This window comes from Paraburkholderia sabiae, from assembly GCF_030412785.1.
Lineage (GTDB): Bacteria > Pseudomonadota > Gammaproteobacteria > Burkholderiales > Burkholderiaceae > Paraburkholderia > Paraburkholderia sabiae.
This window is the reverse complement of sequence record NZ_CP125295.1, coordinates 1,321,084-1,436,426: the sequence shown is the minus strand read 5'-3', so window position 1 is coordinate 1,436,426 and position 115,343 is coordinate 1,321,084. Positions and strand designations below refer to the sequence as shown.

At 63.3% G+C, this 115,343-nt stretch carries 95 protein-coding genes and 6 tRNA genes (2 of these 101 only partly in view); 33 read left to right on the top strand and 68 right to left on the bottom strand.

Annotation, left to right across the window (positions count from 1 at the left end):
* The 9 genes from bamA to rpsB form a co-directional block, all read right to left on the bottom strand.
* Window positions 1-1,361, bottom strand: partial view of an outer membrane protein assembly factor BamA gene (bamA, locus tag QEN71_RS06460; RefSeq protein ID WP_201650219.1) — the 5' portion only. 952 nt of this gene lie to the left of the window's left edge; 1,361 of the gene's 2,313 nt are visible here — the first part of the coding sequence; the start codon lies at window positions 1,359-1,361; its stop codon lies off the left edge, out of view.
* A gap of 65 nt (window positions 1,362-1,426) precedes the next feature.
* A complete protein-coding gene (gene rseP / locus QEN71_RS06455) occupies window positions 1,427-2,815 on the bottom strand; it encodes an RIP metalloprotease RseP (protein WP_201650218.1) in 1,389 nt (462 codons plus the stop codon).
* Between the two features lie 7 nt (window positions 2,816-2,822).
* Complete coding sequence (locus QEN71_RS06450) at window positions 2,823-4,028, bottom strand: 1-deoxy-D-xylulose-5-phosphate reductoisomerase (RefSeq protein WP_201650217.1); 1,206 nt, start codon at window positions 4,026-4,028, stop codon at window positions 2,823-2,825.
* Between the two features lie 21 nt (window positions 4,029-4,049).
* Window positions 4,050-4,871 carry a phosphatidate cytidylyltransferase gene (locus QEN71_RS06445; RefSeq protein ID WP_201650216.1) on the bottom strand — a complete coding sequence of 274 codons (822 nt, stop codon included), beginning with the start codon at window positions 4,869-4,871 and terminating at the stop codon, window positions 4,050-4,052.
* The gene (uppS, locus tag QEN71_RS06440) at window positions 4,865-5,647 is read right to left on the bottom strand and encodes a polyprenyl diphosphate synthase (protein ID WP_201650215.1); all 783 of its coding nucleotides are present in this window, start codon (window positions 5,645-5,647) and stop codon (window positions 4,865-4,867) included. Before uppS ends, QEN71_RS06445 begins: the two co-directional genes overlap by 7 nt.
* A 71-nt stretch (window positions 5,648-5,718) precedes the next feature.
* Entirely contained in the window at window positions 5,719-6,279 is a 561-nt protein-coding gene (gene frr, locus QEN71_RS06435) for a ribosome recycling factor (RefSeq protein ID WP_028368446.1), read from the bottom strand.
* A 93-nt stretch (window positions 6,280-6,372) separates the two neighbouring features.
* Window positions 6,373-7,086, bottom strand: coding sequence for a UMP kinase (gene pyrH / locus QEN71_RS06430; protein WP_054926390.1), 714 nt, complete (start codon window positions 7,084-7,086; stop codon window positions 6,373-6,375).
* Window positions 7,087-7,331: 245 nt separating this feature from the next.
* Window positions 7,332-8,213, bottom strand: coding sequence for a translation elongation factor Ts (gene tsf / locus QEN71_RS06425; protein ID WP_201650214.1), 882 nt, complete (start codon window positions 8,211-8,213; stop codon window positions 7,332-7,334).
* A gap of 189 nt (window positions 8,214-8,402) precedes the next feature.
* On the bottom strand, window positions 8,403-9,155 hold the full coding sequence (gene rpsB / locus QEN71_RS06420) for a 30S ribosomal protein S2 (protein ID WP_028368448.1): 753 nt from the start codon (window positions 9,153-9,155) through the stop codon (window positions 8,403-8,405).
* Window positions 9,156-9,553: 398 nt separating this feature from the next.
* Here rpsB and map point away from each other — a divergent pair, with 398 nt between their 5' ends.
* Genes map through QEN71_RS06405 form a run of 3 tightly spaced genes read left to right on the top strand, consistent with a single transcriptional unit; the run spans window position 9,554 to window position 15,176 of the window.
* Complete coding sequence (gene map / locus QEN71_RS06415; protein WP_201650213.1) at window positions 9,554-10,366, top strand: type I methionyl aminopeptidase; 813 nt, start codon at window positions 9,554-9,556, stop codon at window positions 10,364-10,366.
* Between the two features lie 25 nt (window positions 10,367-10,391).
* A complete protein-coding gene (locus tag QEN71_RS06410) occupies window positions 10,392-12,971 on the top strand; it encodes a [protein-PII] uridylyltransferase (RefSeq protein ID WP_201650212.1) in 2,580 nt (859 codons plus the stop codon).
* 6 nt (window positions 12,972-12,977) lie between these two features.
* Window positions 12,978-15,176, top strand: a complete 2,199-nt coding sequence (locus QEN71_RS06405) for a pseudouridine synthase (RefSeq protein ID WP_201650211.1) — start codon at window positions 12,978-12,980, stop codon at window positions 15,174-15,176.
* A 64-nt stretch (window positions 15,177-15,240) separates the two neighbouring features.
* On the opposite strand, the gene def is transcribed toward QEN71_RS06405, so the two are convergent.
* Window positions 15,241-15,774: a peptide deformylase gene (gene def, locus QEN71_RS06400; RefSeq protein ID WP_201650210.1), complete on the bottom strand. Its 534-nt coding sequence runs from the start codon at window positions 15,772-15,774 to the stop codon at window positions 15,241-15,243.
* The gene (ligA, locus tag QEN71_RS06395) at window positions 15,771-17,822 is read right to left on the bottom strand and encodes an NAD-dependent DNA ligase LigA (RefSeq protein WP_201650209.1); all 2,052 of its coding nucleotides are present in this window, start codon (window positions 17,820-17,822) and stop codon (window positions 15,771-15,773) included. The genes def and ligA overlap by 4 nt, the downstream gene beginning before the upstream one ends.
* 183 nt (window positions 17,823-18,005) lie before the next feature.
* Between ligA and QEN71_RS06390 the strand changes: the two genes are divergently transcribed.
* Window positions 18,006-18,905 carry an alpha/beta fold hydrolase gene (locus tag QEN71_RS06390; protein ID WP_233471784.1) on the top strand — a complete coding sequence of 300 codons (900 nt, stop codon included), beginning with the start codon at window positions 18,006-18,008 and terminating at the stop codon, window positions 18,903-18,905.
* A gap of 136 nt (window positions 18,906-19,041) precedes the next feature.
* Here the strand turns inward: QEN71_RS06390 and QEN71_RS06385 are convergent, their stop codons facing one another.
* The 3 genes from QEN71_RS06385 to QEN71_RS06375 form a co-directional block, all read right to left on the bottom strand.
* Window positions 19,042-20,280 (bottom strand): cell division protein ZipA C-terminal FtsZ-binding domain-containing protein, encoded by a 1,239-nt coding sequence (locus tag QEN71_RS06385; protein ID WP_201650208.1) that lies wholly within the window; start codon window positions 20,278-20,280, stop codon window positions 19,042-19,044.
* A gap of 181 nt (window positions 20,281-20,461) precedes the next feature.
* Window positions 20,462-23,980 (bottom strand): chromosome segregation protein SMC, encoded by a 3,519-nt coding sequence (gene smc / locus QEN71_RS06380; RefSeq protein WP_201650207.1) that lies wholly within the window; start codon window positions 23,978-23,980, stop codon window positions 20,462-20,464.
* A gap of 166 nt (window positions 23,981-24,146) precedes the next feature.
* Window positions 24,147-25,115 carry a DMT family transporter gene (locus tag QEN71_RS06375; protein ID WP_201650206.1) on the bottom strand — a complete coding sequence of 323 codons (969 nt, stop codon included), beginning with the start codon at window positions 25,113-25,115 and terminating at the stop codon, window positions 24,147-24,149.
* 374 nt (window positions 25,116-25,489) lie between these two features.
* Here QEN71_RS06375 and dapC point away from each other — a divergent pair, with 374 nt between their 5' ends.
* The 6 genes from dapC (at window position 25,490) to cls (ending at window position 31,781) form a co-directional block, all read left to right on the top strand.
* Complete coding sequence (gene dapC, locus QEN71_RS06370) at window positions 25,490-26,707, top strand: succinyldiaminopimelate transaminase (protein ID WP_201650205.1); 1,218 nt, start codon at window positions 25,490-25,492, stop codon at window positions 26,705-26,707.
* A 97-nt stretch (window positions 26,708-26,804) separates the two neighbouring features.
* Window positions 26,805-27,632, top strand: coding sequence for a 2,3,4,5-tetrahydropyridine-2,6-dicarboxylate N-succinyltransferase (gene dapD, locus QEN71_RS06365; protein ID WP_201650204.1), 828 nt, complete (start codon window positions 26,805-26,807; stop codon window positions 27,630-27,632).
* Window positions 27,632-27,997: an ArsC family reductase gene (locus QEN71_RS06360; protein WP_201650203.1), complete on the top strand. Its 366-nt coding sequence runs from the start codon at window positions 27,632-27,634 to the stop codon at window positions 27,995-27,997. The genes dapD and QEN71_RS06360 overlap by 1 nt, the downstream gene beginning before the upstream one ends.
* Before the next feature lie 99 nt (window positions 27,998-28,096).
* A complete protein-coding gene (gene dapE / locus QEN71_RS06355; protein ID WP_201650202.1) occupies window positions 28,097-29,236 on the top strand; it encodes a succinyl-diaminopimelate desuccinylase in 1,140 nt (379 codons plus the stop codon).
* A 15-nt stretch (window positions 29,237-29,251) separates the two neighbouring features.
* Window positions 29,252-30,139, top strand: a complete 888-nt coding sequence (gene prmB, locus QEN71_RS06350) for a 50S ribosomal protein L3 N(5)-glutamine methyltransferase (RefSeq protein WP_201650201.1) — start codon at window positions 29,252-29,254, stop codon at window positions 30,137-30,139.
* Window positions 30,140-30,344: 205 nt separating this feature from the next.
* Window positions 30,345-31,781 carry a cardiolipin synthase gene (gene cls / locus QEN71_RS06345; protein WP_201650200.1) on the top strand — a complete coding sequence of 479 codons (1,437 nt, stop codon included), beginning with the start codon at window positions 30,345-30,347 and terminating at the stop codon, window positions 31,779-31,781.
* Between the two features lie 6 nt (window positions 31,782-31,787).
* On the opposite strand, the gene QEN71_RS06340 is transcribed toward cls, so the two are convergent.
* Window positions 31,788-32,276: a glutathione peroxidase gene (locus QEN71_RS06340; RefSeq protein WP_201650199.1), complete on the bottom strand. Its 489-nt coding sequence runs from the start codon at window positions 32,274-32,276 to the stop codon at window positions 31,788-31,790.
* Window positions 32,277-32,402: 126 nt separating this feature from the next.
* Here QEN71_RS06340 and QEN71_RS06335 point away from each other — a divergent pair, with 126 nt between their 5' ends.
* Window positions 32,403-34,343: an ATP-binding cassette domain-containing protein gene (locus QEN71_RS06335; RefSeq protein WP_201650198.1), complete on the top strand. Its 1,941-nt coding sequence runs from the start codon at window positions 32,403-32,405 to the stop codon at window positions 34,341-34,343.
* A 57-nt stretch (window positions 34,344-34,400) separates the two neighbouring features.
* The gene (locus tag QEN71_RS06330; RefSeq protein ID WP_201650197.1) at window positions 34,401-35,483 is read left to right on the top strand and encodes a CaiB/BaiF CoA transferase family protein; all 1,083 of its coding nucleotides are present in this window, start codon (window positions 34,401-34,403) and stop codon (window positions 35,481-35,483) included.
* 22 nt (window positions 35,484-35,505) lie between these two features.
* On the opposite strand, the gene QEN71_RS06325 is transcribed toward QEN71_RS06330, so the two are convergent.
* The 3 genes from QEN71_RS06325 to alr all read right to left on the bottom strand — a co-directional run bounded on the left by QEN71_RS06325 (window position 35,506) and on the right by alr (window position 38,418).
* The gene (locus QEN71_RS06325) at window positions 35,506-35,769 is read right to left on the bottom strand and encodes a DUF2866 domain-containing protein (protein WP_201650196.1); all 264 of its coding nucleotides are present in this window, start codon (window positions 35,767-35,769) and stop codon (window positions 35,506-35,508) included.
* A 140-nt stretch (window positions 35,770-35,909) separates the two neighbouring features.
* A complete protein-coding gene (gene radA / locus QEN71_RS06320; protein ID WP_201650195.1) occupies window positions 35,910-37,286 on the bottom strand; it encodes a DNA repair protein RadA in 1,377 nt (458 codons plus the stop codon).
* Between the two features lie 61 nt (window positions 37,287-37,347).
* A complete protein-coding gene (alr, locus tag QEN71_RS06315) occupies window positions 37,348-38,418 on the bottom strand; it encodes an alanine racemase (RefSeq protein ID WP_201650194.1) in 1,071 nt (356 codons plus the stop codon).
* Between the two features lie 219 nt (window positions 38,419-38,637).
* On the opposite strand from alr, the gene lplT (QEN71_RS06310) reads away from it, so the two are divergent.
* Window positions 38,638-39,945 (top strand): lysophospholipid transporter LplT, encoded by a 1,308-nt coding sequence (lplT, locus tag QEN71_RS06310; protein WP_201650193.1) that lies wholly within the window; start codon window positions 38,638-38,640, stop codon window positions 39,943-39,945.
* Between the two features lie 61 nt (window positions 39,946-40,006).
* Window positions 40,007-40,813: a bifunctional hydroxymethylpyrimidine kinase/phosphomethylpyrimidine kinase gene (gene thiD, locus QEN71_RS06305; protein ID WP_201650192.1), complete on the top strand. Its 807-nt coding sequence runs from the start codon at window positions 40,007-40,009 to the stop codon at window positions 40,811-40,813.
* A gap of 33 nt (window positions 40,814-40,846) precedes the next feature.
* Here the strand turns inward: thiD and QEN71_RS06300 are convergent, their stop codons facing one another.
* The 4 genes from QEN71_RS06300 to tsaB are packed head-to-tail and all read right to left on the bottom strand — an operon-like array spanning window position 40,847 to window position 44,139.
* Window positions 40,847-41,842 carry a DUF1853 family protein gene (locus QEN71_RS06300; protein ID WP_201650191.1) on the bottom strand — a complete coding sequence of 332 codons (996 nt, stop codon included), beginning with the start codon at window positions 41,840-41,842 and terminating at the stop codon, window positions 40,847-40,849.
* On the bottom strand, window positions 41,839-42,840 hold the full coding sequence (locus tag QEN71_RS06295) for a uracil-DNA glycosylase (RefSeq protein WP_201650190.1): 1,002 nt from the start codon (window positions 42,838-42,840) through the stop codon (window positions 41,839-41,841). Before QEN71_RS06295 ends, QEN71_RS06300 begins: the two co-directional genes overlap by 4 nt.
* The gene (gene rimI, locus QEN71_RS06290) at window positions 42,827-43,321 is read right to left on the bottom strand and encodes a ribosomal protein S18-alanine N-acetyltransferase (RefSeq protein WP_201650189.1); all 495 of its coding nucleotides are present in this window, start codon (window positions 43,319-43,321) and stop codon (window positions 42,827-42,829) included. Before rimI ends, QEN71_RS06295 begins: the two co-directional genes overlap by 14 nt.
* Complete coding sequence (gene tsaB / locus QEN71_RS06285; RefSeq protein ID WP_201650188.1) at window positions 43,318-44,139, bottom strand: tRNA (adenosine(37)-N6)-threonylcarbamoyltransferase complex dimerization subunit type 1 TsaB; 822 nt, start codon at window positions 44,137-44,139, stop codon at window positions 43,318-43,320. The genes rimI and tsaB overlap by 4 nt, the downstream gene beginning before the upstream one ends.
* Window positions 44,140-44,307: 168 nt before the next feature.
* Between tsaB and QEN71_RS06280 the strand changes: the two genes are divergently transcribed.
* From QEN71_RS06280 to aceA, 3 genes are all read left to right on the top strand, one after another.
* Window positions 44,308-44,577, top strand: a complete 270-nt coding sequence (locus QEN71_RS06280; RefSeq protein WP_201650187.1) for an acyl-CoA-binding protein — start codon at window positions 44,308-44,310, stop codon at window positions 44,575-44,577.
* 433 nt (window positions 44,578-45,010) lie between these two features.
* The gene (locus QEN71_RS06275; RefSeq protein WP_201650186.1) at window positions 45,011-46,708 is read left to right on the top strand and encodes a DEAD/DEAH box helicase; all 1,698 of its coding nucleotides are present in this window, start codon (window positions 45,011-45,013) and stop codon (window positions 46,706-46,708) included.
* A 361-nt stretch (window positions 46,709-47,069) separates the two neighbouring features.
* Entirely contained in the window at window positions 47,070-48,374 is a 1,305-nt protein-coding gene (gene aceA / locus QEN71_RS06270; RefSeq protein WP_201650185.1) for an isocitrate lyase, read from the top strand.
* A gap of 117 nt (window positions 48,375-48,491) precedes the next feature.
* Here the strand turns inward: aceA and QEN71_RS06265 are convergent, their stop codons facing one another.
* Together QEN71_RS06265 and QEN71_RS06260 are read right to left on the bottom strand one after the other, a co-directional pair.
* Window positions 48,492-48,926 carry a universal stress protein gene (locus QEN71_RS06265; RefSeq protein WP_201650184.1) on the bottom strand — a complete coding sequence of 145 codons (435 nt, stop codon included), beginning with the start codon at window positions 48,924-48,926 and terminating at the stop codon, window positions 48,492-48,494.
* A 258-nt stretch (window positions 48,927-49,184) separates the two neighbouring features.
* Window positions 49,185-50,087 carry a LysR family transcriptional regulator gene (locus QEN71_RS06260; protein WP_201650183.1) on the bottom strand — a complete coding sequence of 301 codons (903 nt, stop codon included), beginning with the start codon at window positions 50,085-50,087 and terminating at the stop codon, window positions 49,185-49,187.
* 154 nt (window positions 50,088-50,241) lie between these two features.
* Between QEN71_RS06260 and QEN71_RS06255 the strand changes: the two genes are divergently transcribed.
* Both QEN71_RS06255 and aceB read left to right on the top strand, forming a co-directional pair.
* Window positions 50,242-51,018 carry a haloacid dehalogenase type II gene (locus QEN71_RS06255; protein WP_201650182.1) on the top strand — a complete coding sequence of 259 codons (777 nt, stop codon included), beginning with the start codon at window positions 50,242-50,244 and terminating at the stop codon, window positions 51,016-51,018.
* Between the two features lie 77 nt (window positions 51,019-51,095).
* Entirely contained in the window at window positions 51,096-52,688 is a 1,593-nt protein-coding gene (gene aceB, locus QEN71_RS06250) for a malate synthase A (protein WP_201650181.1), read from the top strand.
* Between the two features lie 140 nt (window positions 52,689-52,828).
* On the opposite strand, the gene QEN71_RS06245 is transcribed toward aceB, so the two are convergent.
* Both QEN71_RS06245 and rraA read right to left on the bottom strand, forming a co-directional pair.
* Window positions 52,829-53,236, bottom strand: a complete 408-nt coding sequence (locus QEN71_RS06245) for a gamma-glutamylcyclotransferase family protein (RefSeq protein ID WP_201650180.1) — start codon at window positions 53,234-53,236, stop codon at window positions 52,829-52,831.
* A 49-nt stretch (window positions 53,237-53,285) separates the two neighbouring features.
* On the bottom strand, window positions 53,286-53,780 hold the full coding sequence (gene rraA, locus QEN71_RS06240; RefSeq protein ID WP_201650179.1) for a ribonuclease E activity regulator RraA: 495 nt from the start codon (window positions 53,778-53,780) through the stop codon (window positions 53,286-53,288).
* A 155-nt stretch (window positions 53,781-53,935) separates the two neighbouring features.
* Here rraA and QEN71_RS06235 point away from each other — a divergent pair, with 155 nt between their 5' ends.
* Window positions 53,936-54,820, top strand: coding sequence for an AraC family transcriptional regulator (locus QEN71_RS06235; protein ID WP_201650178.1), 885 nt, complete (start codon window positions 53,936-53,938; stop codon window positions 54,818-54,820).
* A 49-nt stretch (window positions 54,821-54,869) separates the two neighbouring features.
* Here QEN71_RS06235 and QEN71_RS06230 read toward each other — a convergent pair whose 3' ends face one another.
* The 7 genes from QEN71_RS06230 to gltX all read right to left on the bottom strand — a co-directional run bounded on the left by QEN71_RS06230 (window position 54,870) and on the right by gltX (window position 57,787).
* A complete protein-coding gene (locus QEN71_RS06230; protein ID WP_201650177.1) occupies window positions 54,870-55,334 on the bottom strand; it encodes a GNAT family N-acetyltransferase in 465 nt (154 codons plus the stop codon).
* 162 nt (window positions 55,335-55,496) lie between these two features.
* Window positions 55,497-55,573, bottom strand: a tRNA-Asp gene (locus QEN71_RS06225).
* A gap of 76 nt (window positions 55,574-55,649) precedes the next feature.
* Window positions 55,650-55,725 (bottom strand) — tRNA-Glu (locus QEN71_RS06220).
* Window positions 55,726-55,791: 66 nt separating this feature from the next.
* Window positions 55,792-55,868 (bottom strand) — tRNA-Asp (locus QEN71_RS06215).
* A gap of 76 nt (window positions 55,869-55,944) precedes the next feature.
* Window positions 55,945-56,020: transfer RNA gene (locus tag QEN71_RS06210), tRNA-Glu, on the bottom strand.
* A 143-nt stretch (window positions 56,021-56,163) separates the two neighbouring features.
* Window positions 56,164-56,239: transfer RNA gene (locus QEN71_RS06205), tRNA-Ala, on the bottom strand.
* 138 nt (window positions 56,240-56,377) lie between these two features.
* On the bottom strand, window positions 56,378-57,787 hold the full coding sequence (gene gltX / locus QEN71_RS06200; RefSeq protein WP_201650176.1) for a glutamate--tRNA ligase: 1,410 nt from the start codon (window positions 57,785-57,787) through the stop codon (window positions 56,378-56,380).
* 401 nt (window positions 57,788-58,188) lie between these two features.
* Here gltX and QEN71_RS06195 point away from each other — a divergent pair, with 401 nt between their 5' ends.
* Window positions 58,189-59,142: a patatin-like phospholipase family protein gene (locus QEN71_RS06195; RefSeq protein ID WP_201650175.1), complete on the top strand. Its 954-nt coding sequence runs from the start codon at window positions 58,189-58,191 to the stop codon at window positions 59,140-59,142.
* Between the two features lie 85 nt (window positions 59,143-59,227).
* Here QEN71_RS06195 and QEN71_RS06190 read toward each other — a convergent pair whose 3' ends face one another.
* The 5 genes from QEN71_RS06190 to QEN71_RS06170 form a co-directional block, all read right to left on the bottom strand.
* On the bottom strand, window positions 59,228-59,899 hold the full coding sequence (locus QEN71_RS06190) for a C40 family peptidase (RefSeq protein WP_201650174.1): 672 nt from the start codon (window positions 59,897-59,899) through the stop codon (window positions 59,228-59,230).
* Window positions 59,900-60,059: 160 nt separating this feature from the next.
* The gene (locus tag QEN71_RS06185; RefSeq protein ID WP_233471786.1) at window positions 60,060-61,619 is read right to left on the bottom strand and encodes an ABC transporter ATP-binding protein; all 1,560 of its coding nucleotides are present in this window, start codon (window positions 61,617-61,619) and stop codon (window positions 60,060-60,062) included.
* A 56-nt stretch (window positions 61,620-61,675) separates the two neighbouring features.
* Window positions 61,676-62,779: an ABC transporter permease gene (locus tag QEN71_RS06180; protein ID WP_201650172.1), complete on the bottom strand. Its 1,104-nt coding sequence runs from the start codon at window positions 62,777-62,779 to the stop codon at window positions 61,676-61,678.
* 1 nt (window position 62,780) lies between these two features.
* Entirely contained in the window at window positions 62,781-63,821 is a 1,041-nt protein-coding gene (locus QEN71_RS06175; protein ID WP_201650171.1) for a microcin C ABC transporter permease YejB, read from the bottom strand.
* Between the two features lie 57 nt (window positions 63,822-63,878).
* Window positions 63,879-65,777 (bottom strand): extracellular solute-binding protein, encoded by a 1,899-nt coding sequence (locus QEN71_RS06170; RefSeq protein WP_201650170.1) that lies wholly within the window; start codon window positions 65,775-65,777, stop codon window positions 63,879-63,881.
* Window positions 65,778-65,917: 140 nt separating this feature from the next.
* On the opposite strand from QEN71_RS06170, the gene fabI reads away from it, so the two are divergent.
* The gene (fabI, locus tag QEN71_RS06165) at window positions 65,918-66,709 is read left to right on the top strand and encodes an enoyl-ACP reductase FabI (protein WP_201650169.1); all 792 of its coding nucleotides are present in this window, start codon (window positions 65,918-65,920) and stop codon (window positions 66,707-66,709) included.
* Window positions 66,710-66,808: 99 nt separating this feature from the next.
* Here the strand turns inward: fabI and QEN71_RS06160 are convergent, their stop codons facing one another.
* The 7 genes from QEN71_RS06160 to cysS form a co-directional block, all read right to left on the bottom strand.
* A complete protein-coding gene (locus tag QEN71_RS06160) occupies window positions 66,809-67,171 on the bottom strand; it encodes a hypothetical protein (protein ID WP_201650168.1) in 363 nt (120 codons plus the stop codon).
* A gap of 445 nt (window positions 67,172-67,616) precedes the next feature.
* Window positions 67,617-67,710: transfer RNA gene (locus QEN71_RS06155), tRNA-Ser, on the bottom strand.
* Window positions 67,711-67,915: 205 nt separating this feature from the next.
* Window positions 67,916-69,166 carry an aspartate kinase gene (locus QEN71_RS06150; protein ID WP_054934434.1) on the bottom strand — a complete coding sequence of 417 codons (1,251 nt, stop codon included), beginning with the start codon at window positions 69,164-69,166 and terminating at the stop codon, window positions 67,916-67,918.
* Between the two features lie 461 nt (window positions 69,167-69,627).
* Window positions 69,628-71,046, bottom strand: coding sequence for a tRNA lysidine(34) synthetase TilS (gene tilS / locus QEN71_RS06145; RefSeq protein ID WP_201650167.1), 1,419 nt, complete (start codon window positions 71,044-71,046; stop codon window positions 69,628-69,630).
* Between the two features lie 46 nt (window positions 71,047-71,092).
* Window positions 71,093-72,064, bottom strand: coding sequence for an acetyl-CoA carboxylase carboxyltransferase subunit alpha (locus QEN71_RS06140; RefSeq protein ID WP_201650166.1), 972 nt, complete (start codon window positions 72,062-72,064; stop codon window positions 71,093-71,095).
* 170 nt (window positions 72,065-72,234) lie between these two features.
* Window positions 72,235-73,296 carry a DNA-3-methyladenine glycosylase family protein gene (locus QEN71_RS06135; RefSeq protein WP_201650165.1) on the bottom strand — a complete coding sequence of 354 codons (1,062 nt, stop codon included), beginning with the start codon at window positions 73,294-73,296 and terminating at the stop codon, window positions 72,235-72,237.
* Between the two features lie 47 nt (window positions 73,297-73,343).
* Entirely contained in the window at window positions 73,344-74,741 is a 1,398-nt protein-coding gene (gene cysS / locus QEN71_RS06130) for a cysteine--tRNA ligase (RefSeq protein ID WP_201650164.1), read from the bottom strand.
* A gap of 246 nt (window positions 74,742-74,987) precedes the next feature.
* Between cysS and QEN71_RS06125 the strand changes: the two genes are divergently transcribed.
* The 4 genes from QEN71_RS06125 (at window position 74,988) to QEN71_RS06110 (ending at window position 77,978) form a co-directional block, all read left to right on the top strand.
* Window positions 74,988-75,788: a tetratricopeptide repeat protein gene (locus tag QEN71_RS06125; protein WP_201650163.1), complete on the top strand. Its 801-nt coding sequence runs from the start codon at window positions 74,988-74,990 to the stop codon at window positions 75,786-75,788.
* Window positions 75,789-75,870: 82 nt separating this feature from the next.
* Complete coding sequence (locus QEN71_RS06120) at window positions 75,871-76,452, top strand: peptidylprolyl isomerase (protein ID WP_201650162.1); 582 nt, start codon at window positions 75,871-75,873, stop codon at window positions 76,450-76,452.
* Window positions 76,453-76,616: 164 nt separating this feature from the next.
* A complete protein-coding gene (locus tag QEN71_RS06115; protein WP_028369153.1) occupies window positions 76,617-77,111 on the top strand; it encodes a peptidylprolyl isomerase in 495 nt (164 codons plus the stop codon).
* Between the two features lie 66 nt (window positions 77,112-77,177).
* Window positions 77,178-77,978 carry a UDP-2,3-diacylglucosamine diphosphatase gene (locus QEN71_RS06110; protein ID WP_201650161.1) on the top strand — a complete coding sequence of 267 codons (801 nt, stop codon included), beginning with the start codon at window positions 77,178-77,180 and terminating at the stop codon, window positions 77,976-77,978.
* 67 nt (window positions 77,979-78,045) lie between these two features.
* Here the strand turns inward: QEN71_RS06110 and cysE are convergent, their stop codons facing one another.
* Both cysE and QEN71_RS06100 read right to left on the bottom strand, forming a co-directional pair.
* Window positions 78,046-78,861 carry a serine O-acetyltransferase gene (cysE, locus tag QEN71_RS06105; protein WP_201650160.1) on the bottom strand — a complete coding sequence of 272 codons (816 nt, stop codon included), beginning with the start codon at window positions 78,859-78,861 and terminating at the stop codon, window positions 78,046-78,048.
* A gap of 268 nt (window positions 78,862-79,129) precedes the next feature.
* Entirely contained in the window at window positions 79,130-79,960 is an 831-nt protein-coding gene (locus tag QEN71_RS06100; RefSeq protein WP_201650159.1) for an RNA methyltransferase, read from the bottom strand.
* 359 nt (window positions 79,961-80,319) lie between these two features.
* Here QEN71_RS06100 and QEN71_RS06095 point away from each other — a divergent pair, with 359 nt between their 5' ends.
* The 4 genes from QEN71_RS06095 (at window position 80,320) to QEN71_RS06080 (ending at window position 86,524) form a co-directional block, all read left to right on the top strand.
* Window positions 80,320-81,123, top strand: a complete 804-nt coding sequence (locus tag QEN71_RS06095) for an inositol monophosphatase family protein (RefSeq protein ID WP_201650158.1) — start codon at window positions 80,320-80,322, stop codon at window positions 81,121-81,123.
* 104 nt (window positions 81,124-81,227) lie between these two features.
* Complete coding sequence (gene lplT / locus QEN71_RS06090) at window positions 81,228-82,526, top strand: lysophospholipid transporter LplT (RefSeq protein ID WP_201650157.1); 1,299 nt, start codon at window positions 81,228-81,230, stop codon at window positions 82,524-82,526.
* A 121-nt stretch (window positions 82,527-82,647) separates the two neighbouring features.
* Entirely contained in the window at window positions 82,648-85,326 is a 2,679-nt protein-coding gene (mutS, locus tag QEN71_RS06085; protein WP_201650156.1) for a DNA mismatch repair protein MutS, read from the top strand.
* Window positions 85,313-86,524 (top strand): hypothetical protein, encoded by a 1,212-nt coding sequence (locus QEN71_RS06080; protein ID WP_201650155.1) that lies wholly within the window; start codon window positions 85,313-85,315, stop codon window positions 86,522-86,524. The genes mutS and QEN71_RS06080 overlap by 14 nt, the downstream gene beginning before the upstream one ends.
* Before the next feature lie 93 nt (window positions 86,525-86,617).
* Here QEN71_RS06080 and QEN71_RS06075 read toward each other — a convergent pair whose 3' ends face one another.
* Window positions 86,618-87,169 (bottom strand): FKBP-type peptidyl-prolyl cis-trans isomerase, encoded by a 552-nt coding sequence (locus QEN71_RS06075; RefSeq protein ID WP_201650154.1) that lies wholly within the window; start codon window positions 87,167-87,169, stop codon window positions 86,618-86,620.
* A 32-nt stretch (window positions 87,170-87,201) separates the two neighbouring features.
* On the opposite strand from QEN71_RS06075, the gene QEN71_RS06070 reads away from it, so the two are divergent.
* Together QEN71_RS06070 and QEN71_RS44760 are read left to right on the top strand one after the other, a co-directional pair.
* Entirely contained in the window at window positions 87,202-88,449 is a 1,248-nt protein-coding gene (locus QEN71_RS06070) for a cupin domain-containing protein (protein WP_201650153.1), read from the top strand.
* 231 nt (window positions 88,450-88,680) lie between these two features.
* Window positions 88,681-88,956: a hypothetical protein gene (locus tag QEN71_RS44760; protein ID WP_082427479.1), complete on the top strand. Its 276-nt coding sequence runs from the start codon at window positions 88,681-88,683 to the stop codon at window positions 88,954-88,956.
* 265 nt (window positions 88,957-89,221) lie between these two features.
* On the opposite strand, the gene QEN71_RS06060 is transcribed toward QEN71_RS44760, so the two are convergent.
* From QEN71_RS06060 to QEN71_RS06050, 3 genes are all read right to left on the bottom strand, one after another.
* Window positions 89,222-91,486, bottom strand: a complete 2,265-nt coding sequence (locus tag QEN71_RS06060; protein WP_201650151.1) for an ATP-dependent DNA helicase — start codon at window positions 91,484-91,486, stop codon at window positions 89,222-89,224.
* 69 nt (window positions 91,487-91,555) lie between these two features.
* Complete coding sequence (locus QEN71_RS06055; protein WP_201650150.1) at window positions 91,556-91,774, bottom strand: DUF465 domain-containing protein; 219 nt, start codon at window positions 91,772-91,774, stop codon at window positions 91,556-91,558.
* 118 nt (window positions 91,775-91,892) lie between these two features.
* Window positions 91,893-92,900, bottom strand: a complete 1,008-nt coding sequence (locus QEN71_RS06050; RefSeq protein WP_377790968.1) for a colicin transporter — start codon at window positions 92,898-92,900, stop codon at window positions 91,893-91,895.
* A 163-nt stretch (window positions 92,901-93,063) separates the two neighbouring features.
* Here QEN71_RS06050 and QEN71_RS06045 point away from each other — a divergent pair, with 163 nt between their 5' ends.
* The gene (locus QEN71_RS06045) at window positions 93,064-95,400 is read left to right on the top strand and encodes a Tex family protein (RefSeq protein ID WP_201650149.1); all 2,337 of its coding nucleotides are present in this window, start codon (window positions 93,064-93,066) and stop codon (window positions 95,398-95,400) included.
* 627 nt (window positions 95,401-96,027) lie between these two features.
* Here the strand turns inward: QEN71_RS06045 and QEN71_RS06040 are convergent.
* The 17 genes from QEN71_RS06040 to ndk form a co-directional block, all read right to left on the bottom strand.
* Complete coding sequence (locus tag QEN71_RS06040) at window positions 96,028-97,914, bottom strand: potassium transporter Kup (RefSeq protein WP_201650148.1); 1,887 nt, start codon at window positions 97,912-97,914, stop codon at window positions 96,028-96,030.
* Window positions 97,915-98,233: 319 nt separating this feature from the next.
* A complete protein-coding gene (locus QEN71_RS06035) occupies window positions 98,234-98,818 on the bottom strand; it encodes a phosphoribosyltransferase (protein ID WP_201650147.1) in 585 nt (194 codons plus the stop codon).
* Window positions 98,819-98,824: 6 nt separating this feature from the next.
* Window positions 98,825-100,171 (bottom strand): adenylosuccinate synthase, encoded by a 1,347-nt coding sequence (locus QEN71_RS06030; protein WP_201650146.1) that lies wholly within the window; start codon window positions 100,169-100,171, stop codon window positions 98,825-98,827.
* Window positions 100,172-100,392: 221 nt separating this feature from the next.
* Window positions 100,393-101,544, bottom strand: a complete 1,152-nt coding sequence (locus tag QEN71_RS06025; protein ID WP_201650145.1) for an ATP phosphoribosyltransferase regulatory subunit — start codon at window positions 101,542-101,544, stop codon at window positions 100,393-100,395.
* A gap of 262 nt (window positions 101,545-101,806) precedes the next feature.
* Window positions 101,807-101,998, bottom strand: coding sequence for a DUF2065 domain-containing protein (locus tag QEN71_RS06020; RefSeq protein ID WP_054924760.1), 192 nt, complete (start codon window positions 101,996-101,998; stop codon window positions 101,807-101,809).
* 43 nt (window positions 101,999-102,041) lie between these two features.
* On the bottom strand, window positions 102,042-102,962 hold the full coding sequence (gene hflC, locus QEN71_RS06015; protein WP_201650144.1) for a protease modulator HflC: 921 nt from the start codon (window positions 102,960-102,962) through the stop codon (window positions 102,042-102,044).
* An 11-nt stretch (window positions 102,963-102,973) separates the two neighbouring features.
* Window positions 102,974-104,380: an FtsH protease activity modulator HflK gene (gene hflK / locus QEN71_RS06010; RefSeq protein WP_201650143.1), complete on the bottom strand. Its 1,407-nt coding sequence runs from the start codon at window positions 104,378-104,380 to the stop codon at window positions 102,974-102,976.
* A 30-nt stretch (window positions 104,381-104,410) separates the two neighbouring features.
* The gene (gene hflX, locus QEN71_RS06005) at window positions 104,411-105,655 is read right to left on the bottom strand and encodes a GTPase HflX (protein ID WP_201650142.1); all 1,245 of its coding nucleotides are present in this window, start codon (window positions 105,653-105,655) and stop codon (window positions 104,411-104,413) included.
* A 58-nt stretch (window positions 105,656-105,713) separates the two neighbouring features.
* Window positions 105,714-105,950 carry an RNA chaperone Hfq gene (gene hfq, locus QEN71_RS06000; RefSeq protein ID WP_007580427.1) on the bottom strand — a complete coding sequence of 79 codons (237 nt, stop codon included), beginning with the start codon at window positions 105,948-105,950 and terminating at the stop codon, window positions 105,714-105,716.
* A gap of 189 nt (window positions 105,951-106,139) precedes the next feature.
* The gene (gene der, locus QEN71_RS05995; protein WP_201650141.1) at window positions 106,140-107,480 is read right to left on the bottom strand and encodes a ribosome biogenesis GTPase Der; all 1,341 of its coding nucleotides are present in this window, start codon (window positions 107,478-107,480) and stop codon (window positions 106,140-106,142) included.
* A gap of 396 nt (window positions 107,481-107,876) precedes the next feature.
* Window positions 107,877-109,022 (bottom strand): outer membrane protein assembly factor BamB, encoded by a 1,146-nt coding sequence (gene bamB / locus QEN71_RS05990; RefSeq protein ID WP_201650140.1) that lies wholly within the window; start codon window positions 109,020-109,022, stop codon window positions 107,877-107,879.
* Window positions 109,023-109,090: 68 nt separating this feature from the next.
* A complete protein-coding gene (locus QEN71_RS05985; protein WP_201650139.1) occupies window positions 109,091-109,717 on the bottom strand; it encodes a tetratricopeptide repeat protein in 627 nt (208 codons plus the stop codon).
* 86 nt (window positions 109,718-109,803) lie between these two features.
* On the bottom strand, window positions 109,804-111,144 hold the full coding sequence (hisS, locus tag QEN71_RS05980) for a histidine--tRNA ligase (RefSeq protein WP_201650138.1): 1,341 nt from the start codon (window positions 111,142-111,144) through the stop codon (window positions 109,804-109,806).
* A 33-nt stretch (window positions 111,145-111,177) separates the two neighbouring features.
* On the bottom strand, window positions 111,178-112,491 hold the full coding sequence (gene ispG, locus QEN71_RS05975; RefSeq protein ID WP_201650137.1) for a flavodoxin-dependent (E)-4-hydroxy-3-methylbut-2-enyl-diphosphate synthase: 1,314 nt from the start codon (window positions 112,489-112,491) through the stop codon (window positions 111,178-111,180).
* 123 nt (window positions 112,492-112,614) lie between these two features.
* A complete protein-coding gene (locus QEN71_RS05970) occupies window positions 112,615-113,718 on the bottom strand; it encodes a helix-turn-helix domain-containing protein (RefSeq protein ID WP_201650136.1) in 1,104 nt (367 codons plus the stop codon).
* A 210-nt stretch (window positions 113,719-113,928) separates the two neighbouring features.
* Entirely contained in the window at window positions 113,929-115,077 is a 1,149-nt protein-coding gene (rlmN, locus tag QEN71_RS05965; RefSeq protein ID WP_201650135.1) for a 23S rRNA (adenine(2503)-C(2))-methyltransferase RlmN, read from the bottom strand.
* Between the two features lie 108 nt (window positions 115,078-115,185).
* Window positions 115,186-115,343, bottom strand: the 3' portion of a protein-coding gene (gene ndk / locus QEN71_RS05960; RefSeq protein WP_201650134.1) for a nucleoside-diphosphate kinase. 268 nt of this gene lie beyond the right edge of the window; the window shows 158 of its 426 coding nt (coding positions 269-426); the start codon falls outside the window, past its right edge; its stop codon occupies window positions 115,186-115,188.

Genomic DNA, 115,343 nt, shown 5'->3' with positions numbered 1-115,343 from the left:
TTGTCCTGCGACACGCCCGCCGACAGCACCACCTTGTCCGTCGACGAGAAACCGGCGCCCAGCGTGATCGCGCCCGTCGGCTTTTCAGCGACCTTGACGTCGACGTCCACCTGGTCGGGCGTGCCTTCGACAGGCACCGTCGTCACGTCGACGTCCGTGAAGTAGCCAAGACGGTTGATACGGTCCTTCGACAGCGCGAGGCGGTTCGAATCGAACCACGAGCTTTCGAGCTGGCGCATTTCACGACGCACGACTTCGTCGCGCGTACGCGTGTTGCCGACCACGTTGATGCGGCGCACGTACACACGGCGGCTCGGATCGACCTGCAGCGTGAGGTCGACCTTGTGATGTTCCTGGTCGATCTGCGGCAGCGCGTTCACCGTCGCAAATGCATAGCCGTATTCGCCGAGCTTGTCGACGATGGCCTTGGTCGTGGCCTGCAGCTTTTCCGCCGAGAAACGGTCGCCCGGTTTGATCTTGATCAGCTTGTTCAGCTCGGCTTCGCGGTCGAGCAGATTGCCCGCGAGCTTGATGCTGTTGATCGTGTACGGCTCGCCTTCATGCAGCGTCACCGTCAGATACATGTCCTTCTTGTCCGGCGTGATCGACACCTGGGTCGACTCGATGTTGAACTCGAGATAGCCGCGGTTCAGGTAGTACGAGCGTACGTTCTCGAGGTCGCCGGTGAGCTTCTCTTTCGAATACAGGTCGTTCTTCGTGTACCACGAGAACCAGTTCGGCGTGGACAGCTGCATTTCGTCGCGCAGCGTGCCCGTGCTGAATGCCTTGTTGCCGATGAAGTTGATCTGACGGATCTTCGCGCTCGGACCTTCGATCACGGCGAACAGGACCGCAACACGGTTGCGATCGATCGGCGTGATCGTAGTCGTGACTTCAGCTGCGTAGAAACCGCGCGTCAGATACTGGCGCTTCAGTTCCTGCTCGGCCTTGTCGACGAGCGCCTTGTCGTAATAACGGCCTTGCGACAGACCGACGGCGCGCAGCGCCTTGATCAGGTTGTCCTTCTCGAATTCATGCAGGCCGGAGAAATCGATCGTGCCGATGGCGGGACGCTCGAGAACCTGCACCACCACGACGTCGCCTTCCGAGGCGATCTTCACGTCGTTGAAGAAGCCCGTTGCGTACAGTGCGCGGATGGCTTCGGAAGCCTTCTCGTCGGTAAACGTATCGCCTTGCTTGATCGGAAGGTAGGAGAACACCGTGCCGGGCTCGACCCGTTGCAGCCCTTCGATCCGAATGTCTTTCACCACAAAGGGTGTCGTCGCGTGAGCTACCAGCCCATGCGCGGCGATTGCCGCGGCTACAACCGTCTTTGGAACAAAGCGATGAGGTTTAAACAACGTGCTTCCCCAGTGTGTATAGCTGCATCAGGTCAGGCGGGCGCCATCGTACGCCGCCAGACACTTTAAAAATGGATTAAACGAGCAAGATCGTTGAACAGCGCGATCGCCGACAAGGCGACGATACATGCCAGTCCCGCTCTTTGAAGAACGAGCTGCCAGCGATCCGATACGGCTTTGCCGGTAACAGCTTCAACCAGATAATATAACAGATGCCCCCCGTCCAATACCGGTATTGGTAAAAGGTTGAGCACGCCGAGGCTTATGCTGACAAGCGCGAGGAACGAAAGGAATGCTGATGGACCGAGTCTCGCGCTCTTGCCTGCGTAGTCCGCGATGGTCACGGGGCCCGACAGGTTCTTCAGCGATGCCTCGCCCACAATCATCCGGCCGAACATCCGCACCGAGTACACAGCCAGATCCCACGTGCGATGCAGGCCGAGGCGAAGGCTATCGACGGGACCATAACGCACGTCGATGGAAGGCACCTGGGTCGCGAGTTCCGCACCGATCCGGCCGATCGGCTGACCCGTCGTTTCATCGCGCTGCGCGCCCGGCACGATGGTTAGATTCTGTAATGCACCCGCCTGCTGATTCTTCGCGCCGCGCTCGATCTGCAGCACGATCGGCTTGCCCGCGTGCGACTTGATGTAGTTGATGAAAGTGGTTGCGTTGTCAGCGGGATGACCGTCGACGGCGCGGATCCGGTCGCCTGCCTTGAGGCCCGCCTGCAATGCCGCGCTGCCCGCCTGCACGCCCGCCACCGACAACGTGCCGCCGCCCGGCTCAAAACCGAGACGCGACATGAATTCGTCATCGACTTCCTTTTCGGTCAGGCTCTGCAAATCGAGCGGGAAGTCGAAGGTGCCGTGCGCATCCTTCGCGGTCAGCACGACGCGCTTGTGATCGAACGCCGCGCCCAGCAGCTTCCAGCGCAGATCGGACCATGAGCGCACCGGTTCGGATTCGCCCGCATTCGCATCGCGCACGGCCACGACGGTTTCGCCACCGTCGAAGCCCGCGCGCGCCGCCGCCGTTTCGGCTGCGGGCGCAGCGACGATCGCCGCGGGTTCCGTGACGCCCGTCGCGAACACGGCGGCGAACAGCACGATGGCAAGGATGAAATTGGCGACCGGGCCTGCCGCCACGATCGCAATGCGCTTGGCGACGGATTGACGGTTGAACGCACGCGGCAAGTCGGCGGGCGCAATGGGTGCACCCTCTTCGCGCTCGTCGAGCATCTTGACGTAGCCGCCGAGCGGCAACGCCGCGATGGTCCACTCGGTGCCTGTCTTCTTGCTGACCCAGCGCGCGAGCGGCTTGCCGAAGCCGATCGAAAAACGCAGCACCTTGACGCCGCAAAGGCGCGCGATGCTGTAGTGGCCATACTCATGGACGACCACCAGTACGCCAATCGCGACTGCGAAGGCGACCAGTTCGATCAGCAGGTTCATAAACGCCTCACTGGACGGCGCGTTCCGTAAGGCGAGCGCCCGCCGGGAGACCGTCGATGAAAGCGTGGGCGGCACGGCGCGCAGCGGCGTCGGCGTCGACCACGTCGGCGAGGCTCGTCGCCTCGCGGTTGGGCAATGCGTTCAGCACGGCGTCGACGACCTGCGCGATCGCCATGAAGCCGATGCGGCGCGACAGGAAGGCTTCGACCGCGATCTCGTTGGCGGCATTCAGTGCCGCGCTCGCGACGCCGCCTTCGGACAGCGCCTTCATGGCGAGCGCGAGACACGGAAAGCGCGAGTAATCGGGCTTTTCGAACGACAGCTGCGCGATCTGCGCGAGATCGAGTTGCGCGACGCCGGAGTCCACGCGATCCGGGAACGCGAGCGCATGCGCGATGGGCGTGCGCATGTCCGGGTTACCCAGTTGCGCGAGCACCGAACCGTCCGCGTACGACACGAGCGAGTGGATCACGCTCTGCGGATGGATCAGCACGTCGATGCGGTCGCCCGGCAGATTGAAGAGCCAATGCGCCTCGATCACTTCGAGGCCCTTGTTCATCATCGTGGCCGAGTCGACGGAAATCTTGCGGCCCATCACCCAGTTCGGGTGCTTGCACGCTTCGTCCGGCGTGACGTCGACGAGCGTGGACGGTTCGCGTGTGCGGAATGGGCCGCCCGACGCCGTGAGAATGATCTTCGACACGCCGCCATGCAGCGCCGATTCGCGCGGCAGGCATTGGAAAATCGCGTTGTGCTCGCTGTCGACGGGCAGCAGGATCGCGCCGTTGTCGCGCACCGCGTCCATGAAGATCGAGCCCGACATCACGAGCGCTTCCTTGTTCGCGAGCAGGATGCGCTTGCCGGCGCGCGCGGCCGCGAGACTCGGTTCGAGACCGGCCGCGCCGACGATCGCCGCGACAACCGTATCGCAGCCGTCGCTCTTCGACACGTCGACCAATGCCTGCGGACCGTACGTGACTTCCGTCTTGCAGCCCGCGGCGCGCAGTTTCGCGGCCACGCCTGCAGCCGTTTCGGCGTCGCCGACCACGGCCACTTCGGGCTGGAAGCGCAGGCATTGCTTGACGAGCTTGTCGCCGTTGCGGTGTGCCGTCAGTGCGTACACCGAGAAGCGGTCCGGATGACGCGCGACGACGTCGAGCGTGCTGTCTCCGATCGAGCCCGTGGAACCGAGCAAAGTGAGTCTTTTTTGCATATCTTTTCTCTAGCCAATGGGCTACGACAATACGAGCATCGCGAGCGGCAGCACCGGCAACAAAGCGTCGATGCGGTCGAGCACGCCGCCGTGACCCGGCAGCAGATTGCTCGAATCCTTCACGCCAGCCTGGCGCTTGAGCATCGATTCGAACAGATCGCCCACCACGCTGAACACGACCAGCAAGGTCAGCGTGGCAAACGCGCGAGCGGTGCCCAGATGGTCGAGCAGCGCGGAAAACAGGGTCGGCGCGAACGCGTGGGTGGCAACGGCAACGGCCGCGACGATCATCACGGCCAGCCAGCCGCCGATTGCGCCTTCCCACGTCTTGCCGGGGCTGATCGACGGCGCAAGCTTGTGCTTGCCGAACGCCTTACCGGCAAAGTATGCGCCGATATCGGCCAACCAGACCACCAGCAGCAGGGAAAGCACGAACGGCACACCCGCCATCCGCGCCGCGACGAGCGCATGCCAGCAGGCCGCGAACACGACGACGCCCGCCAGTAGCAGGAACGGCCGCCATGCGCCCTGCGCAAGCGTCGGCTTGCGCAGCAGCACGAACGGGCCGGCGAATATCCAGAAGATTGACGATGCCTGGAAGAGCGGGCGCGGCGCCGTGACGCCCGTGCCGAGCTTCGTGCTGGCGACGAGCGCGAGCGCCGCGATGATCGCGTAGATCACGGGCCCGGCGCCCGGCAGCTTGAGAAGCCGTGCCCATTCCCACGCGGCGAACACGACGACGAATGCGATCAGCGCGCCGAACCCGCCGATCGGCGCCCATAGCGTGACGGGGATGAGAATGGCCAGCAGGACGATCGCCGTGATGACACGGGTTTTTAGCATGGAAGCGAATCGACGTTTTGCGATTGCGGTTCGAGTTGCGCGCTGGTGCGGCCGAAGCGGCGCTCGCGCCCGGTGTACGAGGCGATCGCGCGATCGAGCGCGGCGGCGTCGAAATCCGGCCAGTAGGCGTCGGTGAAATAGAACTCGGTGTATGCGAGCTGCCACAGCAGGAAGTTGCTGATCCGCTGCTCGCCGCCCGTGCGGATGAACAGGTCCGGCTCGGGTGCGTACGCCATTGCGAGGTGTTCGGCGAACGCTTCCTCGCTGATCTCGACGGACTGGCCCGCCGCCACCGACTGCTCGACCAGCTTGCGCGTGGCCTGCATGATGTCCCAGCGGCCGCCGTAGTTCGCGGCGATGGTAAGCGTGAGGCGCGTGTTCTTCGCCGTCTTGGTTTCGGCGCGCGTGATCAGATCGCGGATCTTCTTGTCGAACATCGCCAGATCGCCCACGACACGCAAACGGATGCCGTTTGCGTGCAGCTTGCCGATTTCGCGCTCGAGCGCGGTGACGAACAGGCGCATCAGGAACGACACTTCGTCGGTCGGACGGCGCCAGTTTTCGGAACTGAAGGCGAACAGCGTCAGATATTCGACGCCCTGGCGCGCGCAGGCTTCGACAGCGGCGCGCACGGCATCGACGCCGCGGGTATGGCCCGCGACGCGCGGGAGACGGCGTTGAGTCGCCCAACGGCCATTGCCGTCCATGATGATCGCGATGTGACGCGGTACAGCTGCCACGTCAGGTACGCGAACGGTTGAGCTTGTATAGGTCATGGCCGTCGGGTAAAGCTAAAGAAAGGAACGATGATCACTGAAAGTTTTCGTGTCTGGTTTGCGCCAGACCGTCAAACCGTCATGATCTCGCCTTCCTTGGTCTGCACGAGCTTGTCGATCTCGGCCACGAACTTGTCCGTCAGCTTCTGGACGTCGTCGCCAGCACGGCGCTCGTCGTCTTCCGAGATTTCCTTGTCCTTCACGAGCTTCTTGAGTTGCTCGTTTGCGTCGCGGCGCAGGTTGCGCACTGCAACCTTGGCCGTTTCGCCTTCGCTCTTGACGATCTTCGTGAGTTCCTTGCGGCGCTCTTCCGTCAGCGGAGGCATCGGTACGCGGATCACGTCGCCGTGCGAAGCCGGGTTCAGGCCCAGATCCGATTCGCGAATCGCCTTTTCGATGACGGGGACCATCTTCTTTTCCCACGCCTGCACGCCGATCGTGCGGGCATCGACGAGCGTCAGGTTCGCGACCTGCGAGATCGGCACGGGCGAACCGTAGTAATCGACCTGGATGTGATCGAGCAGACCCGTGTGCGCACGGCCCGTGCGGATTTTCGACAGATCGTTCTTGAACGCGTCGATCGAGCGCTGCATCTTTTGTTCAGCGCCTTTCTTGATGTCAGCCACAGACATGATTAAACCTCCGAACCTTCAAAACGATGCGGGCTCGCCAGCGCGCGAGGCGCAGCCTGAGCCCGCGTTCAAGCCCACGAAATGTAAGAGAGTTTACACGTGGACGAGCGTGCCTTCGTCTTCGCCCAGCACGATGCGCTTGAGCGCGCCCGGCTTCACGATCGAAAATACGCGGATCGGCAGCTTCTGGTCGCGGCACAGCGCGAACGCCGTCGCGTCCATCACCTGCAGATTGCGGCCAATTGCCTCGTCGAAACTGATGGTCGTGTAACGCGTCGCCGACGGATCCTTCTTCGGGTCGGCGGAATAAACGCCGTCGACCTTGGTCGCCTTCAGCACCACTTCGGCGCCCACTTCGGAACCGCGCAGCGCAGCCGCCGTGTCGGTCGTGAAGAACGGATTGCCCGTACCGGCCGCGAAAATCACGACCTTGCCTTCTTCCAGCTGGCGGATTGCACGGGGGCGGATGTAAGGCTCGACCACCTGATCCATACGCAGCGCCGACTGCACGCGCGCCTCGATACCGGCGTGACGCATTGCATCCTGCAGCGCCAGCGCGTTCATCATCGTGGCCAGCATGCCCATGTAGTCAGCCGTTGCACGGTCCATGCCCGCTGCGCCGCCTGCCACGCCGCGAAAGATATTGCCGCCGCCGATCACCACGGCCAGCTGCGTACCGAGCCGCACCACCTCGGCCACATCAGCCACCATTCTTTCGATCGTCGCGCGATTGATGCCGAATGCATCATCGCCCATCAGGGCTTCGCCAGAGAGTTTGAGGAGGACGCGTTTATAGGCTGTGGGCATAGAGATATCCGGATCGCGCTGAGCAGGGCCAAAAAGCCGCCAAACAACAAGGAACTAACTGTAGGGGTGAAATACGGGTTCGGGCAAGCGCCGCCAAATTGACGCGCCTCGACGATCGGTCGAAGCCAGCCAACCGGGCGGCTGCCGCGCGCATTTCACGCGCGACAGCCCGAGGGCGCTGCCGGCCGCGGCGGAGTCCAGCCCCGCCGCGGGTCAAACGTTACTGCGTGAAACTTAAACGACGCTTATTGTTGCTTTGCAGCAGCGACTTGCGCAGCGACTTCGGCCGCGAAGTCGTCCTGGCGCTTCTCGATGCCTTCGCCGACCACGAACAGCGAGAACTTCTGCACCGACGAGCTCGCTGCCTTCAGCATCTGCTCGATGGTCTGCTTGTCGTTCTTCACGAACGGCTGGTTCAGCAGCGACACTTCCTTCAGGTACTTCTGCACCGAACCGTCGACCATCTTCGCGACGATCTCAGCCGGCTTGCCCGATTCGGCAGCCTTCTGTTCGGCGATGCTGCGTTCCTTCGCGATCAGCTCAGCGGGAACGTCGTCCGACGACAGCGAAACCGGCTTCATGGCCGCGATGTGCATCGCGACGTCCTTGCCGACCTGCTCGTCCGCGCCCGTGTACTCGACCAGCACGCCGATGCGCGTGCCGTGCAGGTACGCAGCCAGCTTGTTCGACGTTTCGAAGCGTGCGAAGCGGCGGATCGACAGGTTTTCACCGATCTTGCCGACCAGCGCCGAGCGCACTGCGTCGACCGTCGAGCCGTCGAGTGCCAGCGCCGACAGCGCAGCGACGTCAGCCGGGTTCTGCTTGACGATCAGCTCAGCGACCTTCTTCGTGAAGCCGATGAAGTCGTCGTTCTTCGAGACGAAGTCGGTTTCGCAGTTCAGTTCGACGATCGCGCCAGCGCCGCCTTCGATGAACGAAGCGATCACGCCTTCAGCCGTGACGCGCGACGCTGCCTTGCTTGCCTTGTTGCCGAGCTTCACGCGCAGCAGTTCTTCCGCGCGCGCCATGTCGCCGTCGGCTTCCGTCAGCGCCTTCTTGCATTCCATCATCGGCGCATCGGTCTTCGCGCGCAGTTCTGCCACCATGCTTGCGGTAATTGCCGCCATCATTCGCTCCTTGAGTCTGTCTGTCACACGCCGCCCGCATTCGATGCCGGCGACAGCATTTCGTTTCCGCGCAACGCACATTTATTTCGGCGCTGCCGCGTGCCCATTGCAGCACGCTCATTCAGATCGTCGCGACTTAAAAAAAGGGGGCCTATAGAGAGCCCCCTTTTTTGCCGGACACAGGGTGCTTTACGCTTCCCCGTTGACCTCGACGAACTCGTCGCCGTCGCCGCCACGGACAGCCTGCACGACTTCGTTGACCGCGTTCGCACGGCCTTCGACGATCGCGTCGGCCACGCCTTGCGTGTACAGCGCGACTGCCTTGCTGGCGTCGTCGTTACCCGGGATCACGTAATCGATGCCTTCCGGCGAGTGGTTCGTGTCGACCACGGCGATGACGGGGATGCCCAGCTTGTTCGCTTCCGTCACGGCAATCTTGTGATAGCCGACGTCCACGACGAAGATTGCGTCAGGAATGCCGCCCATGTCCTTCACGCCGCCGATCGACTTTTGCAGCTTGGCGATTTCGCGTTCGAACAGCAGCGCTTCCTTCTTGCTCATCTTTTCGAGCTCGCCTGCCTCGACAGCCGCCTCCATGTCCTTCAGGCGCTTGATCGAAACCTTCAGCGTCTTGAAGTTGGTCAGCATGCCGCCCAGCCAGCGTGCGTTGACGAAAGGCATGCCTGCGCGCTGCGCCGATTCAGCGATTGTGTCGCGCGATTGACGCTTCGTGCCGACGAACAGGATCGTGCCGCGGTTCGCTGCCAGTTGACGCACGTACTTCAGCGCGTCGTTGTACATCGGCAGCGTCTTTTCGAGGTTGATGATGTGAATCTTGTTGCGATGACCGAAAATGAAGGGGGCCATCTTGGGGTTCCAGAAGCGCGTCTGGTGACCGAAGTGGACACCGGCTTCCAGCATCTGACGCATGGTAACTGCCATGAAAATCTCCGCTAGGGTTGGGTCTTAAGCCGGCCGCCGTATCCGCCGCGCCGCCTTCACCGCTTTTTCGGGAAGAGCTGACGCCGCGAACACCCTGGGTGCGCCGGCTTGCGAATCTCGTGATGAACATCCAGATGACGTCCGATCCCGAGGAAAGCCAAATCAAACTGACGATTGACTTAGCCAAAGAGTATAGCACGCGCGCATTGCAGGACTCAACCTGCCCGGTTGCCCAAGCTTGGGCGGCCGGTTGCGCCGCGCACCGGTCTGACGGGCACAGTCCGGCCGCTCAAGCCGCTCCGGAAGCGCGCCGGCACGTCCAATCGCCCCGCAAAACCCTGCGATCACGCGAATAAGGTGCGATAATTCCACGATAAACCGCATTTCAGGCCCGACTCATGGCTATTACGCTCAAAAACGAAGACGATATCGCGCAGATGCGCATCGCCGGACGGCTCGCGAGCGAGGTGCTCGACTACATCACGCCGTTCGTCAAACCCGGCGTCACGACGGGCGAGCTCGACCGTCTGTGCCACGAATACATGACGAACGTACAGGGCACGATTCCCGCGCCGCTGAATTATCAGCCGCCCGGCTATCCGCCGTTCCCAAAGGCCGTCTGCACGTCGGTGAACGATGTGATCTGCCACGGTATCCCCGGCGACAAGGCGCTGAAGAACGGCGACGCGCTCAATATCGACGTTACCGTGATCAAGAACGGCTATTACGGCGACACGAGCCGCATGTTCCTCGTTGGCGAGGGCTCGATCATGGCGAAACGCCTCGTCCAGACCACATACGAATGCATGTGGCTCGGTATCGAGCAGGTGCGCCCGGGCGCGCATCTCGGCGATATCGGCCACGCGATCCAGAAACATGCGGAAGGCCTCGGCTACAGTGTGGTGCGCGAATATTGCGGACACGGCATCGGCCAGGTGTTCCACGACGAGCCGCAAATCCTGCACTATGGACGCCCCGGCACGGGTATCGAGCTGCAGGCGGGCATGATCTTCACGATCGAGCCGATGATCAACGCCGGCCGTCGCGACATCCGCACGATGCCCGACCAGTGGACCGTCAAGACCAAGGACCGCAGCCTGTCCGCGCAATGGGAGCACACGATCCTCGTCACGCCGACGGGCTACGAAGTGCTGACCGTTTCGGAAGGCACACCTGCGCGTCCGCAAATCGTCGCCGCTGCCACGGCCTGATCCTATTCGCCGCCACCCGCCGCCTATGAGTAGCGTTCACGCTGTCGCCCATTCCGATGCCACGTCTCTCAAGGCGGATTACAAGGTGGCCAAGACCCCGCTGCTCGACCGCTTCAAGACCGCGTCCAACGTCGATACGCTGATGCACGCGCTTGCGCGCATCACCGACGATGCGCTGCGCGGCGCGTGGACGGCTTGCGATCTGCCTGCCTCGCTGGCGCTGCTGGCCGTCGGCGGCTATGGGCGCGGCGAACTGGCGCCCCACTCCGACATCGACATTCTCGTGCTGCTGCCCGACGAGCCGATGCCGCATCTCGACGCGCGCATCGAGCGCTTCATCGGCCTCGCGTGGGATCTCGGACTGGAACTGGGCAGCAGCGTACGCACGGTGTCGCAATGCATCGAGGAATCCGCCAACGACGTCACCGTGCAGACGTCGCTGCTCGAAGCGCGGCGTATCGTCGGCAGCACGACGCTGTTTGAGAGCTTTTCGCTGCGCTACCGCGATGCGCTCGATCCGCGCGCGTTTTTCCAGGCGAAAGTGCTGGAAATGCGTCAGCGCCATGCGAAATTCCAGGACACGCCCTATTCGCTCGAACCGAACATCAAGGAAAGCCCGGGCGGTTTGCGCGACCTTCAGCTGATTCTGTGGATCACGCAGGCGGCCGGTTTCGGCAGCAGCTGGCGCGAACTGGATGCGCGCGGCCTGATCACCGATCGCGAAGCGCGCGAACTGCGCCGCAACGAAGGTTTTCTGAAGACATTGCGGGCACGCCTGCATGTGCTGGCGGGACGTCGCCAGGACATTCTGGTGTTCGATCTGCAGACGCCGCTCGCCGAGAGCTTCGGTTTCAAGGCGACGGCCGCGCGCCGCGCCAGCGAGCAGCTGATGCGCCGCTATTACTGGGCCGCGAAAGCCGTCACGCAACTGTCGACCATTCTGATCCAGAACATCGAAGCGCAGCTGTTTCCTAGCACGAGCGGCATCACGCGCGTTCTGTCTGATCGTTTCGTCGAAAAACAGGGCATGCTGGAAATCGCCAGCGACGACGTGTTCGAGCGCGAGCCGAACGCGATCCTCGAAGCCTTCCTGCTGTACGAAAAGACGCCGGGCATCAAGGGATTGTCGGCGCGGACGTTGCGCGCGCTGTACAACGCGCGCGACAAGATGGACCAGCGCTGGCGCCGCGATCCGGAAAACCGGCATCTGTTCCTGGAAATTCTCAAGCAGCCGGCCGGCATTACGCATGCAATGCGTCTGATGAATCAGACGAGCGTGCTCGGACGTTATCTGCTGAACTTCCGGCGCATCGTCGGACAGATGCAGCACGATCTCTATCACGTCTATACGGTCGATCAGCACATTCTGATGGTGCTTCGGAATATGCGGCGCTTCGCGGTCGCCGAGCACGCGCACGAATATCCGTTCTGCAGCCAGCTGATCGCGAATTTCGAGCGGCCGTACGTGCTGTACGTGGCGGCCCTCTTCCATGACATCGCGAAGGGACGCGGCGGCGATCATTCGACGCTCGGCATGGCCGACGCACGCCGGTTCTGCCGCGATCACGACATATCCGCCGACGACACGGCGCTGGTCGTCTGGCTCGTCCAGCATCATCTGACGATGAGCCAGGTCGCGCAAAAGCAGGACACGAGCGATCCCGAAGTCATCAAGCGTTTCGCCGATCTGGTCGGCACCGAGCGTCGTCTGACCGCGCTCTATCTGCTGACGGTCGCCGACATTCGCGGAACCAGCCCGAAGGTCTGGAACACTTGGAAAGGCAAGCTGCTCGAAGACCTGTATCGCGCGACGCTCGCGGTGCTCGGCGGCGCACGTCCCGACGCGCATTCGGAACTGAAACAGCGCCAGGAAGAAGCACTCGCGCTGCTGCGCCTAGAAACCGTGCCAGAAAACGCGCACCGCGCGCTGTGGGACAAGCTCGACGTCGGCTATTTCCTGCGCCACGACGCCGCCGATATCGCGTGGCAAACGCGCGTGCTGTATCGCCATGTCGAGACCGAGACGCCGATCGTCCGCGCACGGCCGTCGCCCATCGGCGAGGCGTTGCAGGTGCTCGTCTACGTGAAGGACCGCCCCGACCTGTTCGCGGGCATCTGCGCGTATTTCGACCGCAATTCGCTGTCCGTGCTCGATGCACGCGTCAGCACCACCCGACACGGCTACGCGCTCGACAACTTCCTCGTCGCGCATACGGAGCGTGACGTTCACTATCGCGACATCGCCAACCTCGTCGAACAGGAACTGGCGGAGCGCCTGAGAGCGGAAGGCACGCTGTTGCCAGAACCGTCGAAGGGCCGTTTGTCGCGCCTGTCGCGCACGTTCCCCGTGACGCCGCGCGTCGACCTGCGGGCCGACGAGCGCGGCCAGTATTACATCCTGTCCGTGTCGGCCAACGACCGGCCGGGCCTTCTTTATTCGATCGCGCGCGTGCTGGCCGAGCACCGGGTCGGCGTCCATGCGGCGCGGATCAATACGCTCGGCGAACGCGTCGAGGACGTGTTCCTACTTGATGGACACGGGCTCTCGGACAACCGACGACAAATCCAGGTCGAAACGGAGCTGCTGCGCGCGATCGCAGTGTGAGATTTCATGCGAGTCAAACTGACAGCCAAGCACCCGCGGCCGGCTTCGTCCGAACGCGCCCCTGTGCGTTCGGGTAGCAGCACCGCCCGCAAACCCACCCGAGCGGCCGGTCCGGCAGATAAACCCGCTGCGCCGAGAAAGCCGCGTGATACGGCGACTTCCGGTGACGCGCCCAGGCGTCCTGCCGCGAGGAGCAATGCGGCCAGTGCGCCGGCTGAACGGCGCGGCCCGTCGGCGGGTGCGCGCAGCGGCGCGTCGTCGCCACGTTCCGGTGATCGTCCGGCGCGTGCTGCGGGTGCCGGTTCACGCGAACGCGGCGAATCCGGTTCGTACGAGCGTCGCCCGGCTGGTGATCGCCCGGCACGTGGCGAGGGCGCGGGCTTCCGCGAACGCGGTGACTCCGGCTCGTTCGAGCGTCGTCGCCCGGCTGGTGATCGTCCGGCGCATGGTGAGGGCGCGGGCTTCCGCGAACGCGGCGACTCAGGCTCGTTCGAGCGTCGTCGTCCGGCTGGCGACCGCCCGGCGCGTGGCGAGGGCGCGGGCTTCCGCGAACGCGGCGACTCAGGCTCGTTCGAGCGTCGTCGTCCGGCTGGCGACCGCCCGGCGCGTGGCGAGGGTGCGGGCTTCCGTGAACGCGGCGACCCCGGCTCATCCGAGCGTCGTCGTCCGGCTGGCGATCGCCCGGCGCGTGGCGAGGGCGCCGGCTCGCGCGAACGCAGCAACTCCGGTTCATTCGAGCGTCGTCCGTTTGGCGACCGTCCGGCACGCAGAGAAGGCGGTCCCGCTGGCACGGGATTCCGCCGCGACTCCGACGCACGATCCGATCGACGCGCCCCGTCCGATCGTCCTCCGCGTGGCGACCGTCCGGCGGGTTCCGGCGACCGCACGCCGCGCTTCTCCCGCGACGACGATGCACGCGGCGCACCGCGCGCACCGCGCGACAACGATGACAGCCGCCGCGCCCCGCGCACGGCACGCGGCGCTGAAAACGCGCCGACGCGTGAACGTACGGAACGACGTTATCGCGACGACGCGAGCGAGAGCCGCACGGCACGCGCACCGCGTGGCGAGCGATCATCGGAAGCACGCGGCGAGCGTACGTATGCACGTCCCGCCAGAGCGTCCTACGAAGATCGCGGCGCCGCACCGGAACGTCGCCCGCGCGGCGAAGGTGCGCCGCGCCGCAGCCGCAGCGACGACACCGAAGCTCGCAGCGAACGCACTTATGCCAAGCCCGTGAAGGCCGCTTATGCGGACCGCGCCAGCGACGCGCCGCCCAAAGCCGCGCCCGCCCCGCGCGCGACGAAAGCCAAACGCGACGCACGTTCGATCGAAGACAGCTTCGACCGCCCGGCGCGTTTCGAGCGTCCCGCCGAGAAGACATCGCGCAAGCCCCGACCGGCGGCCGCGCCGCGTCAGCGCGACGAGGGCGAATTCAACGACGCTCCCGGCAATTTGCGCCTGTCGAAGCTGATGTCGGAACTCGGCCTGTGCTCGCGCCGCGAAGCGGACGAATGGATCGAGAAAGGCTGGGTGACGGTCGACGGCGTGGTTGTCGATACGCTCGGCACGAAGGTCCGCCCCGACGCCGATATCCAGATCGATCCCGCCGCGCAGGCCGCGCAGCAGAAACAGGTGACGATTCTCGTGCATAAGCCGATCGGCTATGTGTCGGGACAAGCGGAGGACGGCTACGAGCCGGCCGTGACGCTCGTCAAACCCGAGAATCGCTGGGACGGTGATCACACCGACATCCGTTTTTCGGCGCTACATTTGCGACAACTCGCACCCGCCGGTCGCCTCGACATCGACTCGACGGGACTGCTCGTGCTGACGCAGGATGGTCGCATTGCGAAGCAGCTGATCGGCGGGCATTCCGAGATCGACAAGGAATATCTGGTGCGCGTGAGCTATGGCGACGTGGAAACGGACGTCGAACACGCGTTTCCGGCTGAAGAACTCGCGAAACTGCGCCACGGCCTGGAACTCGACGGCGTGCCGCTCAAACCCGCGATGGTCAGCTGGCAAAACGGCGAGCAGTTGCGCTTCGTGCTGCGCGAAGGCAAGAAACGCCAGATTCGCCGGATGTGCGAACTGGTCGGCCTGCACGTGGTCGGTCTCAAGCGCGTGCGGATGGGCCAGGTGATGCTCGGCGCGCTGCCGCCCGGACAGTGGCGCTATCTCGGCCCGGACGAGTCGTTCTAAGCGCTGTCTCCTCCACATGAAAAAGCCCGCATCAGCGGGCTTTTTCTTTATCGGTGTCGAATGCTCAATCGTCTGCGTTCGGATCGAGGTCTGGGAACAGCACCTCGGTAAAGCCAAACTTCGCGAAATCCGTGATACGCATCGGATACAGTTTGCCGATCAGGTGATCGCACTCGTGCTGAACGACGCGCGCATGGAACCCCTCGGCCACGCGATCGATCGGCTTTCCGAACTGATCGAAGCCGTGATAGCGGATCATCGACAGCCGGCTCACTGCACCACGCAAGCCCGGCACCGACAGACACCCTTCCCAGCCCTCTTCCGTATCCAGCGAAACGGGCGTGATGGTCGGATTGATCAGCACCGTTTCCGGCACGGATGGCGCGTCGGGATAACGTTCGTTATGGCCGAAGCCGAAGATCACCACCTGAAGGTCAACGCCGATCTGCGGTGCCGCCAGCCCGGCGCCGTTCGCGTCGTGCATCGTCTCGAACATGTCGCGAACGAGTTCGTGCAGTTCGGGCGTGTCGAAATGATCGACCGGCTTGGCGATGCGCAACAGGCGCGGATCGCCCATCTTGAGGATTTCGTGGATCATGTTGTGTGCCCCTCCAGGAGCTTACGCATACCATCTTCGTCGAGCACGGGGATGCCAAGTTCCTCGGCTTTCGCGAGCTTGCTGCCCGCTTCCGCACCGGCCACCACGTAATCGGTTTTCTTCGATACCGAACCGGCCACCTTCGCGCCGGCCGCTTCCAGCAACTCTTTCGCTTCGTCGCGGCCCATGTTGGGCAGCGTGCCCGTCAGCACGACCGTCTTGCCGGCGAGCACGCCCTGCGGCGCTTTCGGCGCGGGCGGACCTTCGGGCCAGGTGACTTTGCCAGGCGCGCGCAACTGCTCGATGACCGTGCGGTTGTGCTCCTCGGCGAAGAACTGATGAATCGCTTCCGCGACGATCGGGCCGACGTCGTTCACTTCGAGCAGTTCTTCGACCGTCGCATTCATGATGGGATCGAGCGAACCGAAATGCTTCGCGAGATCCTTTGCCGTCGACTCGCCGACATGCCGGATACCGAGCGCGTAGATGAAACGTGCCAATGTCGTGTGCTTGGCCTTCTCCAGCGAGTCGATCAGGTTCTGCGCGGACTTATCCGCGAAGCGGTCGAGTTCGGCGAGCGTCGCAAAACCCAGATTGAAGAGATCGGCGGGCGTGCGCACCAGATTCAGTTCGACGAGTTGATCGATGATCTTTTCGCCGAGACCGTCGATATCCAGCGCGCGTCGCTGCGCGAAGTGCCACAACGCCTGCTTGCGCTGAGCCGGGCAGAACAGTCCGCCCGAACAGCGAGCAATCGCTTCGTCCGGCAGACGCTCGATCGCCGAACCGCACACTGGGCATTGTGTCGGCATCACGAATTCGCCCGCGTCAGCCGGCCGCCGGTCGAGCAGCGCGCCGACCACTTCGGGAATCACATCGCCCGCGCGCCGCACGATCACGGTGTCGCCGATGCGAATGTCCTTGCGGCGCACTTCGTCTTCGTTGTGCAGCGTCGCGTTCGTCACTGTCGCGCCGCCGACGAACACAGGTTCGAGGCGCGCAACGGGCGTGATCGCGCCCGTGCGGCCGACCTGCACGTCGATGGCGATCAGCTTCGTCAGCGCTTCCTGCGCGGGAAATTTGTGTGCGAGCGCGAAGCGTGGCGCGCGCGACACGAAACCCAGCGTGTCCTGCTGATCGCGCCGGTTCACCTTGTAGACGACACCATCGATGTCATACGGCAGCGCGTCGCGCTTCTCGCCGACCTTGTGGAAGAAACCCAGCAGCCCGTCGGCGCCCTGCACGACCGCGCGCTCACTGTTCACGGGCAAGCCCATCTCGTGGTACCAGTCGAGTAGTTCGCTATGTGTAGCAGGCATCTCGATGCCGTCGAGCACGCCGATTCCATACGCGAAAAACGACAACGGACGCTGCGCCGTCATCTTCGGATCGAGCTGACGCAGGCTGCCCGCCGCCGCGTTGCGCGGATTCGCGAACTCGCGCTGGCCCGCGTCGCGCTGCCGCTGGTTCAGCTTGTCGAAGTCGCGCTTGAACATCAGCACTTCGCCGCGCACGTCGACCAGCTTCGGCACGCGCTTGCCCTTGAGCTTGAGCGGAATCGAGCGAATGGTGCGGACGTTTTCCGTCACGTCTTCGCCCGTCGCGCCGTCGCCCCGCGTGGCCGCCTGCGTGAACTGGCCGTCCACGTATCGCAGCGAGATGGCCAGTCCGTCGAATTTCAGTTCGCACGCGTAGGCGACGGGCGTGTGGTGCAGCGCGTCCGACACGCGCTTGTCGAAGGCCGCGATGTCTTCGTCCGAGAAGCCGTTGTTCAGCGACAGCATCGGACTGTCGTGCACGACAGGCTGGAAGCCGCTTGCCACCTCGCCGCCGACCCGCTGCGTGGGCGAATCCGGCGTGATCAGATCCGGATGCTCGCTTTCGATCAGCTGCAGTTCCTTGAACAGCTTGTCGTACTCCGCGTCGGGCAAGTCCGGCTGGTCGAGCACGTAGTACGCGTGGTTTGCGCGCTCGAGTTCGTCGCGCAGCCACAAAGCCCGCTCGGCGGGTGCGCTGGTTGCAGGATCAGGGACTTGGGTTCGGGCCATGCTGTCGGCGTTTCGGCAAGAGTAACGGGATGTCAGATTATCTCAGGAAGCGCTTCCCGTCGCATCGGCCGGATGGCCAGTTTCGTGCGCCTGCAAACCGAGCCGGAACGTACTCCTACAAATCCTGGCCGATCGGCCAATGAACACGCAAACCGTTGACAGCGCGTGACGCGGAATGCGACCGTGTCGGCTGCCGTCCATCGCGTGCTGACCATTCAAAGCGGCACGCATCGACCGGGAGAACCTATCGCCATGTCCGTGTTCGTCATCCGTTTTATGCGCTGCCTGTTCTGGCTGCTGGCTGTCCTCGCCTTCTTGCGGCCGGCGGGTGTCGTGGCCAGCGAACAGGTGATCGATGCGCCGCTTGCGCAAGGCGCGTCGATCGGCTATCTGCTCACGCAACAGGACGGCAGCCAGCCGCATTGGATACTTGTGATGATGCCGGGCAGCAAGGGCAATCTCGAACTGTCGCAGCAGCCCGACGGCGCGATCCGCCTGCGCGAGAAGAACAACTTTCTGATTCGCGCGCGGCGTCTGTTCGTCGATGACCAGTTCGCGACTGCCATCGTCGATGCGCCGTCCGATCAACCCGGCGGCTACTCGGATGCGTTCCGCGCGTCGCCACGCGCCGCACAGGATCTCGCGCAAGTCGCGGTTGATCTGCATCGCCGTTTCCCACAGGCCAAGCTCGTATTGGTCGGCACCAGTCGCGGCACCATCTCGACGGCCTATGCGGGCCGCGCGTTGCCCGATGTCTGGGACGCCGTCGTGCATACGTCGACGCTCAGCAGCCCTTCGCGCGGCCAGGCCACGCCGCTGATCGGCTTCGACTACGGCGCGATCCGCGCGCGTCAGTTGTTCGTGCATCACGCCGACGACGGCTGCTTTCTCTGCTCGTACGAAGCCCTCAGACGTATCGCCAAAAGCAGCCAGTACGCGCTGATCACCGTGCATGGCGGCGACGTGCGCGGCGAACCCTGCGAGGCGCTGTCGCATCACGGGTTCTACGGAAGGGATGAAGCGGTGGTCGCCGCAATCAAGGCGTGGATCAGTGGGCAACCGTGGCAGGACGATGTGGGATAGCGCCGACGCCGTCAGCGCTGCTTGCCGCAATCAACCGAATTGGCCAGCGCAAATGAAAACCGCCTGAAGCAGCGGCGTGCATCAGGCGGTTTGCAGGTCCGTACGACGGAAACTATGTCGCGCGAACTTGCTGCGCTTACTGGCTGAACAGTCGTCGCGTCGCGGGCGAACCGGCCGGAATGCCTGCCTGTTCGAGCTTCGCGTACAACGTCATCAGCTGCTTCTCGATGGCGAGCAGCGCGCTTTCCGGCAGCGGACGGCGGCCATCGTCGACCACCCGGCCACCGATGCGCTCAGCCAGCGACTTCGCGTAATCGCACATCAGGCGGAACGGCAGGATGTCTTCGTCGGCGACGGGCACGTCGAGCACCAGCGTGATCATCTGGCCGCCCTTGTATGTGAGATCGTCGCGCAGGAAGTTGGTGTCGCCGAACTGCAGCATGAAGACAGGGCTCTGCTTTCCGTCGAGCTTGACGAAGCGGGTGCCGTCACGCGACAGCAGCAAGCCGTCCTGCGATGCGACCGCCTGCACGTAGTTCGCCGACCACGGCGCGCCGTCGGACAGCACGTTGATCGACAGCTGTGCGTCGCATTGGGCGGCAAAACCGTCGAGTTCGCGCGCCATCGACACCGTTTCCATCATGTCCGGAAACTCGGGCGATGCGTCGAGCGCATCCGCGAATTGCTGGACGCCCGTCACGAATTCGGAGAACTCCAGTTCGTTGAGCGGGCCGCTGCGGTTCGCAAGCTGCGCGGCCGCGCGCAGTTCTTCGTAGCGCACGCCGTTTTGCAGCAATTCCCATCCGCTGCCGCCTTCCGGTTTGCCCTCGATATGCACCGGCTTGCTGCCCGCGCGACGCAGACGCTGCGCGAGCGGCAGCACCTTGTCGCCCGCGACGGGTGCAGTCAGCCGCAGCGGCACGATGCAGTCGATACGGCGATCGACGATGGCGGGCGGCGCCGACGAAATGGTCGTCGCGGCGGGCATGATCGGCTCGCTGCGCTCGTCCTCGGCGAGCTGGTCGCCCACGGGCTGCGCGGACTCTTCCTCTTCGGGGAAGCCGTTGGGCGACGTGTTCTCCGCCTGGATGTCGGCTGGCGTATCGAGCGGCGCGGCGCCGCCGAAGGTCGGCTCGACGCGCGCGACCTCCGCCTGCTCGCCAGTTGCGGATTCCCGACGTGTCGTCGGACGCGCCGGCTCGATGAAGGGACTCTGCTCGTCCTGGTCGTCCCGGGCGAGCGGTTCTGCCGCATCGGCAGGCATCGGCCGCGGCATCTTGCGACGGACCTTTGCGCCTTGCCACGCGTTGTAGACCACCACACCCCCGACCACCACGGCGCCCGCGCCGATCAAACCGAGTGTCAACTCGTCCATGCACGCTCCATCTGCAATTCTTTTCGTCGTTGCGCATCGTGCCTGATTCGCGCGGCTGGCAGGTGGCACCCGAAGGGACACGTACCGCCGCTGCGGGCGAAGACGCGCAGCGAAACCAATTCTGTTTCAGCAACACCCGCGCGTCACCCGGCAGGACGCCGGGCGATGCGTGGGTGGACGTTTAAACGATATTCTGGACAAATCCCGCAGCCGTTTCCATGTCGACAGCCACGATCCGCGACACGCCCTGCTCCTGCATCGTCACCCCGATCAGTTGCTGCGCCATTTCCATCGCGATCTTGTTGTGCGAAATGAACAGGAACTGTGTTTTGGCCGACATCGCGCGCACAAGGTTCGCGAAACGCTCGGTGTTCGCGTCGTCGAGCGGCGCGTCCACTTCGTCCAGCAGACAGAACGGCGCCGGATTCAGCTGGAACATCGCGAACACGAGGGCCGTCGCCGTGAGCGCCTTTTCGCCGCCCGACAACAGGTGAATCGTCGAGTTCTTCTTGCCCGGCGGCTGCGCCATGACCTGCACGCCGGCATCGAGAATCTCGTCGCCCGTCATGATCAACTTTGCCTGCCCGCCGCCGAACAGACGCGGGAACAGCTCGCCGAAATGACGGTTCACTTCGTCGAACGTGCCTTGCAGCAGCGTGCGCGTTTCCTGGTCGATCTTGCGGATCGCGTCTTCGAGCGTTTCGATCGCGTTCGTCAGGTCGGCCGATTGCGCGTCGAGGAAGAACTTGCGCTCGGTAGCCGCTTTCAGTTCGTCGAGCGCGGCCATGTTCACCGGGCCGAGCGCCGTGATCGCGTTGTTGATGCGCGTCACTTCGCCTTGCAGGTACGATGGCTTCATGTCCGGCGTGAGCTTCGCCTGCAAGTCGGCTTCGTCGACGCCCGCCGCCGTCAGCTGCTCGATGAACTGCTCGGCGTTCAGCCGCGCGGCCTGTTCCTTCAACTGCAGCTCGGTGATGCGGTCGCGCAGCGGCTGCAGCGCACGCTCCGTGGTCAGACGCAGTTCGTCCGCAGCGCGCAGCTTCGCAGTCAGATCGTCGAGTTCGAGACGCGCGGCATGCAGCGCCTCTTCCTTGACGCGACGAATATCCAGCGCGTCCTGCAGACCCGTGTGCGCCGTCTGCTCGTTGATCGTCTCGAGTTCGGCACGGGCATCTTCGAGCGAGCCGGCCACGCGCTCGCTCTGCTCGTGCGCGACCTGAATGCTGCGCTTCAGTTCGTCGATACGGTTCGCCATGTTGCGCGCGGCGAAGCGCGCGTCGGTGGCGGCGCGGTCGAGATCACGCGCGCCGTTGCGCGCATTGCTCAGTTCTTCGTCGAGCGATTCGAACGCGAGCTGGTTGTCTTCGAAACGCGCCTGCAATTCGGCGAGTTCGGCATCATGGCGCTCGAAATTCGCTTCCGATTCGGCACGCAACGCACGCTGCTCGTCGATCTGCGCGGTGATCTCTTCGAGTTCCTCACCGATCTGCGTATTGCGCTGCGTGTAGCGCTCGTGTGCCTGCGTGAGCTTGAGCACATCCATTTGCAGTGCATGCACGCGCTGGGTAGCGCGCTCCGCCTGCTGGCGTACTTCCGTCAGCGCATTCGATGCCTGCGTATGCGCGGCTTCCGCGCGAATCGCCGCCGCCTTCGCCTCTTCGGCGAGCAGCGCCTGCGCGCGCACCTGGCGCGTCAGGTTTTCGATTTCCTGCTGGCGCGCGAGCATGCCCGCCTGTTCCGAATCGGCCGCGTACAGCTGCACGCCGACGCGCGTCACCACATGGCCCGCCTTGACGACGAACGCGCCGCCTTCCGGCAATTGCGCGCGCATCGACAGCGCTTGCGGCAGATCGTCGGCGACGAAGGCGTTGCCGAGCCAGTCGTTGAGCACGGCGCGAATGCCGGCATCGTCGATCCGCACCAGCGACAGCAGCGGCCGCAGCGACGCGGGCGCCGCAGCGGGCTGACCGGCCGCGGGCGGCGCGTAGAACGCGAGCTTGGCGGGCGGCGCGTCGCTGACGAAGTGCTTCACCCAATCGAGGTTCGACACTTCCAGCGCAGCCAGCCGCTCGCGCAGCACCGATTCGAGCGCGGTTTCCCAACCGGCTTCGACATGCAGCTTCTTCCACAGACGCGGCAGCGCGCCGAGTTCGTGCTTGTCGAGCCACGGCTGGATCTTGCCTTCCGTCTGCACGTTCTCCTGCAACTGACGCAGCGCGGCAAGGCGCGCTTCGAGCTGATGGATCTGCGCGCTTTCGGCTTGCACGCGGTCCTGCGCAGCGCGGCGCTCGCCATCGAGACGCGGCAGCGTGTCCTGTGCATCGGCAAGACGCTCTTGTGCTTCGCGCAGAATCTCTTCGTGCTCGGCGAGCTGCATGCGCAGTTCTTCGAGCTGCGCCTCATCCGGCGCATCGAGACCGCTCGCTTCCGTCTTCAGACGCTCCTGGCGCTGCTGCAGCTGCTGCAATTGCTGGTCGGCGTTGCGCTGATGCGCGGCTTCGAGCTTGATCGCCTGCTCGGTCTGCGCGATGCCGGCACGTTCGTCGTTCAACTGCGACTGCGCATCGCGCCAGCGCGCTTCGAGCGCGGGCATCGCGTCGTGCTTCGCGGCCGCGGCCTCTTCGGCGATGACGGCCTTCTCTTCGCCTTCGCCGAGCGCCATTTCTGCGTCTTCGAGATCGTCTTGCGCCTTTTGCGCCTGCGCGAGCCACTGCTCGCGCTGCGCCGTCAGCGCCGCGATCTGCGCCTGCACGCGGTTGCGCGATTCGACGATGAACTTGATTTCGGCTTCGAGGCGGCTCACCTCGGCGTTCGCTTCGTACAGTGCGCCTTGAGCGCCCTGCATCGCGTCGCTGGCCGAATAGTTCGCGACGCGCAGCGTTTCGAGTTGTGCCTCGACTTCACGCAGTTTCGCCGTATGCGCTTCGACGTCGATCTGCGCCTGTTCGATTGCGCGCTTCTGCTTGTCCTGCTCGGTGCCCGCTTCGTTCTTGCGCAACAGCCACAGCAGACGCTGCTTTTCTTCGCCGTCGGCCTGCAAGTCCTTGAACTTCGTCGCAACGACGGCTTGCGCCTCGAGCTTTTCCAGATTCGTCGTGAGTTCGCGGACGATGTCTTCAACGCGCGTCAGATTCTCACGCGTGTCGTGCAGACGATTCTCGGTTTCGCGGCGGCGTTCCTTGTACTTCGAGACGCCCGCGGCTTCCTCAAGGAACACGCGCAGTTCTTCGGGCTTCGCCTCGATGATCCGCGCGATCATGCCCTGGCCGATGATCGCGTACGCGCGCGGACCGAGGCCCGTGCCGAGGAAGATGTCCTGGATGTCGCGGCGGCGCGCCGGCAGATTGTTGATGTAGTAGCTCGAGGTGCCGTCGCGCGTCAGCACGCGCTTGACGGCGATTTCGGCATACTGGCCCCACTGGCCGGCGGCACGGCCGTCGGCGTTGTCGAACACAAGTTCGACGCTGGCGCGGCTGCCCGGCTTGCGCGCCGTCGAGCCGTTGAAGATCACGTCCTGCATCGACTCGCCGCGCAGCTCCGAGGCGCGCGATTCGCCGAGCACCCAGCGCACGGCATCGATGATGTTGGACTTGCCGCAACCATTGGGACCGACCACGCCGACAAGCTGGCCCGGAACCTGGAAATGCGTGGGATCGACGAATGACTTGAAGCCAGCGAGTTTGATCGAGGTCAGACGCACGGCGATATCGCTGTTTAAAAATAATTTATGGAAACGGAACGCGCGGGTTCGATGTGCGAACCGCCCGCGGCTCCCTGCCCGTCAGGCGGCACAACGGAGCGCGAGCCCGCTGCGATTCCGGCGCCGCGGCGCGCCCTACGCTGCACCGCCGGCCAATGAGGGGGAATCATACCATCGCGCGTGGGCTATTCTTACCGTCGCCATCCGGGTTTCCGTCCTCGTCCGCGCCCGTCGCTTCCTGGCGCTTCGCGCGGTGCACCCAGCTCGACAGCGCCGAGGCCAGCACGATGCACGCGCCGCCCGCCCACTCGCGCGGACCGGGCACTTCGCTCGCGAACAGCCACGCGGTGAGCGCCGTCACGACTATTTCGAACAGCATGATGATCGACGCGCGGTTCGCCGGCACGCGCGCAAGGCCGTATTGCACGAGCATGTTGTTGGTCGCCAGAACGAAACCGATTCCGAGCACGAGCAGCACGGCCTCGCCGATGTGCGCGCCCGCGGGCGCAGCGGCAGGCACGGACTCGAAGAGCGACGCGCACGAGCCGAAGATCGCCGCGCCGCCGAAAATCACGGCCGTGCGCATCTCGGCGCGCATGTCGGGCAATTCGCGGCTCGTCTTGAGGATGAGCACGTTGCTCATCGCGAACGACATTCCCGCCGCGAGACCCGCCCATTCGGCCAGGCTGCCGGGCACGGGAAGCCCCAGTTGCGGCGACCACAGCATCATCATCGCGCCCGCCAGCGACAGCGCCGCGAGCGCAGCGCCCGCCCAGGTCAGCCGTTCATGCAGGATGAAGTGAGCGAAGAGCGCCGTCCACGCGGGCGTCAGATAGAACAGCAGCAGCACGCGCATCACCTGGCCGTGGATCGCGCCCCACACGAAGCCGAGATTGGTGATGCCCGCGAACAGCGCGAGCGCGGGCAGCAGCCAGTGCCAGCGGATCGTTTTGATCGCGCTGCGCCGCACGAGCAGCACGAACAGACACCCTGCGCCGCTCGTCAGCGCGCTCGCCGCCGTGCCCGTCACGCCGAGCGCGTGGAGCATGCGCAGCGGATACCAGACCATGCCCCATACGGACGCGCCCATCATGATCGCGAGCGTGGGCCACGCGTTGCGAAGCGAGAGATTCATCGCGCGGCGCTCCCGCCGATGTCCAGCCTGTATTGCATGTCTGTCTGCCTTGTGTTGCGGACGACGGCGGCGCGTGATCGCTGCCAGCCGTTGCCTCTGAATCCGTTACCGTCGCGATCGGGATACTGCCCGCATGGCGCCTCGTCTCACGCCCTTCGCGTCTGCTTCGCCGCTCGCATCTGCTGCGGCAGCGCAAAGCCTTGTCCGATCGGCTAATGCGCCGTGCCGCCGCTTGCCGACACGCTATAATCGGTCACTCCTCGCCCGAGCCGTCAGCCGCCCGATGCCAACGCATCCGGGCCTTCGCGCCGATGGCCGCCGCGCGCCGCCTTCACCTGTGTCAGTCCACGCCGAACATACGCCCGAACCGCCAAGTGAACCCGCTACTCGACTCTCTTCAGCCCTATCCCTTCGAAAAGCTGCGCCTGCTCTTCAAGGATGTCACGCCGCCCGCCCATCTCTCGCATATCAGCTTCGGGATCGGCGAGCCGAAACATCCGACGCCCGAACTGATCCGCAAAGCCGTGATCGATTCGCTCGGCGGTCTCGCGGCGTATCCGGCGACCATCGGTGCGCCGGCGCTGCGCGAAGCGATCGCGAAGTGGGTCACGACGCGCTACAACCTGCCGCCCGTCGATCCCGCCACTCAGGTACTGCCCGTGGCCGGTTCGCGCGAGGCGCTGTTCGCGCTTGCGCAGACCGTGATCGACCCGAAGAAAAACGCCGGGGGCGAGCCTGCGATCGTACTCTGTCCGAACCCGTTCTATCAAATCTATGAAGGCGCCGCGCTGCTGGCGGGCGCGCAGCCGTATTTCGCCAATAGCGACCCGAAGCGCAACTTCGCCTGCGACTATTCGGCCATCCCCGACGACATCTGGGCGCGCACGCAGCTGCTCTACGTCTGCTCGCCGGGCAATCCGACGGGCGCCGTGCTGACGCTCGACGACTGGCGCGAACTGTTCGAACTGTCGGACCGTCACGGCTTTGTGATCGCCTCTGACGAATGCTACTCCGAGATCTATTTCGACGAAGCGCGTCCGCCGCTCGGCGGCCTGGAAGCAGCGCACAAACTGGGGCGCGGCTTCGAGCGGCTCGTCATGCTGTCGAGCCTGTCGAAGCGCTCGAACGTGCCGGGCATGCGCTCCGGCTTCGTCGCGGGCGACGCGTCGATCCTCAAGCAGTTCCTGCTGTACCGCACGTACCACGGCGCGGCCTTGTCGACCGTTTATCAGACGGCGAGCATCGCTGCCTGGAGCGACGAAGCGCACGTGCGCGAAAACCGCGCAATGTACGTGCAGAAGTTTTCGACGGTAACGCCGATGCTCGCCGACGTGCTCGACGTCAAGCTGCCCGACGCCGCGTTCTACCTGTGGGCGAACGTCGCGCGCACGGGCCTGTCGGATGCCGAGTTCGCCCAGCGTCTGTACGCCGACTATAATGTGACGGTTCTGCCCGGCTCGTATCTCGCGCGCACCGCGCACGACACGAACCCCGGCCGCGATTTCGTTCGCCTCGCGCTGGTCGCGGGCGTCGACGAATGCACGGAGGGCGTGCAGCGCATCGTCGGTTTCTGCCGCTCGCTGAAACGCTAGTTTCTTCGGCAGATTCATGCACGTCATGGAGCGCCGCCGCTGCGCTCCGCCCTCACCCGCTTTCCGATTTCAACTCTCTCGAAAGAGCACCACGAACATGTCGCAACAACTTCAGCAGATCATCGATAACGCCTGGGACAACCGTGCCGACCTGTCGCCGAAGGCCGCGCCCGCCGAAGTGCGCGAAGCCGTCGCGCACGCCATCGAGCAACTGGACAAGGGCGCGCTGCGCGTCGCGGAAAAGAAGGATGGCGACTGGGTCGTCAACCAGTGGCTGAAGAAGGCCGTGCTGCTGTCGTTCCGTCTGGAAGACAACGCGCCGATGCCCGCCGGCGGTTACTCCCAGTTCTACGACAAGGTGCCGTCGAAGTTCGCGAACTACACGGCTGAAGACTTCGCGGCAGGCGGCTTCCGCGTCGTGCCGCCCGCCATCGCGCGCCGCGGCTCGTACATCGCGAAGAACGTCGTGCTGATGCCGTCGTACACCAACATCGGCGCTTACGTCGACGAAGGCACGATGGTCGACACGTGGGCCACCGTCGGCTCGTGCGCGCAGATCGGCAAGAACGTGCACCTGTCGGGTGGCGTGGGCATCGGCGGCGTGCTGGAGCCGCTGCAGGCGAACCCCGTCATCATCGAAGACAACTGCTTCATCGGCGCGCGCTCGGAAGTCGTGGAAGGCGTGATCGTCGAAGAGAACTCGGTGATCTCGATGGGCGTGTACCTCGGCCAGAGCACGAAGATCTATGACCGCGAAACGGGCGAAGTAACGTACGGCCGCATTCCGGCGGGCTCGGTGGTGGTTGCGGGCAACCTGCCGTCGAAGGACGGTTCGCACAGCCTGTACTGCGCCGTGATCGTCAAGAAGGTCGACGCGAAGACGCGTGCGAAGGTCGGCCTGAACGAACTGCTGCGAGGCGATTGATGGCGAAGTCCGCGAAGACTGTCGTCTACGGCATTCCGAACTGCGACACCGTGAAGAAGGCCCGCGTGTGGCTCGAAGAGCACGGCGTCGAGTTCGAGTTCCACGACTTCAAGAAGGCGGGCGTGTCGAATGCGCTGGTCCAGGACTGGCTGAAGGACGTGTCGCTGGAGCAGCTCATCAACAAGCGCGGCACGACCTGGCGCGGCCTGTCGGACGTGCACAAGGCCGAAGCCGATACGACGTCGGGCGCGATTGCGCTGATGATCCACAAGCCGTCGATCATCAAGCGGCCCGTGGTCGTCGTGAACGGCCGCGTGAAGACGCTGGGCTTTTCCGCCGAACAATACGAGACGCTGTTCGGCTGAACGAACGCAGCACGCTTGCATCAAGTCGCCTTGTTGTTGCCGGCCTTCGTGGGCCGGCATTTTTTCACCTGAGTTTCACCTGAGTTTGGAACTGCATCGATGTCCGGCACTCTTGCCCTTACCGAAGCCCTGATCGGCCGCGCGTCCGTGACGCCCGACGACCAGAACTGCCAGCGCCTTCTGATCGAGCGCCTGTCCGCGATCGGCTTCGAATGCGAAACGATCGAATCGAACGGCGTGACGAACCTGTGGGCCGTCAAGCGCGGCACCGCGGGCAAGGACGGCAAGCTGCTCGCGTTCGCGGGCCACACCGACGTCGTGCCCACGGGCCCGCTCGAACAATGGACGTCCGCGCCGTTCGAACCGACCCATCGCGACGGCAAGCTGTATGGCCGGGGCGCCGCCGACATGAAGGCGTCGATCGCCGGCTTCGTGGTGGCGAGCGAAGAGTTCGTGGCTGCGCATCCGCAGCATCGCGGCTCGCTCGCGCTGCTCATCACGAGCGACGAAGAAGGTCCGGCGACGGACGGCACCGTGATCGTCGTCAATGAGTTGCAGGCTCGCGGCGAGCGTCTCGACTTTTGCGTCGTGGGCGAGCCGACGTCGAGCGTGCAGTTCGGCGACATGGTGAAGAACGGCCGACGCGGCTCGATGTCGGGCAAGCTGACCGTCAAGGGCGTGCAAGGCCACATCGCGTATCCGCATCTGGCAAAGAACCCGGTGCATCTGCTCGCGCCCGCGCTCGCCGAACTGGTCGCCGAGCACTGGGACGAAGGCAACGAATACTTCCCGCCTACCACCTGGCAGGTGTCGAACCTGCACAGCGGCACGGGCGCGACCAACATCATCCCCGGCCATGCCGAGGTGATGTTCAACTTCCGTTTCTCGACGGCGAGCACGGTCGAAGGTCTGCAAAGCCGTGTTCATCAGATTCTCGACAAACATGGTCTCGACTACGATCTGAAGTGGACCGTGAGCGGCCTGCCCTTTCTCACGCCGCGCGGCGAGCTGTCGAACGCGCTGGAAAAGGCGATCCACGATGAAACGGGCATCGCGACGGAACTGTCGACGACGGGCGGCACGTCCGATGGCCGCTTCATCGCGCGCATCTGCAAGCAGGTCGTCGAATTCGGTCCGTTGAATGCGAGCATCCACAAGATCGACGAACATATCGAAGTCGCACATATCGAGCCGCTCAAAAACGTCTACCGACGCGTGCTCGAACAACTGATCGCCTGACGGAGGGCCTCGACCATGACTCATCCGTTTTCCACGGTTCGCGACGTGCTGCGCTACGCGGTGTCGCGCTTCAACCAGGCCGGACTGGCGTTCGGCCACGGCTCGTCGAACGCTTATGACGAAGCCGCGTATCTCGTGCTGCACACGCTGCATCTGCCCATCGACCTGCTCGAGCCGTTTCTCGACGCGCGCCTCACGCCCGAAGAAATCGAATCGGTGCTGAAGGTGGTCGAACGGCGCGCGAAAGATCGCGTGCCAGCTGCCTACATCACGCAGGAAGCGTGGATGCACGGCCACCGCTTTCACGTCGACGAGCGCGTGATCGTGCCGCGTTCGTTCATCGGCGAATTGCTGCAGGACGGCCTGCAGCCCTATGTCGAGGATCCCGAACAGGTTGGCGCGGTGCTCGAACTGTGCACGGGCTCCGGCTGTCTCGCAATTCTCTCGGCGTACGCGTTCCCGAATGCCGATATCGATGCCGTCGATCTGTCGGCCGCCGCGCTCGAAGTGGCGACGCGCAATGTCCACGAGTATCAGCTCGAAGAACGGATTGCCCTGTTCGAAGGCGACCTGTACGCGCCGTTGCCGGAGCGCCGCTACGACGTGATCATTACGAATCCGCCGTACGTCAATGCTGATTCGATGAAGGCGCTGCCACCGGAGTACAAGCACGAGCCGGAGATGGCGCTGGCGGGCGGCGCGGACGGCATGGACATCGTGCGCCGCATCATCGCCGAAGCGCGCAACTGGCTGACGGACGACGGCGTGCTGGTCGTTGAAATCGGCAACGAACGCGCGCACGTCGAAGCGGCGTTCGGCGGCCTCGATCTCGTGTGGATGTCGACGAGCGCCGGCGACGACAACGTGTTCCTGATCCAGGCCAGCGACCTCCCGGCCAACTGACGTCTGCACGCGGCCAACGCTGCATCGCGCGACGCACGCTGCTCCCCGGAGCGCCGTGCGTCGTTTGTTTTTGAGCTTGCGCATTCGACGTGACGCGTCGAAGGGCTGACCGCGACGCGGACGCTTTCGGTAATATGAGCGCGACCGCGCTGCCGGAACCACGAAGCCAACCACCCGCAGCGCGACGGTCATCCCTCGCACGCTTATGCAATTCGACCTGCTCCACATCGGCACGCTCGTGTTCCTCGCCCACGCGCTGGGCGTGATCGCGGCGTGTCATGCCATTCTGCATACCCGCACGTCGCAAGGCGCGATCGCGTGGGCGGTGTCGCTCGTCGCGATGCCGTATCTGACGCTCGTCCCGTATCTGTTTCTCGGGCGCAGCAAGTTCGCCGGTTACGCCGACGCGCGCCGCCTGGAAAACGAAACGCTGCGCACGCGCGCGCATCCGCCCGAATGGGACACGGAAGCCTCATCGCAAGGCCGTCCCACAGAAGCGCTCGGACATCATTTCGTACGCTCGCTCACGCGGCTTTCCGGCATGCCGTTTCTGCCCGGCAACAGCGTCCGTACGCTCGTGAACGGCGAAGCGACCTTCGCGGCGATTCTCGATGCGATCGAACACGCGCAGCACTACGTGATCGTGCAGTTTTTCATCGTGCGCGCCGACGCGCTCGGCGAGATGCTCAAGGACGCGCTGCTCGCGAAGGCCGCGCAAGGCGTGCGCGTGTATGTGCTGTACGACAGCATCGGCAGCTTCGATCTGCCGCATCGCTATGTCGCGTCGCTGCTCGCGGGCGGCGTGCAGATGCACCCTTTCGCGACGAACCGCAAGTTCGTCAACCGTTTCCAGCTCAACTTCCGCAATCACCGCAAAATCGTCGTGGTCGACGGCGAGCGTGCGTTCGTCGGCGGGCATAACGTCGGCGTCGAGTATCTGGGCGGCAAGCCGCCGCTTTCGCCGTGGCGCGATACGCATATCGAGGTGCGTGGTCCCGTCGTTGCGAGCATCCAGTTCATCTTCACGGAAGACTGGTACTGGGCCACGCAGGATCTGCCGCAATTCGATTCGCCGGCCGTCGAGCCCGGCGACGGCATGCACTGCCTCGTCGTGCCGACGGGCCCTGCCGACAAGCAGGAAACCTGCTCGCTATTCTTCGTCGAAGCGATCAACGCGGCGCGCGAGCGCATCTGGATCACGACGCCCTATCTCGTCCCTGACGAAGCCGTGTTCGCCGCGCTGCGGCTGGCGGCACTGCGCGGCGTCGACGTGCGCATCCTGATTCCGAGCCGGCGCGATCACCGTGTGGTGTTCGAGGCGTCGAAGCTTTACGCGTTTGACTCGATCCGCGCCGGCGTTCGGGTGTTCCGCTACCGGCCGGGCTTTTTGCATCAGAAAGTGGTGCTGATCGACGACGTGGCGGCCGCTGTGGGCAGCGCGAACCTCGACAACCGCTCGTTCCGCCTGAACTTCGAGATCATGGTGCTGACCGTCGATCACGCTTTCGCTCTCGAGGTCGAAGAGATGCTGCTGCGCGATTTCGACCAATCGTACGAGATAGACCGCAGCGAGTATCGCAACGCGCCCGCACTGCGGCGCGTGCTGATGCATGTTGCGCGGTTATTCGCGCCGATTCTCTGATGCCCGTTACAGCAGCGCTTCGATGTCCTCGGTGATCGTTTCGGGCTTCGTGGTCGGCGCGTAGCGCTTGACGACCTTGCCGTTGCGGTCGACCAGAAACTTCGTGAAATTCCACTTGATCGCTTCGAGTCCGAGCACGCCGGGCGCTTCGTCCTTCAGAAACCTGAACAGCGGATGCGCATCCGAGCCGTTCACTTCGATCTTGTCGAACATCTGGAACGTGACGCCATAGTTCTTCTCGCAGAACGCACCGATCTGCGTGGCGTCGCCGGGCTCCTGCTTGCCGAACTGGTTGCACGGAAAACCGAGCACCTGCAACCCGCGCGCCGCGTACTGTTCGTGCAGTTTCTGCAAGCCCGCATATTGCGGCGTGAAGCCGCATTCGCTCGCCGTGTTGACGATCAGCATCACCTTGCCGTCGTAACGTTCGAGGCTCACCGGCTCGCCGTCCAGCGTGCGTGCCGAGAAGGAATAAATCGAAGACTTGTCCGCCATGTGTCGCCCTCCAGGAATGTCGTTAGTCTAATGGCTCCGAGGCCGCGCGCCACCTGGCCGATCGGCCAATGCCTGGGTGCGCGCCGCGCAGTCTAAAATAGCGTTTTTCTTTCAGCCGGCCTCGTTGTGATCCGCTTCAACCAGTTCAGTCTCGCGCGCGGCACGAAACCGCTTTTCGAACAGACCACGTTCTCGCTCAATCCCGGCGAGAAAGCCGGTCTCGTGGGCGCAAACGGCGCGGGCAAATCGACTCTGTTCTCCGTTCTGCTCGGCGAACTGCACGCTGACGGCGGCGATGTCTCCCTGCCGCCGTCGTGGCAGATCGCGCACGTCGCACAGGAAACGCCCGCCGTCGACAAGACCGCGCTCGAATACACGCTCGACGGCGACGCCGCGCTGCGCGCCATCGAAGCCCGCATCGCGTCCGCCTCCGCGGCCCATGACGGCGCGGCCGAAGGCGAGGCACACGCCGCGTTCGCCGACGCCGACGGCTATACGGCGCCCGCTCGCGCCGAAGCCTTGCTGCTCGGCCTGGGCTTCACGCTCGACCAGACGCGCGCGAGCGTCGGCAGTTTTTCGGGCGGCTGGCGCATGCGTCTGAATCTCGCGCAGGCGCTGATGTGCCGCTCGGACCTGCTGCTGCTCGACGAACCAACCAACCACCTGGACCTCGACGCCATCGTCTGGCTCGAAGACTGGCTGCACCGCTATCCAGGCACGCTGATCGTGATCTCGCACGACCGCGAATTTCTCGATTCGGTCTGCAATGTTACGCTGCATCTCGAGAACCAGCAGATCAAGCGGTACGGCGGCAACTACTCGCAATTCGAAGTGCTGCGCGCGCAGCAACTCGCGTTGCAGCAAAGCGCGTACGAGAAGCAGCGCAAGACCATCGAGCATCTGCAGAGCTTCGTCGACCGCTTCAAGGCGAAGGCGACCAAGGCGCGCCAGGCGCAAAGCCGGATGAAGGCGCTCGAAAAGATGGAGCTGATCGCGCCCGCCCATATCGCGTCGCCGTTTACCTTCGAGTTCCGTACACCCGACTCCGCGCCGAATCCGATGATGGTGATGGAAGACGTGCGCTGCGGTTATCACGCGGCAGCCGGCGGCGAGATTCCTATTGTCGAACGCGTCGCGCTGTCCATCCAGAACGGGCAGCGCATCGGCCTGCTCGGCGCGAACGGTCAGGGCAAGTCGACGCTGATCAAGACGCTCGCAGGCACGCTGGAAGCACTCGGCGGCCATGTGCGTCAAGGCAAGGGTCTGCAGATCGGCTACTTCGCGCAGCATCAGCTCGAAACGCTTCGGCCCGACGACTCGCCGTTGCAGCATCTGGCGCGACTCGCGCCCGACACGCGCGAACAGGAATTGCGCGACTTCCTCGGCAGCTTCAACTTTTCCGGCGACATGGCGACGGCCGCCATCGCGCCTTTCTCCGGCGGCGAAAAGGCGCGTCTCGCGCTCGCGCTGATCATCTGGCAGAAGCCGAATCTGCTGCTGCTCGACGAACCGACCAACCACCTGGATCTCGAAACGCGCCACGCGCTGACCATGGCGCTCGCGCAGTTCGAAGGCACGCTGATCCTCGTGTCGCACGACCGGCATTTGCTGCGCGCGACCACGGACCAGTTTATGCTCGTCGCGAAGCACAGGCTGGAGCCGTTCGACGGCGACCTCGACGACTACCGCGACTGGCTGCTGCAGCATGCCGCCGAACAGCGCGCCGCGTTGAAGGCCGGCGACGGCGCAGCGGGGAACGGCAACGCGGGCAGCACGGATGTGAATCGCAAGGAGCAACGCCGTCTGGAAGCGGAAACGCGCCAGAAGCTCGCGCATCTGAAGAAGCCGCTGCAAACGCGCATTGCAAAGATCGAAAAGGAAATGGACGCGCTGAACGCGGAAAAGGCGACGCTCGACGCATTCGTCGCCGATCCCGCCAGCTACGCCGCCGAGCAGAAAACGAAGCTGACGGAATCGATACGCCGTCAGGCGGATGTCAACGCAAGACTCGAAACGCTCGAAGCCGAATGGCTCGAAGCGCACGAGGAACTCGAACAAATCGGCTAACGGCCCCTTCGCCCCGGCGAAGGAACACACAGGGAAGCGAGGCCGCGCCAGCAATCGATGGAGGGCTGGGCATTGTCGTCTACTGCCGCACTGAAGGGCTTGCGCGTGCTCGATCTGACGCGCCTGTTGCCCGGTCCCGTCGCGACGCTCCGGCTCGCGGAAATGGGCGCCGACGTGTTGAAGATCGAAGCGCCCGGCGCCGGCGACGCCACGCGCACGATGATGCAGAGCACGGCCGACCGCGTCGCGGGACGGCCCGGCGCGTTCTACCGGCTCGTGAATCGCGGCAAGCGCGAAACGCGGCTCGATCTGAAGTCGGAAGGCGGACGCACCGTGCTGATGGCGCTGGCGCGCGAGTCGGACGTGCTGATCGAAAGCTTCCGGCCGGGCGTGATGGACCGGCTCGGCGTCGGCTATGAAGTGTTGCGGGTGATCAACCCGAAGCTCGTCTATTGCGCGATTTCCGGCTACGGCACGGACGGTCCGTTTGCGCAACTGGCCGGACACGATCTGAACTACATCGCGTATGCGGGTGTGCTCGATCAACTTGCTTCGCGCGACGGCGCGCCGATCCTGCCCAATTTCCAGATCGCGGATCTGCTCGGCGGTGCGCTGTCGGCCGTCAATCAGATTCTCGCGGCGCTGTGGGCCGTGGCGCGTGGCGGCGACGGGCGGTTCGTCGATGTATCGATGGCGCATTCCACGTATGCGAACAACGTCGTCGCCCAGGTCGCGCTCGCCAATGACGGCACCGCGCCCGTCGCGGGCAGCAGTCTGCTGAACGGCGGCGTGCCCTGCTACAACCTGTACCGCACGCTCGACGGACGATGGCTCGCCGTCGGCGCGCTCGAACTGAAATTCTGGGAAACGCTGTGCATGGCGCTCGACCGCCCGGACTGGGCGACGCGCCACTGGAGTCTCGGCCAGTCGATTTCCGGACCGGACGCCGTGCAGCTGATCAAGGACATGGCGGACGTGATCGCCACACGTCCGCTCGACGAATGGCTGACGCTGCTGGTGCCGCTGGACTGTTGCGTGTCGCCCGTGCTGACGCCGGCGGAAGCCGCCCAGCATCCCCTTTTTAATGAAGCCGCGCGCGAGGCGTTGCTGGCGCAGGCAAGCGACGGCGAGTCCGAATAATCAGGTGCGGCGTGGCCGAAGCTCAACGCCGCGGCAAGGTCTGCCGGGGCTCGCGTTCGTCGTCGATCAGACGGTGTTTGCGGCCTTCGACGTGATGCCGGATCGTCTCCCGCACTTCGTCGGCTGTCACGTTTTCCGCCACCACACGCCGCGAAATCTGCCCCGTCGTGTCGATCCATTCGACGATCCGGCAGCCGCCGCCCCACGGCCCGTGAATGGGCGCGGAGACTCGGCAGCCGCGCAGGTTCGAGAGAAGCTCGCCCGAGGATTGATGAGACTGTTTCAAAACGTCTTCCTTTTCCGCTCGTGACATTGCATTTCACGAGGATAGGGAAAACGAAAGTCTCTTGGGTTACACGCAAGGTTCGGAAATTTACAGCGGATTACGCCAGAAAGCGGGCGCGATCCGCCATCGTCTGAACCTTGTTATTCGAGCGTGCGGATCCGGTCGATAGCCTGCTCGATCCGCTCGACGGCGATTACCTGCAAGCCGTCGATTGCCTGCTTCGGCGCGTTCGCCTTCGGAATCAGCGCAATCGAAAAGCCGAGCTTTGCGGCTTCCTTCAGACGTTCCTGGCCGCGCGGCGACGGACGGATTTCGCCCGCCAGCCCCACTTCACCGAACACGATCAGTCCCTTCGGCAGCGGCTTGTTGCGCATCGACGAGTGAATCGCGAGCAGGACCGCGAGGTCGGCGGCAGGTTCGGTGATCTTCACGCCGCCCACGGCGTTCAGGAACACGTCCTGATCGAAACACGCGATGCCCGCATGCCGGTGCAGCACGGCGAGCAGCATCGCGAGCCGGTTCTGTTCGAGACCGACGGCGAGCCGGCGCGGATTCGGCACGTTCGCGGCATCCACGAGCGCCTGCACTTCGACCAGCAGCGGCCGCGTGCCCTCTTGCGTGACCAGCACGCACGAACCCGGCACGATCTGCTCGTGCTGCGACAGGAACAGCGCCGACGGATTCGCGACGCCACGCAATCCGCGTTCCGTCATCGCGAACACGCCCAGTTCGTTGACGGCGCCGAAGCGGTTCTTGAACGCGCGCACGAGGCGGAAAGACGAGTGCGTGTCGCCTTCAAAATACAGCACGGTATCGACGATGTGCTCAAGCACGCGCGGGCCCGCGAGACTGCCCTCTTTCGTCACGTGGCCGACCATGATGATCGCGGTGCCCGACTGCTTGGCGACGCGCGTCAGTTGCGCCGCGCACTCGCGCACCTGCGCGACGGAACCGGGCGCGGACGTCAGCGCTTCAGAATAGATGGTCTGGATCGAGTCGATGACGGCGACGTCGGGCCGTTCTTCGGCGATCGTCGCCTGGATCTTTTCAAGCTGGATTTCGGCGAGCAGTTTGAGGTCGGTTGCGTGCGAACCCGGTTCGAGCAGCGACAGCCGTTGCGCGCGCAACGCAATCTGTGCCGCAGACTCCTCGCCGCTTACGTAGAGCGCGCGCCGCTCGCTGGCGATTTCCGCGAGCGATTGCAGCAGCAGCGTCGACTTGCCGATGCCCGGATCGCCGCCGATCAGCACCACGCCGCCCGCCACCAGCCCGCCGCCGAGCACCCGGTCGAACTCGCCGACACCCGTCGAAAAGCGCGGCACGTCCGACGCTTCGATATCGGACAGCTTCTGCACCGGCTGGCTCTTCGCGAGAGACTGGAAGCGGTGCGCGGAAGGCGATTCCGCGACCGTTTCGACGAGCGTGTTCCACGCATGACACGCAGGGCACTGGCCCTGCCACTTCGGAGACTGCCCACCGCATTCGGTGCAGGTGTACAACGTTTTCTGTTTAGCCAACTTGTTTCGTCACGCGTCGTTGTTTGTTATGTCTTGGAGTGATGCGCCGTAAAAGCGCTGATTACTCGGCACGCACGGGCACGCGCGGCGCGACGGCGCACACCAGCTCGTAGCCGATCGTGCCGCACGCCTGCGCGACGTCGTCGACGGGCAGCTGCGCGCCCCACAGCTCGACGCGCGTGCCGACGTTCGCCTGCGGACACGGCGTGAGATCGACGGTGATCATGTCCATCGACACGCGTCCGACGATCCGCGTGCGGATGCCGTCGACGATAACGGGTGTGCCTTCCGGCGCGACGCGCGGATAGCCGTCCGCGTAGCCGCACGCGACCACGCCGATGCGCATGCCTGCGCGCGCCGTGAAGGTCGAGCCGTAGCCGATCGTGTGGCCTTCCGTGAGCGTCTGCACCGCGATCAGTTCGGAGGCGAGCGTCATGGCCGGCTGCAGACCCGTGTCCTTGATCGCCGAACTCACGCCCGACGGCGACGCGCCGTACAGCATCACGCCGGGGCGCACCCAGTCGAAATGGGCTTCCGGATACCACAGCGTGGCGGCCGAATTGGCAAGGCTGCGCGCGCCCGCGATGCCCTGCGCGCCGCGCTCGAACGCTTCCATCTGGTGCGTGATGCCGCGTTCGCTGTCGGCATCCGAGAAATGGGTCATCAACGTGATCTGGCCGACGCCCTGACAGGCCCGCGCGCGCTCCCAGGCGGCGCGGAACTTCTCGGGCGTATAGCCGAGGCGGTTCATGCCGCTGTTCATCTTCAGCTGGATATTGACGGGCTTGGACAGACGCGCCATTTCCAGCATGCGCAACTGTTCGTCCGAATGCAGCGCCGTGGTCAGACTATAACGGTCGATCACGTCGATATCCGTGGGCCGGAAAAAGCCCTCGAGCAACAAAATTGGCCCTGCCCACCCCAATTCACGCAACTTCACCGCTTCTTCGAGGTCGAGCAAACCAAAGCCGTCGGTTGCGCGCAGGCCCGGGAACGCTCGCGCAAGTCCGTGACCGTAGGCGTTGGCCTTCACGACGGCCCAGATCTTGGACTTTGGCGCGTAGCGGCGGGCAACTGCGAGATTATTGGCGAGAGCGGCAGTATGGATCGTGGCTGAGACTGGGCGCGGCATGGGATATTTTCGTAAAGACATTGTCGAATCAGTAGCTTACAGTGCGTTTGCAACGCGCCGAAGGCAAGCTCGACAATGCGATCAAGGATTCTGCTAGTCGGGATTCAGCTATTTTCGTGATATAAAGCCGTGCGCACAACCCATTTCGAACGGAATAAGCCCGGACGCACACCTTACGGCCGGGGCGGACAGACCGCAGCGAGGAAAGCATCGCATCAGATGAAAAAAGGTTTTTACACCATCATGGCCGCGCAGTTTTTTTCCTCGCTGGCCGACAATGCGCTTCTAATCGCTGCTATTGCACTGCTGAAAGATCTTCACGCCCCGAACTGGATGACGCCGCTGCTCAAGCTGTTTTTTGTGCTGTCGTACGTCGTGCTCGCGGCTTTTGTCGGCGCCTTCGCGGACTCCCGTCCGAAGGGCCGCGTGATGTTCGTGACCAATACGATCAAGGTGGTCGGTTGCCTTACGATGCTGATCGGCGCGCATCCGCTGCTTGCGTACGGCATCGTGGGTTTCGGCGCGGCCGCGTACTCGCCCGCCAAGTACGGCATTCTCACCGAACTGCTTCCGCCTGACCGGCTCGTCGCCGCGAACGGCTGGATTGAAGGCACGACGGTCGGCTCGATCATTCTCGGTACCGTGCTCGGCGGCGCGCTGATCAGCCCGCATATCGCCTCGCACATCATCAAGCACACGCCCCCGGCGATCCACACACCCGCCGAAGCGGCGATGCTCATCATCATCCTGATCTACGTGATCGCTGCGCTCTTCAATCTGCGCATTCCCGACACGGGCGCCCGCTATCCGCGCCAGGAACACGGTCCCATCAAGCTCATTACCGATTTCGCCGACTGTTTCGTCGTGCTCTGGCGCGACAAGCTCGGCCAGATTTCGCTCGCCGTCACGACGCTGTTCTGGGGCGCGGGCGCGACACTGCAGTTCATCGTGCTGAAGTGGGCCGAAGTGTCGCTCGGCATGTCGCTGTCGGAAGGCGCGATCCTGCAGGCCGTCGTCGCCGTGGGCGTCGCGGCGGGCGCAATGATCGCCGCCGCACGCGTGCCGCTGAAGAAGTCACTGAGCGTGCTGCCCGTCGGCATCATCATGGGCATCGCCGTAATGCTGATGGCCTTCTATACGAAGCATCTGTTTCCGTCGCACTGGGGCATCTATTACGGCAGGATGCACATCCCCGGTTATCTGATCTTCGCCTATCTCTTTCTGATGGTTGTCGGCGCGCTGTCGGGGTTCTTCGTCGTACCGATGAATGCGCTGCTGCAGCATCGCGGCCACGTACTGCTGTCGGCGGGTCACTCGATCGCCGTGCAGAACTTCAACGAGAACCTCTCCGTGCTCGTGATGCTGTGCCTGTACGCCGTGCTCGTGTGGCTCGACGTGCCCGTTGCGATCGTGATCGTGCTGTTCGGCACTTTCGTGTGCGTGATGATGTGGCTCGTGATGCGCCGTCATCTGGCGAACCAGCGCGCGTTCGACTCCGTCTCGCTGATCGGCGAAGCGCATCACTGAGGCCCGCGGCCTCCTCTCGTCAGTGGGCGCGCCAGGTGCCCTTTGCTTTTCAGGCTTTCCCATGACCCGACCGATTCCCAACGTCCTGACCATCGCCGGTTCCGACTCCGGCGGCGGCGCCGGCATTCAGGCCGATCTGAAGGCTTTCTCGGCGCTCGGCGCGTATGGCGCGACCGTGATCACCGCGTTGACGGCGCAGAACACGCGCGGCGTGACGGCCATCCACACGCCCGATCCCGCCTTTGTCACCGCGCAACTGGACGCCGTGTTCGACGACATACGCATCGATGCCGTGAAGATCGGCATGCTGGCGAACGCATCGATCGTGTGCGCCGTCGCCGATGCATTGCGCCGTCACCAGCCGAAGCACGTGGTGCTCGACACCGTGATGATCTCGAAGAGCAATCACGCGCTGCTCGCACCCGAAGCCGTCGATGCCGTGCGCAGCGAACTGCTGCCGCTCGCCGATCTGCTGACACCGAATCTGCCGGAAGCGGCCGCGCTGCTCGGCACATCGAGCGCGACGGACGAAGCCGCGATGGTCGATCAGGGCGAAGCGCTGCGCAAGCTCGGCGCGCGCGCGGTGCTGATGAAGGGCGGCCATCTCGCCGCCGCCGACAGCCCCGACTGGCTGATTCAGGAAAGCGGCACGATGCGCCTCGCCGCGCCGCGCGTGCCCGTCACGAATACGCACGGGACGGGCTGCTCGCTATCGTCGGCGATCGCGGCGCTGATTCCGCAACGCGACGATCTGGCGAGCGCCGTCGCCGATGCCAAGGAATGGCTGACGGGCGCGCTCGAACAGAGCGGCCGACTCGACGTCGGTCAGGGCGTCGGGCCGGTGCATCATTTCTATCGCTGGTGGTGAGCGCGGGCGCTTAAGCCTGCGTGGTGAGTATTGCTAGGACTTGCGAGTCTGCTGGCGCGCAAACGCCTGGGCCCGCTCGGGCCAGTCGTCGGGAACGATGAAGCCCCGCGAGCGCTCTGTCCACTGCCCGCCGGGCTGCTGAACGAACCCCGCGACCATCGTCGGCACTGTGTGTTTCGCGAGTTGCTGCGCGAGCGTTTCCGGCGAGAGGAAGTTCGAAGCGTCGCGTGCATCACGCGTCCGCAGCGCGAGCCATTCGAGCCTCGGCAGCAGCGTCCACGCATCGGCATGACCGGCTGAAAACGCGGGCCAGTCGGCGCGCGTCGTCCACCAGCCGCGCGCGTGCGTCGGCTCGATTTCGACGGGATCGCGCTCGTTGCGTCCGTCGCGGTAGAACAGCCACCCTTTGACGAACATCTGCGCATCCCACGGACCGCGATGACCGAGCGACGCGAACTCCTCGCGCGCGCTGAGCCGCAACTGATGATCGAGCAGATGCGCGAGCTTCAGATCGAAGCGATCCTGCAGATTCGGGCCCACGTAGTCGGCCAGTTCGCCCCGGCCGTCGCCCGCGTGCAGATAGCATTTGACGGCCAGTTCCCAATGCAATCGCTTGCCTGTCTGCGTCTCGACGAGGAAATCACATTCGCCGAGCGTCACGCCCGCGCGCCGCAGCGCGACGTTCGCGGCGATCAGGCGCGCCGCCGGACCGTGCTTCAGAAAATACGCGAGCAGACATTCGGCGTAACGCCCGAGACGCGTGACCCGCGCCGCCGCGATATGGCGATGCAGATCGGCGGGATCGGCGTTCTGTACTTCGAGCCAAGCCACCGTTGCAGCCGCTTCGTCGGGCGATTCGAACGGTGTCGCGAGCGCGCCATCGGGCGGTTGCGCGCGCAACAGGTCGGGACTGAACAGCAGCCACGCGATGTCGCGCACGGCGGCATCGGATAGCGCGTCGAGCCGGGCCGAGCGTCGGGCCAACGAGGGCGCCTCGAACGAAGCGGTCGGCCCGGCGTTTTCCATCATTTCGCCGCGTCCCCTTCTGCGCCGGCCTTGCGCCATGTGTCGCGGGCGAGGCACAGGTCCTGCCACGACTTCGACTTATCGCCGAGGCTGCGCAGCAGATACGCGGGATGGTAGGTCACCACGACGGGCACGCCTTCGTATTCGTGCACGCGTCCACGCAGCGACGAAATGCTCGCTTCCGTCTTCAGCAGACTCTGCGCAGCGAAGCGGCCGAGCGCGACGATCAGCTTCGGCTTCACGAGCGCGACCTGACGCTGCAGATACGGCTCGCAGCGCGCCACTTCGTCCGGTTCCGGATTGCGGTTGCCGGGCGGCCGGCACTTGATCACGTTGGCGATATAGACATTCGTGCCGCGCGCGAGATCGAGCGAGCGCAGCATGTTGTCGAGCAGTTTGCCCGCCTGACCCACGAACGGTTCACCCTGCTTGTCCTCGTTCTCCCCGGGCGCTTCGCCGATCAGCATCCAGTCGGCCTCGCGATCGCCGACGCCGAACACCGTGTTCGTGCGCCGCTCGCACAGACGGCAACGCTCGCACGCCGAGACGCGGGCTTCGAGCGCCGTCCAGTCGAGCGTGTCGATGCCGGGCTGCGCGGGTTCGTTCGATTTTGCTTCGGCGTCGGACGGCGGCGCGGCGGGCAGATCGTCGAACCAGGCGAAGTCGTCGTCGGGGAAAGGCGGCGCTTCGTCGGCGGCGGGCGGCGGCGCTCGACGGGCTTGCGGCGCGTCGGCGGGTGTGGCTTCGGCTCGTACGGGTTCGCGGCTTTCGAGCGGCTCGCGAGCGGCGTTTGAAACGCCTGCAGGCGGTTGCGTTTCGTGCGAAACCGGCGCTTCGACGCCGACAGCCGATGCAACCTCTACAGGCTGCGCTTCGTTAGCCACGACATCGGCATCACTGTCCGATGCTGCCAACTCAGCCGCCGCCTCATGTGCGCCGCCGCGACGCACCCACATCGGCGCGAGGCCGAGTTCTTCCAGCGCGGATTCATGCAGCGCCATCTGCGCCCTCCTTCACGAAACTGAAACGCATCACGATGGCGTCCTCCCGGCTGCGATGCCGCGCCGGATAATAGTTCTTGCGACGGCCGATCGACGTGAATCCAAAGCGCTCGTACAGCTTGATCGCGCGATGGTTCGACGGCCGTACTTCGAGCAGCATGCCCGCGAGCTTTTCACTACGCGAGATGCGCACGGCTTCGCGCAGCAGCGCGAGTCCCGCACCCGCGTGCTGCGCGACGGGCGCGACGCACAGATTCAGCAGATGCATCTCGTCGACGACGGGCATCAGCACGCAATAGCCGATCAGCGTGCCCGTCACGTGTCGCAGACACACGCCGAAATAGCCGTTGCGCAGCGAATCTTCGAAATTGCCCCGGCTCCATGGAAATTCATAGGCGAGCTTTTCGACTACGGCGACCTCGTCGAGATCGCCTTCCGTCATTGGCGACATGTAGCGGTCCGCCAGCAGCACGCCGCTCATTGCCCGCCCTCGCCGTGCGCGGGTTGAGCGGAGCGGGCCGCGGCAGCCGATTGCGCCTGCGCAGCCTTCGCCGCCATGCGTTCTTCGGTGGTTTGTGCAACCTTGTCGCGGATGTATTCGGGCGCGGCCTGATCGGCGGGAAGCGTGCGGCCCGCGCGGAATGCGCGCAGTGCGGCGAACGCCAGGGGCAGCGCGTGCGGCACGGCTTCCTGATCGACATGCCGTGCGGCGGCTGCCGCCTTCAGACGCTCGCCGAACGCCGCCGCGGCATTGCCCGCGAGCGTGAACGGCTGATCCGGCAACGGCAGCGCATCCGGCGCGCCAAGCGATGCGGGATGAACCGTGCGCCACTCTCCTGCATCGTCGTCCCACGCGAAGTCGGCCCAGTAGACCTCGTCCATGCGCGCGTCGATGGCCGCCAGCACGCGCGCCGTCGACGGATCGTGCAGACGCGCGCTTTCAGCGCACGCGAGCAACGTACCGATAGGCACGACGGGGCAACTCAGCCCGAACGCGAGACCTTGCGCGACGCCCGTTGCCGTGCGCAAGCCCGTGAACGAGCCCGGCCCGGAGCCGAACGCGATCGCGTCGCAATCGGCGAGCGCGAGGCCCGCTTCGTTGAACAGTTCGCGGATGGCGGGAAGCAGGCGCGCGCTGGAGACGGCGCCCGTCGCTTCATGGCGGACCCACACGCGCGGTTTCGGAGCAGGCGCGTCCGGCTCGTCCGGGGACGCGGCGTCGGCGGAATCGGCGGACAGCAGTGCGACCGAGCAAAATTCGGTCGAAGTATCGAGGGCAAGCAGCACGGTTTTCGTCATGACCGCTATTGTAATGCGGCACCCTGCGTCGCCGGATGCGAACAAAACCCGACGCGGCCCAACCGGCACGTCCGGCGTTTGGAAGGATCGCTCCAGCGTCAGGCGGCCGCCCGCCGCGTCTCGCTTGTTATGATCGACGCCCTATCTCGAATAAGCACGGAGGATCTGATGAGCAACGTGGACGGTCTCTTCACCCAGGCACAAGAAGACGTGAAACAACTGCCGGAGCGTCCGGGCAATCTCACGCTGCTGCGCCTGTACGCGCTCTTCAAGCAGGCCACCGACGGCGACGTGCACGGCGACAAGCCGGGCTTCACCGATATCGTCGGCAAGTACAAGTACGATGCTTGGGCCGCGCTGCAAGGCACGGCATCCGATACGGCCAAGCAGCAATACGTCGAGCTGGTCGAATCGCTGAAGAACGGTACGGCGGCCTGATAGCCGAACGACATTCGGCCGCACACTGCGGCTCAAATGTCCGCATTCTTCTCACGAATTAAGCGCTTTCACTCAGAGGGTTCTTAACAGTGGCGCGGTGCAGCAAAAATCGATATAATGCTGGCTGCGCTTCACCGCTTGTCTCCCGTTCGCTTCGGCGACGTTTGCGGAAAGAGCGTCTCGTAGCGTTTTGCTCCAATCCAGTTTAGAACCTGTCCCCTCCTGCAAGGCCCCACGGGCCGCAAGTCCAGGCTGGCGGCAAGCCAATTCCGGCCTGTCGCATTCGATACAGCTTCTAACGAGAAACTCGCCTTCATTGTCGCGAGTTGCCCCCGTTTTTCGATTTGCTCGCTGATTTTTTGCTCGCTGAATCCGACGACTTGGGTATGCCGATTGGCGCCGACGTGTTATTTCCCATGTTTCAAGGATTCTCATGACTTCGAGCAATACCACCAGCCCGCTGAACGCCATCGCCGATCAAGCCCTCGGTCTCGACACGCCGGAAACGGCCGTGCAAGCCCCCGAGGTTGCTACCGGCCCGACGTTCGCTGAGCTGGGTCTGTCGGCGGAGATCGTCTCTGCGCTGACGGCAGCGGGCTACAAGAACCCGACGCCTGTCCAGCAGCGCGCCATTCCCGCCGGCATCGCGGGCCGCGATCTGCTGGTCTCGAGCCCGACGGGTTCGGGCAAGACGGCAGCGTTCATGCTGCCCGCCATCGAGCGCTTCGCACAGCTGCAAAAAGCGCAAACCAGTCAACCGCGCGAGCCGCGCGAAAGCAACGCGGCGGGCGCCCGTGGCCGCCGTCCGCAGCCGGTCGCACGTCCGGGCCTGCTCGTCCTCACGCCGACCCGCGAACTCGCGATGCAGGTGACGACGGCCGCTTCGACGTACGGCAAGCATCTGCGCCGTCTGCGCACGGTCAGCATTCTGGGCGGCGTCGCTTACGGCCAGCAGCTGATGCTGCTCGCGAAGAACCCCGAAATTCTCGTCGCCACGCCGGGCCGTCTGCTCGACCATCTGGAGCGCGGCCGTATCGACCTGTCGCAACTGCAGATGCTCGTGCTCGACGAAGCCGACCGCATGCTGGACATGGGCTTCATCGACGACATCGAGACGATCGTCGCCGCGACGCCCGCCACGCGCCAGACCATGCTGTTCTCGGCCACGCTCGACGGCAAGATCGGTTCGCTGACGGGCCGTCTGCTGAAGGATCCGGAGCGCATCGAGATCAAGCAGCACATCGAACAGCGCACGAACATCGCGCAGACGGTGCATTACGTCGACGACCGCGATCACAAGGATCGTCTGCTCGACCATCTGCTGCGCGCCGATGGTCTCGATCAGGCAATCGTCTTCACGGCAACCAAGATGGACGCCGACCAGCTGGCCGGCCGTCTTGCCGACGCCGGTTTCGAATCGGCCGCGCTGCACGGCGACCTGCCGCAAGGCGCGCGTAACCGCACAATCCGCGCGCTGCGCGAGCGCCGCGTGCGCGTGCTGGTCGCAACGGACGTCGCTGCCCGCGGTATCGATATTCCCGGCATCACGCACGTGTTCAACTACGACCTGCCGAAGTTCGCCGAAGACTACGTTCACCGTATCGGCCGTACGGGCCGCGCGGGCCGTTCGGGCATCGCAGTGAGCCTCGTGCATCACGCCGAGCAAGGCGCGCTCAAGCGCATCGAACGTTTCGTGCGTGCGCCGCTGCCCGTCAATGTTGTCGAAGGCTTCGAGCCGCGCAAGTCGCCGCCCGCTAACGGTCGTGGCGGCTTCGGCGGCCGTGGTCGTCCGGGTGGTGGCAACGGTGGTGGTCGCCGTTTCGGCGGCAAGCCGGGCTACGGCGGTTCGCGTGACGGCAACGGCGGCGGCTACGGTTCGCGTGACGGCAATCGCGGCGGCTACGGCGCACGTGATGGCGGCAACGGCGGCAATGGTGGCAATAGCGCTGGTCGCAGCTGGGGCGACAAGCCGGCCGGCGGCAATCGCGAAGGCGGCTACAACAGTGGTTCGCGTGAAGGCGGCTACCGCAGCGAAGGCTATCGCGGCAACCGCGAAGGCGGCTACTCGCGCGACGGCGGCTACGGCGCGCGTCGCAACGACGGCCCGCGCAACTCGCGCCGCGGCGACTAAGCTGCTGCGAGAACCTCGCTGAATCAGGAAACCGACGCTCCCGCGTCGGTTTTTTTTCGCCTCGCGCAGCATTTCACGATGCGAAAAAATTTTTTGCGTCGTAAAAAATCGTGCTGCAAGGCACAAGAAGCGTTGTTGCAATATGGAAAATCACGTTTCTCATTACGGAATGCATGCGACAAACCATTGAATCATAAAGAATAAAAATCACCGAAAAAGACTTGGTTGCGTCTGTTCCGCCTAAGGCCTTTTGCCTAGACTCTTATATAAGACTTCACGAAACGAAACGCTCTCGGCGCCCTCGCTTCGCGGAAGTCACGAGTCCAGTCGAACCCACTTCAAGGCAAACAAGGAGCACACCATGACGCGCAACGAACAGGCAAAGCAGCTTCAGCAACAATGGGAAACGGATAGCCGCTGGAATGGCATCAAGCGCGGCTTCACGGCGGAAGACGTGGTGCGTCTGCGCGGCTCGGTGCAGCCTGAGCACACGCTCGCGCGCCGCGGCGCCGAAAGGCTGTGGGCCGACATGCACAAGGATCCGTTCGTCAACGCACTCGGCGCGCTGACGGGCAACCAGGCGATGCAGCAGGTCAAGGCTGGCCTGAAGGCCATCTATCTCTCGGGCTGGCAGGTTGCCGGCGACGCCAACGTGGCAGGCGAAATGTACCCAGACCAGTCGCTGTATCCGGCGAACTCGGTGCCGCTCGTCGTGAAGCGCATCAACAACACGCTCACGCGCGCCGACCAGATCCAGTGGTCGGAAGGCAAGAATCCGGGCGATGAAGGTTACATCGACTACTTCGCGCCGATCGTCGCCGACGCGGAAGCCGGTTTCGGCGGCGTGCTGAACGCGTTCGAACTGATGAAGGCGATGATCGAAGCGGGCGCGGCCGGCGTGCACTTCGAAGATCAGCTGGCGTCCGTGAAGAAGTGCGGCCACATGGGCGGCAAGGTGCTCGTGCCGACGCGTGAAAACGTCGCGAAACTGACGGCCGCGCGTCTGGCCGCCGACGTGCTCGGCGTGCCGACCGTGCTGATCGCCCGCACCGATGCCGAAGCCGCCGACCTGATGACGTCTGATGTCGACGACAACGACAAGCCGTTCCTCACGGGCGAGCGCACGGTGGAAGGCTTCTTCCGCACGAAGCCGGGCCTCGATCAAGCCGTGTCGCGCGGTCTCGCCTACGCGCCGTACGCCGATCTGATCTGGTGCGAAACGGGCAAGCCGGACCTCGAGTACGCGAAGAAATTCGCCGAGGCGATCCACAAGGAATTCCCGGGCAAGATGCTGTCGTACAACTGCTCGCCGTCGTTCAACTGGAAGAAGAACCTCGACGACGCAACGATCGCGAAGTTCCAGAAGGAACTCGGCGCGATGGGCTACAAGTTCCAGTTCATCACGCTGGCGGGCTTCCACGCGCTGAACTACTCGATGTTCAACCTCGCGCACGGCTACGCGCGTCAGCAGATGAGCGCGTTCGTCGAACTGCAGCAGGCCGAATTCGCGGCTGCCGAGAAGGGCTTCACGGCTGTGAAGCATCAGCGCGAAGTGGGCACGGGCTACTTCGACGCCGTGACGCAGACGGTCGAGCGCGACGCATCGACGACGGCGCTGCACGGCTCGACGGAAGACGAGCAGTTCTTCGACAAGAAGGTTGCCTGAAGCGGCTGACCTGGCTGAACAATAAGCGCCTCTCGCGTAACAACGCCGGCCCGTAGAGGGTCGGCGCCTCACTCTCGAAAAGACCGAACGCGCGCCAATTGGCGCGCGTTTTTTTGCCTACCGATACACGATCACCGGAATTTTTGTATGCGTCAGCACGCGCTGCGTCTCGCTGCCGATCAGCAGACTGCCGAGTCCGCGCCGCCCGTGCGACGCCATGAAGATCACGTCGCAGCCGCCCTGCTCGGCCGCTTCGATGATGCCGAGATACGGCGACGGATGCACGCTCGTCTGGCTCGAGCATTCGACGCCCGCGCCACGCGCCGCCTCCTCGACTTCCTGCAGATGCTGGCGCGCCTCGCGCTCGCTGCGGTCCTGAAAGTCCACAGGCGGCTCGATCACGACTTCGGAAAACGGCGAGTACGGATACTGCGGCAGGCACGCATACGCGGTCACGCGCGCGCCGACGGCCTGGGCGAGATCGATCGCGCCGTCGATCGCTTTCTTCGACAGGTCCGAACCATCGGTCGGAACGAGGATGTGCTTGAACATGGTGCCCTCCGTCGTCGACTGCAGGTGTGGAATGCACGCGTCTGCGATTCGTTGCCTCGAACGCCGATGAACGCGAACGAGGTTGTCGGCAGACACGCGCAAGCGCCTGCGCCGCAGCGGTCGAAACGCCGCGCGGCGGGCTGTCAGAACGATTGTAGTGCGCCGAAATACCGTGCAAGCCGCGCCTGCGGGCATGTCCGCATATCGGAAACCCGCGCGCGGGATGACGTCGGACTTACCGTGCGGCTTGCGTAGCTTTCAGATCCAGTAAGCCGGATTGCCGTACGTGTGCTTGAGAAAATCGAGGAAAAGTCGCACGCGCAACGGCAAATGCCGACGCTGCGGAAACACGGCGTGAATGCCGATGGGCGGCGCCGCGTGATCGTCGAGCACACTGACGAGGCGCCCAGCCGCGATGTCCGCGCCGACTTCCCACCACGAGCGCCACGCGAGCCCGTAGCCTTCGAGGCACCACTCGTGCAGCACCGCGCCGTCCGAGCACTCCATCGTGCCCGATACCTTGATCGTCACGACCTTGTCGCCCTGCTGGAACACCCAGCCGCGCTGCTGGTTCGCGCTTCCGCCGAGCGCAAGGCAGTTGTGATGCGCGAGATCGGCAAGTGTTTGCGGCGGCGGACGTCGTGCGAGATAAGCCGGCGATGCGACGCACACGCGCCGGTTCTCACCAAGTCTCAACGAGACCAGCGAGGAATCCGGCAATTCGCCAAGTCGAATCGCGCAATCGAATCCTTCATTGACGAGATCGACCATCCGATCGGACAGATCGAGAGAAATCGACACGTCGGGATGCGCGACCGTGAACGCAGGCACGAGCGGTGCGACGTGTCTTCGACCGAAGCCCGCCGGCGCCGACACGCGCAAATGGCCGCTGGCCTTCACGCCGCCCGCCGATACGCTCGCCTCGGCGTTCTGCATGTCGTGAATGATCCGCTGGCAGTCTTCGAGGAATGCCGAGCCCTCGTAAGTCAGCGTGATGCGGCGCGTGGTGCGTACGAGCAGTTTGACGCCGAGCCGTTCTTCGAGCGCGTCGATGCGGCGTCCGATGATCGCGGGCGCGACGCCTTCGGCCTGCGCCGCCGCCGACAGGCTGCCGCGCGCCGCGACGGTCACGAAAGTCTCGATCTGCTTGAAGCGGTCCATTGGCGGATGAATGGGCGCATCGGTCGCGCACGAATAAGAGGATCCGCGTCAGATTAGGTTGATGAAAGTAAAAGATCAAGTGATCTTTAGAGTCTTTTTTAGCACAAGCCGTCACGAATAGAATGGATCCCGACCTCTGATGGAGCGCAAGGCTATGTCGGCCACAACGACACATTTCCCCAAAGCAGTGATTTTCGACGCCTACGGCACGCTCTTCGACGTGCACTCCGTCGTCGCTGCCGCGGAGCAGATGTTCCCGGGCCACGGCGATGCGCTCTCGCAGTCGTGGCGGCAAAAACAGATCGAATACACGCAGTTGCGCACGGCCGCCGATCCCGCCGGCGCGCACTACGAGCCGTTCTGGAACATCACGCTCGACGCACTGCGCTTTTCCGCGCGCAAGCTCGGCCTGTCGCTGAACGCGGCGGGCGAAAAACGCCTGATGGACGAATACGCCTGCCTGTCCGCGTTCCCCGACGTGCTGCCTGCGTTGCGTCAACTGCGCGACAGGCAGATTGGCCTGGGAATTCTCTCGAACGGCAATCCGCAGATGCTCGATATCGCCGTGAAAAGCGCGGGCATGTCGGGACTATTCGACCACGTGCTGTCGGTGGACACGGTGCGCGCGTTCAAGCCGGCGCCCGCGACCTATGCGCTCGGCACGCAGGCATTCGGCGCGACGGCGCGCGAGATCGTGTTCGTGTCGTCGAACGGTTGGGACGCAAGCGGCGCGAACTGGTTCGGCTACACCGTGTTCTGGCTCAACCGCCTGGGCGCGCCCGCTGAAGAACTGGGCGTCACGCCGCACGGCACGGGCAGAAGCATGAATGATTTGATCGCGTTTATCGCAAACCGGACACCGCCTGAAAAGGCCGAGAAAAACGACAAACAGCAGAAAAAAAGCCGCTCGCGCCACAGCCCTGGCGCATGACGGCACACGAAGCATCGAAACGACGTATTGCAATACGCATCACCCGCACTTTGAAACTGACCGACCAAGGAGAAATCATGGCGAACACGTTGTCGCTTCCGCAGGGCATGAATATCACCGGTGAGATCCAGCCCGGCTTCGAGGCGATTCTGACGCCACAAGCACTCGAGCTGGTCGCCAGCCTGCACCGGACGTTCGAGCCGCGTCGCCAGCAACTGCTGAAACTGCGTGTCGAGCGCGCGCAACGTCTGGACGCCGGCGAGCGCCCGGATTTTCTCGCTGAAACGCAGGCCATCCGCGAAGGCGACTGGACCATTGCGCCGCTGCCGCTGGATCTGCAATGCCGACGCGTCGAGATCACGGGCCCCGTCGAGCGCAAGATGATCATCAACGCGCTGAACTCGGGCGCGGATTCGTACATGACCGACTTCGAGGATTCGAATGCGCCGAGCTGGGACAACCAGATCATCGGGCATATCAATCTGAAGGACGCGGTGCGCCGAACGATTTCGCTGGAACAGAACGGCAAGTCGTACAAGCTGAACGACAAGATCGCGACGCTGATCGTGCGTCCGCGCGGCTGGCATCTCGACGAGAAGCACGTGAGCATCGACGGCCAGCGCGTGTCGGGCGGCATCTTCGACTTTGCGCTATTCCTGCATCACAACGCGAAGGAGCAACTCGCGCGCGGCACGGGCCCGTACTTCTATCTGCCGAAGATGGAGAGCCATCTCGAAGCGCGCTTGTGGAACGACATCTTCGTCGCCGCGCAGGAAGCCGTCGGCGTGCCGCGCGGCACGATTCGCGCGACTGTGTTGATCGAAACGATCCTGGCCGCGTTCGAAATGGATGAGATCCTGTACGAACTGCGTGAACATAGCTCGGGCCTGAACGCAGGACGTTGGGACTACATCTTTTCGGCGATCAAGAAGTTTAAGAACGATAAGGACTTCTGCCTGGCAGATCGCTCGCAGATCACGATGACCGTGCCGTTCATGCGCGCGTACGCACTGCAATTGCTGAAGACTTGCCATCGACGCAATGCGCCTGCCATCGGCGGCATGAGCGCGCTGATCCCCATCAAGAACGACGCAGCCGCGAACGACAAGGCAATGGCAGGCGTTCGCTCGGACAAGGCGCGCGATGCGACCGACGGCTACGACGGCGGCTGGGTCGCGCACCCGGGACTCGTGCCGATCGCGATGGAAGAGTTCGTCAAGGTGCTCGGCGACAAGCCGAACCAGATCGGCAAGCAACGCGACGACGTGCAGGTGACGGGCAAGGATCTGCTCGACTTCCGTCCCGAAGCGCCTATCACCGAAGCGGGCCTGCGCAACAACATCAACGTCGGCATTCACTACCTGGGTTCGTGGCTCGCGGGCAATGGTTGCGTGCCGATCCACAATCTGATGGAAGATGCCGCGACGGCGGAAATCTCGCGCTCACAGGTGTGGCAGTGGATCCGTTCGCCGAAGGGCAAGCTCGACGATGGTCGCAAGGTGACGGCCGAACTCGTGCGCGAACTGACGGCGCAGGAACTCGACAAGGTGAAGGCCTCAATCGCTGGCGATACCGCGCCGTATGTTCGCGCCGCGCAGATTTTCAGCGACATGTCGACGTCGGAGAACTTCACCGAGTTTCTGACGCTGCCGCTTTACGAAGAACTCTGAGCGACGCGGTGCGCGTGCGCGCGGAAGCCGTAACGCTTTTTCGCGAGCATCGGCTACCGCGCGCAGCCCATGCTCTCAACGGTTGACCGACCGGGATGGCCTGGCGGGCGTCATGCCTGCTGGGCCATTCTTTTTGATGCTCAACGCCCGTTCGAGCGCCGATGCTCGACCCAGTCGCCGCTGCGAATTTCCGGCAGCCCTTTGACGGCCTCGCGCTGCACGGGATAGTAACGGCACGTCACGGGCGCGCCTTCGATATCGACGGTCACTTCACGCGGCATGAACAGTCCTTCGACGCCCGGATAAACCTGCTCGATCTCATCGAGCACGGCAATGAGCTGATCGTCGATTTCATAAACATCGCCGCGCACATGAACGCCTGCCTCGTCGGGCACGAAACCCGGATACGCGCCGAAGTCGAACAAACGGCCACGCAAGGTGGCCGCGCCGAGCAGCGTCGGCGCCGAAATGTCGTTGCGCGCCGCTGCGGCGCCGATGTCGTTGATCTCGCCGGCACGCAAGGTGCCATACACAAAAACGTTCTGCATTAGTCCACTACCCTCTGTCCAGATACCGATCTGCCGATAACACGACGCGTCAGACGAGCGGCGCACTCGCCACCAGCACGCCGTCGCTGTCCGCGTAAATCCATTCGCCGGGCCGCACGACTGAGCCCGGCAATCGCACCGATATGTCGCGCTCTCCGGCGCCGCGCTTCTGGCTGCGCTGGGGATGCGTCGCAAGCGCGACGATGCCGATGTTGCATTCGTTCAGTTCGAGCGTGTCGCGCACGCAGCCGAACACGACGATGCCTGCCCAACCGTTTTTCTCGCCCAGTTTGCCCAGGTTGCCGCCGACGAGCGCGCACCGCAGGCTGCCGCCGCCGTCGATAACCAGCACTCGCCCGGCGCCCTTTTCTTCGAGCGTCGCGCGCACGAGCGTGTTGTCTTCGAAGACTTTGAGCGTGACCGCTTCGCCGCCGAAACGCGCCGCGCGCCCAAAACGGCTGAACACGGGATCGAGCACACGCAAGGTTCCCGCGGCCAGTTGCTCTTCATTCGCGTCGCACAGATCTGCCGTTGCGAAGTTCATTGGTTTCCCCCTCTCAGTCGAACAGATTCGGTGCATTATGCCGCGCCATTTTTTCGATGTCGCATCGTCCGTTCGGCTAATGGGCGGACGACGCGCGCGCCCCTACAATGAGAATTGTCATACGGCCATTCCGCCGCCGCCCTTTCCGTTATGCCATGACCGAAGCCGCAAGCTCTACGCCGCCCACATCGAAAGCGCCCGCCGAACTGTCGACTCGCGTCGATTTCGCCGACATTCCGCCCGAGTTCGCGCCCACGCCGACGCATCCCATCCGCGTGCGCTCGCGGCCCATGCCCGCAGGCGTGCGGATCGCGCGACACACGCACGCATGGGCGCAGGTCGCGTATGCATCGCGCGGCGTGCTGCGCGTCGGCACGTTCGGCACGACGTGGATGGTGCCGCCGTCGCGCGCGATCTGGGTTCCACCATACGTGCTGCACGAGGTGACCATCGTCGAAGAGGCGTTTCTGCGCACGCTCTATGTCAATGAGACGGTCGTGCCCGCGGGACTGGACGCGTGCCGCGTCGTGGAGGTGTCGGGGTTGCTGCGTGAAGTCATTGCCGCGCTCGATACGCCTGGCTTGCCACCCGATCGCGAACGCTTGCTCGGTTCGCTAGCTCTCGACGAAATCACGCGCTCGCAGCCTTTGCCGCTGTCCGTGCCGATGCCGACGGAGAAACGTCTGAGAGCGTTGTGCGAAGCCGTCATCGCCGATCCCGCCAACGCCGATTCGCTGGAACGGTGGGCATCGACGGTCGGCGCGAGCACACGTACGATCGCGCGGCTCTTTCGACAGGAACTGGGCGTGAGCTTTTCGCAGTGGCGTCAGCAGGCCGTGCTCGCACGTGCCATTCCGTTGCTCAGTCAAGGGCGACCGCTGTCGCATGTCGCGCGAGAGTTGGGGTATCAGAGCCAGAGTGCGTTTTCAGCAATGTTCCGGCGCGCGTTTGGAGAGAGTCCGCGGGCGTTCATGGTGCGCGGCGCGGAACGTCGGCGCGATGAACGAGATCGGGAAGAAGAGCAAGACGAATCCGGTTGATGTCAGGCGCGTGTGTTCGCGTCGACCGGTCGATGCGCGCGCAACACTCTTAGACGCGACGCGCCATATGCCGGATCGAGCCAAGTTGCGCGAGCCTCGGACCCGCGAGACGGTAACCCATCCGCTGATACAGGCGTGCCGCAGGATTATCGACGAATACGCGCAGTTGCAGTTCCGATAGACCACGCGCCCGAGCCCAACGATGCGACGTATTCAGCAGATAGGTGCCCGCGCCGCGCCGCCGATGGCCTTCGGCAATCTGCACATCGCGGATATGCAGCGAGTCGCCCTCTTCGGTGATGCGCAGCACACCGATCCGCTCGCCGTCCACTTCGAGAATGAAGTTCTCCGACTCACGCCAGCTTGCGAGAAACAGATCGCTGCGCCACACGAGATGATGCCGGCGGTAGTAGCCGCCCATGTTGTTGCGCGTCAGCGCCTCGGCGAACTGGAAGTCGTCCATGCTGGCCTTGCGCAAATGGAAGGGAGATGGATCGTCGGTGGGGTCGAGCATCGCGCGGGGACGAAAAAGTCGGTCCGCACAACGTTAAGACAGGCGGACCGCGCTGGCAATGGCTGTTTGCCCCACAACGAGGCAGGCTTCGTCCCGAACGTCTTCGCGTCGGATGGGAAGTGAAAACAAAAAGCCCGCTGATAACTCAGCGGGCTTCAATTTTGGCGGAGCGGACGGGACTCGAACCCGCGACCCCCGGCGTGACAGGCCGGTATTCTAACCGACTGAACTACCGCTCCAGTCTTGCTACCTGACTCGCGAGCGTCGGTTAGATCTCGCAAGCGCATTACTTGAATCTCAAGCAACGCCAGTATTTGGCGTCCCCTAGGGGATTCGAACCCCTGTACTCACCGTGAAAGGGTGATGTCCTAGGCCTCTAGACGAAGGGGACAACGTACTTCACACACTACTGCTTACACCTTTAATGAAAAAGCCCGCTCACCGAACGGGCTTAATCTGGCGGAGTGGACGGGACTCGAACCCGCGACCCCCGGCGTGACAGGCCGGTATTCTAACCGACTGAACTACCACTCCAGTCTTGCTACCTGACTCGCGAGCGTCGGTTAGATCTCGCAAGCGCATCACTTGAATCTCAAGTAACGCCAGTATTTGGCGTCCCCTAGGGGATTCGAACCCCTGTACTCACCGTGAAAGGGTGATGTCCTAGGCCTCTAGACGAAGGGGACATAATCTTTTCAGATCTGTCTCGTTCTTGCCGCTAACTTCATTCATCAGCAGCGAAGACCGCTATTCTAACTGCTTAACTACCGTTTGTGAAGCTTTTTTTGCTACAACTTCCAGCTAACCGGAAGACTTCACTCTGCTCTGATGGTGGAGGTAAGCGGGATCGAACCGCTGACCTCTTGCATGCCATGCAAGCGCTCTCCCAGCTGAGCTATACCCCCTTGCAGAACAGAAGCGAGATTGTAGATAGCAATTTTCGCTTTGTAAATACCTCTTGAGTCGCTTTCTACAATTTTTTTGCGAGGCCGAGAATCCATTGTCCGCGGCCCCGCTTCGACGGTTGCTCGATTCGACAGGAATCAGGCGAGCGCCTTTTCGATACGGCTCACGACCACGTCACGACCGAACAGCATCAACACGCTATCGATGGACGGCGTATGCGTCGTGCCCGCCACCAGCAGACGCACGGGCATCGCGAGTTGCGGCATCTTCAACTTGTGCGCGCCGAGCGTCGCCTTCAATTCGGCGGCGATGCCCTCCTTGGTCCACTCGCACGTCTTCAATGCAGCGGCGAGATCGGCGAGCGCCGGACGCACGACGTCCGTCACGTGCTGCGCGAGCGCATCGGCTTCCGGGTTCGGCTCGCGATAGAACATCGCGGCGTTGTCGACGACCTCCTTCACCGTCGACGCGCGATCCTTCATCAACGCAATCACGCTGACGAGATCCGCGCCCTTCGCGAGCGTCGCATCGTCGATGTCGAGCGCCGCGAAGAACGGCTTGCTCAGTTCGGCGAGACGCGCGTTGTCCGCTTCCTTGATGTAGTGGTTGTTCAGCCAGTTCAGCTTGTTGTGGTCGTACTGCGCGGGAGACTTGCCGAGGTGATCCAGATCGAACCACTCGATCAACTGTTCGCGCGAGAAGATTTCCGCGTCGCCGTGCGACCAGCCGAGGCGCGCCAGATAGTTCAGCACGGCCTCGGGCAGATAGCCGGCGTCGCGGTAACCCATCACGCTCATCGCGCCGTGACGCTTGCTCATCTTCTCGCCCTGCTCGTTCAGCACGGTCGGCAGGTGCGCGTAGACGGGCGGCTCGGCGCCGAGCGCACGCAGAATGTTGATCTGGCGCGGCGTGTTGTTCACGTGGTCGTCGCCGCGAATCACGTGCGTGATCTTCATGTCGAGATCGTCGACGACCACGCAGAAGTTGTACGTCGGCGTGCCGTCCGGACGCGCGATCACGAGATCGTCGAGTTCTTCGTTCGAGATTTCGACTCGGCCCTTCACGGCATCGTCCCACGCGACCACGCCCGTCAGCGGATTACGGAAGCGCGTCACGGGCTGCACGCCAGCGGGCGGCGTCGGCAGCACCTTGCCCGGCTCGGGGCGCCACGTGCCGTCGTAACGCGGCTTCTCGCCGGCGGCGCGCTGGCGCTCGCGCAGCGCGTCGAGTTCTTCCGTTGACATGTAGCACGGATACACGAGCCCCTGTTCCTGCATCTGCTTGAGCACTTCGCGATAACGGTCCATGCGCTGCATCTGGTAGAACGGGCCTTCGTCGTAATCGAGGCCGAGCCATTGCATGCCTTCGAGAATGGCGTCGACGGATTGCTCGGTGGATCGCTCGACGTCGGTGTCCTCGATGCGCAGCACGAACACGCCCTTCGATTTGCGCGCAAACGCCCACGGATACAGCGCAGAACGAATGTTGCCGAGGTGGATGAAGCCGGTGGGGCTCGGTGCGAAGCGGGTGCGAACGGGAGTGGTCATGTGCGGTAACTCGAGGACAGACGCCGGCGCCGGCAAACAGCCATGCCGCGCGCGGCAACGAAAACGGTTCGCTTCCGGCGACTGCCAATAGCAACCAGCAGCAGCCGACGGCAGCGCGAACGCGATCAGAAAGAGAGTGCCGATTATACCCGCCGAAGCCGTTTCCACCGGACCGCGCGCTTGCGGCGCGCATCGCTCCGGCACGAGCAATGCCGCGTGTAGACGGTTTCCTCAGCCGATTGTCGCCGCGTGTCCGCTTTGCATTATGATGTGCGCGCGCTGCCGTTCGGCTTCACGTCTGGCCCGGCGCAGCGCGTGAAGATCGCCGCCGGCGATCACGCTCGCAAGACACGCGGCACGACGCTTTCGCATGGACGTCGGCGCCGTCGCCGGAGAATTCGTTGAAACCGTCATCGCCTCGTTTGTCCCGCCGCACGTTCTCGATCGCCGCGGCCTCCGCTGTCCTGTCCGCCTGCGCGTCGACGGGCGGCAAACCCGAGAATGTCGCGCCCACGCCCAACACCGCCGCCCTGCCGCCGACGCCGCCCGTCATCAAGCCGCAGCGTCCGCTGCGCGTCGGCCTCGCACTCGGTGGCGGCGCGGCGCGTGGGTTTGCGCATATCGGCGTGATCAAGGCGCTGGAAGCGCGCAACATCCAGGTCGATCTGATCTGCGGGACGAGCGCCGGGTCGGTGGTCGGCGCGCTGTATGCGTCGGGGTTGAACGGCTTCGCGCTCAACAAGCTCGCGCTGACGATGGACGAAGCTTCGATCAGCGACTGGGCGATGCCGTTTCGCACGCGCGGCTTTCTGCAAGGCGTCGCGCTGCAAAACTATCTGAACAAGACGCTCGACAATCGCCCGATCGAAAAGATGGCGAAACCGCTCGGCGTCGTCGCAACGGATCTGAAAACGGGCCAGCCGATTCTGTTCCAGCGCGGCAATACGGGCATCGCAGTGCGCGCGTCGTCGAGCGTGCCGTCGGTGTTCGAGCCGGTGAAAATCGGCGGACATGAATACGTGGATGGCGGTCTGGTCAGCCCGGTGCCCGCGTCGTTTGCCCGGAAGATGGGCGCCGACTTCGTGATCGCCGTCGACATCTCCGCGCGGCCCGAAACCGCCGTCACGGAAAGCTCGTTCGATGTGCTGATGCAGACGTTCACGATCATGGGTCAGACGATCAAGGCATACGAACTCGACAAATACGCCGACGTCGTGATTCGTCCGAACCTGAACGCGATGAGCGGCACCGACTTCGGACAACGCAATGCTGCGATTCTGGCGGGCGAGGAAGCCGCCGCGCGCGCCGCGCCCGAACTGCTGCGCAAACTGGCATCGGCGCGGGCGACAGCCTGACACGCAAAATCAGCAAGTCAAATGCAAAAGGCCCGCTTCGAACGAAGCGGGCCTTTTGTTTGAAACTTGCAGACGGACGATCGTCTTAGTTACCGCCACCGATCGTCGCGCTTACGCGCTGACGCAGTTCCTGCTGCTGCGGCACGGTCGACTCGATACGGCGCGCGCCCGTAAAACGCTTTTCCCAGTAGCCGTCATCCATGTCGTCGACTCGGATCGTGCTGCCCGTCGACGGCGAATGCACGAACTTGTTGTCGCCGATGTAGATGCCGACGTGCGAGAACGTACGGCGCATCGTGTTGAAGAACACGAGATCGCCCGGCTTCAGGTCCGAAACGCGAACCTTCTCGCCGACACGGCTCATTTCTTCTGCGCGGCGCGGCAGAGCCATGCCCAGCGTGTCCTGGAACACGTAGCGCACAAAGCCGCTGCAATCGAGGCCCGAGTCCGGCGTATCGCCGCCCCAGCGGTAGCGCACGCCGATCATGTTGAGCGCGCCGACTACGACGTCGCCCGCTTTGCCGGCCATGCCCGACAGAAACGAACGAGCGCCACTCTCGGAATTCGAGGCGGCGCTTTGAGCGGCTTGTGTGGGGGAGGACACTGAATTCGACCCGGAAGAGGTCGAAAATGAGGCATTCTGGTTAAAGCTGCTTACTTCATCGGCGAAAGCGCCGGGAGCTGCGGCCATCAGTACGCCAATGAACATCCCGGCGACGACGCGCGTGCAAGCCTGGGTTAGATATCGGTGCTGCATTGGTCTGGTGGTTGATCTTGGTTATCGCGGGAGCCCGCGGTAGTTTTTGCCTGAAAATCAACAGGCTAGGAAAAAAGTTTGGTCGATACTAGCCAGTAAGTATTTATAAGTCAAAACAAATAGAAAAATACAATGACTAATCGCACCCAATTGGTGAATGTCAAGTCGTGAGCGCTGCTTTCAACAGCTTTCGCGTGTAAGGATGGGACGGTTCCGCGAAGATCTGATCGACCTCGCCCGTCTCGACGATCTCCCCGTTTTGCATCACCGCGACGCGATGCGCCATCGCGCCGATCACGGCCAGATCGTGGCTGATGAACACGAAACCCAGGTTGTATTTGCGTTGCAAACCCGCGAGCAGCTTCAACACCTGTTGCTGGATCGACACGTCGAGCGCGCTCGTCGGTTCGTCGAGGATCAGGATGCGCGGCTCCAGTACCAGCGCGCGCGCAATGGCGATGCGCTGCCGCTGTCCGCCCGAAAACTCGTGCGGATAACGCTGCAGCGCCGTGCGGTCGATCCCCACTTCGCGCAGCACGGAAATGACCTTGTCGCGGCGCGCGTCGGGCGCGAGTTCCGGCTTGTGCAGCGCGAGTCCTTCGCCGACGATCCGCTCGATCGTCTGCCGCGGTGAAAGTGAACTAAAAGGATCCTGAAAGACGACCTGCATGTTCGAGCGCAGCGCCGTCTGCTCGCGCCCCCGATAACTGCCGAGCGCCCTGCCCTGAAACTCGATCGCGCCGTGCGAAGTCTTTTGCAGCCCGAGCAACGCCATCGCCAAGGTCGATTTTCCCGATCCCGATTCGCCGACGATGCCGAGCGTTTCGCCCTGCCGCACCGACACCGTCGCGTCCGCTACGGCGCGAAAGTGGCCCGAACGGAACCAGCCGGAGAAGCCGGGCAGCTTCGTCCTGAAATCGACGGAGACATCGCGCGCGTCGAGCAGCACGGGCGCGATCGGCAGCACGGGTACCACCGCGCGCTCCGGCCGGCTTTGCAGCAGACGTTGCGTGTACGGATGCTGCGGCGACTCGAACAGCGTCTCGACGGGACCGCTTTCGACCAGCACGCCCTTCTCCATCACCGCGACGCGTTGCGCGAAGTGCCGCACGAGATTCAGGTCGTGCGTGATCAGCAGCACGGCCATGCCGCGCTTCTCGGCTTCCTCGCGCTGCAATTCGAGCAGCAGTTCGACGATCTGCGCACGGATCGTCACGTCGAGCGCCGTGGTCGGTTCGTCGGCGAGCAGCAGACGCGGACGGCACGCGAGCGCCATCGCGATCATCGCGCGCTGCCGCTGCCCACCCGACAGCTGATGCGGATAGCTGTTCACGCGCTTGCCCGGCTCGGTAATCCCTGTGCGCTCGAGCAACGCGACAGCGCGCTTGCGCGCCTCGCCGGCGCTGACGCCGTCGTGCATCACGATGGTTTCCGCGATCTGCTCGCCGATCGTGTACAGCGGATTGAGCGCCGTCATCGGCTCCTGGAAGATCATCGCGATATCGGAGCCGCGCAGCCCGCGCATCTCGCGCTCGCTCTTCATCAGCAGATCTTCGCCGTCGAAGCGCACCGCACCGCTCGTCTGCGCGTCGTTCAGCAGGCGCAGGATCGACAGCGCCGTCACGCTCTTGCCCGAGCCCGATTCGCCGACCAGCGCGACTCGTTCGCCACGTCCGATCGCGAGCGATACGTCGTCGACGGCAACCGTGTTGCCGAACATCACGCGGAGATGATCGAGTTCGAGCAGCGGCCCGTCGTATTGCTTCAGGTTCGCGCTCACTGGTTGCCTCCCGCCTTCATCGCGTCGGAGATGCGCGTGTCGAGCGCGTTACGCAGCGCGTCGCCCATGAACGTCAGCAGCAGCAACGTGACGACGAGCACGCCGAAGGTCGAGACGGAAATCCACCACGCGTCGAGATTCGCCTTGCCTTGCGCGAGAAGCTCACCGAGGCTCGGCGTCGGCGGCGGCACGCCGAGGCCGAGAAAGTCGAGGCTCGTCAGCGCGAGAATCGCGCCGCTCATCCGGAACGGTAGAAACGTGATGACGGGCGTCAGGCTATTAGGCAGCACATGCCGCCAGATGATCTGCCAGTTCGACAGACCCATCGCGCGCGCCGCGCGCACGTAGTCCTGCTGCCGGTTGCGCAGAAACTCCGCACGCACGTAGTCAGAGAGTCCGATCCAGCCGAACAGCGACAGCAGCACGATCAGCAGAATGAAGCCAGGCTCAAAGATCGACGCGAAGATGATCAGCAGATACAACTCCGGCATCGCACTCCAGATTTCGATCAGGCGTTGCCCGATGATGTCCGTCTTGCCGCCGAAATAACCTTGCACGGCGCCCGCCAGCACGCCGAGTATCGTGCCGATGAAGGTCAGCACCAGCGCGAATTCGACGGATACGCAGAACCCGTACACAAGCCGCGCGAACAGGTCGCGGCCGCGGTCGTCGGTGCCAAGCCAGTTGTCGCGCGAAGGCGGCGCGGGATTCGGCACTTTCGAGAAATAGTTGAGCGTGTCGTAGTAGTAGCGATTGACGGGATAGATCGCGAAGTTACCCGGCGCGTCGAAACGATGCTTGATGTACGGATCGAGATAGTCGGCGGGTGTCGGGAAGTCGCCGCCGAAGGTCGTCTCCGCGTAGGTCTTCGCGAGCGGGAAATAGTAGTGGCCGTCGTAGCGCACGACGAGCGGCTTGTCGTTCAACCACAGCGGCGCCGCAAGGCTCGTCGCGAACGCGACGACGAACACGATCAGACTCCAGTAGCCGAGGCGCTGCTGCTTGAAGCGCAGCCATACGCGTCGCGCGGGCGACGGCGACACGAACGCGCGCACCGGCTGCGCGCGCGATACTTCGGCATCTGTACGGACGCGGCTCAAATCAGCGCTCCAGTTGTTCGAATTGAATGCGGGGATCGACCCACACGTAGCAGAGATCGGAGATGAGCTTGGTCGCGAGCCCGATCAGCGTGAACAGATAAAGCGTACCGAGCACGACGGGATAATCGCGCCGCACCACGGACTCGTACGACAGCAGCCCCAGGCCATCGAGCGAAAACAGCGTTTCGATCAGCAGACTGCCCGTGAAGAACGCGCCGATGAACGCCGCCGGAAAGCCGACGATCAGCGGCAGCAGCGCGTTGCGAAACACGTGCTTCCACAGTACGCGCCGCTCGGAGAGCCCTTTCGCCCGCGCGGTCAGCACATACTGCTTGCGGATTTCGTCGAGGAACGCGTTCTTCGTGAGCATCGTGACGACGGCGAAACTGCCGACCACCGACGCGACGATCGGCAGCGTGATGTGCCACAGATAATCGAGCACCTTGCCGACGAGGCTCAACTGGTCCCAGTTATCGGAGGTGAGATTGCGCAGCGGAAACAGTTGCAAGAACGTGCCGCCGCCGAACAGCACGAGCAGCAGCACGCCGAGCACGAAGCCCGGAATCGCGTAGCCGATCAGCACGATCAGACTCGTCGCGACGTCGAAGCGCGAGCCGTTGCGCACGGCTTTTGCAATGCCAAGCGGCACCGATATCAGATACGTCAGGAAGAACGTCCACAGCCCGATGCTGATCGACACGGGCAGCTTCGACACGATCAGCGACCACACGCTTTGATGCCGGAAATAGCTTTGCCCGAGATCGAAGTGAGCGAACTGCTTGAGCATCAGCCAGTAACGTTCGAGCGGCGGCTTGTCGAAACCGTACAGCGCCTTGAGCTGTGCCATCTGCTGCGCATCGACGCCGCTGTGCGCGCGCAGGCCGAACGGCATGCCGCCTTCGGCCGCATTGCGCCGCAATTCATGCGCCATCTGTTCGACGGGCCCGCCCGGCACGAACTGGATGACGGCGAACGTCAGCGTGAGCACGCCGATCAACGTCGGGATCATCAGCAACAGACGTTTGAGGATGTAGCTCCACATGGCGGCGGTCCGGAATGCGCGTTGTTCAAGAGTGCGTGGTGGGCATGCGGCGCGCGCTCACTGCGGCGCCGCGAACCACCACATCGAAGTGATCCAGCCTTCCGCCGTATAGTACAGCGGCAAGGTCTTCGGCCAGGCCATGCCGCGCTTGAACGCCACGCGATGCGTCGCGCTGTACCAGTGCGGAATCATGTAATAGCCGTTGATCAGCACGCGATCAAGCGCGTGAACGGAGTCGACGAGTTGCTCGCGCGTCTGCGCACCGACTAACGCGCGCAGAATCGAATCGACAGCCGGCGACTTGAGGCCGATCAGATTGCCCGAACCCGGCTCGTCTGCGGCCTTGCTGCCGAAGCGATCGATCATGTCCGCGCCCGGCACCTGCACGTCGGGAAAGCGGATCGTCGTGACGTCGAAATCGAACGCGTCGAGACGCTTCTGATACACAGCGAAGTCCATCACGCGAAAGTGCGCTTCGATGCCGAGCTTCTGCAGATTGCGGATGTACGGCGCAATCACCGGCTCGAACGCGGCCGACGAACCCGAATCGTCGAGTATCTCGAACACGAAAGGCTCACCCTTCGCGTTGCGCAGCGCGCCGTCGCGATACGTCCAGCCGGCCTGCGCAAGCAACGCGCGCGCTTCGAGCAGATTCGCGCGCAGCGAGCCGGGCGGATCGGTATCGGGCTGCTTCGGCGGCACACCGAACACCGACGGCTCAAGCTTCGCGCGCCAAGGCTCGAGCAGCTTCAGTTCGCCCGGCGACGGCAGGCCCTTCGCCTGCAGATCCGTGTTCACGAAGTAGCTGTCGATCCGCTTGTACTGGTTGTAGAACAGTTGCCGGTCGAGCCACTGAAAATCCAGCGCGAGATCGAGCGCCTTGCGCACGCGAACGTCGCCGAACAGCGGTCGGCGCTGGTTCAGGATGAAGCCCTGCATCCCCGTGCCGTTGTGATGCGGAAACTCGCGCTTGATCAGTTCACCGCTGTCGAACTTCTTGCCGACGTCGCGCCGCACCCAGTTGCGCGCGACGTTCTCGACGAGCGCGTCGTACTCGCCAGCCTTGAACGCTTCGAGACGCGCGGTCGCATCCGAATACAGCTTGTAGTTGATGCGCTCGAAGTTATAGGTGCCGACGCGCACGGGCAACTTGTCGCCCCAGTAGTTCGGGTCGCGTTTGTAGGTGATCGTGCGGCCGTTGTCGTAGCTCTCGATCAGATACGGTCCGCTGCCGATCGGCTTTTCGAACGCGAGTTGATCGAACGCAATACGGCTGCCGTCCGGCTTCACGCCCCACTTGCGCGAGAACACGGGCATGCCGCCCGCGAGCAGCGGCAACTCGCGATCGTGCTGCTTGAACTCGAAGCGCACCGTCGCCGGATCGACGATCACGCAGCGTGTGATGTCCGCGAAATAGGCGGCGAATTGCGGCGCGGCCTTCGGACTCTTCAAGGTATCAAACGAGAACTTCACGTCGTCGGCCGTGACGGGATCGCCGTTCGAAAAGCGCGCGCGCGGATTGATATGGAACGTGGTCGACATGCCGTCGGAGGCGACGTCGATGTCGTCGGCGAGCAGGCCGTAAGCGGACGCGACTTCATCGGCGCTGCCCGTCGCGAGGCTCTCGAACAGCAGCCCGATGCCGGGCGCCGCATTGCCGCGCAACGTGAACGGATTGAACTTGTCGAAGCTCGTCGAGCGGTCGGGATTCGCGAGCACCAGCGTGCCGCCGCGCGGCGCGTCGGGATTGACGTAATCGAAGTGCTTGAAGTCGGCGGGATACTTCGGCTCGCCGTACTGCGCGATCGCGTACGCGGCATGCGCAGGCTGCATCGTGACGGACGACAGTGTGAATAGCGAACCGGCACACATGGCAAATGCGGCACGCGACCACGGACGAATCAGAGTGCGCCATCCTGGGCGCGGCGCTTCAACCCGTCGCGTGCCTGTCGTCATAGGTGCCTTATTGGTCCGAGTGCGGTCCGTAGTGGTCCGTGCTGGTCGGTGGGTGGTTGCAATGTGAGAGAATTCTACCCAAAATCCTGCGCGCTTCCGCACTCTGTCCTCGCGGCGCGCTGACCTCATTAGGAGAATTCATGGGCTTCCTCGCTGGTAAACGAATCTTGCTGACGGGCCTCCTGTCGAACCGTTCGATCGCGTACGGTATCGCGCAGGCCTGCAAGCGCGAAGGCGCAGAACTGGCGTTCACGTATGTCGGCGACCGCTTCAAGGACCGCATCACCGAATTCGCGACCGAATTCGGCAGCAACCTGGTGTTCCCGTGCGACGTCGCCGACGACGCGCAGATCGACGCGCTGTTCGTTTCGCTGAAACAACATTGGGACAGCCTCGACGGTCTCGTCCACTCGATCGGCTTTGCGCCGCGTGAGGCGATCGCAGGCGATTTCCTCAACGGCATGACGCGCGAAAACTTCCGTATCGCGCACGACATCTCCGCGTACAGCTTCCCCGCGCTCGCGAAGGCCGCGCTGCCGATGCTGTCGAACGATGCGGCACTGCTCACGCTGTCGTACCTCGGCTCGGAAAAAGCGATCCCCAACTACAACACGATGGGTCTCGCGAAGGCATCGCTCGAAGCGAGCGTGCGCTATCTGGCCGTGTCGCTCGGCAACAAGGGCATTCGCGTGAACGGCATTTCGGCAGGCCCGATCAAGACGCTCGCGGCAAGCGGCATCAAGGGCTTCGGCAAGATTCTCGATTTCGTCGAAGACAATGCGCCGCTCAAGCGCAATGTGACGATCGAACAGGTCGGCAACGCTGCGGCGTTCCTGATGTCGGATCTCGCAGCCGGCGTGACGGCCGAGATCATGCATGTCGACAGCGGCTTCAGCAATGTGGTCGGCGGGATGGCAGCCGTCAGCGAGTAATCGCGGCTACGTATCCGCGCGAGCGACGTGCGTCGTTGCTCGCGCAACTATGAAAAAACCGCCCCGAGGGGCGGTTTTTTGTTATGCGCGCGCTGCCGATCAATGCCAGCCGTTATGACGGCCGTTGTCGTAGTGACCGTGACCGTGATCGTGATCGTAGCCGCGGCCGTAGCCACCATGATGGCGATACCAGTCGTCGCGGCCCCAATAGCGGCGGCCATCCCAGTAACGATCACCATGCCAGCCGACCACGACAGCGGGCGCGACGACGACAGGCGCCGGCTGATACACGACGGGCGGCGGCGGAGGCGGCGGCGGTGCATAGACAGGCGCCGGTGCGACGTAGACGGGAGCGGGAATACCGATGTTGACACCGACGTTCAGTCCCCCGGCCATCGCCGCACTCGACGCGCCAATCGCGAGCACGCCGGCGATCAACGGGATAAGACGCATGGACTTCATGGTTTCACCTTTTCTTTGCGGAAAGTTGTGTTTATCGACTGCTTGATTCGAATATAACAAAGCAACGCTTAACGCGTATTTCAACTTTGTAATAACTGATGCATAACTTCGCATCGTAAAGCGTGTCGTAACGTTCCGTTACACGCGACAGCATTTGGTGATACGCCCTGCCCGTTCGCTGTTGCGCACACGCACATTTTGCCGGTTCGTTTGGTAATGCCAGGCAAAGGTCTATGCACGAAATTCGATAAGCGCATTGGATGCGAGCGCAATTCGCCATTACCGGTGTTTACGGTTGTGCGAATGAAAAATTGAGTGCCGCAATGCAAAGCGGCCAAATGGCGGGACGAAAGACGCGTGAATACGTTGAGGAAACACGCGAAAAGGACGCCCAAAAAACAAAACCCCGCAGAGCCGCAGCTCTACGGGGTTCCACCGCCATTTCTGGCGGAGACGGAGGGATTCGAACCCTCGATCCAGGTTTTGGCCCAGATGCTCCCTTAGCAGGGGAGTGCCTTCGACCTCTCGGCCACGTCTCCCAAACTTTCGGTTGCGCCAGGGAGGCAGCGCAACGAAGCCAAGATAATAGCGGGTTCGAAGGCTCAGGTCAATTTTTACTTCACACTTTTTATGCCAGAAGTGTCAATTCGATGTCACTTCTTCGACCTGTCCGTTCAACCGCGCACTATCGAACACATCCTCGTGCAAATGCCTGCCGCCGCAACGCCAGGCATCGACGAAACATCAAGCCTGATCGAGTTCGAATGCCTTATGCAGCGCGCGCACGGCGAGCTCCATGTACTTCTCGTCGATCAGCACCGAGATCTTGATTTCCGACGTCGAGATCATCTGGATGTTGATGCCCTCTTCCGACAGCGTGCGGAACATCTTGCTCGCGATGCCGACGTGCGAACGCATACCGACGCCGACCACCGACACCTTCGACACCTTCGGATCGCCCAGCACCTGCTCCGCGCTCACATGGCCTTTCACCTGGTTCGTGAGGATCTCCATTGCGCGCTGATAGTCGCCGCGACCGACCGTGAACGTGAACGCCGTTTTGCCTTCGACGCTCTGGTTCTGGATGATCATGTCGACATCGATATTCGCGTCGGCCACCGGGCCGAGGATCTGATATGCGATGCCCGGCTTGTCGGGCACACCCATCACGGCGATACGGGCTTCGTCACGCTGAAACGCGATTCCCGAGATGACTGCTTTTTCCATGGTTTCGTCTTCTTCAAAAGTAATCAGGGTGCCCGACTTCATTTCCTCGTCGAGCGACATCAGCGGATCGGTCAGGCTGGACAGCACACGCGTCTTCACCTGATATTTGCCGGCGAATTCCACCGAGCGGATCTGCAGCACCTTCGAACCCAGGCTGGCCATTTCCAGCATTTCTTCGAACGTCACGCGATCCAGACGGCGCGCTTCTTCGACGACACGCGGGTCCGTCGTGTAGACGCCGTCGACGTCCGTGTAGATCAGGCATTCGTCGGCCTTCAGCGCGGCTGCCACTGCAACGGCGGACGTGTCCGAACCGCCGCGGCCGAGCGTCGTGATGTGGCCTTCGGGGTCGATGCCCTGGAAGCCCGTGATGACGACGACCTTGCCTTCGTCGAGATCGCGCAGGACGCGCTCGCCGTCGATGTCGCTGATGCGCGCTTTCGTGAATGCGCTATCTGTTTTGACGGGCACTTGCCAGCCGGTGTAGCTGACGGCATCGACGCCTGCATCATGCAGTGCGATGGACAGCAGGCCGACGCTGACCTGTTCGCCCGTCGACGCGATCATGTCGAGTTCGCGCGGGCTCGGCTGGGGCGAAATCTCTTTCGCGAGGCCCAGCAGGCGGTTCGTTTCGCCGGACATCGCCGAGGGCACGACGACCATCTTGTGGCCTGCCTTGTGCCATTTCGCGACGCGCTTCGCGACGTTCTTGATGCGCTCGACCGAGCCCATCGATGTGCCGCCGTATTTATGTACGATGAGTGCCATTGTCGTTCTGAACTGAAGGAGAAACTGATACGCCAACCGGCGCGCGCCGGGCGCGCTGGAGACGGCCGCACAAAGAGAGCACAGGGCACAACGTTCGGGAACGACGGCGCAGTGTGGCGGCGCAGATGCAGCGCGCGTGCAGTACGCGCGGATTTGCCGGGTTTTCTTTTTTCCGGCCCTGCCGAAACCTGCGGATAAACAGGCCGCTGACGACGCTAACGGTGGCTGACAGGTTAGCGGCTTGGAGCGCGCCCGGACATTCGCATAAGAACAGCCAGGAACGCGACAAAAGCGACGACAAAAACGGGTCGGGCAAACAAGTTACACTACCCGATCGGGGATAAAAAGACAAGCCGAAATCCGGGCAAGAGCCGTTGCAAATGCTTGTCGGAGAAGGATTTGCGGCCAATGTTGCGCGCCGATGACAATGGCCGTCCGGTCGGTCGGGCATCGACTGCGCATCACGCGAGCGTGAGATCCTCGCGCCATTCGATCCTGATGTAACGCGCGTTCTTCACTTGCGACGGATCGTCGATCGCCGCACGGTTCACGCCGATCAGCGGCACGAACAGCAGGACATCGCCCGCGAACAGCAGCGGCACGTCGCGCTTCCACGACGGCACGCCGCGCTCCTGAAAGAGATTCTTCAACGTCCGGCTCGGACCGTTCGACGCACAGCGCATCCGTTCGCCGCCGCTGCGCGAGCGCGCGATAAGCGGCACTCGCGTGAGTGCATCGGCGGGAATCGCGTCGGATGCATCGGCGCTCGCGTCGGCGAATACGAAGGTGCCGCGCCATTGCGGCAACCGCCACACGCTTTCGCCCTTCCACGCGAGCACACTTTCGGCGCGTTCGACGAGCGCCGTTTCGTCGGCGGGATCGGCGCTGTCGCCCGCTTCCCAGTAGATCTGTCCGCGATAACTGCGCAACGCCTGACCTGCATGATCAACACGCAACGTATGTGCATCGCCGATCTCGCGCAACTGGCGCAGCGCATCCGTCAACCGTGCAGTCGATGCAGCCGGCAAGCCGAGCGTGCGCATCCAGTAACGCAGCAGATTGGCCGCGCGGTCGTCGTCGAGTGCGAGCAACGCATCGCGCGACAAGGCGCCCTCTTCTTCGCCATACGCCGTTTGTAGATCGACACGTGCCAACTCGTCGAGCAGACGCTGCGCCGCTGCTGCATGCGCAGCCGTGCGCGCGAGCGCGTCGCGAAAGCCCGGAAAGTGCACGGCGAGACCCGGCAGCACATCGTGACGCAACGCGTTGCGGGCGTAACGTGTGTCGGCGTTGGACTCATCGTCGATCCAGCGCAAATCGCGCGCGTGCGCATACTGCTCCAGTTGCGCGCGCAGCAGATGCAGCAGCGGACGCGCGCGCGTCACCGACGCACCCGACGGCAAATATTCCGGCGCCATCGCCGCGAGCCCGGCGAGCCCCGCTCCGCGCAGCAGTTGCAGCAAAACGGTTTCGGCCTGATCGTCGGCATGTTGAGCTAGCCAGAGCGTGTGCACATCATGCTGCTTGCACAAAGCATCGAGCGCGCGATAACGCGCGTCGCGCGCCGCCGCTTCGATGCTCACACCCGCGGCACGCGACACGTCGACATGCACCGAAGCGAACTCGACATTCCGCTCACGCGCAAACGCAGCGCAATGAGCGAGCCATTCGTCGGCGTTCGAACTGAGACCGTGATGAACATGAAACGCGATGCAACGCGACGCGCCGCCGATGCGCACGGCCGCGTCGAGCAGCACCGTCGAATCGACACCGCCGCTGAACGCGATCGCGACGCGCGCATCGTTCGGCAACGCGCCAAAAACAACGCCGACCGCATCGAGAACGAGGCGGTCGGCGGATGTGTCAGCGGAGGAAGTCACGAGGTGACGGCGCGCGAAGCGCCTGCTGATGTGAACGCGAAAGCGCTTATGCGCCCGGCGTGGTTTCCTTGAACTTGCCGTAGGCCATCAGACGATCGAAGCGGCGTTGACGCAGATCGTTCGTGCTCATGCCGTGGAACTGCCGCAGCGAATCGGCGAGCGCACGGCGCAGCATCGCTGCCATGCCCTTCGGATCGCGATGCGCGCCGCCGAGCGGCTCGCTGACGATCTTGTCGATCAGACCCAGCGCCTTCAGACGATGCGCCGTCAGACCCAACGCTTCCGCGGCTTCCGGTGCCTTCGCGGCGCTCTTCCACAGAATCGACGCACAGCCTTCCGGCGAAATCACCGAGTACGTGGAGAACTGCAGCATCAGCACGCTGTCCGCGACGGCGACAGCCAGCGCGCCGCCCGAACCGCCCTCGCCGATGATCGTCGAGATGATGGGCGTCTTCAGTTCGGCCATCACATACAGATTGCGGCCGATCGCTTCCGACTGACCGCGCTCTTCAGCGCCGATGCCGGGGTACGCGCCCGGCGTGTCGATGAAGGTGAAGAGCGGCAGCCCGAACTTCTCGGCGAGACGCATCAGACGCTCGGCCTTGCGATAGCCTTCAGGACGCGGCATGCCGAAGTTGCGCAGCGCGCGTTCCTTCGTGTCGCGGCCTTTCTGATGACCGATCACCATGCACGGCTGGCCGTTGAAACGCGCGAGGCCGCCGACGATCGACAGGTCGTCCGCAAACGAGCGGTCGCCATGCAGTTCGTGGAAATCGGTGAACAGTTCGTTGATGTAGTCCTGCGTGTACGGACGCTGCGGATGACGCGCAATTTGCGAAACCTGCCACGGCGACAAGTTCGTATACAGATCCTTTGTGAGCTGCTGGCTCTTCTTCGACAGCCGCTCGATCTCTTCCGAAATATCGACGGCCGAATCGTCCTGCACGAAGCGCAATTCTTCGATTTTCGCTTCGAGCTCCGCGATCGGCTGCTCGAAATCCAGAAAGGTGGTCTTCATTGGTTTTTAATCCTTCGACTTACCGGCAGCGCGTATTCTAACCGCGCGCGCCCATGTCAAAACCGTCTCGAATCTATCGATTTTAACAAATCAATAGATGTCGAGGGGTTTCGCTTCTTGCACAGCCTTTTACACAGCCTTTTGCCCAGCCTGTTACTTCGCTTGTTTCTTCAGTTGCCGGCCGGCGCCGGATCGAGACTCCGCCACATATACCACGTCGCGACAGTTCGCCACGGCTCCCAGTTCGCCGCGACTTCCCGCGCCTCGCTGCGCGTCACCGGCTCCCCGCTGAAATAGTTCTGGCTGATCGCGTGAATCAGATTCGGATCGTCGAGCGGCAGCACGTCGGGACGCGACAGGTCGAAGATCAGGAACATCTCGGCCGTCCAGCGGCTGATGCCGCGGATTTGCGTCAATTCGGCGATCACGTCTTCGTCTTCCATCGACGTCCACTTGCCGACGTGCAATGCACCCGAGACGAAGTGATGCGCGAGATCGAGAATGTATTCGGCCTTGCGCTTCGACACGCCGCAGCCCATCAGATTGTCCTGACCGAGCTTGATGATCTGTTGCGGCACGAGCTTCGGACACGCGGCGACGATACGCTGCCACATCGCCTGCGCGGACGCGACGGAAATCTGCTGACCGATCACCGAACGCGCGAGCGTGACGAACGGATCGGCGCGGCTCGACAGATGCACCGGGCCGAACTTCGGAATCAGCTTCTTAAGAATGCGGTCGCGCTTGACGAGATCGGCGCACGCCTTGTCCCAATACGCGGGACGCGTGACGACTGACGGCTGCGCGGCTTGCGTAGCGTCCGCGCCTTCCGTCGACGGAACAGCCGCGCGCGGCTTGCGCGCCGGTTCTGCTTCCTGATTGTCGTGCGTGAACTCGCGCAGATCGCCTGCGAGTGCGGGAGGCATCGAACCGTTGCCTTTCGCGTTCACGGTCCGCGCGCGCGACGGCTTCACAGCGGCGGCCTCGGGCGCTTCCACGCCATTGACCTGAGGTTTCGCCGATGTCGCGCGCGCATGCGCCCCATCCGGGCCCGCAGCTTTGCGTGCCGTGCCAAAACCCGTCTTGCCGCCCTTCGCCGATGCCGATTTTCCTGCCACCTTCGCGGCGCCCTTCGCGGCCACGCCGCTTCGCGCACGCACTGCCTTTACCGTAGATGCCGCGTCAGATTGAGACGCGGCCCGTTTAGCCGGCGTCTTCGTGGCCGTTGCCATCCTGCCTCCTGCCTGGCGAGTCGATCAGTGGGAAGTACGAGGTGCGCTCAAACGCGACGCCACTCGGTCAACCCGCCCGGTTTGTCTTCGAGCGCAATACCGGCGTCCAGCAATTCCTTGCGGATCCGGTCTGCCTCGGCGTAGTCCTTTGCCTGCTTCGCGGCGACACGCGCGGCGATCTTCGCTTCGATCGCTGCCACATCCAGCGCGTCCTCGCCGACACTCCCCCCCGCCTGCTGCAGATAGGCGCGCGGCTCGCGCCCCAGCAAACCAAGCACGCGCCCGAGACCATGCAATTGACGCGCGAGCGCCGCATCGCGTGTGCGGTTCACTTCGCTCACCAGTTCGAACAGCACGGAAACGGCGACAGGCGTGTTGAAGTCGTCGTTCATCGCCACGCGAAAACGCTGCGCGTGTGCTTCGTTCCAGTCGACTTCGCCTGCTTGCGGCGGCGTGTCCTTCAGCGCCGTGTACAGACGCGCGAGCGCGCTGCGTGCATCGTCGAGATGCATGTCGCTGTAGTTGAGCGGCGAACGGTAATGCGCGCGCGCAATGAAGAACCGCACGACTTCGGCATCGTACTTCGCGAGCACCTCGCGGATCGTGAAGAAGTTGCCGAGCGACTTCGACATCTTCTCATTGTCGATCTGGACGTAGCCGTTGTGCATCCAGTAATTGACGAAGGTTTGGCGCGTTGCGCCTTCACTTTGTGCGATTTCGTTTTCGTGGTGCGGAAACTGCAGATCCTGGCCGCCGCCATGAATGTCGAAGTGTTCGCCGAGCAACGTGCAGCCCATCGCCGAGCACTCGATGTGCCAGCCGGGACGTCCGCGGCCGTACTTCGAATCCCAGCCGGTGTCGGCGGGTTCGTCGGCTTTCGACTGCTTCCACAGCACGAAGTCGAGGGGATCCTGTTTCGCGTCATTCGCGGCCACGCGCTCGCCCGCGCGCAGATCTTCGAGCGACTTGCCCGACAGCGCGCCGTAGTTCGCGAACTTGCGCACCGCGTAGTTCACATCGCCGTCGGCGGCCTGGTACGCGTAGCCGTTCGCTTCGAGCGTCTCGATCATGCCGAGCATCTGCGGAATGAATTCCGTCGCGCGCGGCTCGAGGTCGGGCCGCTCGACGCCGAGCGCGTCGGCGTCTTCGTGCATCGCCTGAATGAAGCGGTCGGTCAGCGAGCGGATCGTCTCGCCGTTCTCGACGGCGCGGCGAATGATCTTGTCCTCGATGTCGGTGATGTTGCGCACATACGTGACCTTGTAGCCGAGCGTGCGCAGCCAGCGCTGCACGATATCGAACACGACCATCACCCGCGCATGGCCCACGTGACAGTAGTCGTACACCGTCATCCCGCAGACATACATACGCACTTCGCCTTCATGAAGCGGCACGAAATTTTGCTTGTCACGCGCGAGCGTGTTGTAGATGCGCAGAGATTCCATAGAGACGATGCGTGGGCCGAAAGAAATCCGCTGGGTTCGTTCATACCGCGCCCGAAGAAAGCATGCAACTGCATGAACGAACACGGGCGGTGCGGCATGACTGACAGCATGTCGCGCAACGGAGCGGGATCAGGCTGACGTCAAGGCGGAGACGACCACGAGTGGCGAAAAGACAGTCTGTGGTTCGACGGAACGCGCAGACCTTTTGTTAGAATGGCTCGGAGTATAACATCCCGACCTGAGCCTATGAAACACTCCAGCGGCCGCGCGCGAGGCGCCACGCCCCTCTTCGCGACGGCGCTCCGTTCGACGCTTTCTTCGACGTCGGGCGCTTTGTCCCGCCAGGGTCTGCTCGCGGCGTTGAGCGCGGCATGCTGCGGTCTCGCGCTGATGACGCTGCCCGCTGCGCCGGCTTTCGCTCAGAAAGCGTCGACCGTTTCGCATGGTCCCGCCGTGCGCGACGCCACGCCGGATGCCGACGCGTCCATTCAGGACAAGAACTGGACAGCCGCCCTCGCGCAACTCGACGCGCGCATCGCCGCGAACCCGCGCGACGCCCAGGCCAGATTCAAGCGCGCCAGCGTGCTCGCGCGCCTGAACCGCGACGACGACGCGATCACCGCGTTCACCGAACTCACGCAGACTTATCCCGAACTTCCCGAGCCGTACAACAACCTCGCTGCGCTCTACGCGAAGCAGGGCCGCTACACGGAAGCGCGCGCCGCGCTGGAAACGGCCGTGAAGGCGAGCCCCGGCTACGGTCTCGCGTATGAGAATCTCGGCGACCTGTATCTGCGCCTCGCCGATCAGGCGTATCGCCGCGCACAAACTCTGGGCGCGGGCAACGGCACGACCAGCCAGCGTATCGCCGACATCGAGAAAATCGTGACGCCGCGCAAGACGCCCGTGAAGAAGACGAGCCAGCCCGCCGCCGAAACCGACTACACGAATCGCGCGATGGAGAACATCACCAACTCGCAGGGCTTCCAGTTCGGCGGGCCGAATGGTTCGCTCGCGACGCCGCCGTACGTTGCACCATCGCAGTGAGCGCTCGCGCGCCTGCCTTCGGGCGGCGCGCCTGTCGACGTTTTTCATCTGAGTTCACCCTGATTTCACCCCGAGGATTTACATGAAATGGTTGATGTTGGCGCTCGGCAGCGCCGCCCTGATCGCGAACGCACCGGCATTTGCGCAGAACGGGGCACAGGCCGTGCATCCGTCCGTTCTCTTGAAGACGTCGGAAGGCGATATCCGCGTCGAGCTGTATCCTGAGAAAGCGCCCAGGACGGTTGCCAATTTCCTCGACTACGTGAAATCCGGTCAATATAACGGCACGATCTTCCATCGCGTGATCCCCGGCTTCATGATCCAGGGCGGTGGCTACACGACGAGCTTCGCGGAAAAGCCGACGCGCGCGCCGATCCCGCTCGAAAGCCGCAACGGCCTGAAGAACATGACAGGCACGATCGCGATGGCTCGCACGAGCGATCCGAATTCGGCCACGGCACAGTTCTTCATCAACACGGTCGACAACGCGGGGCTCGACTATCCGAATCCGGACGGCAACGGTTATGCCGTGTTCGGCAAGGTGACGACGGGCATGGACGTCGTGAAGAAGATCGAAGGAACGCCGACCACGTCGCGCGGACCGATGAGCGATGTGCCGCAAAAGCAGGTCGTGATCCAGTCGGCGACAATAGTCGGCAAGTAGTCGGCAAGTAGTCGGCAAACAAGGCAAGCGAAACCGGCGCCGTGCGAATATTGCGCGACGCCACGCGCTGCACCAGAACTCACCATGCCACGGGCACGGGCCACTCTCCGCTCAGACGGCGATGCACCGTGCCTTCCACTCACTCAGACCTAAAGGAAATCATCATGGTTGAACTGCACACGAACCACGGCGTCATCAAGCTCGAACTGGACGCTGAAAAGGCGCCGAAATCCGTCGAGAACTTCCTCGCCTACGTGAAGGCCGGCCACTACGACAACACGGTGTTCCACCGCGTGATCGACGGCTTCATGATCCAGGGCGGCGGCTTCGAACCCGGCATGCAGCAGAAGCCGACGAACACGCCGATCGCCAACGAGGCGAACAACGGTCTGAAGAACGTCAAGGGTTCGATCGCGATGGCGCGCACGAACGACCCGCACTCGGCCACGGCCCAGTTCTTCATCAACGTGAACGACAACGACTTCCTGAACCACTCGTCGCCGACGCCGCAAGGCTGGGGCTACGCGGTGTTCGGCAAGGTTGTCGAAGGCCTCGACGTGGTCGACGCGATCCGCAAGGTGAAGACGGGTTCGAAGGGCTTCCACCAGGACGTGCCCGTCGACGACGTGATCATCGAAAAAGCTGTCGTGGTCGAGTAAGAACAATACTCAAACGAACGGGCTATTCTTTAAGAAGCCTTGAGCAACTGAGAGAAGCACACTTCAATGCTGCAAGAAACGCCGCTGCGAAGCGTCGCTGCGGGCGTGCCTGGCGAGGGCAAACGCCCGCATGCGGCGCGCCCGTTTTTCTTTATCGCCGACCTGCATCTGAGCGAGGCGATCCCGCAAACGGTCGCCGCGTTCGAGCATTTCATCATGGTGACGGCCGAGCACGCGGATTCCGTCTTCATTCTCGGCGACCTGTTCGAATACTGGATCGGCGACGACATGCTCGCCGAGCCCTTCCCCGCCCGCATGGCCAAGCTGATGCATACGCTGACAGAGCGCGGCATTGCGCTCTACATCATGCACGGCAACCGCGATTTCCTGCTGGGCAAGCGTTTCATGAAAGCGGCGGGCGCGATCTGGCTGCCCGACCCGTTTGTCATCACCGCGTTCGGCACGAAGATCGCGCTCACACACGGCGACGCGCAATGCACACTCGACCGGGGTTATCAGCGCTTTCGCGGCTTTGCACGCAACCATTTTGCGCAGTGGCTGTTTCTGGTGTGGCCGTATCGCTGGCGCAAGGCGCTGGCCGAAAAGATGCGCAGAACAAGCGAAGCGGGACGCACCCGCCCGGTGTCGCCGCGTTATGACGTGACGTCCGAAGGCGTCGACGCGCTGTTCAGAAAAACGAAGACGGGCACCATCATTCACGGTCATACGCACCGTCCCGCGCTGCATCACGAGAAAGGTGGCATGCGCTGGGTGCTGCCCGATTGGGATCTCGACCACGGCGAGCGCCGTGGCGGTTACGTACGTATCGATTCCGAAGGGATCAAGGCGCTGCGACTCGACAAGTAGCTGCGTGCAAGATTGCACGCTGACGCGCGGTGCGCGTCAGTGCAACGTCGCCGTGCCTGACGCGATTTCAGCGCGTCGTTTCCTCGACCTTTCCCGAGATGGCCGCCGACAGGCGACGCAGATCGACCAACGCCGCATCGGTGCCATTCAGCGCTTCGAGACTTGCGCCGAGCCGTTCGAGCGCGGCAACGACTTCGTCGATGCGCTGCGACTGCGTCGCCGCATGGTCGATCAACCCATGAATGGCGAGCGAGACGGGATCGTCCGCGTTCGGCGTGATGCCGTACGCGCAAAAACCGGGGCGCGTGCGAGTCGGTTTCGTATCCGGTTTCGCGACTGCGTCGGCCGCCGCACTCGCGGCCGCCTTTGCCGGCATGACGACGCGCGCCGGATTGCCGACGGCCGTGCCACCCGCAGGCACCGGCTTTACGACTACGGCATTCGAACCGATTTTCGCGTCCGCGCCGATCGTAAAGCCGCCGAGCACCTTCGCACCCGCGCCGACGATCACGCCCCGCTCCAATGTCGGATGCCGTTTCGCGCCGCGCGTGAGCGACGTGCCGCCGAGCGTGACGCCCTGGTAGATCGTGCAATCGTCGCCGACTTCAGCCGTCTCGCCGATCACGACGCCCATGCCGTGGTCGATGAATACGCGCCGCCCGATGGTCGCGCCCGGATGAATTTCGATGCCCGTCATGAAGCGGCCGAACTGCGACGCGAAGCGCGCGAGCCAACGGCGGTTCGCGCGCCAGCAGGCATGCGCGAAACGATGGAAGATCAGCGCGTGCAAGCCGGGATAACACGTGAGGACTTCCCAGGCGCTGCGGGCGGCGGGATCGCGCTCGCGGATCGTGGCAATGTCTTCGCGGAGTCTCGTGAACATGGCAGTGAGGCTGTCGTAGGGATTGGGCGCCGCCGCTATACGCGGGCGGGGACGCCGTTGCATAAGACGTCACGTCTATTGGCGTCTATTGCAGCGGGCGAGCTTTGCTTATGACGTTTCGGGCCATTGTAGGGCGAATGCGCAAAACCTGCCGGAAGTCCACGCGGACGACAAGGTTTGACGTTTCCCGGGCATCAACGGCGCACAACGTACGCCGCATACCTCACGTCGGTGGGTGCAACTCCCGACGCGAACGCACCCTCGTGGCTCAATGCTCGTCCGCGTCGCGCCCTTTCGCCTTCAGCAGAATGTGCTTCGCGATACCGCGCACGATATTGACCTCCTCGCGCTCGAGTCCCGAGCGCGCGAAGAGCCGTCGCAAGCGCGACATCAGCTTCTTCGGGTTGCCGGGATCGAGAAAGTCGAGCGCGATCAACGCGTTTTCCAGATGCACATACATCCGCTCGATTTCGTCGCTGGCCGCGAGCGCGCCCGCACTGCCCGTCACGGGATCGGCGCCCTCGCCTTCGACCAGATACGCCATCCGCAGCTCGTACGACAGCACCTGAATAGCCTGCGCCAGATTCAGCGAGCTATAGGCGGGATTGGCAGGAATATGCGCGAGCGCGCTGCAGCGCTCCACATCTTCGTTCGACAACCCCGTGCGCTCGTTGCCGAACACGAGAGCGATATCGCCGTGGACAGCATGCTCGCGCGCCTGCGCCGCTGCCGCGCGCGGTGCGAGTTGCGGCGGTCCGTACTCGCGGGCGCGCGCCGTCAACGCCAGCGACCAGCTCGCACCCGACAGCGCGTCGGCGAGCGAAGGCACGACATGCGCGGACGCGAGCACATCATCCGCGCCGCTGGCCATCGCGATCGCCTCGGGGTCGTTTTTCACGTCCGCGACGCGCGGCGAGACGAGCACGAGCCGCGAGAAGCCCATGGTCTTGAGCGCGCGCGCCGCCGCGCCCACGTTACCGGGATGACTGGGCTCGACGAGCACGAAACGCGTCGACGTGAAGCCGCCGCCGACACCGCCGGCGTTGTCGGATGCGGGACTGGAAGAGGTCAAGGAAGGCGTCTGAACCACGATAAGCATTGAAGAGCAAGGAAACAGCAATGGTAGCGCCGCCCGCCCGCTCTTTCCATCTGCCGATCGGCCAATGTCTGCCAGGTCGGCTGGCAAAGCCCCTTTCGCATCTATCCCGTTCGGCTATCCGACGCCCGGGAAGCCAGGAAACGACCAGACTCAGGTAAAATCCCGATATTCGCGCGGTCCAACTTGCCTCACGGGGCCTTCCGCACCGCGCACCGCTCTTCTTCAATTCGTCTCCGTCGACGGAATGTGCTGCCAGGTTGCGACCCCGTTGCGCCAGCTGCCCGTTTCGCCTGATTAACAGCTTTTTCAGCTCAACACCGGGCAGCCGCCGTGCGCGTCCGGCACAAGGATCCAGGCTCATGCATCCCATGCTCAATATCGCTGTCAAGGCCGCTCGCCGCGCCGGGCAGATCATCAACCGCGCGTCGCTCGATCTCGACCTCGTGCAGGTCAGCAAGAAGCAGCACAACGATTTCGTGACGGAGGTCGACAAGGCGTCGGAAGCGGCCATCATCGAAACGCTGACCACCGCTTATCCCGATCACGCCATCCTCGCCGAAGAGTCCGGCGAATCGGGCAACGAGTCCGAATACCAGTGGATCATCGATCCCCTCGACGGCACGACGAACTTCATTCACGGCTTCCAGTACTACTGCGTGTCGATCGCGCTCGCGCACAAGGGCATCGTGACGCAGGCGGTCGTCTATGACCCGACGCGCAACGACCTGTTCACGGCATCGCGTGGCCGCGGCGCCTACCTGAACGACCGCCGCATCCGCGTCGGCCGCCGCGACCGGCTCGCCGACAGCCTGATCGGCACGGGCTTCCCGTTCCGCGAAAAGGACACGCTCGAGGCCTACACGCAACTCTTCGCCGACATGACCAAGTCGTGCGCGGGCCTGCGCCGTCCTGGCGCGGCAGCACTCGATCTGGCAAACGTCGCAGCAGGCCGCCTCGACGGCTTCTTCGAGCAAGGCATCAGCGCATGGGACATGGCGGCAGGCAGCCTGCTCATCACGGAAGCGGGCGGCCTCGTCGGTAACTACACAGGCGACTCGGACTTCCTGCATCAGCATGAGATCGTTGCTGGCAACCCGAAGGTTTATGCACAGATGATTCCGATTCTGTCGCGCTACACGCGTACCAAAGAACAGGCAGCGTAAGACGCTACCTCTTCGAAAAGCGGCTCCGGCCGCTTTTTTCTTTGGTGCCGCCGCGCGGCGTGCGTCAAAGGCAAAAATACGGGCGCTGTGTTCCAATCGGGACCATGAAGAAAGGTTTCTACACGATCATCGCGGCACAGTTCGTGTCGTCGCTCGCCGATAACGCGCTGCTGATCGCGGCCATCGCGCTGCTCACCGAAATCCATTCGGCCGCGTGGATCACGCCGCTGCTGCAGATCTTCTTCACGATTTCGTACGTGCTGCTCGCGCCCTTCGTCGGTGCGTTCGCCGACGCGCTGCAAAAGCGCCACGTGATGTTCATCTCGAACGCGCTGAAAGCAGGCGGCTGCCTGATGATGATCGGCGGCGTGCATCCGATGATCGCCTATGGCGTGGTCGGCTTCGGCGCGGCCGCGTATTCGCCCGCGAAGTATGGCATTCTCACCGAGCTGCTGCCCGCCGAACGGCTGGTCGCGGCGAACGCGTGGCTTGAATCGGCGACTGTGCTGTCGACCATCGTCGGCACGATGCTGGGCGGCGCACTGATCAGCAATTACGCATCGCATCTGGTTCAGCATATGCAGTGGCCGCTGATCCATTCCGCCGCCGATCTCGCGATGCTCGCCGTCATGATCACCTACGCGATCGCCGCGGCCCTCAACGTCGGCATTCCCGATACAGGCGCGCGCTATCCGAACCGGCTGGTCGAGCCCGGCGCGCTGGTCGGCGAATTCGTGCGCTGCTTCAACGTGTTGTGGGCCGACCGGCTCGCGCAGATTGCGTTGTGGGTGACGACACTGATGTGGGGCGGCGCCGTCACGCTGCAATTGCTCGTGCTCAAATGGGCCGACGCGAATCTCGGGCTGTCGCTGTCGAAGGCGGCCGTCATGCAGGGCGTGGCGGGCCTCGGCATTGCCATCGGCGCATCGGCTGCGGCAGCGTGGATTCCGCTGCGCGCGTCGCTGAAAGTGCTGCCCGTCGGCCTGATTACGGGCGGCGTCGCAGTCGCGATGGCCTTCTACAGCAAGAACCTGTTTCCGCCCGGCGCGGGCCTGCGCGTCGGCGAGCTGTTCGCGCCCGCTTATCTGATCTTCTCCTATCCGTTGATGGTGTTGCTCGGTGGACTGTCGGGGTTTTTCATCGTGCCGATGAACGCGATTCTTCAGCATCGCGGCGCGACGCTCCTCACGGCTGGCCATTCGATCGCCGTGCAGAACTTCAACCAGAATCTCGCCGTGCTGCTGATGCTGGGCGCCTACGCGATTCTGCTGACGGCGAAAATGCCCGTGCAGTGGATCATCGCCGTGTTCGGCCTGTTCATCACCGGGATGATGTGGCTTGCGCAGCGACGCAGCGCCGCCAACGCTCACAAGGTCGACATGCACGCGCTGATCGAAGAATGAGCGTTCGCGCAGCTTACTCAAGTGCGTAACGCGACGGCAACCTGGCCATCCGGCCAGGTTCACTCTTCGCGTCGGCGGGTTAAACTCACGCCCTGAACAGTTACGCAAGAAAGACACGAGGATGGGCACTCAAACGGCAGCCGCAAGCGACAACACGCAACACACTCCCATGATGCAGCAGTATCTGCGCATCAAAGGGGAGCATCCGGGCACGCTCGTGTTCTACCGGATGGGCGACTTCTATGAACTGTTCTTCGACGACGCAGAAAAAGCCGCGCGTCTGCTCGATCTGACGCTCACACGGCGCGGCGCGTCGGGCGGCAATCCGATCAAGATGGCGGGCGTGCCGCATCACGCCGTCGAACAATATCTCGCGAAGCTCGTGAAGCTCGGTGAGTCGGTCGCGATCTGCGAACAGATCGGCGATCCCGCGACGTCGAAGGGCCCTGTCGAGCGCAAGGTCGTGCGCGTGGTGACGCCGGGCACACTGACGGACGCCGCCCTGCTCTCCGACAAGAGCGACACCTACCTGCTCGCCGTGTGCGCCGGCCACAACCGGCGCGGCTTGGTGACGACGGTCGGCCTCGCGTGGCTCAATCTGGCGAGCGGCGCGCTACGTCTTGCCGAAGTCGCGCCCGATCAGGTCGCGGCCGCACTGGAACGTATCCGTCCCGCTGAAATCCTCGTTGCCGACGCGCCGTCGTCGGGCGACTCCAATGCGTGGTCGGTGCCCACGGGCTTCGGCGCGACCACGCGTGTGCCCGTCTGGCATTTCGATATCGCCTCGGGCACGCAACGGCTGTGCGATCAACTGGAAGTGGCGGGCCTCGACGGCTTCGGCGCGCATTCGCTGTCGTGCGCGTGCGGCGCGGCAGGCGCGCTACTCCTGTACGCGGCAGCCACGCAAGGTCAGCAGTTGCGCCACGTGCGAAGCCTGAAAGTCGAGTACGAATCGGAGTACATCGGGCTCGATCCGTCCACGCGCCGCAATCTCGAACTCACAGAAACGCTGCGCGGCACCGACTCGCCGACGCTCTGCTCGCTGCTCGATACCTGCTGCACGACGATGGGCAGCCGTCTGCTGCGTCACTGGCTGCATCATCCGCCGCGCGATGCCGCGTTTGCCCAGGCACGCCAGCAGGCCATCGGCGCATTGCTCGACGCGCCGCCTGAAGCCAGCCTCGATGCACTGCGCGGCGCGCTGCGGCAGATCTCGGATATCGAGCGGATCACGGGGCGGCTGGCGTTGCTGTCGGCGCGTCCACGCGATCTGTCCAGCCTGCGCGACACGTTCGTCGCGTTGCCTGAACTGCGCGCGCAACTCACTGCGCTGACAGCGGCTGCGGACTCGCTCGCGCGCATCGATGCATCGCTCGAACCACCCGCCGACTGCGTCGACCTGTTGAAACGCGCGGTCGCGCAGGAGCCGGCCGCAATGATCCGCGACGGCGGCGTGATCGCACGCGGCTACGATGCAGACCTCGATGAATTGCGAGATATTTCGGAGAACTGTGGACAGTTCCTGATCGATCTCGAAACGCGTGAGCGTGCACGAACGGGCATCGGCAATCTGCGTGTCGAGTACAACAAGGTGCACGGCTTCTATATTGAAGTGACGCGAGGCCAGACCGACAAGGTGCCCGACGACTATCGCCGTCGTCAGACGCTGAAGAACGCCGAGCGCTACATCACGCCTGAGCTGAAAACTTTCGAGGACAAGGCGCTGTCCGCGCAGGAACGCGCACTCGCCCGCGAGAAAGCGTTGTACGACGCGCTGCTGCAATCGCTGCTGCCGTTCATCGCCGATTGTCAGCGTGTCGCGTCGGCGCTCGCCGAACTCGATCTGCTTGCAGCGTTCGCCGAACGGGCCCGCGCGCTCGACTGGGTCGCACCGAGCTTCTCGCCGACGGGCGGCATCGATATCGAACAGGGCCGGCACCCCGTGGTCGAAGCGCAGGTCGAGCAGTTCATCGCCAACGACTGCGCACTGAACCCCGAGCGCAAGCTGCTGCTGATCACCGGTCCGAACATGGGCGGTAAGTCGACCTTCATGCGGCAGACCGCGCTGATTGCGTTGATGGCGTATGTCGGCAGCTATGTTCCCGCGCGGCGTGCGTCGTTCGGCCCGATCGATCGCATTTTCACGCGTATCGGCGCCGCCGACGATCTGGCGGGCGGCCGCTCGACCTTCATGGTCGAAATGACGGAAGCAGCCGCGATCCTGAACGACGCGACGCCGCAGAGTCTCGTGCTGATGGACGAAATCGGCCGCGGCACGTCGACCTTCGACGGTCTCGCGCTCGCGTGGGCGATCGCGCGGCACCTGCTCGCGCACAACGGCTGTCATACGCTCTTCGCGACGCACTACTTCGAGTTGACGCAACTGCCGGCCGAGTTTCCGCACGCGGCCAACGTGCACCTGTCGGCCGTCGAGCATGGGCACGGCATCGTCTTTCTGCATGCCGTCAACGAAGGTCCCGCCAACCAGAGCTACGGTCTGCAGGTCGCGCAACTCGCAGGCGTGCCGAACGCGGTGATTCGCGCTGCGCGCAAGCACCTCGCTTATCTTGAGCAGCAGTCGGCCGCACAGCCTGCGCCACAACTCGATCTTTTTGCAGCGCCCGTCGCGATGCTCGAAGACGCCGACGACGAACCCGCTGCACCGGCGCTCGATCCCGCTACTCTGGCGCTCGTCGAACGCTTGCGCGAGATCGACCCGAACGATCTGCGTCCGCGCGACGCGCTCGATCTGCTGTTCGAACTGCATGAACTGGCCAAGTCGCCAGATGCATCACGCTGACACGCACGTTGGCCGCGCGCTGACACGCCGTCGCCTGAACGGCGCAGCGCGCGCCATGGCTCTGACGATCGCGCTGTCGCTGGCAGCGCATGCCTCGGTGTCGTTTGCGAAGGAAGCCGCGCCGAACTACGCGTTCGCAGTCATCGGAAGCACGCTGCAAAGCTCCGCCGACGAAGCGCTCACGCAGCGGCTGCTCGAAGCAATCGGACGTGACCCGGATGTGTCGTTCGTCGTGTACGACGGTAATCTGAAGAGCGGCAAGGAGGCGTGTCGCGATTCGCTGTTCGAGACGCGCCATACGCTGCTCGACACGTCGAAGCCCGCGCTCGTCTTCATTCCTGGACAGCATGACTGGACGGATTGCGGCACGGCTGAAGCAGGCGGCTACGATCCTGTCGAACGGCTCGATCAGTTGCGGCAGACGTTGTTCGCGGACGCGTCGTCGATGGGACAGAATCCGATTCCGCTTGCACGCGAAAGCGAAGTGTCGCGGTTCAGGCCATATCGCGAGAATGTGCGCTGGATGGTCGGCGAAACGGTGTTCGTCGGTCTGAACGTGCCGGGCCCGAACAATCATTTTCTGTACGCGGGCGGGCGCAACGGCGAGTTCGAAGATCGTGTGATCGCGAATGCCTTCTGGCTCGACCACGCCGCCGAGTATGCGAAGCGTCGTGGCGCGCGCGCAATCGTCGTGCTGGTTCAGGGCGACTTCGATCCCGAGCGCTACGAGCGCCCCGAACGATTTGCGTGGCTGCGCTTCGGGCATCGTTCGAAGCGTGACGGTTTCATGGAGTTCAAGCGAAGTCTCGTGAAACTGGCCGAGACGTTTCGCGGACCCGTCGTCGTCATTCATCAGGACGACGATCGATCGCATACGGGCTTCATGATCGACCAGCCTCTGCGCAACGACAAAGGCGATCTGGTGACGAATCTGACGCGCATCGCATTCGCGCCGCGCAGTCCTCAGAATCAGTGGGTACAAGTCGAAGTCGATCTCGCGAAACGGCCGCCGTTTCGCGTGACTGTACGGGATGTTCCGAAGAGCCTGCCGCTGCCTGCCGCGCCCGCTTTACCGAACACGGCGCCGCCAGTGCCGCCTTCGATGCCGCCCGTGCCGGACTCCTCACCCGCTTCGGAATTGCCGCCGATTCTGCCGGAACCTGCGTCTTCAGGCACAGGCGCCAGCGGCCTGAACTAGCGCACAAAGCACCAGATGCGAGAACGGGCGCTTACGCGCCCGCTTCGTGTACTGCTTCGTCTTCCTGTCGCTTACCAGACCAACGCTGCCCGTTCAGTGCAGCGTCGGGCGTGACGGTTCCGCGTCATCGCCGCCATCTTCATCATCGTCTTCATCGACGATTTCGAGGCCGCTGGCGCCATGCGCGTGCTCGTGCTGGATTTCATCGTCGGTCGCTTCGCGCACGTCCTTCACCGTCAGCTTGAAGCGCAGCGCCATGCCGGCAAGCGGATGATTGCCGTCGAGCACGACCTTGTCTTCCGCGACGTCGGTCACCGTGTAGATCAGCGAATCGAGATCTTCATCGCCCTCTTCCGGCGTGCCTTCGAATTGCATGCCGACTTCGAGCGGCTCAGGAAAACGGCTGCGCGGCTCGATCTTCACGAGCTCGGGATCGTACTCGCCAAACGCGTCCACCGGCTCCAGCTGGATCTGGGTTTCGAAGCCGGGCTCATGGCCGTCGAGCTCTTCCTCGATCTTGGGGAACGTGCCATCATAGCCGCCGTGCAGATAAACCATCGGCTCGTCGCTTTCCTCGATCAGATTGCCTTGCGCATCCGACAACTTGTAAGAGACCGACACGACGGTGTTCTTTGCGATTTTCATTCGATTCTCCAGATTACAACTCACATTATACGATGCCCGTGCGGCCCCCTGACTACCCCGCTGGCAAAGCTTCAGCGCGTCCTGCTCCGAGTCACGTTCCCATGTCTTCCGCACCCTCGCCCGATCAGCCCGCCACGCTGTTAGGCAATCTGACGCCGTCGCAATTCATGCAGCGCTACTGGCAAAAAAAACCACTGCTCATTCGTCAGGCCATCCCCGATATCGACGCGCCGCTTTCGCGCGACGAACTGTTCGAACTGGCCGATCAGGACGAAGTCGAGTCACGCCTGATCACGCACTTCCGCAACAAATGGCAACTCGAGCATGGTCCGTTTGCTGCAGACGAATTGCCTTCCGCGAAACAACGTGCGTGGACCTTGCTCGTGCAAGGCGTCGATCTGCATAACGACCGCGCGCGCGCACTACTTGACCGCTTTCGCTTCGTGCCCGACGCGCGACTCGACGATCTGATGATCTCGTATGCAACCGATGGCGGCGGTGTCGGTCCTCACTTCGACTCTTACGACGTCTTCCTGTTGCAGGTGCATGGCAAGCGTCGCTGGCGCATCGGCGCGCAACGCGATCTGACGTTGCAGCCCGGTTTGCCGTTGAAAGTTCTACAACACTTCGAACCCGAAGAGGAATGGATTCTCGAGCCGGGCGACATGCTGTACCTGCCGCCGCACATCGCACACGACGGCGTCGCGGAAGGCGAATGCATGACGTGCTCGATCGGTTTCCGTGCGCCATCGACTGGCGAACTGGCCGCGCAGTTCCTCTATTACCTTGCCGAACGCGGCGAAGCGGATGGCTCGCGCGATCGCGCTGCGCTCTATCGCGATCCGCAGCAGCCGGCCGTCGCGAAGCCCGCGGAACTGCCCGCTGCGCTTGTGGAAAAGGTGGGCGCGATCCTTGCTAAGATCGACTGGAGCGAGAAGGACGTGTCGGCGTTTCTCGGCACGTATCTGAGCGAACCGAAGCCGAGCGTAGTGTTCGATCCGCCTGAACGTCCGCTCGATGAAGCGCGTTTTATCAAGCGCGCAAGCAAGGAAGGTGTGCGGCTCGATCGTAAAACTGTGTTGCTTTACGACAATCGTTTTTTCTACCTGAATGGAGAAGAAAGCAAGCTGTCCGGCGTGAAAAGTTGGGTGATTGAACTCGCTGACAACCGCTATCTGAGTGCGAAACGCTTTGTAACACTCTCAGAGCAATCGTCGGTGACAGCACTGCTACACGAGTGGTATCGTGCGGGCTGGATACAGATGGGTGAACTGAGATAAGATTCGCTCCGCTGTCATACCGTATAGCGAAAAATTGTCTGAGAAAGACAACGTATTGGCCCCGGATTTGTCGACGGTCGATATGAAAGTGCATATAATTTCCGCCCAAGCCGTAGGGAAGATTCACGCTCATGAAGTGCGGTCTCCACCAGCGGCCCAGGTCGGTGTTGGAGCACATTACCGGTTTTATTTTGCGCTGTTGCTTACCTTTAACCATAAAAGGACGTGATCATGAAGAAATCCCTCCTCGTAGCATCCCTGTTGGCAGCTGTGGCACTGGCTGCATGCAACAAGAGCAGCGACCAGGCAGCTGCCCCGGCTAGCGACGCTGCTGCCGCTTCGGCACCGGCTGCTGCTGCTTCGGATTCGGCTGCTGCTGCTTCGGGCGCTGCTGCTGCTGCGAGCGACGCTGCTGCTTCGGCTTCGACGGCTGCTTCGGACGCAGGCGCTGCTGCTTCGGACGCTGCTGCTTCGGCAGCTGCTCCGGCTTCGGGCGCAAGCCAGTAAGCTGTAGCACAGGGTTCGCCTCAGGGCGAAAACTGCAACGGGAAGTCCGAGGGCTTCCCGGGCAAAAAAAAACGCCACGGATTTCAGTCCGTGGCGTTTTGCTTTATGCGCCTGATTTTATGCCGAATAGGGATATCGATTATTCGGCTTGCATTCATTCGAATGCGTTTCGGTTTTCACTGTCGTCAATGCGCGACACAGCCGCAAATCAATTCCGGATGCATCGCCCGTTGCAGCGGCAATCTATTGCAACGGGCACTCCGCTTTAAGCCTGCGCGTTCTCTTCGAAGAACTCACGCACGACATCGAGTTCGCGCGTTCGCTTGAACGGCGGCAGGCTCTGCCATATACGGCGCCCATACGGTTTGTCGACGAGCCGCGTGTCGCAGATCATCAGCACGCCGCGATCGGTCTCAGAGCGGATCAGACGCCCTGCGCCCTGCTTGAGCGTAATCACCGCCTGCGGCAACTGATGGACGGCAAACGGACTCAAGCCTTTCTTCGTCAGCGCATCGAGTCGCGCGGACAGCACGGGGTCGTCGGGCGGCGCGAACGGCAGCTTGTCGATCACGACAAGCGACAGTGCATCGCCACGCACATCCACACCTTCCCAGAAACTCTGGCTGCCCACGAGAATCGCGTTGCCATACGAGCGGAAACGATCGAGCAATTCCGTGCGGCTTGCATCGCCCTGCACGAGCAGCGGCATGTTCCAGCCACGCGACTCGATCACGTCGCGCAACTTCGACGCAATGCGATCGACAGCGCGCAGCGTCGTGCACAACATGAATACGCCGCCACCCGATGCTTCGATCGCAGGCAGCGCGGCATCGAACACGGCATCAGTGAACATCGGCGACGAAGGCTGCGGCAGATTGCGCGGCACATAGAGCAGGCCTTGTGTGCCGTAATCGAACGGACTGGGCAGCGTCATCGAGCGGCGCGAGTTGAGACCCATCTGCGCCGCGTAGTGCGTGAAGTCGCCGCGCACGGAAAGCGTCGCCGACGTGAAGACCCATGCACGCGGCACGCCCGCGCGTTGCTTCGCGAAAATAGGCGCGACGGACAACGGCGTTTCGTGCAGCTGCACGGTATGCGAGAACACTTCGATCCAGCGAACCTTCTCGTTCGGATCGCTCTTCTCCGCTGCCGCGCCGGCATCGGAAGCGGCTTCGCGTTCCGTCTCGGTGGGCGGCGTCGTCCAGCCCGACAGCACTTCCTGCAACTCGCGCGCGCGGCGCAGCAGCGCGCCCAGCGACTCCGCGCGCTCCGACTGTCCAGCGAGCGCGTCAGCCAGCGCATCGAGTTCGGTTTCGACGGCTTCGAGCGCCGGGAAGAGCGGATGATCGTCGGGCAACTGGCCGATCGACAGACGCACGGAATCTTCCTTGAACGCGAGCCGCACATCGCGCGCCGAGCGTTCGAGCGCTGCACCGAGCTTCACCCAGTCGACGGCATCGCGCGCATGGCCAAGACCTTCCGCCACCGAATCGCGCGCGAGTTCGAGGAACTGGGTGGTCGACAGCGTTTCGCCGAAGAACAGCGTCGCGGTTTCGGGCAGTTGATGCGCTTCGTCGAAGATGACCGTGTTCGCTGTCGGCAGCAGTTCGGCCATGCCCGTATCGCGCAACATGATGTCGGCGAAGAACAGGTGATGATTCACGACGACGATGTCGGCCTGCTGCGCCTCGCGGCGCGCCTGCATCACGAAACAGTCCTTGTAGTGCGGACATTCCTGACCGAGGCAGTTGTCGCGCGTCGACGTGACCATCGACCACACGGCGGCCGTCTCCGGCACGCTTGCGAGCTCGGCCTTGTCGCCCGTGCGCGTGATCTTCGCGAAGCGGATGATGTCCTGCAGATACGACGTTTCCTGGCGCGACGGCAAACGCCCGTTGTCCGCCGTGCGTTGCAGATAGTAGTGACACAGATAGTTCGCGCGCCCCTTCAGCATCGCGACGGACACAGGCACGGCGAGCGCGTCGCGCACGGTCGGAATGTCGCGCTGGAAGAGCTGATCCTGCAGGTGCTTCGTGCCCGTGGAGACGATCACCTTGCCGCCCCACAGCATCGCGGGCACGAGGTACGCATAGGTCTTGCCCGTGCCCGTACCGGCTTCGACGATCAGCGTGTTTTCGCCGCCTTCGAGATTGCTTTCGGCAGCCGGGCTTGCATCTGACTGAGCGTCCGCTGCCGATGACGATTGTTGCAGGCGCCGTGCGGGACGCTTCTGCGCTTCGAACATCGCGGGCTCGGGCATCGCGCGGCCCGATGCTTCCATTGCGGCGGCAACCGCTCGCGCCATCTCGATCTGCGAAGCACGCGGCCGGTAGCCGTCGATCTGACGCGCCAGCAGCCCATCGGCGGCGAAGATGTCGGCGAGTTCCGACGATCGCTTGTGAGTCAGCGACGCGGCCAGTGCGCCGCCGCCCGTCGCGCCTTTCGTGGCACGCTCGTCGGCAACCGACGCGACAGCGCCCGATGCGTCATCGGACGCCGGCCGGGAAGAAGATTGAAGCGGTGAGTTCAAGGCAAGCGATTCCTGCAAAGTCCGGCGCGCCACACACTGAACGGGGCCGGCGCCTGCCTGGCCGCGCTGTCAGCTGCGTGCTTCCGGTTCAAGCTGCAATTGCAGCAAGATGATGGTGTCCTTGACCTTGAGTTTGCGCTTTTTCAGGCGCTGTATCTCGAGGTCGTCGATGCCGGGTTCCTCGGACATTCTGTCGATCAACCGGTCGAGGTCGCTGTGCTCCGACTCGAGTTGCAGAATGCGGTCGCGCAGTGTGTCCGCGTTGATGACGCGATGATGGTCGCGCATGCTCGCCTCCTCTTTCGAAATGGCGAAGGCCGCGCTGCGCGGTCGCTCCGCTCGAGGTTGCTGTCCGGCCTGAAACGCGTTACGTCTGTTGCTGACTGATGCGGTTTATTGCTGCTGCTTACTGCTGCTGTTGTTGCTGCTTCTGTTGCTGTTCGAGCTGCTGTTGCTGCTTCGCCTGCTCTTCCTGCTTCTGTTTGGCCTTCTCGGCCGCCTGCTTCTGACGCTCGGTGACATCCGCCTTGTGCTGCGTCGCTTCCGTCTGCTTCTGCTCGTAGCGCTGCTGCTTCTCGACGCGCTCCTGAGCCTTCTGTGCAGCCTGACGATGTGCCTCGTCGAGCTTGCGCTGGAAGTCGGCCTGCTTCGCGTCGTACGCCTTCTGGTTCGCGGCGGCCTGCGACGGCGAGATGCCGCGCTGCGCCTGATCGATGGCGTGCTGTTGCTGCTTCTGCTGATACGCCTGCTCGTTCGCCGCGCGCTGCGGCGCTTCCGAATCACGCTGCGCCTGGTTCAACTGATGCTGACGCTGCTTGTCCTCGTACGCCTGCGCATTACGCGTGTCCTGCGCTTCGCGCGCGGGCGCTTCCGCCTCGTTCTGCGCGCGCTTGACGGCCGCCTGCTCGTCACGTTGACGCGCGTGCTCGACGCGCTTTTCGTCGTCGAGGGCAAGCTGCTCCTTGCGGATGTCGGCTGCCACGACGCGCATGTCGTCACGCGCCGAATTCAGACAATGATTGACGAAAAACTTGCTATAACAGTTGTGCTGGGCGACGGCGTAACGATAGTTGTTGTCGGCCGTGCGGGCATCGAGCGCCTTCTGGCGCACGTCGAAATCGTTCGCGGCAGGCGCATCCGCTGCCGGCACGCCAGAAGCCAGCAAACCCGAAGCCGCCACCGCCGACGATGCGCCCATCGCGCTCTCCTGCGCATCCGCCATCACCGGTGCAAAGGCCGCGCTGGCGACAAACGCGAGCGAAGCGGCAAGCGCGACACGTCGGATGGACGCGGCAAACCCGAAGGCGACGAAAGCAACGGGCGCCCTGGAAACGGGCGATGCAAGCGTGGATCGAAGCGAGGATCCGGGCGAAATGCGGGAGGTCGGCAACGTCGTAGATGGGCAACGGAACATGCCTGAAATTCTATCACCCCGCGGTTGAGCGCTCGTTCATTTATGGCAAAATGCCCCGCTTCAACGAGCTTTCATGCGCTTGCGCGCCTTTTTCAGCAACCCGGCCGCCACGCCTCTCGCGCCGCGCGGCCACAGTCGAATCCGGCAGGAACATCAAGACCCTATGACGGACACCGTAGCACTCAAAATCGTACAGCGCATCGCCACCGAACTCACCGTCCAGCCGCGCCAGGTCGCGGCCGCGGTGCAATTACTCGATGAAGGATCGACTGTCCCGTTTATCGCCCGGTACCGGAAGGAAGTCACCGGCAATCTCGACGACACGCAACTGCGTACGCTCGAAGAACGCCTGCTTTATCTGCGCGAACTCGAAGACCGGCGCGCCGCGATCATCGCGAGCATCGACGAACAGGGCAAGCTCACCGACGAACTGCGCACCGCGATCGAAGGCGCCGACAGCAAGCAGGTGCTCGAAGACCTCTATCTGCCGTACAAGCCGAAGCGCCGCACGCGCGCGCAGATCGCCCGCGAAGCCGGCCTGCAGCCGCTCGCCGATGCGCTCCTCGCGAATCCGCTGCTCGATCCGCAGACGGAAGCCGCGCAATACGTCGATGCCGAGAAAGGCGTCGCGGACATCAAGGCCGCGCTCGACGGCGCGCGCGACATTCTCTCGGAGCAGTTCGGCGAAACGGCCGAAGTGCTCGGCAAGCTGCGCGACTATCTGTTCAACCAGGGCGTCTTGACGTCGACGGTGGTCGAAGGCAAGGAACGCGAAGAAGGCGAGAAATTCCGCGACTACTACGACTACTCGGAAACGATCCGCACGGTGCCGTCGCATCGCGCGCTCGCGCTCTTCCGCGGCCGTAATGCTGGCGTGCTGATGATCAAGCTCGGCCTCGGCGAAGAACTCGACGCGCAGGTGCCGCATCCCGGCGAAGCGATGATCGCGCGCCACTTCGGCATCGCGAACCAGGGCCGCCCCGCCGACAAATGGCTCTCCGACGTGTGCCGCTGGTGCTGGCGCGTGAAGGTGCAGCCGCACATCGAAAACGAGCTGCTCACGAATCTGCGCGAAGAAGCCGAAAGCGAAGCGATCCGCGTGTTCGCACGTAACCTGAAGGATCTGCTGCTCGCCGCGCCGGCTGGTCCGAAGGCCGTGATCGGTCTCGATCCGGGCCTGCGTACGGGTGTGAAGGTCGCCGTCGTCGATCGCACGGGCAAGCTGCTTGCCACCGACACGATCTACCCGCACGAGCCGCGCCGCGACTGGGACGGCTCGCTCGCGAAGCTCGCGCGCATTGCCGCGCAGACGCAGGCGGAACTGGTGAGCATCGGTAATGGCACGGCATCGCGCGAAACGGACAAGCTCGCGAGCGAACTGATCGCGAAGCATCCGGAACTGAAGCTGCAGAAGATCGTCGTGTCGGAAGCCGGTGCATCGGTGTATTCGGCGTCGGAACTCGCTGCGAAGGAGTTCCCGGAACTGGATGTGTCGCTGCGCGGCGCGGTGTCGATTGCGCGTCGTCTGCAGGATCCGCTCGCCGAACTGGTGAAGATCGAGCCGAAGGCGATCGGCGTCGGCCAGTATCAGCACGACGTGAACCAGCGCGAACTGGCGCGTTCGCTCGATGCCGTCGTCGAAGACTGCGTGAACGCCGTCGGCGTGGATGCGAACACGGCGTCCGTCGCGCTGCTTGCGCGCGTGTCCGGTTTGAACGCGACGCTCGCGCGCAACATCGTCGATTATCGCGATGCAAACGGTCCGTTCTCGACGCGCGAGCATCTGCGCAAGGTGCCGCGTCTCGGCGACAAGACCTTCGAACAGGCTGCGGGCTTCTTGCGGATCAACGGCGGCGAGAATCCGCTCGATCGTTCGTCGGTGCACCCGGAAGCGTATCCCGTCGTCGAGCGGATGCTCGCGAAGATCGCGAAGAACGTCGGCGAAGTGCTGGGTAATCGCGATGCGTTGTCGCGGCTCTCGCCTGCCGAGTTCGTCGACGATCGTTTCGGTCTGCCGACCGTGCGCGACATTCTCTCCGAACTCGAGAAGCCGGGCCGCGATCCGCGTCCTGAGTTCAAGACGGTGACGTTCCGCGAAGGCGTCGAGAAGATTTCCGATCTTTCGCCTGGGATGGTGCTCGAAGGCGTCGTGACGAATGTGGCCGCGTTCGGCGCGTTCATCGATATCGGCGTCCATCAGGATGGGCTCGTGCACGTGTCGGCGATGTCGACCAAGTTCATCAAGGATCCGCACGAAGTCGTGAAGGCCGGGCAGATCGTCAAGGTTAAGGTGCTTGAGGTTGACGTCAAGCGTCAACGGATCGCGTTGACCATGCGGATGGATGATGAGTTTGCTGCGGCAGCGCCTGCACGGACGCAGGAGCGGTCTGGTGGTGGGCGTTCTTCGGGTGGTGGTGCTGCTCGCGCGCAGCAGCAGCGCTCGCGGGGCCCGGAGCCTGTTAATGCTATGGCGGCTGCGTTTGCTAAATTGAAGCGTTAAGTTTTTTTGCTGCGCAGGCGTTGAGTGGTGGTAGCGATTCTTGCGCTGGCATCCGCGAATTCGTATCCGTGCTTCTTGCGTCGCCCCTGTGCGGGGCGGCACCTACTTTTCTTTGCAGCGGCAAAGAAAAGTAGGCAAAAGAAAGCCGCTTCAAACCTCCGGTGCCTGCCCGGATACCGCTACGGCGCAGATTCTTTGAGCGATCGCTCAGCAACGCAACACTCCGTAGAAAGCCCGCAGTCAACCACGCGCGGCGCGAAAGATGACATCCACTTGGGGCACATTCGGTCGGCTTGTTCTTGTGTGTTTGCCGTGGGTTTGATTGCGGCGGTATGTGCTCCAGACTATGTGTGGGGTTTCGCGGCGTGCGCGGTTGACTGCGAGCTTTCCACAGGGTGCGGACGTTGCTGCGCGACAGCTCAGAGAACCTGTGCCGAAGCGGTATCCTGGCAGCCACCGGAGGTACAAAAGCGGCTTTCTTTTGCCTACTTTTCTTTGCCGCTGCAAAGAAAAGTAGGTGCCGCCCCGCACAGGGGCAACGCGTGAACTACCGATACGAAATCGCGGACGCCAGCGACAAAAACCAAAAGCAAAGAATGGCGACTAACGTCGCAGACAAAAACCCCACTAAATCTCGATCTTAGTCCCCAACTCCACCACCCGATTCGCCGGAATACTAAAGAAATCCGTCGGCTTAGCCGCATTCTGATGCATCCACGCGAACACACGTTCGCGCCACACGGACATGCCTGGCAACTGCGTCGGCACGACAGTCTCTCGTGCAAGAAAGAACGACGTATCCATCAACTCGAACGACATGTCATGCGACACGCTGATCTGCTCGAGCACGGCCTTCACATCAGGTGTCTCGTTGAACCCATAAGCCGCCTTCACGAGAAACAGACCACCGCTGACATCCTTCACCGTCAGCCGATCCTTGTCATCGACATAAGGAATATCCCGCGTGATGAACGTCAAAAAGATCGTCCGCTCATGCAGCACCTTGTTGTGCTTGAGGTTATGCAAGAGGCTCACTGGAACCAGCGTCGCGCTGCCCGTGAGATAGATCGCCGTGCCCGACACGCGATGAGGCGGATGCGCGAGCAGCCCCTGCACGAACGGCATCAGCGGAATACCGTCGGCCGCGGTGCGCTCCTTCACGATCATGCGCCCCTTGAACCACGTCATCAGCAGGAAGAACAGCAGCGCGCCGATACAGAGCGGCAGCCAGCCGCCCTCCGCCACCTTCAGCAGATTCGCGCCGAAGAAACCCAGATCAACGATCAACAGCGCACCGATGATCATCGCCACCACGCCCTTGTTCCAGTTCCACACCTTCACCATCACGACGCTGGCGAGAATCGTCGTAATCACCATCGTCGCCGTCACGGCAATACCGTAGGCCGCAGCCAGATTGTCCGAACTCTTGAACGCGACGACGATGCACAGAATGATGAACAGCAGCATCCAGTTGACGACGGGCACGTAGATCTGCCCGATCGCCAGTTCCGACGTGTGCAGGATCTTCATACGCGGCACATACCCGAGCTGAATGGCCTGACTCGTCAGCGAGTACGCACCCGAAATCACCGCCTGCGATGCGATGACGGTAGCGACCGTCGACAGCACCACGAGCGGCAGCAGCGCCCAGTCGGGAGCGAGCAGGAAGAACGGATTTTCGATCGCCTTCGGATCGTGCATCAGGAGCGCGCCCTGGCCGAAGTAGTTCAGCACCAGCGACGGCATCACCAGCGTGTACCACGCGCAGCGAATGGGCGCCGCGCCGAAGTGACCCATGTCGGCGTAAAGCGCTTCCGCGCCCGTCAGCACCAGCACCACCGAACCCAGCACCACGTAAGCCTGCAACACATGCGCCGACATGAACGACGCCGCGTAGTACGGATTGAGCGCCTTGATGACTTCCGGCGACTGCACGATGTGCGACAGGCCGAGCACCGCGAGCGTCAGGAACCACAGCACCATGATCGGGCCGAACAGCCGGCCGACCATCGCCGTCCCGTGGCGCTGGATCCAGAACAGCAGCACGAGGATCACCATCGTGAGCGGCAGCACCAGATGCGAGAGCTTGGGTGCGGCAATCTCCAGACCTTCGACGGCCGACATCACCGAAATGGCCGGTGTGATCACCGCATCACCGTAAAACATGCAGGCGCCGAAGATGCCGAGCATCATCAGGAGGCCGGCCGCCTTGCTCTTCGTGTCGAACGAACGCAGCGACAGCGCCATCAACGCGAGCACGCCGCCCTCGCCGTTATTGTCGGCGCGCATCACGAACATCACGTACTTGATGCTGACGACCACGATGATGGCCCAGAACAGCAGCGAGATGACGCCGAGAATGGAGCTCTCGGTGAGAGGGATACCGTGGGAGGGGCTGAAGGCTTCTTTCAGCGAGTACAGCGGGCTTGTGCCGATATCCCCGAAAACCACGCCGATCGCAGCAACTGCAAGCGATGGCAACGGCTGCTTGGGGACGTGTGGGTTATCTGTCATAAACGCGAAAAGAATCCGTTCCTGAGCGGCAAAAACGAACGCTATTCTAAAGAATAGTGGCGTCAAAGCCCACCATCCGACCCGTTGTGCGCACGCCACGCGATCGCGTAACGGCAGTCCAGTGTAGCATCGCACCCTTGTTCCGGCCTGCGTTTGCGCGTGTCAAGGGTGGCATTGTCAAATTTTTCTCGTCGCGTTGCGTGGTCATGCGCCGCCTCATCTTCATGATGAAACGGACATAAAAAAAAGGAGCCTCGCAAGGCTCCGTCTCATCTTCCCCCGAATCGCGCCTATCGAATGACGCGACGGCGGTTCGATACTAGCTGGCGTCCGTCGAACGCTCCTGGCCGCGCTTGATCCACGCGCTCAGGTTATGCGGACGCACCGTGTCCCATTCCTCGAACGGTTGATGGATCCACGGGTTCGTCGCGAGATACTGGACGTGATAGTCCGGCTTCACCTTCGAGCACGCCTTCCACCACAGCACAGCCGAACGCACCGCCGTGATCGCCGGATAGCGTTCCTTCAGATGCTGCTGCACGCGCGCAAGCGTCACGCCCGAATCGACGAGATCGTCGACCAGCAACACGTTGCCCGACAGCTCACCGCGCGTCATCGTGATGTATTGCGCGATATCGAGTTCGCCCTGCTCCGTGCCCGCCGCTTCGCGATACGAACTGGTCGCGAGGATCGCGAGCGGCAGGTCGTAGATACGCGAAAGCTGATCGCCGACACGCAGGCCGCCGCGCGCGAGACACAGGATCTTGTCGAACTTCCAGCCCGATTCATGCACGCCAAGCGCAAGCATCTCGATCAGCCGGTGATATTCGTCCCAGCCGACCCACAAGTTGCGCTCGTCGTTGCGCGGGTCTTTCATTTCAATCATCGGTACACCCTGAATCATGCTGCATTAAACCTTGAACGGGTGACGCAGAAGAATGGTTTCGTCGCGGTCCGGACCCGTCGACACCATGTCGATCGGCACGCCAGCGACTTCCTGCACGCGCGTCAGGTAAGCCTGAGCGTTGGCGGGCAGCTTGCTCCATTCCTTGATACCGACGGTGCTTTCCTTCCAGCCACCGAACGTTTCGTACACCGGCTCGCAACGCGACACTTCATACGCGCCGCGCGGCAGGATGTCGGCGTCCTTGCCGTCGACCGTATAGCCGACGCACAGCTTCACTTCATCGAGGCCGTCGAGCACGTCGAGCTTCGTGATGCACAGACCCGACACGCCGTTGATCTGGATCGCGCGACGCAGTGCGGCGGCGTCGAGCCAGCCCGTGCGGCGTGGACGCCCCGTGACCGAACCGAATTCCTTGCCGACCTTCGCGAGCGTCAGACCGACTTCTTCCTGACGGTTCGCGTTGTCTGCGTCGTACAGTTCGCTCGGGAACGGGCCCGAACCAACGCGCGTGCAGTACGCCTTCGTGATGCCGAGAATGTAGTCCAGCTTCTGCGGACCAATGCCCGCGCCCGACGTCGCCGCGCCTGCGACGCAGTTGCTCGACGTGACGAACGGATACGTGCCGTGATCGATATCGAGCAGCGTGCCTTGCGCGCCTTCGAACAGCAGATTGTTGCCCGCGTGGTTCTCGTCGTACAGACGACGCGACACGTCGGCAATCATCGGCTTCAGACGGTCGGCGTAGCCAAGCATCATGTCGAGCGTCTGCTGATAGTCGACAGCCGGCGCGCCGAGATATTGCGTGAGCACGAAGTTGTGGAAGTCGAGATTCGCGCGCAGGCGTTCAGCGAAGACTTCGGGCTGGAACAGATCCTGGACGCGCAGACCGCGGCGCGCGACCTTGTCTTCGTACGCCGGACCGATGCCGCGACCCGTCGTGCCGATCTTGCCGGCGCCGCTGCGTGCTTCGCGGGCCTGGTCGATGGCAACGTGGTACGGGAGGATCAGCGTGGTGGCTTCGGAAATGAAGAGACGTTTTTGCACGTCGACGCCGGCCGATTCCAGCTCTTCGATTTCCTTGAACAGTGCTTCCGGCGACAACACGACGCCATTACCGATATAGCAGGCGACGCCCGGGCGCATGATGCCCGACGGAATCAGACGCAAGATGGTTTTCTTGCCGCCGATGATGAGCGTATGACCGGCGTTGTGACCGCCCTGGAAACGAACGACGCCTTGCGCGTGGTCCGTGAGCCAGTCAACGATCTTGCCTTTGCCCTCATCACCCCACTGGGTACCCACGACGACAACGTTGCGTCCCGGGTTCACATTCACTGCGCTGGCAGACATGTTGTTTCTTAAGCTGGTTAAAAACGTATTCTACCTATGTTCGGAGAAGGTTCCGGATTTTTTCGCGGACTGAGGCCCCGAATTTTCCCGAATTTTCCTTTTCCGCTCAAAGGCATGGATGAACCGCATCGTCCAAAGGCCGTCGCAGCGGCCGATGGCGGGCGGGCATTCCGATCGTTGCGGCATCACGTTTCACATGACGCCGCGCGCATTCATCACATTCACGACTTCGCTTCGACAACCCACTTTCCATTGCGCTCGACCAGCACGCGATCGCACGCGAATTCGTCGAGTGCATGATCGTGGCCCGGCAACGCCTGGATCACGACTTCGCCTGCATCGCGCAACGCAGCGACGCTCGTACGCAACGCGTCGTCGTGTTGCCACGGCGCGAGAATCGCGCTGCTGCGCGCCTCGATCGGCGAGATGCGCGCGACTTCGCGCAGATCGAGCGAGAAGCCCGTCGCTGCACGCGCGCGGCCATACGCCTGGCCGACCTTGTCGTAACGGCCGCCGCGCGCGACGGCGTTCGGCACGCCATCGACGTACGCAGAGAACATCACGCCGCTGTGATACGCGTAGCCGCGCAGATCGGCGAGATCGATCATCACTTCCGCGCCGCCGACCTGTTGCGCGAGGAACGCGAGGTCGTCGAGCGCGCGCGAGATTTCCGGCGCATTCGGCAGACGCGCACGCGCTTCTTCGAGCACGGTCGCATCGCCGTACAGCGTGGGCAGTGCGCGCAGCGCGTCGCGCGTGACGGGCGTGAGGTTCGCCGTTAGTTCGTTCAGCAGCGGCACGTCCTTGCCAGCGAGCGCTTCATAGAGCGATTCGCCGAGCGCCGCAGCGGCCGGCTCGCCGGCGACCAACGCGCCCAGCACGGCTGCATGGCACAGATCGAGACGGACGCGGCCGAGACCCGCGAGATGCAGCGCGTCGAGCATCAATTGCTGGATTTCCAGATCCGCTTCGAGACCGGCATGACCGTAAATTTCGGCGCCGATCTGGATCTGCTCGCGCGTCGCGTGCAGGCCGCGCGGACGCGTATGCAGCACGTTGCCTGCATAGCACAGACGCGTCACGCCTTGACGGTTCAGCAAGTGCGCATCGATACGCGCGACCTGCGGCGTGATGTCGGCGCGCAGGCCGAGCGTGCGGCCCGACAGCTGATCGACGAGCTTGAACGTACGCAGGTTCAGGTCGCTGCCTCCGCCCGTCAGCAGCGACTCCAGATATTCGAGCAGCGGCGGCATGACCATCTCATAGCCGTATGCGCGAAAACGGTCGAGCAGGCGACGGCGCAGTTCTTCGATCTTGCGTGCCTCCGACGGCAGCACGTCGGCAATATTCTCGGGAAGTAACCAGGTCGACATCGATACAGTCCTACGACGGTGAATCCGGCGTCATGGCAGACGCCGTTGAAAATGGGAGCGACGCACGACGCGTGCGCGGCGCAAAAAGCGCTGACGGGCTTCGGGTACCGCTGCGTTGGCGGTGACGACGTGCCGCCCTTTCATGGAGGCGGCGATCGATAGCGGCCATTCAGTCGCGGCGCGACCGGATGCCGCGAGTGCCCGACGGCCGGCACGGACTCGGGACGTCACCTCATGAGCGACGCCCGAACGCTGCACGACGCTAGGTGGCGATCAACAGCAGCAACAGCCCGAGCACCATGACGATCAGTCCGCCGATCCGGATATGGTGCGGCGGGCGCTCCGCTATTTTACGAAACGTGTCGCGCCAGGCGCTCGGAAATACGAACGGAAACATCCCCTCGATGATCAGCATCAGTGCGATCGCGAGCAATAACGAGCCGGCTATGTCCATGCGATGAGGCCGCCGCGATTCGTATGCCGCGGCGTTCCGGTAATCAGTGTTTGTGCGCGCCCGTCGACGCGGCGGGAGACGATTGCGATTGAGCGGCGCCGCCGCCATCCGGGCCACGCATGAAGCGGAAGAACTCGCTGCTCGAGTCGACGACCATCACGTCGCCCGGCTTGAAGCTGTTCTTGTACGCCTGCATGCTTTGGTAGAACTGATAGAACTGCGGATCGCGGCCGTATGCGTCGGCGGCGATCGATGCAGCCTTGCCGTCGCCGTCGCCCTTGATCGCCTGCGCCTGCTTGTAGGCGTCGGCGAGCACCGCCTGCTGCTGTTGAGCCGCATCCGCCTTGATCTTGTCGGCTTCCGACGCGCCTTCCGAACGCTCCTGATTCGCGATCTGTTCGCGTGCAGCGATCATCCGCTTGAAGACGGAGTCGGCCATGGCTGCGGGAAAGTCGATGCGTGTGAGCGTCACGTCGACGACATCGACACCGAGCGACGCCGCGCCCTTCTGCATGCCGTCGCGCGCCTGCGTCGCGATCGCGTCCTGCTTCGAGAGCGCGTCGGACAACGTGTACTTCGCGAACGCATCGCCGAGCGCGCCGCGCGCGAGCAGCGCAAGACGGTCGGTCAGGCTTTGCACGTCGCCCTTCGTTTCGGAGACGAGCTTCACCGGATCGGACACACGGAATTTGACGACCGGATTTACCAGCAATTCGGTTTTGTCGGAGGTGGCGTAGCGGTCTTCGTCGGGCGTATCGAGCGACTGGATGCGCGTGTCCACCGACGTCACCGTTTGCAACGGCGGCGGCAGCTTCACATGCAGACCGGGACCGGCGAGCGTCGGCGCGGCGTCGCCGCGCGCGGACACGACGGCCATATGCCGCTGATCGACGACGAACACCATCGACGATGCCGCGAACAGCACGATGACGATAGCTACGACGAGCGCAACGATTTTGTTCATGTTCGCGCTCCTTATTGCAGATCGTCTTCGCGGCCGCGGCTGCGGAACGAATCGCGCGAACGGAAGGCATCGCTTGCCGCTGCGGCCTGACTGGCGCTGCTGACGGGTGCGGCCGGCGGCGTGATGATGGTCGGCGGGTTGCCGCCTTGCGTCGCCGGTTGGGTACCCTGTGCGTTTTGTTGACCTTGAGCGGACGCTGCACCCTGCCCGCCCTGCGCCGCCGGAGCCGAACCGGCTGCAGCCGACTCGGCCGCGCGCTGGCGCGTCTGTTCGACGAGCTTGTCGAGCGGCAGGTACAGCACGTTGCTACCCGACTTGCTGTCGACGAACACCTTCGTCGTGTTCGAATAAATCTGCTGCATGGTTTCGAGGTACATCCGGTCGCGGATCACAGCAGGCGCCTTCGAATACTGTGCATAGACTTCCTTGAAACGCTCGGCATCGCCTTCCGCCTGGGCGACGACGCGGTCGCTATACGTCTTTGCTTCGTCGATCATGCGTTCGCCTTCCGCCTTCGCACGCGGCAGGAGTTCATTCGCGTAGGCCTGGGCGTCGCGCTTCGCGCGTTCGCGGTCCTGACGCGCTTTCGCGGCATCGTCGAACGCAGCTTGCACCTGATCGGGCGGCTGCACGCTCTGGATCGTCACGCCTGTCACGGCGAGACCCGTGTGATATTCGTCCAACGAATGCTGGATGGTTTCCGTCAGTTGCGCGCGAATCGCCTCGCGGTCCTGGTACAGGATGTCGTTCGTACTGAGCGACCCGACGATCTCGCGCACCGCCGCCTGCGCGGCCTGCGTGACGCTCTGATCGGGATCGGCGCTGCGGAACAGGTAATCGGTCGGCTTGCGAATCTGGTACTGAACGGCGAAGCGGACGTCGACGATATCGGCGTCGTGCGTGAGCATCGACGCGTCCTTCACATTCGCGAGACGTACCACGTTGTTGCGGCCGATTTCCACCGAGCGCACCTGGCCGACATTGACGATTTCATGGGACTCGAACGGATACGGCATGCGCCAGTGCACGCCCTGTCCGGCCGTGCCGCGCAGCTGGCCGAAGCGCAGCACGACGGCCGCCTGGCCGTCCTGCACGACGAACACACCGCTGCCGAGATAAATGGCGACCAGCACGCCGATGATGATGCCAACGCCGATGCGCGCGCCACGCCCGTTATCCGGACGCGGGCCGCCGCCACCGCCCTTGCGGCCGAAGATGCGTGAGAGGCGCCGGTTGAAGTCGCGCCACATTTCGTCGAGATCGGGCGGACCTTCGCTGTCCTTGCCGTTGGGCGGGCGCTTCGAATCGTTCAGACGCTGGCGATCGCCATTGCCTTCGCCCCGGCCCCAGCGCGGGTCGTTCAGCGACAACATGGCGCGCAGACGCAGCCAGATACTCCGCTCGTTGTAATCGTTCACCTGTGTTCGTTCACCAGAGTAGACAGCGGGTCAATGCAATTGGAACGGGTCGGCGCCCGTGTCTGGGATCTTGCGGTCGTCGCGGTCGTCTTCGCCGGCATTATCGCGTTGCTCTTGATAAATGGCCGCCGCTCTCGGATCTCCCTCCGACAGTAGACCGTCAGACTCCGGAAGTTGTTCGGCAGTTGCGATTTCGGCGATGGCAGCGCGCAGTGTGTCCAGCCCTTGCCCCGTACGCGCGCTCAAAAAGACGCGCGAAATATTACCATACTCGTCCCTTTCAACTGCGTCGCCTCGGGCCGCCAGTTCAGGCACGGCGTCGATCTTGTTGAACACGAGCACCTGCCGGATCGTGTCCGCGCCGATTTCGCGCAAGACGTCGTTGACCTGATCGATCTGGTCGAGCCGCACTGCGCTCGATGCATCGACGACATGCAGCAGCAGGTCCGCGTGAATGGTTTCTTCGAGCGTGGCGCGGAAAGCGGCCACGAGTTGGTGAGGCAATTCGCGGATAAATCCTACGGTGTCCGACACGACGATCTGCCCGACCTCTTCGCCGAGATAGACGCGGCGCGAGGTGGTGTCGAGCGTCGCGAACAGCTGGTCGGCGGCGTAGGCCTGCGCCTTGGTGAGCGCATTGAACAGTGTGGATTTGCCCGCGTTCGTATAGCCGACGAGCGAGACCGACATCGTGCGATTGCGTGCCCGCGCGCGACGCTGCGTGCCATGCTGGCGACGCAGTTTTTCGAGCCGGCCCTTGAGCATCTTGATGCGCTCGCCGATCAGCCGGCGGTCGGTTTCAAGCTGCGTTTCACCCGGACCGCGCAGACCGATACCACCCTTCTGACGTTCAAGGTGAGTCCAGGCGCGCACGAGTCGCGTGGCAAGGTACTGCAGTTGCGCGAGTTCGACCTGCAGCTTGCCTTCGTGGCTGCGCGCGCGTTGCGCGAAGATGTCGAGGATCAGGCTGGTACGGTCGACGACACGCCTGTTAAGCGTACGCTCCAGATTACGCTGCTGCGCAGGTGCGAGCGCGTGATTGAAGATGACGATGTCGATGTCGTTCGCTTCGCACGCGATGCGCAGCTCTTCCGCCTTGCCGCTGCCGACGAACATCGCGGCATCGGGGCTGGAACGGCGACCGGTGAGAGTGACGGCGGGATGGGCGCCCGCGCTTTGCGCGAGCAGGCTGAGTTCTTCGAGACTGGCTTCGAAATCGATCTTTCCGAAGTCGATGCCGACAAGCGCTGCGTTGATCAAATTGGTGGATGTCAAAATGAAGCGGCCGGGCAGTGTCGCCTGCGGACGACGCTCGACCGGCCGCGACGAAGGGTTAGGACGATTCGGAATCGGGGTGGAAATTCACCGGACGGGCAGGCACGACAGTCGAAATGGCGTGCTTGTAAACCATCTGGGTTACCGTATTCCGGAGCAACACGACGTACTGGTCGAACGATTCAATGTTCCCTTGAAGCTTGATGCCGTTGACCAGATAGATCGAGACCGGCACGTGCTCTTTACGCAGTGCGTTCAAAAACGGGTCTTGTAACAATTGCCCTTTGTTGCTCATAGCAAACTCCGTGTTTTTTTGCAGGTTGACTTTATTGTCGGCGAAGAAAAAGAAATCCGCCGTCAATCGCTACACTATAGCTGATTTTTATCGACCAGCGCTTTGCCTGGCCATTCGGCCAGGACCCAATGTACATGCGGGTTTCAGCCCGGATTTCAAGCAGGGATCAGCCTGCGTTTCAGCCCTGTCTCAGTCTTTGTCCGCGTAAGGATTCGTCGAGGACCGGAACTCTATCCGCAATGGAGTGCCCGTCAGCGCGAAAGTTTCCCGGAAGCGGTTTTCGAGGTAACGCCTGTACGTGTCAGTGATGGCGTCGAGCGCGTTGCCGTGAATCACGATGATCGGCGGATTCTGTCCCCCCTGGTGCGCGTAGCGCAGTTTCGGACGCACAGGGCCCCGGCGGCGCGGCTGCTGGAACTCGACGGCATCGATCAGCGCGCGCGTGAGCTTCGGCGTCGGCAGCTTGGACATCGCGGCCTTGTAGGCGTCCTCGACGGAGCGCATCAACGGGCCGATGCCCGTCTTTTCCGCTGCCGAAATGAAGTGGAATTTCGCGAATTCGAGGAATTTTAGCTTGCGCTGAAGATCGTTTTTGGTGCGCTCACGCACATGCGGATCGAGCCCGTCCCACTTGTTCACGCCGACCACGAGCGCCCGGCCCTGCTCGACCACGAAGCCCGCGATGTGCGCGTCCTGCTCCGAAATGTCCTGGCGCGCGTCCAGCAGCAGAATCACGACGTTCGCGTCCGAAATCGACTGCAGCGTCTTCACGACCGAGAATTTTTCGATCGCCTCGAACACCTTGCCGCGCTTGCGCAAGCCGGCCGTGTCGATCAGCGTGTACTTTTTGCCTTGCCGTTCGAAGTCGACGTAGATCGAATCGCGCGTCGTGCCCGGCATGTCGAAGGCGATCACGCGGTCTTCGCCGATCAGCGTGTTGACCAGCGTGGATTTGCCGACGTTCGGCCGTCCGACGATCGCGATCTTGATGCCGTGCTGCGCCTTCTCTTCCTCGCTTTCTTCCGGCTGGCCGGCGTACGCGACGTCGAGCGCCTCGTTGATCATCTCCGTCACGCCGTCGCCGTGCGCAGCCGAAATCGCGCGCGGGTCGCCGAGGCCGAGTTCGTAGAAGTCGGCGGCGACGTTCGTGTACTTCATCCCCTCGGCCTTGTTGACGACGAGGAAGATCGGCCGGCCCGTCTTGCGCAGATAGTCGGCGATCGACTTGTCCTGCGGCGCGAGACCGTTGCGGCCGTCGACGATGAACACGATGACGTCCGATTCCTCGACGGCCTGGCGCGTCTGACGCGCCATCTCGAACAGGATGCCGTCCTTCGCGACGGGCTCGAAGCCGCCCGTGTCGACGACCAGATACGGACGCTCACCGCCGACGCGCCCTTCGCCATAGTGGCGGTCGCGCGTGAGGCCGGGCAAATCAGCGACTAGCGCATCGCGCGAACGCGTGAGCCGGTTGAACAGCGTGGATTTCCCCACATTGGGGCGCCCGACGAGGGCAATAACGGGTTTCATCAGATCTTGTTCACAGTGAGGCGCGGGATCGAACGGTCGATCTGCCGCGCCGGCAACGCCATGCGGCCGTTGCACGGCTGCGTTTGACGAAAATTATCACGAATTTGACCCATTTCGAACGCGCGGAGCTTTCGCGTGCGAACGGATGTCAGGTTGGCTGCCTGCGGGTCCGCCGGGTGACTGGGGCGACCCAACCGGCGCGACATGAATGGCGCGACGCCTTCTGGATAACCGTCAGTGCAGCCGACTGGCGGTTTCGGCGATGGAACGGCGTGTTTCTGTCCACGCCTGCGTCCGATCAGGATCGGACGCCATCAAAACAGATGCGGCCGGCAAAGCCGGCCTGCATTCACCGCACGACGCGCTCACAAGGGCACGCCGCACAGCCAATAGCGATTAACGCGGACGGAACCCGTACAGGTCGCCGTCGTGCGTCTGGACGATGAGCGTGTCGCCGGCCAGCACGGGGGCTGCCGTGATCGCGCTGCCGTCCGTCTTCGCGCGGGCGACGAACGTGCCGTCGTCGCGCGACAGGAAGTGCACGAAACCCTTGTAGTCGCCGACCACGGCGGCGTGACCGAGCAGCAGCGGCACGCTGACGTCGCGGCTCTTCAACTGGTCGTTGCGCCACAACTGCTTGCCCGTCGCGGCGTCGTACGCCGACACGACCGCCCAGTCGTCGCCCGCGACCACGACGCGGTCGTCCTGTGCCAGACCGCTGGTGCTCGAAAACGCCTTTTCCCACAGCGCACGGCCCGAGTTCGCGTCGAAGCAACCCAGTTGGCCCTGGAAAGTCACCGCGCAGGTTTCCGCGCCGACCAGCGTGGGCGGGCCCGTCACGTCATTGATACGCTCGACTTCCGTCACGCCCTTCGGGTAAGACACGGGCGTCGTCCAGTAGGCGTCGCCCGTTTGCAGATTGATAGCCGCGAACTGGCCGCCCGGGAAGCCAGCCAGCACCGCCGCGTCGCCCGCGAACGTCATGCCCGACGACACGCGCAGGTTGAGCGGCACCGCGCGATTGCGGTAATTCCACTTCTGCTCGCCCGTTTGCGCGTTGAACGCGGTGATCTGGCCGTCGACTGTACGCACGACCACGAGACCGTTGCCGACCAGCGGCGGCGACAGGATTTCGCCCGGCGCCGTACCCTTCCACGACAGCTTGCCGTTCTGGTCGAGCACGAACACTTCGCCCTTCAGGCCGCCGACGGCCGTCAACGTGCCGTCCGTACCGACGCCCGCCGACAGATCGCCGTCGACCTTCGTGCGCCACACGTCCTTGCCCGTCTTCGCATCGATCTTCGCGACCGAGCCGTTCGCGCCCGCCGCATACACGGTGTCGCCGACCGCAACAGGCGAGAACATGTAGCGCCCGGCCTTACCGACACTGGCCGTCCAGGTCTGCTGCACGTCGAGCACGGGTTTGAACTCGGTGAGCGGCGTGGGAACGCGGCGCTCGTCTTTCGACGATGAGCAGGCCGTCAGAGCGAGCATGGTCATCGCACAGGCAACGGGCACGGCGTAACGTTTCAGCAGATTCATCGGTGAACGAAGCATGTATGTTGTATTGATCAAAAGGTAACGGCGGACGTCGCAGCAGCGCGCAACGTTCAGCCGCCCAGCGCGTCGAGCTTGAACTGGATCAGTTGACGGGCCGAGGCATCGTTCTTCGGCAGCGAGTCGAGCGCGAGCTTGTAAGCCGTGCGCGCATCGTCGCGCTTGCCTTGCGCGGCCAGCAGATCGCCGCGACGGTCCGCGACTACGCCCTTGAACGCATCAGACGGATCGTTCAGCAACGCGAGACCGGCGTCGTAGGCCTTTTCGTCGAGCAGCAGCGACGCGAGACGCAGCTTCGCGATCTGCTTGAATTCGTCGTCCTTCGCGTGGTCGATCGCCCATTGCAACTGCGCCTTCGCGCCCGGCTCGTCGCCGGCTGCATACAGCGCCTTCGCGGCGGCGAGCGCCGTCATCTGCGCGTACGCGGTGCCGCTGAACTTGTCTTCCATGTCGGTCGAGACACGCGAGATGGTCGCCTTGTCCGTGCCCGTCGTGGCTTGCTGAACCTGGTCGTACAGCACGGCCGCTTCCGCAGCCTGATGACGTTGCCAGTAGTTCCAGCCGTTCCAGCCCGCCGCAGCGACGAGCGCGACCAGCACGATCCACGTGACGCCGTTCCCCCACTGCGTCCACCAAGCCTTCAGGCTTTCAATCGATTCTTGTTCGTCGTGGTAACTCATCGCGACGCGTTTTCCTTTCCTGGTGCCTAATATGATCGGGACCGCAGCCGGTGCGGTCCGCAGAACGTTGATGCGCGATGCCGCGCTCAGTCGTCGCCGTCTTCGGTGGACGCAACCATCGCATTGATTAGATATTCGGTCAAGTCTTCGAGCGGCACGGTTTGTTGCTCGCTCTTTCCGCCGCTTTGCGATGCATCGCGTAGTGCCTTAACGCCTGCCGTGCCGTTCGCGATCTCGTCTTCGCCGAGAATCACGGCGAACGCGGCGCCACTCGCGTCCGCGCGCTTCATTTGCGACTTGAAGCTGGCCGCCTGACCGTCAGGACTGCAATGCAGAATCACGTCGAGGCCCGTATCGCGCAGACGCTCCGCGACGATGAACGCGTGGTCGCGCGCCGCTTCGCCCTGATGCGCAACATATACGTCGCAACCTTCGTCTTCCGGAACGAGCTTCTCTTCCTTCAGCAGTTCGAGAATGCGCTCGATGCCCATTGCCCAGCCGCACGCTGCCGTCGGCTTGCCGCCGAGCTGCTCGATCAGCGGATCGTAACGGCCGCCCGCCGCCACCGTGCCTTGCGCGCCGAGCTTGTCGGTCACCCATTCGAACACGGTCAGGTTGTAATAATCCAGACCGCGCACGAGACGCGGATTGATCGTGAACGGAATGTTGTTCGCCTTCAGGATGCGCTGCAGCCCGTCGAAATGTGCACGAGATTCTTCGCCGAGGAAATCGATCAGCTTCGGTGCGTTCTGCGCGACTTCCTGCAGAGCCGGATTCTTCGTGTCCAGCACGCGCAGCGGGTTCGTGTAGAGCCGGCGCTTCGCGTCTTCGTCGAGCACGTCCATGTGCTTTTCGAGGTACGCGATCAATTCGACACGATGCTTTGCGCGCTCTTCAGCGAGACCGAGCGAGTTGATTTCGAGCTTGATGCCCGTCAACCCGAGGTCGTCCCACAGACGCTGACACATCAGGATAATTTCGGCATCCGTATCCGGACCGGCGAAACCAAGCGCTTCGACGCCCACCTGATGGAACTGGCGATAACGGCCGCGCTGCGGACGTTCGTGACGGAACATCGGGCCGATATACCACAGACGCTTCGGGCCGTCGTACAGCATGTTGTGTTCGATCGACGCACGCACGACGGCGGCCGTGTTTTCCGGACGCATCGTCAGGTTCTCGCCGTTCAGCGCGTCGGTGAAGCTGTACATCTCTTTTTCGACGATGTCCGTCACTTCGCCGATACCGCGCGTGAAGAGCTGCGTGTGCTCGATGATCGGCGTACGGATATTCTGGTATCCGTACGAACGCAGCATCGACTTGACCGTCGATTCGAAAAATTCCCACAAGCCGGCGTCCTGCGGAAGGATGTCGTTCATGCCCTTCACGCCGGACAACTTTTCAAGCCGTTTCTTCTGTTCAGTCATCTGTCTTTGATTGACGTTTGGAGATGGAGCGAATCAGGTCGTCGCTTCGGCGCGGACCGCGTTGGGACCATAGCTGCGCTCGACGTAATCGCTCACGATCTGCTGGAATTCCTGCGCGATGTTTTCGCCGCGCAGCGTCTTGACCTTCACGCCGTCGATGAACACGGGTGCGGCCGGGTTCTCGCCCGAACCCGGCAGGCTGATGCCGATGTTCGCGTGCTTCGATTCGCCCGGACCATTGACGATGCAGCCCATCACGGCGACGTGCATCTTCTCGACGCCAGGATACGTGTCGCGCCACATAGGCATCTGCGTGCGCAGATACGTCTGGATCTGCGACGCGAGTTCCTGGAACAGCGTGCTCGTCGTGCGACCGCAGCCAGGACACGCGATAACCATCGGCGTGAATGAACGCAGGCCCATCGTCTGCAGGATTTCCTGGCCGACGATCACTTCGCCCGTACGCGATGCGCCCGGCTCCGGCGTCAGCGAAATACGAATCGTGTCGCCGATGCCCTGCTGCAGCAGCACCGACAGCGCGGCCGTCGACGCAACGATGCCCTTCGAGCCCATGCCCGCTTCCGTCAGGCCCAGGTGCAGCGCGAAGTCGCAGCGCTTCGCGAGTTCCTGATACACGGCGATCAGGTCCTGCACACCGCTCACCTTGCACGACAGAATGATCTTGTCGCGGCCGAGACCGAGTTCGACAGCACGTTCCGCCGAGCCGATCGCCGACTGGATCAGCGCTTCGTACATCACGCTTTGCGCTTCCCACGGTTCGGCGCGCGCCGCGTTTTCGTCCATCATCTTCGCGAGCAGATCCTGATCGAGGCTGCCCCAGTTCACGCCGATCCGCACCGGCTTGTCGTACTTCGCCGCCGCTTCGATCATCTGCGCGAACTGCGTGTCGCGCTTCGCGCCCTGACCGACGTTGCCCGGGTTGATCCGGTACTTCGACAGCGATTCCGCGCAGCCCGGATAGTCGCGCAGCAGCAGATGGCCGTTGTAGTGAAAATCGCCGACGAGCGGCACTGTCACGCCCATGCGGTCGAGCTGCTCGCGAACGGCGGGTACGGCGGCAGCCGCTTCCGGCGTGTTCACCGTGATACGCACGAGTTCCGAACCGGCTTGTGCAAGTTCCTTGATCTGGATCGCGGTGCCGATTGCGTCGGCCGTATCGGTGTTGGTCATCGACTGCACGCGCACGGGCGCGTCGCCGCCGATCGTCACGAGTTGGCCGCCCCAACGCACGTCGACCGCATGCGAGCGGCGACGCGGCGCATGACCGCCGAACACCGGCACGGTCGAAACAATCTGACTGCTGGATTTCACTTGATCGGAGTGCATCGATAAACCCGCTTGCGTCGCCCGCTCATGGCCCGGAACACGTTGAGCCGTGTGACGAAAAACGACGCCTGAATTGAAAAAGCGCCGCGGCCTCAAAGCCGCGACGCACACGATTGATTAGGGTCAGGGCAGCGCGAAACGCGCCACATTGCCCTTCGCCGACGCATATTTGGCCGGGTCGACCGGCTGGCCGTCCAGCGTAATCGAGTCCAGACCCGCCTTGTTGCCGACCGTCACCTTGAGCGGCGGCTGGCCACTGACTTCCTTCGTTTCTCCGCCGTGCACGAGGCCCGAGAACACTTCCTTGCCGTCCTTCTGACGCACGCTGAACCAGCTGTCCTGCTTGACCGACAGCGAGACCGTCGACGAGCCTGCGGGCGCGACCGTCGGCTCGCCAGCGGAAGCCGCCGACGCAGCCGCCGCGACAGCGGGAGCCGCGCTCGCGACCTTCGGCGCGGCAGCGGCCGGCGCGGACGCCGATGCTGCATTCGATGCCGGCGTGACGCCGGCCATCGGAAGCGGCGTGGGCATCGGCGTTGCCGACGAAGCGCCTTCTTCGGCTGACTGCGTTTGCGTGTCGGCTTGGGGCTCGGACGCCGAACCTGTCACCTCGCCCGTCACGGATGCGCCGCTCGCCGGCTGCCCAGCAACCGACGACGCGCTTTCCGTGCTCGCCGAACCGCCCGCGATACCCTTCAGACGCGCGAGCCATGCATTGGAATCGCCATTGTTCGTGTGCCACATGGCAAGCGCGATCACCACGACCACAGCAAGTGCCACGACCCAGATCCACGAACGACGACGCGGCGCACTCGTACCCAGCGACAGCGACACCTTGCCGCGCGGCAAATCCGTTCCCGCCGACGCGGGCATGGTCAGCGCGGGTTCCGGCACGCCTTTTTCGCGACGCAGCGCCTGCGTCATCGGTGCCGGATCAGCGCCCACCATCTTCGCGTAGCTGCGCACCACGCCCAGCGCGAACGTCGTGTCCGGCAACTGGCTGAGATCGCCTGCTTCGAGCCCGCGCAGCTTGCCCGGCGAGACCTTCAGGCGCGCCGACACATCCTCGATCGACCAACCCTTCGATTCGCGCAACTGCGCGAGCCGCGCGCCGACGGCAGCCAGCGAGTCGAACCCGGTCGGCACGGCAGCCGGCGCGGCCGCCGACAGCGGTCGATCCGAATGTGTATCCATGTCGTGCGGTTGCGGGTGCTGCGGCTCACTCATCCCAAATCCTTTCGCGTCGATTCTTTTATCACTCATGCGAACGGGCGGCTTTTTGCCGTGCCCGGTTTCGCAGACCGTTTATAACAAAATGTGCGGCTGCACGTGCCGCTTCCGATCGATTTTGCAAACTTTCTTTTCACTTCACCCGACATGGCGCGCCCCGAGAAGCCGGCTTGCTGACTTGCCGCCTCTTTGCGCCTGTCGAGGGCCTTACACGGCACGGACTTCGATGACCTTGCCCTTGCCGGTTCGCTCGGCGAGGCGCGTACGGTCCTTGACGGCGCCGGCCAGTTGACCGCACGCCGCGTCGATGTCGTCGCCACGCGTCTTGCGCACGGTCGTGACGACGCCTGCGTCGATCAACACCTGCGCGAAACGCTTGATCTGTTCGTTCTTCGAACGCAATAAACCCGACTCCGGAAACGGATTGAACGGAATCAGGTTGAACTTGCACGGCACGTCACGGGTAACGGCGAGCAACTCGCGTGCATGCGCCTCGCTGTCGTTCACGCCGTCGAGCATGCAGTATTCGAATGTGATGAAGTCGCGCGGCGCGACTTTCAGATATCGCTGGCAAGCCGCCATCAGCTCGCGCAACGGATACTTCTTGTTGAGCGGCACCAGCTCGTCGCGCAGCGCGTCGTTCGGCGCGTGCAGCGAGACGGCGAGAGCCACGGGGAGATCGGCGCCGAGCCGGTCCATCATCGGCACCACGCCCGAAGTGGACAGCGTAACGCGACGGCGCGACAGCCCGTACGCGTTGTCGTCGAGCATCAGGCGCATGGCGGGCACGACCGCGTCGTAATTGAGTAGCGGCTCGCCCATGCCCATCATCACGACGTTCGTGACGACGCGCTCACCCTTGCCCTCACCGCCCGTCGCGCGGCCGCCGGCCGTGCCGAGCGATGCCCGCAGCGCAAACTCGGCCATGCGCAACTGGCCGATGATTTCGCCCGTGCTGAGATTGCGTGAGAAACCCTGCTTGCCCGTCGAACAGAACCGGCAATTGACGGCGCACCCCGCCTGCGACGACACGCACAGCGTGCCACGCGTTTCTTCGGGGATAAACACGGTTTCGACGGCATTGCCGTTGCCGACATCGACGAGCCACTTGCGTGTGCCGTCGGTAGAAATATGGTCGCTGACGATAGGCGGCATCGTGATCGATGCGCGGCCTTTCAGCTTTTCGCGCAAGGACTTCGCGAGATCGGTCATCCCGTCGAAGTCGGCAGCGTTGTACTGGTGAATCCAGCGCTGCAATTGTTTGGCGCGAAACGGCTTCTCGCCGAGGCTGTCGCAATACGCGACGAGGCCTGCGGCGTCGAGATCGAGAAGGTTGACGGTTGGACTGCTCGTCATATCGAATCCTGCCATTCAGTGCGAGACTGCGTTCATGCAACAAGCTGCATGAACGCGTAAACCGCTCGCGCCCGCTCCTGCTGCTATTGCTGCTGTCTGACGAAGCGCTTAGCGCGAGTAGACGTTGACCGCCGGGAAGAAGAAGGCGATTTCGACGGCTGCCGTTTCCGGAGCGTCCGAACCGTGGACTGCGTTCGCGTCGATGCTGTCCGCGAAGTCAGCGCGGATCGTGCCCTTGTCGGCCTTCTTCGGATCCGTTGCACCCA

What these genes read in the sequence shown, in the direction of transcription:
- hisS (WP_201650138.1), bottom strand. Translation starts at nt 111,144, where the DNA reads ATGACTGAACAGAAGAAACGGCTTGAAAAGTTGTCCGGCGTGAAGGGC.
- cysE (WP_201650160.1), bottom strand. Translation starts at nt 78,861, where the DNA reads ATGTTCACGAGACTCCGCGAAGACATTGCCACGATCCGCGAGCGCGAT.
- QEN71_RS06295 (WP_201650190.1), bottom strand. Translation starts at nt 42,840, where the DNA reads ATGGCGCTGCATGAATCCGCGCTGGAAGAACTCGGCCTCGCGCCGATG.
- QEN71_RS44760 (WP_082427479.1), top strand. Translation starts at nt 88,681, where the DNA reads ATGAAGAAATCCCTCCTCGTAGCATCCCTGTTGGCAGCTGTGGCACTG.
- lplT (WP_201650157.1), top strand. Translation starts at nt 81,228, where the DNA reads ATGAAGAAAGGTTTCTACACGATCATCGCGGCACAGTTCGTGTCGTCG.
- QEN71_RS06185 (WP_233471786.1), bottom strand. Translation starts at nt 61,619, where the DNA reads ATGTTCGGCAACACGGTTGCCGTCGACGACGTATCGCTCGCGATCGGA.
- hfq (WP_007580427.1), bottom strand. Translation starts at nt 105,950, where the DNA reads ATGAGCAACAAAGGGCAATTGTTACAAGACCCGTTTTTGAACGCACTG.
- QEN71_RS06265 (WP_201650184.1), bottom strand. Translation starts at nt 48,926, where the DNA reads ATGTTCAAGCACATCCTCGTTCCGACCGATGGTTCGGACCTGTCGAAG.
- def (WP_201650210.1), bottom strand. Translation starts at nt 15,774, where the DNA reads ATGATCCACGAAATCCTCAAGATGGGCGATCCGCGCCTGTTGCGCATC.
- QEN71_RS06035 (WP_201650147.1), bottom strand. Translation starts at nt 98,818, where the DNA reads ATGATTCAGGGTGTACCGATGATTGAAATGAAAGACCCGCGCAACGAC.
- QEN71_RS06100 (WP_201650159.1), bottom strand. Translation starts at nt 79,960, where the DNA reads ATGCTTATCGTGGTTCAGACGCCTTCCTTGACCTCTTCCAGTCCCGCA.
- rlmN (WP_201650135.1), bottom strand. Translation starts at nt 115,077, where the DNA reads ATGACGAGCAGTCCAACCGTCAACCTTCTCGATCTCGACGCCGCAGGC.
- frr (WP_028368446.1), bottom strand. Translation starts at nt 6,279, where the DNA reads ATGTCTGTGGCTGACATCAAGAAAGGCGCTGAACAAAAGATGCAGCGC.
- QEN71_RS06280 (WP_201650187.1), top strand. Translation starts at nt 44,308, where the DNA reads ATGAGCAACGTGGACGGTCTCTTCACCCAGGCACAAGAAGACGTGAAA.
- QEN71_RS06070 (WP_201650153.1), top strand. Translation starts at nt 87,202, where the DNA reads ATGCCCGTGCGGCCCCCTGACTACCCCGCTGGCAAAGCTTCAGCGCGT.
- dapD (WP_201650204.1), top strand. Translation starts at nt 26,805, where the DNA reads ATGTCGCAACAACTTCAGCAGATCATCGATAACGCCTGGGACAACCGT.
- ligA (WP_201650209.1), bottom strand. Translation starts at nt 17,822, where the DNA reads ATGGCCCGAACCCAAGTCCCTGATCCTGCAACCAGCGCACCCGCCGAG.
- map (WP_201650213.1), top strand. Translation starts at nt 9,554, where the DNA reads ATGGCTATTACGCTCAAAAACGAAGACGATATCGCGCAGATGCGCATC.
- thiD (WP_201650192.1), top strand. Translation starts at nt 40,007, where the DNA reads ATGACCCGACCGATTCCCAACGTCCTGACCATCGCCGGTTCCGACTCC.
- prmB (WP_201650201.1), top strand. Translation starts at nt 29,252, where the DNA reads ATGACTCATCCGTTTTCCACGGTTCGCGACGTGCTGCGCTACGCGGTG.
- QEN71_RS06245 (WP_201650180.1), bottom strand. Translation starts at nt 53,236, where the DNA reads ATGCAGAACGTTTTTGTGTATGGCACCTTGCGTGCCGGCGAGATCAAC.
- QEN71_RS06360 (WP_201650203.1), top strand. Translation starts at nt 27,632, where the DNA reads ATGGCGAAGTCCGCGAAGACTGTCGTCTACGGCATTCCGAACTGCGAC.
- QEN71_RS06020 (WP_054924760.1), bottom strand. Translation starts at nt 101,998, where the DNA reads ATGGACATAGCCGGCTCGTTATTGCTCGCGATCGCACTGATGCTGATC.
- fabI (WP_201650169.1), top strand. Translation starts at nt 65,918, where the DNA reads ATGGGCTTCCTCGCTGGTAAACGAATCTTGCTGACGGGCCTCCTGTCG.
- QEN71_RS06030 (WP_201650146.1), bottom strand. Translation starts at nt 100,171, where the DNA reads ATGTCTGCCAGCGCAGTGAATGTGAACCCGGGACGCAACGTTGTCGTC.
- tsf (WP_201650214.1), bottom strand. Translation starts at nt 8,213, where the DNA reads ATGGCGGCAATTACCGCAAGCATGGTGGCAGAACTGCGCGCGAAGACC.
- QEN71_RS06330 (WP_201650197.1), top strand. Translation starts at nt 34,401, where the DNA reads ATGGAGGGCTGGGCATTGTCGTCTACTGCCGCACTGAAGGGCTTGCGC.
- QEN71_RS06125 (WP_201650163.1), top strand. Translation starts at nt 74,988, where the DNA reads ATGAAACACTCCAGCGGCCGCGCGCGAGGCGCCACGCCCCTCTTCGCG.
- QEN71_RS06260 (WP_201650183.1), bottom strand. Translation starts at nt 50,087, where the DNA reads ATGGACCGCTTCAAGCAGATCGAGACTTTCGTGACCGTCGCGGCGCGC.
- QEN71_RS06275 (WP_201650186.1), top strand. Translation starts at nt 45,011, where the DNA reads ATGACTTCGAGCAATACCACCAGCCCGCTGAACGCCATCGCCGATCAA.
- hflC (WP_201650144.1), bottom strand. Translation starts at nt 102,962, where the DNA reads ATGAACAAAATCGTTGCGCTCGTCGTAGCTATCGTCATCGTGCTGTTC.
- QEN71_RS06055 (WP_201650150.1), bottom strand. Translation starts at nt 91,774, where the DNA reads ATGCGCGACCATCATCGCGTCATCAACGCGGACACACTGCGCGACCGC.
- QEN71_RS06110 (WP_201650161.1), top strand. Translation starts at nt 77,178, where the DNA reads ATGCTGCAAGAAACGCCGCTGCGAAGCGTCGCTGCGGGCGTGCCTGGC.
- QEN71_RS06080 (WP_201650155.1), top strand. Translation starts at nt 85,313, where the DNA reads ATGCATCACGCTGACACGCACGTTGGCCGCGCGCTGACACGCCGTCGC.
- QEN71_RS06045 (WP_201650149.1), top strand. Translation starts at nt 93,064, where the DNA reads ATGACGGACACCGTAGCACTCAAAATCGTACAGCGCATCGCCACCGAA.
- QEN71_RS06230 (WP_201650177.1), bottom strand. Translation starts at nt 55,334, where the DNA reads ATGCTCGACCCCACCGACGATCCATCTCCCTTCCATTTGCGCAAGGCC.
- QEN71_RS06115 (WP_028369153.1), top strand. Translation starts at nt 76,617, where the DNA reads ATGGTTGAACTGCACACGAACCACGGCGTCATCAAGCTCGAACTGGAC.
- QEN71_RS06375 (WP_201650206.1), bottom strand. Translation starts at nt 25,115, where the DNA reads ATGAATCTCTCGCTTCGCAACGCGTGGCCCACGCTCGCGATCATGATG.
- QEN71_RS06135 (WP_201650165.1), bottom strand. Translation starts at nt 73,296, where the DNA reads ATGGCAACGGCCACGAAGACGCCGGCTAAACGGGCCGCGTCTCAATCT.
- der (WP_201650141.1), bottom strand. Translation starts at nt 107,480, where the DNA reads ATGAAACCCGTTATTGCCCTCGTCGGGCGCCCCAATGTGGGGAAATCC.
- QEN71_RS06140 (WP_201650166.1), bottom strand. Translation starts at nt 72,064, where the DNA reads ATGAAGACCACCTTTCTGGATTTCGAGCAGCCGATCGCGGAGCTCGAA.
- gltX (WP_201650176.1), bottom strand. Translation starts at nt 57,787, where the DNA reads ATGACCACTCCCGTTCGCACCCGCTTCGCACCGAGCCCCACCGGCTTC.
- cysS (WP_201650164.1), bottom strand. Translation starts at nt 74,741, where the DNA reads ATGGAATCTCTGCGCATCTACAACACGCTCGCGCGTGACAAGCAAAAT.
- QEN71_RS06445 (WP_201650216.1), bottom strand. Translation starts at nt 4,871, where the DNA reads ATGCTAAAAACCCGTGTCATCACGGCGATCGTCCTGCTGGCCATTCTC.
- QEN71_RS06170 (WP_201650170.1), bottom strand. Translation starts at nt 65,777, where the DNA reads ATGACGACAGGCACGCGACGGGTTGAAGCGCCGCGCCCAGGATGGCGC.
- QEN71_RS06405 (WP_201650211.1), top strand. Translation starts at nt 12,978, where the DNA reads ATGCGAGTCAAACTGACAGCCAAGCACCCGCGGCCGGCTTCGTCCGAA.
- QEN71_RS05970 (WP_201650136.1), bottom strand. Translation starts at nt 113,718, where the DNA reads ATGAGTGAGCCGCAGCACCCGCAACCGCACGACATGGATACACATTCG.
- QEN71_RS06150 (WP_054934434.1), bottom strand. Translation starts at nt 69,166, where the DNA reads ATGGCACTCATCGTACATAAATACGGCGGCACATCGATGGGCTCGGTC.
- pyrH (WP_054926390.1), bottom strand. Translation starts at nt 7,086, where the DNA reads ATGCCCACAGCCTATAAACGCGTCCTCCTCAAACTCTCTGGCGAAGCC.
- aceB (WP_201650181.1), top strand. Translation starts at nt 51,096, where the DNA reads ATGGCGAACACGTTGTCGCTTCCGCAGGGCATGAATATCACCGGTGAG.
- alr (WP_201650194.1), bottom strand. Translation starts at nt 38,418, where the DNA reads ATGCCGCGCCCAGTCTCAGCCACGATCCATACTGCCGCTCTCGCCAAT.
- QEN71_RS06025 (WP_201650145.1), bottom strand. Translation starts at nt 101,544, where the DNA reads ATGTCGACCTGGTTACTTCCCGAGAATATTGCCGACGTGCTGCCGTCG.
- dapE (WP_201650202.1), top strand. Translation starts at nt 28,097, where the DNA reads ATGTCCGGCACTCTTGCCCTTACCGAAGCCCTGATCGGCCGCGCGTCC.
- uppS (WP_201650215.1), bottom strand. Translation starts at nt 5,647, where the DNA reads ATGACCTATACAAGCTCAACCGTTCGCGTACCTGACGTGGCAGCTGTA.
- mutS (WP_201650156.1), top strand. Translation starts at nt 82,648, where the DNA reads ATGGGCACTCAAACGGCAGCCGCAAGCGACAACACGCAACACACTCCC.
- ispG (WP_201650137.1), bottom strand. Translation starts at nt 112,491, where the DNA reads ATGCACTCCGATCAAGTGAAATCCAGCAGTCAGATTGTTTCGACCGTG.
- rpsB (WP_028368448.1), bottom strand. Translation starts at nt 9,155, where the DNA reads ATGGCAGTTACCATGCGTCAGATGCTGGAAGCCGGTGTCCACTTCGGT.
- QEN71_RS06300 (WP_201650191.1), bottom strand. Translation starts at nt 41,842, where the DNA reads ATGATGGAAAACGCCGGGCCGACCGCTTCGTTCGAGGCGCCCTCGTTG.
- QEN71_RS06050 (WP_377790968.1), bottom strand. Translation starts at nt 92,900, where the DNA reads ATGTTCCGTTGCCCATCTACGACGTTGCCGACCTCCCGCATTTCGCCC.
- QEN71_RS06175 (WP_201650171.1), bottom strand. Translation starts at nt 63,821, where the DNA reads ATGTGGAGCTACATCCTCAAACGTCTGTTGCTGATGATCCCGACGTTG.
- bamB (WP_201650140.1), bottom strand. Translation starts at nt 109,022, where the DNA reads ATGAATCTGCTGAAACGTTACGCCGTGCCCGTTGCCTGTGCGATGACC.
- tsaB (WP_201650188.1), bottom strand. Translation starts at nt 44,139, where the DNA reads ATGACGAAAACCGTGCTGCTTGCCCTCGATACTTCGACCGAATTTTGC.
- rimI (WP_201650189.1), bottom strand. Translation starts at nt 43,321, where the DNA reads ATGAGCGGCGTGCTGCTGGCGGACCGCTACATGTCGCCAATGACGGAA.
- QEN71_RS05985 (WP_201650139.1), bottom strand. Translation starts at nt 109,717, where the DNA reads ATGAGTTACCACGACGAACAAGAATCGATTGAAAGCCTGAAGGCTTGG.
- rraA (WP_201650179.1), bottom strand. Translation starts at nt 53,780, where the DNA reads ATGAACTTCGCAACGGCAGATCTGTGCGACGCGAATGAAGAGCAACTG.
- QEN71_RS06190 (WP_201650174.1), bottom strand. Translation starts at nt 59,899, where the DNA reads ATGCAGCACCGATATCTAACCCAGGCTTGCACGCGCGTCGTCGCCGGG.
- QEN71_RS06040 (WP_201650148.1), bottom strand. Translation starts at nt 97,914, where the DNA reads ATGACAGATAACCCACACGTCCCCAAGCAGCCGTTGCCATCGCTTGCA.
- QEN71_RS06255 (WP_201650182.1), top strand. Translation starts at nt 50,242, where the DNA reads ATGTCGGCCACAACGACACATTTCCCCAAAGCAGTGATTTTCGACGCC.
- QEN71_RS06075 (WP_201650154.1), bottom strand. Translation starts at nt 87,169, where the DNA reads ATGAAAATCGCAAAGAACACCGTCGTGTCGGTCTCTTACAAGTTGTCG.
- QEN71_RS06160 (WP_201650168.1), bottom strand. Translation starts at nt 67,171, where the DNA reads ATGAAGTCCATGCGTCTTATCCCGTTGATCGCCGGCGTGCTCGCGATT.
- QEN71_RS06340 (WP_201650199.1), bottom strand. Translation starts at nt 32,276, where the DNA reads ATGGCGGACAAGTCTTCGATTTATTCCTTCTCGGCACGCACGCTGGAC.
- QEN71_RS06385 (WP_201650208.1), bottom strand. Translation starts at nt 20,280, where the DNA reads ATGGACGAGTTGACACTCGGTTTGATCGGCGCGGGCGCCGTGGTGGTC.
- QEN71_RS06450 (WP_201650217.1), bottom strand. Translation starts at nt 4,028, where the DNA reads ATGCAAAAAAGACTCACTTTGCTCGGTTCCACGGGCTCGATCGGAGAC.
- lplT (WP_201650193.1), top strand. Translation starts at nt 38,638, where the DNA reads ATGAAAAAAGGTTTTTACACCATCATGGCCGCGCAGTTTTTTTCCTCG.
- QEN71_RS06095 (WP_201650158.1), top strand. Translation starts at nt 80,320, where the DNA reads ATGCATCCCATGCTCAATATCGCTGTCAAGGCCGCTCGCCGCGCCGGG.
- rseP (WP_201650218.1), bottom strand. Translation starts at nt 2,815, where the DNA reads ATGAACCTGCTGATCGAACTGGTCGCCTTCGCAGTCGCGATTGGCGTA.
- QEN71_RS06235 (WP_201650178.1), top strand. Translation starts at nt 53,936, where the DNA reads ATGACCGAAGCCGCAAGCTCTACGCCGCCCACATCGAAAGCGCCCGCC.
- QEN71_RS06120 (WP_201650162.1), top strand. Translation starts at nt 75,871, where the DNA reads ATGAAATGGTTGATGTTGGCGCTCGGCAGCGCCGCCCTGATCGCGAAC.
- aceA (WP_201650185.1), top strand. Translation starts at nt 47,070, where the DNA reads ATGACGCGCAACGAACAGGCAAAGCAGCTTCAGCAACAATGGGAAACG.
- QEN71_RS06410 (WP_201650212.1), top strand. Translation starts at nt 10,392, where the DNA reads ATGAGTAGCGTTCACGCTGTCGCCCATTCCGATGCCACGTCTCTCAAG.
- cls (WP_201650200.1), top strand. Translation starts at nt 30,345, where the DNA reads ATGCAATTCGACCTGCTCCACATCGGCACGCTCGTGTTCCTCGCCCAC.